At 66.4% G+C, this 110,444-nt stretch carries 103 protein-coding genes, 1 tRNA gene and 1 riboswitch (2 of these 105 running past the window's edge); of the genes, 55 read left to right on the top strand and 49 right to left on the bottom strand.

Annotated features, from left to right (window positions below; translation table 11 throughout):
• Together CHB73_RS04785 and CHB73_RS04780 are read left to right on the top strand one after the other, a co-directional pair.
• Positions 1-928, top strand: the 3' portion of a protein-coding gene (locus CHB73_RS04785; RefSeq protein ID WP_089272649.1) for a dihydrolipoyl dehydrogenase family protein. 458 nt of this gene lie to the left of the window's left edge; 928 of the gene's 1,386 nt are visible here — the last part of the coding sequence; its start codon lies beyond the left edge, outside the window; the stop codon is at positions 926-928.
• Positions 929-951: 23 nt separating this feature from the next.
• On the top strand, positions 952-1,488 hold the full coding sequence (locus CHB73_RS04780) for a hypothetical protein (protein WP_235641516.1): 537 nt from the start codon (positions 952-954) through the stop codon (positions 1,486-1,488).
• A 498-nt stretch (positions 1,489-1,986) separates the two neighbouring features.
• Here the strand turns inward: CHB73_RS04780 and CHB73_RS16720 are convergent, their stop codons facing one another.
• Positions 1,987-2,124: a hypothetical protein gene (locus CHB73_RS16720; RefSeq protein WP_179216901.1), complete on the bottom strand. Its 138-nt coding sequence runs from the start codon at positions 2,122-2,124 to the stop codon at positions 1,987-1,989.
• Between the two features lie 9 nt (positions 2,125-2,133).
• On the bottom strand, positions 2,134-2,601 hold the full coding sequence (locus CHB73_RS04775) for a hypothetical protein (RefSeq protein ID WP_089272647.1): 468 nt from the start codon (positions 2,599-2,601) through the stop codon (positions 2,134-2,136).
• A 167-nt stretch (positions 2,602-2,768) separates the two neighbouring features.
• Here CHB73_RS04775 and CHB73_RS04770 point away from each other — a divergent pair, with 167 nt between their 5' ends.
• The 4 genes from CHB73_RS04770 (at position 2,769) to CHB73_RS04755 (ending at position 8,185) form a co-directional block, all read left to right on the top strand.
• Positions 2,769-3,371 (top strand): DUF488 domain-containing protein, encoded by a 603-nt coding sequence (locus tag CHB73_RS04770; protein WP_089272645.1) that lies wholly within the window; start codon positions 2,769-2,771, stop codon positions 3,369-3,371.
• A gap of 182 nt (positions 3,372-3,553) precedes the next feature.
• The gene (fusA, locus tag CHB73_RS04765) at positions 3,554-5,626 is read left to right on the top strand and encodes an elongation factor G (RefSeq protein WP_089272643.1); all 2,073 of its coding nucleotides are present in this window, start codon (positions 3,554-3,556) and stop codon (positions 5,624-5,626) included.
• Between the two features lie 182 nt (positions 5,627-5,808).
• The gene (locus tag CHB73_RS04760) at positions 5,809-6,528 is read left to right on the top strand and encodes a lysophospholipid acyltransferase family protein (RefSeq protein ID WP_089272641.1); all 720 of its coding nucleotides are present in this window, start codon (positions 5,809-5,811) and stop codon (positions 6,526-6,528) included.
• A gap of 1 nt (position 6,529) precedes the next feature.
• Positions 6,530-8,185, top strand: coding sequence for a ribonuclease J (locus tag CHB73_RS04755; protein WP_089272639.1), 1,656 nt, complete (start codon positions 6,530-6,532; stop codon positions 8,183-8,185).
• Between the two features lie 73 nt (positions 8,186-8,258).
• On the opposite strand, the gene fliS is transcribed toward CHB73_RS04755, so the two are convergent.
• The 4 genes from fliS to CHB73_RS04735 all read right to left on the bottom strand — a co-directional run bounded on the left by fliS (position 8,259) and on the right by CHB73_RS04735 (position 12,871).
• Positions 8,259-8,888, bottom strand: coding sequence for a flagellar export chaperone FliS (gene fliS / locus CHB73_RS04750; protein ID WP_089272637.1), 630 nt, complete (start codon positions 8,886-8,888; stop codon positions 8,259-8,261).
• Between the two features lie 18 nt (positions 8,889-8,906).
• Positions 8,907-10,625, bottom strand: a complete 1,719-nt coding sequence (gene fliD / locus CHB73_RS04745) for a flagellar filament capping protein FliD (protein ID WP_089272635.1) — start codon at positions 10,623-10,625, stop codon at positions 8,907-8,909.
• A 156-nt stretch (positions 10,626-10,781) separates the two neighbouring features.
• A complete protein-coding gene (locus CHB73_RS04740; protein ID WP_089272633.1) occupies positions 10,782-11,684 on the bottom strand; it encodes a flagellin N-terminal helical domain-containing protein in 903 nt (300 codons plus the stop codon).
• A 215-nt stretch (positions 11,685-11,899) separates the two neighbouring features.
• Positions 11,900-12,871 (bottom strand): zinc dependent phospholipase C family protein, encoded by a 972-nt coding sequence (locus CHB73_RS04735; protein ID WP_179216900.1) that lies wholly within the window; start codon positions 12,869-12,871, stop codon positions 11,900-11,902.
• 154 nt (positions 12,872-13,025) lie between these two features.
• Between CHB73_RS04735 and CHB73_RS04730 the strand changes: the two genes are divergently transcribed.
• From CHB73_RS04730 to CHB73_RS04715, 4 genes are read left to right on the top strand one after another with little or no spacing between them, the layout of a single operon-like run.
• A complete protein-coding gene (locus CHB73_RS04730) occupies positions 13,026-13,547 on the top strand; it encodes a hypothetical protein (RefSeq protein WP_179216899.1) in 522 nt (173 codons plus the stop codon).
• Positions 13,548-13,589: 42 nt separating this feature from the next.
• Positions 13,590-14,342, top strand: a complete 753-nt coding sequence (thyX, locus tag CHB73_RS04725; protein ID WP_089272627.1) for an FAD-dependent thymidylate synthase — start codon at positions 13,590-13,592, stop codon at positions 14,340-14,342.
• Positions 14,343-14,402: 60 nt separating this feature from the next.
• The gene (locus tag CHB73_RS04720) at positions 14,403-15,260 is read left to right on the top strand and encodes a zinc metalloprotease HtpX (protein ID WP_089272625.1); all 858 of its coding nucleotides are present in this window, start codon (positions 14,403-14,405) and stop codon (positions 15,258-15,260) included.
• Positions 15,261-15,262: 2 nt separating this feature from the next.
• Positions 15,263-16,699, top strand: a complete 1,437-nt coding sequence (locus CHB73_RS04715) for a trypsin-like peptidase domain-containing protein (RefSeq protein WP_089272623.1) — start codon at positions 15,263-15,265, stop codon at positions 16,697-16,699.
• 73 nt (positions 16,700-16,772) lie between these two features.
• Here CHB73_RS04715 and CHB73_RS16985 read toward each other — a convergent pair whose 3' ends face one another.
• From CHB73_RS16985 to CHB73_RS04695, 4 genes are all read right to left on the bottom strand, one after another.
• On the bottom strand, positions 16,773-17,615 hold the full coding sequence (locus tag CHB73_RS16985; protein WP_268806903.1) for an EF-hand domain-containing protein: 843 nt from the start codon (positions 17,613-17,615) through the stop codon (positions 16,773-16,775).
• 65 nt (positions 17,616-17,680) lie between these two features.
• The gene (locus tag CHB73_RS04705) at positions 17,681-18,952 is read right to left on the bottom strand and encodes an EAL and HDOD domain-containing protein (protein WP_089272619.1); all 1,272 of its coding nucleotides are present in this window, start codon (positions 18,950-18,952) and stop codon (positions 17,681-17,683) included.
• A 55-nt stretch (positions 18,953-19,007) separates the two neighbouring features.
• Positions 19,008-19,571, bottom strand: coding sequence for a hypothetical protein (locus tag CHB73_RS04700; protein ID WP_089272617.1), 564 nt, complete (start codon positions 19,569-19,571; stop codon positions 19,008-19,010).
• Positions 19,564-19,782 (bottom strand): DNA-binding protein, encoded by a 219-nt coding sequence (locus tag CHB73_RS04695; protein WP_089272615.1) that lies wholly within the window; start codon positions 19,780-19,782, stop codon positions 19,564-19,566. Before CHB73_RS04695 ends, CHB73_RS04700 begins: the two co-directional genes overlap by 8 nt.
• 196 nt (positions 19,783-19,978) lie before the next feature.
• Between CHB73_RS04695 and CHB73_RS04690 the strand changes: the two genes are divergently transcribed.
• A complete protein-coding gene (locus tag CHB73_RS04690) occupies positions 19,979-21,550 on the top strand; it encodes a hypothetical protein (protein ID WP_089272613.1) in 1,572 nt (523 codons plus the stop codon).
• 66 nt (positions 21,551-21,616) lie between these two features.
• Here CHB73_RS04690 and bamE read toward each other — a convergent pair whose 3' ends face one another.
• The 3 genes from bamE to CHB73_RS04670 form a co-directional block, all read right to left on the bottom strand.
• Positions 21,617-22,156, bottom strand: a complete 540-nt coding sequence (gene bamE / locus CHB73_RS04685) for an outer membrane protein assembly factor BamE domain-containing protein (protein WP_143337312.1) — start codon at positions 22,154-22,156, stop codon at positions 21,617-21,619.
• A 250-nt stretch (positions 22,157-22,406) separates the two neighbouring features.
• Complete coding sequence (locus CHB73_RS04675) at positions 22,407-23,045, bottom strand: tlde1 domain-containing protein (protein WP_089272607.1); 639 nt, start codon at positions 23,043-23,045, stop codon at positions 22,407-22,409.
• Between the two features lie 280 nt (positions 23,046-23,325).
• On the bottom strand, positions 23,326-24,672 hold the full coding sequence (locus CHB73_RS04670; RefSeq protein ID WP_089272605.1) for a TrpB-like pyridoxal phosphate-dependent enzyme: 1,347 nt from the start codon (positions 24,670-24,672) through the stop codon (positions 23,326-23,328).
• Between the two features lie 349 nt (positions 24,673-25,021).
• Here CHB73_RS04670 and icd point away from each other — a divergent pair, with 349 nt between their 5' ends.
• Complete coding sequence (icd, locus tag CHB73_RS04665; protein WP_179216898.1) at positions 25,022-26,176, top strand: NADP-dependent isocitrate dehydrogenase; 1,155 nt, start codon at positions 25,022-25,024, stop codon at positions 26,174-26,176.
• A gap of 88 nt (positions 26,177-26,264) precedes the next feature.
• Here the strand turns inward: icd and CHB73_RS04660 are convergent, their stop codons facing one another.
• The gene (locus tag CHB73_RS04660) at positions 26,265-26,669 is read right to left on the bottom strand and encodes a hypothetical protein (RefSeq protein ID WP_089272604.1); all 405 of its coding nucleotides are present in this window, start codon (positions 26,667-26,669) and stop codon (positions 26,265-26,267) included.
• 236 nt (positions 26,670-26,905) lie between these two features.
• Between CHB73_RS04660 and CHB73_RS04655 the strand changes: the two genes are divergently transcribed.
• The 3 genes from CHB73_RS04655 to CHB73_RS04645 all read left to right on the top strand — a co-directional run bounded on the left by CHB73_RS04655 (position 26,906) and on the right by CHB73_RS04645 (position 29,848).
• Complete coding sequence (locus tag CHB73_RS04655) at positions 26,906-27,751, top strand: formate dehydrogenase accessory protein FdhE (protein ID WP_179216897.1); 846 nt, start codon at positions 26,906-26,908, stop codon at positions 27,749-27,751.
• Positions 27,752-27,803: 52 nt separating this feature from the next.
• The gene (gene dinB, locus CHB73_RS04650) at positions 27,804-28,988 is read left to right on the top strand and encodes a DNA polymerase IV (RefSeq protein ID WP_089273377.1); all 1,185 of its coding nucleotides are present in this window, start codon (positions 27,804-27,806) and stop codon (positions 28,986-28,988) included.
• 515 nt (positions 28,989-29,503) lie between these two features.
• On the top strand, positions 29,504-29,848 hold the full coding sequence (locus CHB73_RS04645; RefSeq protein ID WP_089272600.1) for a TraR/DksA family transcriptional regulator: 345 nt from the start codon (positions 29,504-29,506) through the stop codon (positions 29,846-29,848).
• A 79-nt stretch (positions 29,849-29,927) separates the two neighbouring features.
• On the opposite strand, the gene CHB73_RS04640 is transcribed toward CHB73_RS04645, so the two are convergent.
• From CHB73_RS04640 to lon, 4 genes are all read right to left on the bottom strand, one after another.
• On the bottom strand, positions 29,928-30,206 hold the full coding sequence (locus tag CHB73_RS04640) for a helix-hairpin-helix domain-containing protein (protein ID WP_089272598.1): 279 nt from the start codon (positions 30,204-30,206) through the stop codon (positions 29,928-29,930).
• Positions 30,193-31,122, bottom strand: a complete 930-nt coding sequence (gene hemC, locus CHB73_RS04635; RefSeq protein ID WP_179216935.1) for a hydroxymethylbilane synthase — start codon at positions 31,120-31,122, stop codon at positions 30,193-30,195. The genes CHB73_RS04640 and hemC overlap by 14 nt, the downstream gene beginning before the upstream one ends.
• Before the next feature lie 10 nt (positions 31,123-31,132).
• Positions 31,133-31,381: an FmdB family zinc ribbon protein gene (locus tag CHB73_RS04630; protein WP_089272594.1), complete on the bottom strand. Its 249-nt coding sequence runs from the start codon at positions 31,379-31,381 to the stop codon at positions 31,133-31,135.
• A 108-nt stretch (positions 31,382-31,489) separates the two neighbouring features.
• Entirely contained in the window at positions 31,490-34,087 is a 2,598-nt protein-coding gene (lon, locus tag CHB73_RS04625; protein WP_407656600.1) for an endopeptidase La, read from the bottom strand.
• A 338-nt stretch (positions 34,088-34,425) separates the two neighbouring features.
• Here lon and CHB73_RS04620 point away from each other — a divergent pair, with 338 nt between their 5' ends.
• Positions 34,426-35,112 (top strand): response regulator transcription factor, encoded by a 687-nt coding sequence (locus CHB73_RS04620; RefSeq protein ID WP_089272592.1) that lies wholly within the window; start codon positions 34,426-34,428, stop codon positions 35,110-35,112.
• A 22-nt stretch (positions 35,113-35,134) separates the two neighbouring features.
• Here the strand turns inward: CHB73_RS04620 and CHB73_RS04615 are convergent, their stop codons facing one another.
• Entirely contained in the window at positions 35,135-36,991 is a 1,857-nt protein-coding gene (locus CHB73_RS04615; RefSeq protein WP_179216896.1) for a lysophospholipid acyltransferase family protein, read from the bottom strand.
• A 224-nt stretch (positions 36,992-37,215) separates the two neighbouring features.
• On the opposite strand from CHB73_RS04615, the gene upp reads away from it, so the two are divergent.
• The gene (upp, locus tag CHB73_RS04610; RefSeq protein ID WP_089272588.1) at positions 37,216-37,842 is read left to right on the top strand and encodes a uracil phosphoribosyltransferase; all 627 of its coding nucleotides are present in this window, start codon (positions 37,216-37,218) and stop codon (positions 37,840-37,842) included.
• Positions 37,843-37,962: 120 nt separating this feature from the next.
• Positions 37,963-39,252, top strand: coding sequence for a uracil permease (gene uraA, locus CHB73_RS04605; RefSeq protein ID WP_089272586.1), 1,290 nt, complete (start codon positions 37,963-37,965; stop codon positions 39,250-39,252).
• Between the two features lie 91 nt (positions 39,253-39,343).
• Here uraA and purU read toward each other — a convergent pair whose 3' ends face one another.
• The 3 genes from purU to CHB73_RS04590 are packed head-to-tail and all read right to left on the bottom strand — an operon-like array spanning position 39,344 to position 41,709.
• Positions 39,344-40,276 (bottom strand): formyltetrahydrofolate deformylase, encoded by a 933-nt coding sequence (gene purU, locus CHB73_RS04600; protein ID WP_089272584.1) that lies wholly within the window; start codon positions 40,274-40,276, stop codon positions 39,344-39,346.
• Between the two features lie 9 nt (positions 40,277-40,285).
• Positions 40,286-40,513, bottom strand: coding sequence for a hypothetical protein (locus CHB73_RS04595; RefSeq protein ID WP_089272582.1), 228 nt, complete (start codon positions 40,511-40,513; stop codon positions 40,286-40,288).
• A 26-nt stretch (positions 40,514-40,539) separates the two neighbouring features.
• Positions 40,540-41,709 carry a hypothetical protein gene (locus CHB73_RS04590; protein WP_089272580.1) on the bottom strand — a complete coding sequence of 390 codons (1,170 nt, stop codon included), beginning with the start codon at positions 41,707-41,709 and terminating at the stop codon, positions 40,540-40,542.
• A 189-nt stretch (positions 41,710-41,898) separates the two neighbouring features.
• Here CHB73_RS04590 and purN point away from each other — a divergent pair, with 189 nt between their 5' ends.
• The 3 genes from purN to CHB73_RS17260 all read left to right on the top strand — a co-directional run bounded on the left by purN (position 41,899) and on the right by CHB73_RS17260 (position 45,303).
• Positions 41,899-42,600, top strand: a complete 702-nt coding sequence (gene purN, locus CHB73_RS04585) for a phosphoribosylglycinamide formyltransferase (RefSeq protein ID WP_089272578.1) — start codon at positions 41,899-41,901, stop codon at positions 42,598-42,600.
• A gap of 22 nt (positions 42,601-42,622) precedes the next feature.
• Positions 42,623-43,177 carry an AmmeMemoRadiSam system protein A gene (gene amrA, locus CHB73_RS04580; protein WP_089272576.1) on the top strand — a complete coding sequence of 185 codons (555 nt, stop codon included), beginning with the start codon at positions 42,623-42,625 and terminating at the stop codon, positions 43,175-43,177.
• A gap of 113 nt (positions 43,178-43,290) precedes the next feature.
• Positions 43,291-45,303, top strand: coding sequence for a methyl-accepting chemotaxis protein (locus tag CHB73_RS17260; RefSeq protein ID WP_089272574.1), 2,013 nt, complete (start codon positions 43,291-43,293; stop codon positions 45,301-45,303).
• Between the two features lie 83 nt (positions 45,304-45,386).
• On the opposite strand, the gene CHB73_RS04570 is transcribed toward CHB73_RS17260, so the two are convergent.
• Positions 45,387-47,477, bottom strand: a complete 2,091-nt coding sequence (locus tag CHB73_RS04570) for a molybdopterin-dependent oxidoreductase (RefSeq protein ID WP_089272572.1) — start codon at positions 47,475-47,477, stop codon at positions 45,387-45,389.
• A 321-nt stretch (positions 47,478-47,798) separates the two neighbouring features.
• Here CHB73_RS04570 and CHB73_RS04565 point away from each other — a divergent pair, with 321 nt between their 5' ends.
• From CHB73_RS04565 to CHB73_RS04555, 3 genes are all read left to right on the top strand, one after another.
• Positions 47,799-48,254, top strand: a complete 456-nt coding sequence (locus CHB73_RS04565; RefSeq protein WP_089272570.1) for a 4Fe-4S dicluster domain-containing protein — start codon at positions 47,799-47,801, stop codon at positions 48,252-48,254.
• A 74-nt stretch (positions 48,255-48,328) separates the two neighbouring features.
• Positions 48,329-49,591, top strand: a complete 1,263-nt coding sequence (locus CHB73_RS04560; RefSeq protein WP_089272568.1) for a sulfite exporter TauE/SafE family protein — start codon at positions 48,329-48,331, stop codon at positions 49,589-49,591.
• 80 nt (positions 49,592-49,671) lie between these two features.
• Positions 49,672-50,187 (top strand): hypothetical protein, encoded by a 516-nt coding sequence (locus CHB73_RS04555; protein ID WP_089272566.1) that lies wholly within the window; start codon positions 49,672-49,674, stop codon positions 50,185-50,187.
• 24 nt (positions 50,188-50,211) lie between these two features.
• Here the strand turns inward: CHB73_RS04555 and CHB73_RS04550 are convergent, their stop codons facing one another.
• The 3 genes from CHB73_RS04550 to CHB73_RS04540 are packed head-to-tail and all read right to left on the bottom strand — an operon-like array spanning position 50,212 to position 54,203.
• Positions 50,212-50,913, bottom strand: a complete 702-nt coding sequence (locus CHB73_RS04550) for a response regulator (protein ID WP_089272564.1) — start codon at positions 50,911-50,913, stop codon at positions 50,212-50,214.
• Between the two features lie 15 nt (positions 50,914-50,928).
• Entirely contained in the window at positions 50,929-52,938 is a 2,010-nt protein-coding gene (locus tag CHB73_RS04545; protein WP_235641514.1) for an ATP-binding protein, read from the bottom strand.
• A complete protein-coding gene (locus CHB73_RS04540) occupies positions 52,935-54,203 on the bottom strand; it encodes an ABC transporter substrate-binding protein (RefSeq protein WP_327438367.1) in 1,269 nt (422 codons plus the stop codon). Before CHB73_RS04540 ends, CHB73_RS04545 begins: the two co-directional genes overlap by 4 nt.
• Positions 54,204-54,461: 258 nt before the next feature.
• Between CHB73_RS04540 and CHB73_RS04535 the strand changes: the two genes are divergently transcribed.
• From CHB73_RS04535 to ribB, 7 genes are all read left to right on the top strand, one after another.
• Positions 54,462-55,331: a transposase gene (locus CHB73_RS04535; RefSeq protein WP_179216895.1), complete on the top strand. Its 870-nt coding sequence runs from the start codon at positions 54,462-54,464 to the stop codon at positions 55,329-55,331.
• 67 nt (positions 55,332-55,398) lie between these two features.
• Entirely contained in the window at positions 55,399-55,623 is a 225-nt protein-coding gene (locus CHB73_RS04530) for a hypothetical protein (RefSeq protein ID WP_089272558.1), read from the top strand.
• Between the two features lie 26 nt (positions 55,624-55,649).
• Positions 55,650-58,739, top strand: coding sequence for a formate dehydrogenase-N subunit alpha (fdnG, locus tag CHB73_RS04525; RefSeq protein WP_089272556.1), 3,090 nt, complete (start codon positions 55,650-55,652; stop codon positions 58,737-58,739).
• A 12-nt stretch (positions 58,740-58,751) separates the two neighbouring features.
• On the top strand, positions 58,752-59,480 hold the full coding sequence (locus CHB73_RS04520; protein WP_089272554.1) for a 4Fe-4S dicluster domain-containing protein: 729 nt from the start codon (positions 58,752-58,754) through the stop codon (positions 59,478-59,480).
• A 285-nt stretch (positions 59,481-59,765) separates the two neighbouring features.
• Positions 59,766-60,344, top strand: a complete 579-nt coding sequence (locus CHB73_RS04515; RefSeq protein WP_179216894.1) for a peroxiredoxin family protein — start codon at positions 59,766-59,768, stop codon at positions 60,342-60,344.
• 28 nt (positions 60,345-60,372) lie between these two features.
• On the top strand, positions 60,373-61,026 hold the full coding sequence (locus CHB73_RS04510; protein ID WP_089272550.1) for a redoxin domain-containing protein: 654 nt from the start codon (positions 60,373-60,375) through the stop codon (positions 61,024-61,026).
• Between the two features lie 9 nt (positions 61,027-61,035).
• Positions 61,036-61,188: riboswitch (FMN riboswitch) on the top strand.
• A 143-nt stretch (positions 61,189-61,331) separates the two neighbouring features.
• Positions 61,332-61,976, top strand: a complete 645-nt coding sequence (gene ribB, locus CHB73_RS04505; protein WP_089272548.1) for a 3,4-dihydroxy-2-butanone-4-phosphate synthase — start codon at positions 61,332-61,334, stop codon at positions 61,974-61,976.
• Positions 61,977-62,033: 57 nt separating this feature from the next.
• Here the strand turns inward: ribB and CHB73_RS04500 are convergent, their stop codons facing one another.
• From CHB73_RS04500 to CHB73_RS04490, 3 genes are read right to left on the bottom strand one after another with little or no spacing between them, the layout of a single operon-like run.
• Positions 62,034-63,392 carry an MltA domain-containing protein gene (locus tag CHB73_RS04500; RefSeq protein WP_089272546.1) on the bottom strand — a complete coding sequence of 453 codons (1,359 nt, stop codon included), beginning with the start codon at positions 63,390-63,392 and terminating at the stop codon, positions 62,034-62,036.
• Positions 63,389-64,534: an AI-2E family transporter gene (locus CHB73_RS04495; RefSeq protein WP_089272544.1), complete on the bottom strand. Its 1,146-nt coding sequence runs from the start codon at positions 64,532-64,534 to the stop codon at positions 63,389-63,391. Before CHB73_RS04495 ends, CHB73_RS04500 begins: the two co-directional genes overlap by 4 nt.
• Entirely contained in the window at positions 64,531-66,090 is a 1,560-nt protein-coding gene (locus CHB73_RS04490; protein WP_179216893.1) for an ATP-binding response regulator, read from the bottom strand. Before CHB73_RS04490 ends, CHB73_RS04495 begins: the two co-directional genes overlap by 4 nt.
• 364 nt (positions 66,091-66,454) lie before the next feature.
• Here CHB73_RS04490 and CHB73_RS04485 point away from each other — a divergent pair, with 364 nt between their 5' ends.
• The 4 genes from CHB73_RS04485 to CHB73_RS04470 all read left to right on the top strand — a co-directional run bounded on the left by CHB73_RS04485 (position 66,455) and on the right by CHB73_RS04470 (position 70,434).
• Positions 66,455-67,261, top strand: coding sequence for a basic amino acid ABC transporter substrate-binding protein (locus CHB73_RS04485; RefSeq protein ID WP_235641513.1), 807 nt, complete (start codon positions 66,455-66,457; stop codon positions 67,259-67,261).
• Positions 67,262-67,349: 88 nt separating this feature from the next.
• Positions 67,350-68,132: an amino acid ABC transporter permease gene (locus CHB73_RS04480; RefSeq protein ID WP_089272540.1), complete on the top strand. Its 783-nt coding sequence runs from the start codon at positions 67,350-67,352 to the stop codon at positions 68,130-68,132.
• Positions 68,119-68,862, top strand: a complete 744-nt coding sequence (locus CHB73_RS04475; RefSeq protein ID WP_089272538.1) for an amino acid ABC transporter ATP-binding protein — start codon at positions 68,119-68,121, stop codon at positions 68,860-68,862. The genes CHB73_RS04480 and CHB73_RS04475 overlap by 14 nt, the downstream gene beginning before the upstream one ends.
• Before the next feature lie 132 nt (positions 68,863-68,994).
• A complete protein-coding gene (locus tag CHB73_RS04470) occupies positions 68,995-70,434 on the top strand; it encodes a DUF3298 and DUF4163 domain-containing protein (RefSeq protein WP_089272536.1) in 1,440 nt (479 codons plus the stop codon).
• A 14-nt stretch (positions 70,435-70,448) separates the two neighbouring features.
• On the opposite strand, the gene CHB73_RS04465 is transcribed toward CHB73_RS04470, so the two are convergent.
• Together CHB73_RS04465 and CHB73_RS04460 are read right to left on the bottom strand one after the other, a co-directional pair.
• Positions 70,449-71,675, bottom strand: coding sequence for a GGDEF domain-containing protein (locus CHB73_RS04465; protein ID WP_089272534.1), 1,227 nt, complete (start codon positions 71,673-71,675; stop codon positions 70,449-70,451).
• 124 nt (positions 71,676-71,799) lie between these two features.
• Positions 71,800-72,069: a PUP1 family protein gene (locus tag CHB73_RS04460; protein ID WP_235641512.1), complete on the bottom strand. Its 270-nt coding sequence runs from the start codon at positions 72,067-72,069 to the stop codon at positions 71,800-71,802.
• 177 nt (positions 72,070-72,246) lie between these two features.
• Between CHB73_RS04460 and CHB73_RS16710 the strand changes: the two genes are divergently transcribed.
• The 4 genes from CHB73_RS16710 to CHB73_RS04440 all read left to right on the top strand — a co-directional run bounded on the left by CHB73_RS16710 (position 72,247) and on the right by CHB73_RS04440 (position 75,508).
• Positions 72,247-72,456: a FeoB-associated Cys-rich membrane protein gene (locus CHB73_RS16710; RefSeq protein WP_179216892.1), complete on the top strand. Its 210-nt coding sequence runs from the start codon at positions 72,247-72,249 to the stop codon at positions 72,454-72,456.
• A 53-nt stretch (positions 72,457-72,509) separates the two neighbouring features.
• Positions 72,510-72,749, top strand: a complete 240-nt coding sequence (locus tag CHB73_RS04450) for a FeoA family protein (RefSeq protein WP_089272532.1) — start codon at positions 72,510-72,512, stop codon at positions 72,747-72,749.
• A 3-nt stretch (positions 72,750-72,752) separates the two neighbouring features.
• Complete coding sequence (gene feoB, locus CHB73_RS04445) at positions 72,753-74,936, top strand: ferrous iron transport protein B (protein ID WP_089272530.1); 2,184 nt, start codon at positions 72,753-72,755, stop codon at positions 74,934-74,936.
• A 185-nt stretch (positions 74,937-75,121) separates the two neighbouring features.
• On the top strand, positions 75,122-75,508 hold the full coding sequence (locus CHB73_RS04440) for a Rid family detoxifying hydrolase (RefSeq protein WP_179216891.1): 387 nt from the start codon (positions 75,122-75,124) through the stop codon (positions 75,506-75,508).
• 81 nt (positions 75,509-75,589) lie between these two features.
• Here CHB73_RS04440 and CHB73_RS04435 read toward each other — a convergent pair whose 3' ends face one another.
• Positions 75,590-75,922: an IscA/HesB family protein gene (locus CHB73_RS04435; protein WP_089272528.1), complete on the bottom strand. Its 333-nt coding sequence runs from the start codon at positions 75,920-75,922 to the stop codon at positions 75,590-75,592.
• Positions 75,923-76,075: 153 nt separating this feature from the next.
• Positions 76,076-76,417 carry an IscA/HesB family protein gene (locus tag CHB73_RS17080; protein WP_235641511.1) on the bottom strand — a complete coding sequence of 114 codons (342 nt, stop codon included), beginning with the start codon at positions 76,415-76,417 and terminating at the stop codon, positions 76,076-76,078.
• 184 nt (positions 76,418-76,601) lie between these two features.
• Between CHB73_RS17080 and CHB73_RS04430 the strand changes: the two genes are divergently transcribed.
• The 4 genes from CHB73_RS04430 to CHB73_RS04415 are packed head-to-tail and all read left to right on the top strand — an operon-like array spanning position 76,602 to position 78,904.
• On the top strand, positions 76,602-77,174 hold the full coding sequence (locus tag CHB73_RS04430) for a TetR/AcrR family transcriptional regulator (RefSeq protein ID WP_089272526.1): 573 nt from the start codon (positions 76,602-76,604) through the stop codon (positions 77,172-77,174).
• Positions 77,171-77,716 (top strand): bifunctional pyr operon transcriptional regulator/uracil phosphoribosyltransferase PyrR, encoded by a 546-nt coding sequence (gene pyrR, locus CHB73_RS04425; protein ID WP_089272524.1) that lies wholly within the window; start codon positions 77,171-77,173, stop codon positions 77,714-77,716. Before CHB73_RS04430 ends, pyrR begins: the two co-directional genes overlap by 4 nt.
• Positions 77,717-77,738: 22 nt before the next feature.
• Positions 77,739-78,302 (top strand): homoserine kinase, encoded by a 564-nt coding sequence (gene thrB, locus CHB73_RS04420; RefSeq protein ID WP_089272522.1) that lies wholly within the window; start codon positions 77,739-77,741, stop codon positions 78,300-78,302.
• Positions 78,299-78,904 carry a YkgJ family cysteine cluster protein gene (locus tag CHB73_RS04415; RefSeq protein ID WP_089272520.1) on the top strand — a complete coding sequence of 202 codons (606 nt, stop codon included), beginning with the start codon at positions 78,299-78,301 and terminating at the stop codon, positions 78,902-78,904. The genes thrB and CHB73_RS04415 overlap by 4 nt, the downstream gene beginning before the upstream one ends.
• 75 nt (positions 78,905-78,979) lie before the next feature.
• Here the strand turns inward: CHB73_RS04415 and CHB73_RS04410 are convergent, their stop codons facing one another.
• The 6 genes from CHB73_RS04410 to CHB73_RS04385 form a co-directional block, all read right to left on the bottom strand.
• On the bottom strand, positions 78,980-79,633 hold the full coding sequence (locus CHB73_RS04410; RefSeq protein ID WP_089272518.1) for a carbonic anhydrase: 654 nt from the start codon (positions 79,631-79,633) through the stop codon (positions 78,980-78,982).
• Between the two features lie 146 nt (positions 79,634-79,779).
• Positions 79,780-81,891: a methyl-accepting chemotaxis protein gene (locus CHB73_RS04405; RefSeq protein WP_089272516.1), complete on the bottom strand. Its 2,112-nt coding sequence runs from the start codon at positions 81,889-81,891 to the stop codon at positions 79,780-79,782.
• Positions 81,892-82,397: 506 nt separating this feature from the next.
• Positions 82,398-82,901 carry an ATP-binding protein gene (locus CHB73_RS04400; protein WP_179216890.1) on the bottom strand — a complete coding sequence of 168 codons (504 nt, stop codon included), beginning with the start codon at positions 82,899-82,901 and terminating at the stop codon, positions 82,398-82,400.
• A gap of 10 nt (positions 82,902-82,911) precedes the next feature.
• Positions 82,912-83,244, bottom strand: a complete 333-nt coding sequence (locus CHB73_RS04395; protein WP_089272512.1) for an STAS domain-containing protein — start codon at positions 83,242-83,244, stop codon at positions 82,912-82,914.
• 26 nt (positions 83,245-83,270) lie between these two features.
• Complete coding sequence (locus CHB73_RS04390) at positions 83,271-85,286, bottom strand: SpoIIE family protein phosphatase (RefSeq protein ID WP_089272510.1); 2,016 nt, start codon at positions 85,284-85,286, stop codon at positions 83,271-83,273.
• A complete protein-coding gene (locus tag CHB73_RS04385) occupies positions 85,283-86,311 on the bottom strand; it encodes an ABC transporter substrate-binding protein (protein ID WP_179216889.1) in 1,029 nt (342 codons plus the stop codon). The genes CHB73_RS04390 and CHB73_RS04385 overlap by 4 nt, the downstream gene beginning before the upstream one ends.
• Positions 86,312-86,458: 147 nt before the next feature.
• On the opposite strand from CHB73_RS04385, the gene CHB73_RS04380 reads away from it, so the two are divergent.
• The 6 genes from CHB73_RS04380 to CHB73_RS04355 are packed head-to-tail and all read left to right on the top strand — an operon-like array spanning position 86,459 to position 92,981.
• The gene (locus tag CHB73_RS04380) at positions 86,459-87,964 is read left to right on the top strand and encodes a benzoate-CoA ligase family protein (RefSeq protein ID WP_089272506.1); all 1,506 of its coding nucleotides are present in this window, start codon (positions 86,459-86,461) and stop codon (positions 87,962-87,964) included.
• 19 nt (positions 87,965-87,983) lie between these two features.
• Positions 87,984-88,220, top strand: coding sequence for an acyl carrier protein (locus CHB73_RS04375; RefSeq protein WP_089272504.1), 237 nt, complete (start codon positions 87,984-87,986; stop codon positions 88,218-88,220).
• Positions 88,217-89,323, top strand: coding sequence for a hypothetical protein (locus CHB73_RS04370; RefSeq protein ID WP_089272502.1), 1,107 nt, complete (start codon positions 88,217-88,219; stop codon positions 89,321-89,323). Before CHB73_RS04375 ends, CHB73_RS04370 begins: the two co-directional genes overlap by 4 nt.
• A 6-nt stretch (positions 89,324-89,329) precedes the next feature.
• Positions 89,330-91,663, top strand: coding sequence for a xanthine dehydrogenase family protein molybdopterin-binding subunit (locus CHB73_RS04365; protein ID WP_089272500.1), 2,334 nt, complete (start codon positions 89,330-89,332; stop codon positions 91,661-91,663).
• A complete protein-coding gene (locus tag CHB73_RS04360; protein ID WP_235641510.1) occupies positions 91,660-92,142 on the top strand; it encodes a (2Fe-2S)-binding protein in 483 nt (160 codons plus the stop codon). The genes CHB73_RS04365 and CHB73_RS04360 overlap by 4 nt, the downstream gene beginning before the upstream one ends.
• Positions 92,139-92,981 carry an FAD binding domain-containing protein gene (locus tag CHB73_RS04355; protein WP_089272498.1) on the top strand — a complete coding sequence of 281 codons (843 nt, stop codon included), beginning with the start codon at positions 92,139-92,141 and terminating at the stop codon, positions 92,979-92,981. Before CHB73_RS04360 ends, CHB73_RS04355 begins: the two co-directional genes overlap by 4 nt.
• A gap of 15 nt (positions 92,982-92,996) precedes the next feature.
• Here CHB73_RS04355 and CHB73_RS04350 read toward each other — a convergent pair whose 3' ends face one another.
• Together CHB73_RS04350 and CHB73_RS04345 are read right to left on the bottom strand one after the other, a co-directional pair.
• Entirely contained in the window at positions 92,997-95,666 is a 2,670-nt protein-coding gene (locus tag CHB73_RS04350; protein ID WP_089272496.1) for a TIGR03960 family B12-binding radical SAM protein, read from the bottom strand.
• Between the two features lie 93 nt (positions 95,667-95,759).
• Positions 95,760-96,074, bottom strand: coding sequence for a hypothetical protein (locus CHB73_RS04345; protein ID WP_089272494.1), 315 nt, complete (start codon positions 96,072-96,074; stop codon positions 95,760-95,762).
• Positions 96,075-96,198: 124 nt separating this feature from the next.
• On the opposite strand from CHB73_RS04345, the gene CHB73_RS04340 reads away from it, so the two are divergent.
• Both CHB73_RS04340 and CHB73_RS04335 read left to right on the top strand, forming a co-directional pair.
• A complete protein-coding gene (locus CHB73_RS04340; protein WP_089272492.1) occupies positions 96,199-96,939 on the top strand; it encodes a hypothetical protein in 741 nt (246 codons plus the stop codon).
• A 45-nt stretch (positions 96,940-96,984) separates the two neighbouring features.
• A tRNA-Ala gene (locus tag CHB73_RS04335) sits at positions 96,985-97,060 on the top strand.
• Positions 97,061-97,323: 263 nt separating this feature from the next.
• Here the strand turns inward: CHB73_RS04335 and CHB73_RS04330 are convergent.
• The 4 genes from CHB73_RS04330 to CHB73_RS16705 all read right to left on the bottom strand — a co-directional run bounded on the left by CHB73_RS04330 (position 97,324) and on the right by CHB73_RS16705 (position 102,049).
• A complete protein-coding gene (locus tag CHB73_RS04330) occupies positions 97,324-99,144 on the bottom strand; it encodes an HD domain-containing phosphohydrolase (RefSeq protein ID WP_089272490.1) in 1,821 nt (606 codons plus the stop codon).
• A gap of 69 nt (positions 99,145-99,213) precedes the next feature.
• Complete coding sequence (locus CHB73_RS04325) at positions 99,214-101,151, bottom strand: ATP-binding cassette domain-containing protein (protein WP_089272488.1); 1,938 nt, start codon at positions 101,149-101,151, stop codon at positions 99,214-99,216.
• 32 nt (positions 101,152-101,183) lie between these two features.
• Positions 101,184-101,795, bottom strand: a complete 612-nt coding sequence (locus CHB73_RS04320) for a cysteine hydrolase family protein (protein ID WP_089272486.1) — start codon at positions 101,793-101,795, stop codon at positions 101,184-101,186.
• Positions 101,796-101,899: 104 nt separating this feature from the next.
• A complete protein-coding gene (locus CHB73_RS16705; RefSeq protein ID WP_179216888.1) occupies positions 101,900-102,049 on the bottom strand; it encodes a hypothetical protein in 150 nt (49 codons plus the stop codon).
• 53 nt (positions 102,050-102,102) lie between these two features.
• Here CHB73_RS16705 and cbiR point away from each other — a divergent pair, with 53 nt between their 5' ends.
• From cbiR to CHB73_RS04295, 4 genes are read left to right on the top strand one after another with little or no spacing between them, the layout of a single operon-like run.
• Positions 102,103-102,882 carry a cobamide remodeling phosphodiesterase CbiR gene (cbiR, locus tag CHB73_RS04310; protein WP_089272482.1) on the top strand — a complete coding sequence of 260 codons (780 nt, stop codon included), beginning with the start codon at positions 102,103-102,105 and terminating at the stop codon, positions 102,880-102,882.
• A complete protein-coding gene (locus tag CHB73_RS04305; protein ID WP_089272480.1) occupies positions 102,879-103,415 on the top strand; it encodes a bifunctional adenosylcobinamide kinase/adenosylcobinamide-phosphate guanylyltransferase in 537 nt (178 codons plus the stop codon). The genes cbiR and CHB73_RS04305 overlap by 4 nt, the downstream gene beginning before the upstream one ends.
• Positions 103,393-104,388, top strand: coding sequence for a DHH family phosphoesterase (locus tag CHB73_RS04300; protein ID WP_089272478.1), 996 nt, complete (start codon positions 103,393-103,395; stop codon positions 104,386-104,388). The genes CHB73_RS04305 and CHB73_RS04300 overlap by 23 nt, the downstream gene beginning before the upstream one ends.
• A gap of 2 nt (positions 104,389-104,390) precedes the next feature.
• Complete coding sequence (locus CHB73_RS04295; RefSeq protein WP_089272476.1) at positions 104,391-107,219, top strand: DNA polymerase; 2,829 nt, start codon at positions 104,391-104,393, stop codon at positions 107,217-107,219.
• 64 nt (positions 107,220-107,283) lie between these two features.
• On the opposite strand, the gene CHB73_RS04290 is transcribed toward CHB73_RS04295, so the two are convergent.
• The 4 genes from CHB73_RS04290 to CHB73_RS04275 all read right to left on the bottom strand — a co-directional run.
• A complete protein-coding gene (locus CHB73_RS04290) occupies positions 107,284-107,697 on the bottom strand; it encodes a nucleoside 2-deoxyribosyltransferase (protein ID WP_089272474.1) in 414 nt (137 codons plus the stop codon).
• A gap of 62 nt (positions 107,698-107,759) precedes the next feature.
• A complete protein-coding gene (locus CHB73_RS04285; protein WP_089272472.1) occupies positions 107,760-108,911 on the bottom strand; it encodes an ABC transporter permease in 1,152 nt (383 codons plus the stop codon).
• Positions 108,908-110,032, bottom strand: a complete 1,125-nt coding sequence (locus CHB73_RS04280) for an ABC transporter permease (RefSeq protein ID WP_235641509.1) — start codon at positions 110,030-110,032, stop codon at positions 108,908-108,910. The genes CHB73_RS04285 and CHB73_RS04280 overlap by 4 nt, the downstream gene beginning before the upstream one ends.
• A protein-coding gene (locus CHB73_RS04275) for an ATP-binding cassette domain-containing protein (RefSeq protein ID WP_089272470.1) crosses the window boundary here: on the bottom strand, positions 110,029-110,444 show its 3' portion. Its footprint extends 1,405 nt past the window's final position; the window shows 416 of its 1,821 coding nt (coding positions 1,406-1,821); its start codon lies off the right edge, out of view — the gene reads right to left on this strand; the stop codon is at positions 110,029-110,031. Before CHB73_RS04275 ends, CHB73_RS04280 begins: the two co-directional genes overlap by 4 nt.

Genomic DNA, 110,444 nt, shown 5'->3' with positions numbered 1-110,444 from the left:
GCCAGACGGCGTACGCGTGCTGGATTCCACAGGCTTTCTGGCCCTGCCCGCCATGCCGCAGAGCCTCATCGTGGTGGGCGGCGGCTTCATCGGGCTCGAAATGGCCCAGGCCGCGCACCGTCTGGGCGCGAAGATCACCATCGTCGATGCCTTGCCGCGCATCGCCGGGCCGGAAGACCGGGAGGTGAGCCGCGCGCTGGAGGCCGCATTCCGCCGCATGGGCTGGGAACTGCGCCTGGGGGTCCAGGTGACCTCCGTCACCACCCAGGGCGACAGCGCCGTGCTCACCATGCAGACCAGCGCAGAATCCGCTGGCGAGGAACTGGCGGCAGAGTGCGCCCTTGTGGCCGTGGGCCGCAGGCCCAACAGCGCCGATCTCGGCCTGGAGTCCCTGGGCGTGGAGCTTTCCGGCCCCGGCTCCGTGCGCACCAACGAATATCTGGAGGCCGCGCCCGGCGTGTACGCCGTGGGCGACGTGAACGGCAGGACGCTGCTGGCCCACGCGGCCAGCCACCAAGCCCACTACGTGGTGCAGCGCCTGCTTGGAAAAGGCGGCAAGGCCCCATACGACTCCGGCCCGGTGCCAAGCATCCTCTACGGCAATCCGGAAGTGCTCCGCGTGGGCCTCATGGCAGACGAAGCCAAGGCCGGAGGCGAAAGCGTGCTGGTATCGCGCGCGCAGCTCATTCAGAACCCCATCGCCCAGGCCCACGCCGCCACTCAGGGCTTCGTCAAATGCGTGTGGCGGCAGGGGCGTCTTGTGGGCGTCACGGCCGTTGGCGCGGACGTGTCGCGCATGGCGGTGTCGGCCGCGCTTCTGGTGCGGGCGGGCTGGACCAGGGAGGACGCCGCGGGCTTCATGTTCCCGCACCCCACCCTGGACGAATCCCTCAAGGCGGCCATGCTGGCCGATAAGGAAGCCGCGTAAGACGGCGCAAGGAAGAAAACAGCGTGACCACGAAAAAAGCGACCGCTCCCCTCACCGCCGCGCCCATCGCGGTGCAGCCGGAGTTCGACCTGTTCACTTACTGCGAACTGGCCGGAGAGACCCGCCTCGACAACGACATGCTGGAGGAGCTGGAGCCCCGCTTTGACAGCTGGCAGCAGCACCTCAAGGCCTATCGCCTCTCCGCCGGGGGGGAAAAGGATCCCGGCTACGTCATCCTCTGGCTCGAAAAGCCCGTGGAGGACGAGATCGAAGGCATCTGGCAGGACTCGCCCTCGGCTGGCATGGCCTTCCACAACCTGGCCATCCACATGGTGATGAGCGCCGTGCAGAACCTGCTGCCCGATCTGGCCGACAAGGGCTGCGCCCCCCTGCCCAAACCCGGCAAGGAGGTCGTCGCAGCCTTCAAGAAGCTGGGGCTTGAGTGGAATGCGGAAGGCACGGTGAACCGCCAGTTCGCGGTGTTCACCAACATGCCCGCCCTCGCCACCTGCGCGGGCTGTATGCTGTATGCCAAGTGCGAGAGCCCGAACAAGGACTAGCCCCCAGGCTTGTCCCGCCACCGAAAAGGGCGGCCGCCGGGTGATTCCGGGGCCGCCTTTCTTATTTGCCCCAACAAGGGGCGGGCTCAGGAATCAGAGCGATGCGCCCACTCCGGCAGCTCGGAAACGGCGTCTGCGGACGTGGCCGCGCCTGTATTCGCCCCCACGGCCAACCGGTCCGCAGGGAGCGCTTTGGAGCCGCGCCTGATATCGGGACGCCCTGGAACGCCTCATACCTTTTTCGCTCCAGAACACGTTGAGCCAGGCGAGGGGCTTGATGGACCCGACGAAGACCGCGGACAGCGCCACGCTCTTGGGCTTCACGGAGACGCCGTCCACCAGCGGGCGCAAAGCCCAGGGCGCGCAGCGAGTGCAGCGGCACGGGCAGGCGCGCCGGGTGGTTGTGCAAGGCGAAGGCCTGCTCCAGGGGCACGCCGTGCCGAATGAAGCGCCACTTGCCCGTGCAAAAGCCGGTGAGCAAAAAGCGCAGCCGCGACGTTATGCCGCCATGTTGGGCGTGCTGAGCGCGAAGGCCCCGCCAGATGCCAGCACGCGGGCGCCGGGGCGGACGTTCTCGCGCGCCAGACGCAGGGCGTCGGATTTGGTGTGGCCCAGGATCTTGGCGCTCGGCGTCATGGGCCGGGCTTACAGGTATGCCAAGGAACTGGGCGGGGTCATGGCTGTGAAGAAGGCCTCCACCGCGGGGCGCTGGTCCGCGCGGATGCGCAGCTCGGAAACCGGCAGGGGATCCTGGACCCCGGCGTAGAGCTTGAGCGCCCGGTCCACGAACCCGGCCGGAAGGAAGGCCGCCTGGACCTCGTAATCGTTGCCGCCCCAGCTTACCGTAAGGGGAATGACGTGGGTGCCGAGCGGCTTGCAGAACACCAGGTTGCCGGTATGCACCAACGTCTCCAGCACGCCCTGCGGAAAGGACACCGCCCAGCGGGCAAGTATCTCGGTGAACACGGGCTCAAGGGCCAGATAGTTGTCCGGGTCCACCTTACACATGAGCGACTGCCCCGGCTGGTTGATGACCTGCGGCGCGTCCCGGTAGCCTGCGGCCAGTGCTTTCTGCAGCCGGGTCAGCGCATCCTGATAGTCCTTCATGGGCATGGCCGGTTCTCCTTGGCTTGGTTGGCGCATCCTGGAGCGCGATGATGATACATGCGCCCGGTCCATGCCGCAAGTGGCCGAGGCCGGTGCCGGTTCCTGCTTCGGCCTGGTTCGCTTGACGCATACAGAACAGTTGCATACAGACTGGACCAGGAGGCCAAAACCCCATGCCCCCCGACGCCCTGGCCGGATCCCTCGCCGTGTTCACCATAGGCTATGCGGACATGCCCGTGCAGCGCTTTCTGAACAACCTGCGCGCATACGGCATCACTGTCCTGGCCGATGTGCGGCCGCCCGCGTTTTTGTCCCATGTCCCCCAATTCGCGCAGGAATCCATCGCCACACAGACCCGGTCCCACGGTTTGGACTATCTCTACCTGGGCCGGGAGCTCTGCGGCCTGCCCGGCGATCCCGACTGCTACGACCGGCACGGCCATGTGCTGTATGACCGCGTGGCCGCACAGCCGGAATTCGATCTGGGAATCGAGCGCGTGGTGCACGAGCTGCGCCAGGGCAGGCAACTGGCGCTGGCCTGCGTGGAGGAACATCCGCGAGAATGCCACCGCCGAAGGCTTGTGGGCCGGGTGCTGCGCGAAAAGGGCATAGGCCTGGCGCACATCCTCCCCGAAGGCGGCATCATCTCCGAAGCGGAGCTGCTGGACGAGGAGGCCGCCCAACCACGCCAGCTTACGCTCTTCGGCGACGAGCCCGCGCCGCGCTGGCGCTCCGCCAGGGCATTCCCCAAGCCCCCCTGCTCCGGTCGCACGTAACCACCTCGCCCCTGCGCAGAGGCAAAGCCGAGCCAGCACGCAACCGAAATCCATTTTCCGCGCGCCCTTGACATTCTCGCTTCCTCCTCCCTATACATCTAAGCATAGATAATTCCAGGTGGGTTCGTCTTTTCCCGCCGGACCAGGGTTTCGGCGGATAAACTCGATACACGGAGTATGGGATGTCGGAAGCGCTCAGGTCTCAACGGACGTATGCTTTGGTGGGTCATGGCGGCAGCGGCAAAACCTCTGTCGCCGAAATGCTTCTGTTCAACGCCGGCGCCGTCAACCGCCTGGGAAAAATCGAGGACGGCACCACCGCTCTTGATTTCGAACCCGAGGAAATCAAGCGCCGGGGCTCCATTCAGCCGAGTTTCGCCAATTTCAAGTGGAACAAGAACCAGCACTTCCTCATCGATACTCCGGGCGACAACAACTTCAACGGCGACCTGCCCTACACCCTGGCCGCTGCCGATGCCGTGATCTTCGTCATCGACGCGGTTGACGGCGTGAAGCCGCTCACCCGCAAGGCCTGGAGCGAAGTCAAAAAGGCCGGGCTCCCGGCCATCGTGTTCATCAACAAAATGGACCGCGACCGCGCCGATTTCCAGGCCGCGTTCACCTCGCTCAAGGACAGCCTTGGCATCAAGCCCGTGCTCCTGCACTACCCAATCGGCGAAAGGGAGCAATTCAAAGGCGTGGTGGACCTGCTGGAGGACACGGCCCTCGTCTTCGACGGCAAGGGCGGCGCCAAAACCGAAGCAACGCCCGCCGATGTCGCGGGCCTCTCCACCCCCCTGCGCGAGACCATGATCGAGAATATCGCCGAAAGCGACGAAGCGCTCATGGAAAAGTACCTGGACGCGGGCGAACTCTCCCCGGACGAGCTCAAGGGCGCGCTGGTGGCGGGCGTCAAAACGGGCGAGCTTGTGCCCGTGGTCATCGGCTCTGCACTGCTGAACATGGGCGGGCCGCAGCTCCTCGACGCCATCCAGGCCCTGCTGCCCTCGCCCCTGGACCACGCCCCCTTCGAGGGCGAGGACGGCTCCGTGCGCGAGAGCATCGAGGCCGCCCCGGTGGCGGGCTTCGTGTTCAAGACCCTGGCCGACCCCTTCGCCGGGCAGCTCACGGTGATGCGCGTTTTTTCCGGCACGCTCACCGGCGACCTTACCCTGGTCAACTCCCGCACGGGCCAGCAGGAACGCATGGGCCAGCTGCTCTTGACCACCGGCAAGGAGAACGCGCCTTGCAAAACGCCGCTAGGCCCCGGCGCCATCGTCACCCTGGCCAAGCTGAAGGACACCAAGACCGGCGACAGCCTCTCCTCGGACAAGGCCCCCTTTGTGCTCAAAAAGCCCGGCCTGGCGCCCACCCTCATCACCTACGCCCTGGCCCCCAAGGAAAAGGGCGACGAGGACAAGGTGTACCAGGCCATGGCCAAGCTCCTGGACGAGGACGTGACCCTGAAGCTTGGGCGCGACGAGGAGACCGCCGACACCCTGCTCTCCGGCATGGGCCAGAACCATATCGAGATCAGCGTGGAGAAGGCCAAGCGCCGCTACAAGGTGGACATCATCCTCAAAACCCCCAAGGTGCCCTACCGCGAAACCTTCAAGACCGCTGCCAAGGAGATCCAGGGCCGCCACAAGAAGCAGACCGGCGGACGCGGCCAGTTCGGCGACTGCTGGATTCACCTGGAGCCCCAGCCCAAGGGCGCCGGCTATGCATTCGTGGACGCCATCGTGGGCGGCTCCATTCCCCGGCAGTACATTCCGGCCGTGGACAAGGGCGTGCAGGAATCCGCCGCGCGCGGCGTGCTTGCAGGCTTCCCGGTCATCGACTTCAAGGTCACCCTGTACGACGGCAGCTTCCACAACGTGGACTCCTCGGAAATGGCCTTCAAGATCGCGGGTTCGCTCGCCTTCAAGAAAGCCTGCGAGAAGGCCAAGATGATCCTGCTCGAACCCATCATGACCGTCACGGTCGCCGTGCCCGACGCCTACATGGGCGATGTCATCGGCGACTTGTCCAGCCGCAGGGGCAAGGTGCTGGGCAGCGAATCCCAGGCGGGCGTCACCGAGATCAAGGCCCACGTGCCCATGAGCGAGGTGCTCAAATACGCCCCGGACCTGCGCTCCATGACCGCGGGCCAAGGCACCTTCACCATGGAGTTCTCCCACTACGAGGAATGCCCGCCGCCCATCGCGGCCAAGGTCATTGAAGAGAACAAGCGCGAGGCCGCGGAAGAGGAATAGGGGCCGCCGCCAGAACTGTTCAGCCGTTGACGGGCGGCGGGGCCATGCGCTCCGCCGCCCTTTTTTCGGCTCGCGCCTGCCCGGCGGGGGCTGCCCGGCGAGGCCTGCGCGCAGCACCGCGCTTGTGCCCAGGGGGCGTTTCACGTAGGGACAGGGGAACGTTTTTCTAACAGGGACGAACAATGTACCGAGTGCTGCGCTTCTTCATCAGCCTAGTTCCGGCAACCGTTTACTACAGCGTGCGCCAGCTCATGCTCGACCAGGAAAAGGCGACCCTGGACGAGAAGGACCACTTCGGCAAGGTGTACGGCCGGGCCATGCTGCGCATGGCGGGCATCAAGGTGGACGTGGACCTCTCCGCCCTGGACCCCAAGGGCCACTATGTCTTCTTCTGCAACCACCAAAGCCTTTTCGACATCCCCATCCTCTTCGACGCGCTGTGGAACTACCACATGCGCTTCGTGGCCAAGGAAAGCCTCTTCCGCATTCCCATCTACGGCAAGGCGCTGGGCAACGCCGGGCACATTTCGCTGAACCGCGAAAACCGCCGCGCGGCCATGAAGAGCCTGGACGATGCCGTGGCCAGCGCCAAGAGCGGCATCTCCCCGCTCATATTCCCGGAAGGCACGAGAAACCCCGACCTCTCCAAGCTCATGGACTTCAAGGTGGGCGGCATGGTGCTGGCCCTCAAGTGCGGCCTGCCCGTGGCCCCGCTGATCATGGAGGGCACGGGCAAGCTTTTGCCCAAGAAGTCCATGCTCTTCAACCCGGACCAGCGCATTCGCTTGCGCGCGCTGCCCCCGGTGGACACCTCCAAATACACCCTGAAGGAACGCGAACGCTTCAAGGACGACATGTACGCCCTGATGAACGCGGCCTATCAGGAACTCTTGAGGAGCTGACATGACCACCGCCCCTGGCGAACTGACCATCCATCCCCTGGGCGGGCTGGGCGAGATCGGGCTTAACTGCATGGCCCTGCGCACCCACGACGCCACGGTGCTCATCGACTGCGGGCTCATGTTCCCCGAGGACTACCTCTTCGGCGTGGACGTGGTGATCCCCCGTTTCGAGCACATTCTGGAACAGCGCGACAGAATCAAGGCCGTCGTGCTCACCCACGGGCACGAGGACCACATCGGCGCGCTGCCGTGGCTTTTGCCCCATGTGGACGTGCCCGTGTACGGCTCGGACTTCACCCTGGCCCTGGTTGCCGCCAAGCTCTACGAACGCGGCATCGAGGCCGACCTGCGGCCGGTGAAGGACGGCGACCGCGTGGAAATCGGCCCCTTCACCTTCAATTTCTTCCCCGTGTGCCACTCCATCATCAAGGGCCATGCGCTCGGCATCGAGACCCCCCTCGGCCGCGTCCTGCACACGGGCGACTTCAAGATCGACCGCAACCCCCTGGACGGGCACGCCACCGACCTGGAGGGCATCCGCCGCTTCTCCGAGCCGGGCGTCACCCTGCTCATGAGCGACTCCACCAATGTGGAGCGCGACGGCTTCGCCCTCACCGAGCGCGAAATCAAGGCCAGCTTGCGCGAGGTGTTCGACCGCGCGCGCGGCCGCATCATCGTCACGCTCTTTTCCAGCCACATCCAGCGCCTGCAGGAAATCTACGACCTCGCCGCCGCCTGCGGCCGCAGGGTCGCCATCAGCGGCCGCAGCCTCTCGCGCAACATCGAGCTTGCCCGCGACCTGGGCTACCTGCGCATCCCCGGCGGCACGCCCGTGGAGGTGGAGGAGATCGGCGGCCTGAAGGACGAGGAAGTGGTGCTTGTGGTCACCGGCAGCCAGGGCGAGCCCTTGGCTTCGCTCTCGCGCATGTCCCTGGACGAGCACAGGAGCGTGCGCATCAAGAAAGGCGACCTGGTGCTTTTGTCCTCGCGGTTCATCCCCGGCAACGTGCTGGCCATCACCAAGGTCATCAACCGGCTCTACAAGCTGGGGGCCGAGGTGCTGTACGAAAAGGTCCAGGCCATCCACGCCAGCGGCCACGCCCACCGCGAGGAGCTGCGCATCATGCTGGAGACCGTGCGGCCCAAGTTCTTTGTGCCCGTGCATGGCGAATACCGCCATCTGGTGAAGCACTCGCGCCTGGCCGTGGAGTGCGGCGTGGCCCCGGAACGCGCCTTCGTGCTGGAGGACGGCCAGCCCATCACCCTGCTGGGCCAGGGGGGCGTGCGCCTGGAGGAGGCCGTGCCCGCAGAACGCATCCTGGTGGACGGCAAGGGCGTGGGCGACGTGGGCCAAAGCGTGTTGAAGGAGCGCCAGCTCCTGGCGGGCGAGGGCATGGTGGTGCTGCTTCTGGTGGTGGACCAGGACACCGGCGAGATCACCCTCGGCCCGGACATCGTATCCAAGGGCTTCATCTTCGAGCAGCAGTACGCCCACCTGCTGGAAGACGCCAAGTGCGTGGTGCTGGAAGAGGTGGAGGAGATGGGCACCGCCAACCTCAAACGCCTGAAGGAGCGCGTTCGCGGGGCGCTCAGGCGCTTCTTCCGCCGCGTGCTGGAGCGCGACCCCGTGGTGGTCCCGCTGATCATCGCCCTGTAGGGCGCTGACGCGAAAAAGCCCCCCGGACCCAAGCAGGTCCGGGGGGCTTTTTCGCGTACTGGCCCCTGCCAGGTCAGCGTGTGGTGGCGTAGGCGTTGGCCGCGCGCAGGCGCAGCGTGCTCACGGGGCGCGCCGCCGCAGGGGAAGCGTTCTCCTGCGCAGGCGAAACCTGCTGTGAATCGTCTGACGCATCCGGTTCCGGCGTGACCGGTTCAGGCGCGGCAGCTTTCGAGACGACCGGCTCCGGCGATGCGGACGCCGCGGCAAGGGGCTTGGTCGGCTCCTCCGCGACAGGTTGGGTGTCCGTGGCCTGCGTTACCGCCGCCACGCCCGTGGCGGCCGTTGGGATGATCTGCGCAAAGGCCTGCCGCAAGCCGGTGAGGATGCCGATGACCTCCTCCACCATCTGCTGGTCCATCTTGAGGTTGGCCTTAAGCAGCCTGGCGTTGCAAAAGAAGTACAGCTGGAACAGATTTTTGGAGATGTCGCCCCCACGCTCCTTGTTCAGGCTTTCCTGCAGCTCGCTGATGATGTTGATGGCCTTGGAGATGAGCACGCCCTTGCCGGCGACATCGCCCGCGCGCATCTTCTCTATGGCCTGCCGCAACTGCTTCACGGCCGTGTCGTACAGCATGATGAGCAGGTCGCCCTGGGAAGAGGTCGACACCTGTGTGGCGAGATAGGCCTTGGCTGCCTTAAGCATTGTGTCTCCGCCGCCCTCCTAGCTGGAGAGCTGTTCAATAAGGCTGGTGAGCTGGCTCTGCGTGTTGGTCAGCGTGTTCAACAGCGCGTCAAGCCTGGCGTACTGGTCCTTGAGCCGGGACTTCATGGTCGCCAGGCGCTTTTCCTCTCTGGCGATCTTGTCGTCGATGCTGTCCATGATCTCGCCATAGTTCTCCTCCAGAATGGCCAGCGGGCCGCTGGTGGTGTTGGTGAGCTCGGCGAGCTTTTCCGACATTTCCCCGGCCTTGCCGAGCTTCAGCTCCACAGTGCCGGAAAAGGTCGAGCTGGCCGTGTGGTTGTCCAGCTGCACCACCAAGCCCGAGGCAGCGCCGCTAAGCGCCGTCACCCTGTACCCGTCCACGCCCGCGGGCTTGCCGTCGATGGTGGCGCTGGTGATTTTGCCGTCCGCGCCGGTGGTGATCTCCACCTTGTAGCTTCCGGCCTTGGTCTTGCCGTTGATGCGGCTCAAATACGAAAAATCTCCGGACTGGCTCTCGCCCTGGTAATCGGCCGCGAACAGCTCGGCCACGCCGTTGGGGTCTTCGGCAAGGGCCTCGTCCAGGGCGTCCTCGTCAAGAATGAGCATCCCGTAGGTGCTGGAGGATTCGTCCGCGTCGGTGGTGATGCCAATCTGCGAAAGGGCGGAGTACAAATCTCCCGTCTTTGCTTTGCCATCGTACAAGGTGAAGCCCAACCCCAGGTCAGTGATGACGTCCTTGAGCTGGGAACCGATGAGCTGCACGCCGTAGTTGCCGGTCAAGAGCGATCCCGTTGCGGTGCCTGAACTGTCGCTGACTTTGGTCAGCGTCTGGAGGATGCCGCGCACCTCGTTCACTGCGGCGATGAACGTCTCGACGTTCTCCTTGATGGCGTCGGTGTCGGTGGTGACGCCAATGGTGATGCTGGCGTTGGAGTTGGCCTGCTTGAGCGTGAGCGAAACACCGGGAATCACGTCCTCCACGGAATTCGAGTCCCGGGAAATCCAGTTCCCACTGCCCACGGGAAAGCCGTCCACCTTGATGAGGGAACTTTGCGCCTCCTGGGTGTTGACGAAGGAGGACGAACCGAACACCAGCGAACCGGCGTTGGAGACGACGATCTGGTTCCCCGCGCCCTGGTCCATGCCATAGAGTTGCAAGTGGTAGCTGGTGCCGTCGTAGATGGTGGTGGCCCGCACCTTGTCCTTGGTGGCAGCGTTGTTGTTGATGAAGTTCACCAAGGTGGTCAGTGTGCTGCCAGCCCCAATGTCGCTGATGGTATAGCTTTTCCCGGCGTAGCTGAAGGTAAGGCTGGTGTTGGAGGTGGTCACCACGCTGGTGAGCGAGCTGACGCCGGAGGAGGTGGTGAGGATGTCGTTCTGGGCCAGTTGGCCCACGATGACGCTGTGCGCGCCCACCACGGCGTCCGAGGTGGCTGTTGCGGAAACAGCCGTGTCCGAGGTGCTCGTCACGGACTTGGTGAAAAACTCGTCCAGGGTGTCCATGTTGCCGAGGGTGGTCTTGAGGGACAGCAGCTTGGTGTTCAGGTACTGAAAACCCTGGACCTTGTATTCCCAGGTGGTCTTCCAGCTCTCGAACTTCTTGAGGGTGGCGCTTTCCGCCTCGATGAGCCCATCGATGAGGGTGCTGAAGTCCGTCCCGTTACCCAGGCCGGTGACGTTGATGCTGCCTGAGGTGAAGGACGTGGTGGCGCTTGTTGTGCTGGTGGAAGTGGTCACGGACTTGCCCCCTTGGATCGGGAAAAACGTGCCGGATTTGTGTTCTCCACCGTCCTCGTGCAATCCTGGTGCCACAATGAGACGGGCCGCCTTGCGGCGGCCCGTCGAGTCATCCGTGCGCTGTGGCGGGGCTGCCCGCGCCTGCTGCGCTGTCTACTAGCCGCCGATGAGCTGCATGGCCAGCTTGCCGAGGCTGTTGGCCTGCGAGAGCATGGCCACCGCAGACTGCACCTTGATCTGCTGGCGGGTGAACTCGGTCATCTCCGTGGCCACGTCCACGTCGGAGATCTGGGCCTCGGAGGCCTGGGTGTTCTCCGCCTGGATGGACAGGTTGGTGATGGTGTTCTCCAGACGGTTCTGGAGCGCGCCCAGGTTGGCGCGGATCTTGTCCTTGGAGATGATGGCCTTGTCCAGGGCGGCCAGGGAAGCCTGGGCCAGGGCCTGGGTGGAGATGGTGCGGCCGCCGCTGCCCTCTGCCGCGCCAAGGCCAATGCCCATGGCGGAGGCGGTGGCGCTGTTGATGGACACGTAGTAGTAGTCCTCAGCGGAGTCGTTGCCGGAGCCGAAGTGGACCTTCACCGGGCCGGTGCTGGTGAGGCCGTTGCCGTTGTGGGCGGAGTTCTCGCCGGAGAGGTTGCCGTTCAACAGGTGGATGCCGTTGAAGTCGGTGGAGTTGGCGATACGGGTGATTTCCGACGCCATGGCCTGGTACTCGGAGTCGATGATGAGGCGTTGATCCGAGCTGTAGGTGCCGGTGGAGGCCTGCATGGCCAGTTCCTTCATGCGGATGAGCTTCTCGTCGATGACGCCCAGCGCGCCGTCGGCGGTCTGAATCATGGAGATGGCGTCGTTGGCGTTGCGCACGCCCTGGTTCAACGACGAGATCTCCGCGCGCATGATTTCGCGAATGGCCAGACCAGCGGCGTCGTCTGCGGCGCTGTTGATGCGCAGACCCGAAGACAGGCGCTCGGTGGACGTGGACAGCGAACCGTACGAGGACTGGAGATTGCGGGCGACAGTGGCGGCCATCAAATTGTGGTTGATGAAGAGACCCGACATGAGATTTCCTCCTTGAAAGTTTTTTGGCGTCCTTGCCATTCGGTGGCCCTGGCACTGGCGACATCGCCCGCCGGACCAATCCGATTGTTGTTACGACTCCTTCATCGGAGCGCCGGAGGATTTCTTTAGGAGCTTCCCCATTTTTTTTTGCCGAAACCCCATTTTTGTGGGGGAGGCGGCGGTAATGGGGAACGGGTGGGAAGGCAAGGAGAGAATCAATCGCGGGGCGAGGGAACAGAGGCGAAGAACCGGGCCTGGGAGACGGAAACGCCCGGCAGCCCCATGTCCAGCGAGGGTCCGGGCTCCTGGCCCGCAAGCTGGCCGTGAGCCATGAGGCTTTCCGCCTGGGCGGTGCAGAATTGCGCCGTGCGCCGCGCGGCGTGCTCCATGAGCCCGGCCAACGTCCCGGTGGCGACTTCGCCCGTGACCGGGTTGCGCCATTCCAGGCGGCCTTTCACCGCTGCGCGCTGCTCATGCAATTGCGGCGCATAAAACAGCGCGGCGATCTCGCGCAGGCTGTCCGGCAGAATCCCCGAAAGCTCGTGCGCAAGCCGGGCCAGGGTGGGCATTCTGCACAGCGCCTGCATCAGGCAGTAGGTGTCCAGCGCGTCCATGAGGCCCTGTTGCGCCTCGGCTGGCGCGCAACCGGCCAGGGCCGCCAGGGCTCCCGGCGGCACAGCCAGGGCCAGCGGCCCCTCCAGTCCGTTCGCCAGCGCCCGCAGCGACTGTCCCTCCACCGCCTCCGGCCCGCCCGCCGCGACCATGTCCAGCAGGCTCTCCAATGCGCGGTGCCTGCGCACGGCGGCCGTGCGCCTGCGCTCGTCCGGGTCGTAGTAATTGCCGGTGAGAAAATAGACCAGCGGATGCAGCGTGGCATCGGCGAAGATGTGCGAGGCCAAGCCCACGAACATGGCCGTGGGCAAGGGCTGGCTGCGCTTCTCGTGCAGATGTGCGGCCTGCAGGCGCAGAATCTCGAAGCTGTCCTCGCCATGGGAGCCGTGCAGGCGGTGCGGCAAGGCCTTCAGGCCAGCCGGGTGCTGGCCGCGCAGGTAGAAAAGAATATCGTGCCAGACCGCCCCGAACAGCAGCCCGTTCGGGCAGCGTGACAGCGCGGGCGCAAAGGGGCCGTCGGCCAGCAGTTCCCCGGCGCGCCGGGCCACCATCCAGTGCACGATCTCCTTGGGCATGTTCCTCCCCGCGCCGACCGGCGGACGGACCGCTTCCAGGCCGCCGCCAGGATAGCCCGGCTTGTCTGGCCGCGACACCTGGGCTATACCCTGCCCGTGCGGCCGCGGCAACCCGCCCCGGTCCGCCCCAACGCCCAAGCCCAGGGAGAAGGTCGTGACGCAATTCATCCGCAAGGAATTCCACGTCGAAGACGCGGACAAGACCACGGTCATCCGCCAGGACATCCAGGCCTCGCGCCCGGCCATGCCCGGCCAGGACATCCTCTATGTCATCGGACTCACGGGCAGCGGCAAAAGCGCGGTTGTCGCGCACCTGGCAAAGGAACTGGACCGCCCGGCGCACGCCCTGCCGCTTGACGGCGCGGAGGCGGCCCTGGACGCCATTCTCGCCCAAGGCCCCGCCGTGGTGGAGGTGCCGCACAAGCTCCTCGGCCTGGAGGAGCTGCGCACGCGCCTGAACCAGACCGGCCGCGTGCTGTATCTCATGGCCGGGGTGGAGGCCATCGCCGCGCGCCTGGCCGCCGCGCCCCAGGAGGAGCCCGCCCTGCGCGAGCGCCTGGGACGCCAGCGCAGCGCCTACGAACCGTGGTTCATGCAGACCCTGCACCTGCTCGTCATGGCCGACGGCCCGCTTGGGCAGGTCCAGGCCGAGGCCTTGGAGCGCGTGCGTCTGTAGCGCACCGCCCGCCCCACATTCTTGCACGCACCGGAGCCGCCCATGCCCGCCACACAGCTTTCCGTCGAACTGCTCGCCGTGACGCCGAACGCCCTGTCCCTGATCTACGCGGCCTTCCGCCAATGCTACCACGCAGGCTTCGTGGCCGACATGTGGCCCCGGCTCGTTAACGGAGAGGTGGAACGCGAGGTTCAGGCGGATTTTGTGCGCAAGGTGCTGGAGAGCGGACACGACAGCCCCGTGGAGCACGCCAGCTTCACCTTCGCCGTGGCGGGCATCTCGCGGGCCTGCTCGCACCAGATCGTGCGCCACCGCATCGCCTCGTATTCACAACAAAGCCAGCGCTACGTGGACGCCTCGAACATGGACTACGTGCTGCCCCCGGCCATCGCCAAAATTCCGGAGGCGCGGGAACGCTTCGAGGCCTTCATGGCCGAGGTGGGCCATGCCTACCGCGACCTGAAGGACATTCTGGAGGCCCACGGCCGCAAGGAGAAAGCCAAGGAAGACGCCCGCTTCGTGCTGCCCCAGGCGGCGGAAACGCGCATGGTCATCAGCATGAATTGCCGGGCGCTGCTGCATTTCTTCAATCTGCGCTGCTGTATGCGCGCCCAGTGGGAGGTGCGCGCCCTGGCGCAGGCCATGCTGGCCCTGTGCAAGGCCGAACTGCCCGCCATCTTCACCACTGCCGGGGCCAAGTGCGAATCCCTGGGCTACTGCCCGGAGGCACCCCGCTTCGCCTGCGGCCGCTACCCCACCCGCGAGGCCCTGCTGGCCGGGAGCGGCGGCAAATAAGCCCGTATTGACTTGGAGGCCCGAGGTTTTACTCTTTCACGGCAAACCCGGAGGACCCCCATGACAAGCCAGATCAAGACCATTCTGCTCCTGGGCCTGCTCACGGCCCTGATCCTCTTCCTCGGCCAGGCCATGGGCGGCCGCGCTGGACTGGTCATCGCCCTGGGGCTGGCCCTGGTCATGAACTTCGCCAGCTACTGGTGGTCGGACAAGATCGTCCTCTCCATGTACAAGGCGCAGGAACTCTCTCCTGCCGACGGCCCCTGGCTGCACGCCATGGTGGAGGAGCTCTCCCGCAACGCGGGCATCCCCAAGCCGCGCATCTGCCTCATCCCCCAGGACGCGCCCAACGCCTTCGCCACGGGCAGGAACCCGGAAAACGCCGTGGTGGCCGTGACCCAGGGCATCATGCAGATCCTCTCGCCCGAGGAACTGCGCGGCGTGCTGGCCCACGAGCTGGCGCACATCAAGAACCGCGACATCCTCATCCAAAGCGTGGCGGCGGTGCTGGGAGCAGCCATCATGAGCATCGCCCACATGCTCCAATGGGGGGCCATTTTCGGCTTGGGCAGACGCGATGACGACGAGGGCGGCGCAAGCGGCCTGTCCGCAATCGCCCTGGCCATCATCGCGCCCATCGCGGCCATGCTCATCCAGATGGCCATCTCCCGCTCGCGCGAGTATCTGGCCGACGAGACCGGAGCAGCCATTTCCGGCCGCCCGCTGGACCTGGCCAACGCCCTGGGCCGGCTGGACGCGGCCTCGCGCCAGATTCCGCTCAATGGCAGCCCCGTGGCCGAGAACCTGTTCATCGTCAACCCCTTCACCGGGGCGGACATGGCCAACCTCTTCAGCACCCATCCGCCCATCCCGGAGCGCATTGCGCGGCTGCGGGAAATGGCCCGGCGCAGGGGCTAGCCGTGGGCGCCTGGCGGAGCCTGTGCGCCGCGGGCCTTGCCCTGGCCTGCCTTGCGCCCTGCCCGGCCGCGGCCCAGCAGGCCCCGGCATTTTCTGCTGACCAGGCCCCGCAGCCCTCCCAGGACGACCCGCGCCTGACCCCGGTGGTGCGCGTGGTGCGCCAGGCCAGCCCGGCCGTGGTCAGCATCGTCAGCGCCAGGCAGACCAGACCGCCCTTCGAGGCGGAATCGCTGCTGCAACGCTTCTTCGGCGAGGCCGCGTCCCAGGCCCCCAAGGCAAAAACCGCACGCAACCTCGGCTCCGGGGTCGTCATCGATGGCGCCAAAGGCTTTGTGCTCACCAACGCCCACGTCATCGCCGGGGCCACCAGCATCACCGCGCGACTGCAGGACGGCCGCGAGTATTCCGCCGCGCTGCAGGGGGCGGATCAGGACATGGACCTGGCCGTGCTGCGCCTGGAGCTGGAGCCCGGCGCGCCGCCCCTGCCCCAGGCCCGCATGGGCGACTCCGCCAGCCTCATGCCCGGCGAAACCGTGGTGGCCATCGGCAACCCGTACGGGCTCTCGCACACGGTGACCACGGGCGTGGTCTCTGCTCTGGAGCGCAGCGTCAGCACCGGGCAGCAGACCATCGCCGGACTCATCCAGACCGACGCGGCCATAAACCCCGGGAACTCCGGCGGGCCGCTGCTGAACCTCCTGGGCGAGGTGGTGGGCATCAACGCCGCCGTGTTCGCCAAGGGCGGCGGCCTGGGCTTCGCCATCCCCATCAACAAGGCGCGCGACGTGCTGGACGAGCTCATCGCCACGGGCCGGGTGGCGCACATCTGGCTGGGCCTACTGGGGGAGGACATGGGCCCGGACCAAGCGGCGTATTATGCCCTGCCCCGGCCCGGCGGCATGATTGTCACGGACGTATTTCCCGGCACCCCGGCGGAGAAGGCGGGCATTCTGCCCGGCGATGCGCTGCTGGCCCTGGCCGGGCAAAAGGTGCGCAACAAGGCCCAGTTCCTGGCCCTGCTGTTGGGCCGCCCAAAAGGGGAACCCCTGGACGTGCTCCTGAGCCGCGCCGACCGGCAGTTCCAGGCGCGGATGCGGCCCCAGGTCCTGGATCGGCAGGCCGGGCTCGGACTCATGGCCTGGCGCTGGGGCCTCAGCCCGCGCACGGCGGAAAAGCCCGGCATCGCCAGCCCGGCCCCGGTGCTTGGTGGGGCGGCCGCCCTGGCCGAGCCAGGCGTGACCGTGGGAACCGTGCGACCGAACGGCCCGGCAGCGCGCTTGGGCCTCAAGCCGGGCGACGTCATTCTGCGGGTGGGCAGCCGCGGCACCACCACCGAAGCCGACCTGCTGGCGGCCTTCTACCGCTATCAGATGCACAACCAGTTGCTCTTGAGCGTACGACGCGGGGAACAGACGTACACCGTGCGCCTGCGCGTCTGAGGCGGCCGGAGCAGGAACGGGGCGCTGCCGCCTCCAAGCTTCCCTAGATTGCCATGAACGAAACGCTCCTCGCCTAGGTGGCGGGCTCCGCCGTGGCGGGCAGGCCGGGGGCGATGGGCGTGAGGGGCAGATCCATGGGGGCGATGCCGTCCTGCCGCTCGGGACGCTCCGGGGAATCAGCCTGACCGGGGCGCGGCGGCGGAGGCGGCGTGGCCGTGCCCACAAGCTCCGGGCCGGGCGAACTCAAGCCTGCGGCCTCGGCGCGCTTTCTGGCTTCCTCGGCCCTGCGCAGACGCCGGGCCTTGGCCTGGGCCTTCTTCTCCTCCCGACGCTCCTTGGCGCGCTGCACCGCCTGCCGGGCTTCCTCCCTGGAAATAACCCCATCGCGGTTCAGGTCCTTTTCGACGAACTGCTTCTCGCGCCGGGCCAGATACTCCTTCTGGCTCACCTTGCCGTCCTTGTTCTTGTCCAGGGCGGACAGGTACGGCCGGGCCGGGCGCTTGCCTTTGGCCTGCGGCTTCACGGCCTTGCCCTGCGCCTTGCGCCGGGCGTCCCGGGCGGCGCGCTTTTCTTCCAGCTTGGCTTTTGCGGCCCTCGCCTCCTGCGCAGAAATGACCCCGTCGCGGTTGGCGTCGGCCTTGGCGAAGCGCTTTTTGGAGCCCGCCAGGTACTCCTCTCGACTCACGCGGCCATCGTGATTCCGGTCCACGGAGCGCAAAGGGCGCTTGCCCTCGGGCCGTGCCGCCGACTTTCCTGCGGGCTGCTTCCGGGAACCGGCCGCCGTGGCGGCGGGCTTTGCCTGAACCGGCCTGACCACGGGCGCCTTTCGAACAGCGGGTCTGCCCTCGGCTGCTTTGACGGCGGGAGCAGCGCGACGCTGGCCCTCTCCCTCGTGGGGCGGGGCCTCCTGCGCCATGCCGGGCAGAGCCCCAAACAACAGAAACACGCAGGCCAACGCCACGCAACGCGCAAACGCAGACATCAGGAAGCCCCCTTCATGCGCAGCAAGGTCTGAGTCCAGCCGATGGCTTCGGCGTAACAGGAGGCCGAGGCGGCTTGATCCAGCCCGCGAGTGTCGAGAAAACGAAACACATCCTCCCAGTTGCCCAGCTCGATGTCCTCCACCAGGGAAAGCCAGGCCCAGTAGGGGGAGGGTCGGGACAAAAGCGCGTCCTCCACGTCTCGTTCAAGAGGGATGGTCTGCAGCAGCTTGTCCATGGGCTGGGCCAGCAGCACATCGAGCTTGGAGAACAGCCCCAGCAAAAACAGCGTGTCGGCCGGGAACTCGCGCGCGCGCAGCAGTTCGCCCAGGCGTTGCAGGTAGCGGGCGCGCTGCAGGGAGGTGTAGGCGGCCTCCTGCACTTTTGCGGAGGAGTCGAAGTCGGAGATGATGACGGCCAGGAACCACTGCTTGATCTGCTGCTTGCCCAGCAGCGTAAGGGCCTGGCCGATGGACTGGATCTTGGCCCGCAGGGAGAACGCGGCCGAATTGATGAAATTGAGCAGGCGGTAGCTGACGCTCGGGTCCGAGGAGATGATGCGAGTCAGCTCGCGCACGTCGAAGTCGTCGCCGGAGAGGGCGCGCAGCAGGCGCATCTTGGCGATGACCGGGGTGGGCACCTTGCTGCCGGTCATGGTCTCCGGTCGGCTGAAGAAAAAGCCCTGGAACAGCGTGAACCCAAGCTGCTTGGCCAGCTCGTAGGTGGCGCGGTCCTCCACCTTCTCGGCCAGCAGACGGCAGCCGTAGCGGCGCAGGTCCAGGCTCACCTGGCGTAGGCGCTCCGGCGTCATGCCCAGCACGTCCACCTTCACGATGTCCGCCAGGCGGATGATGTCCTCGTAACCGGGCTGGCCCACATAGTCATCCAGCGCGAGCACGTACCCGCTCTGCTTGATCCTGCTCAACGCAGCCATGATTTGCGGGCTGGGGACGATGGTCTCCAGCACCTCCACCACACAAATCTCGCGCGGCAGGGCAAAAACCGTGTCGTCCAGAAGCAGGCGCTGGGGAAAATTGATGAAGGCTTTGCGATTTTTATCCATGCCGCCGAAGGCCAGGGCGAACCCATCGGCGATGACCGAGGCCGTGGCGAGGTCGTCCTCGGCCACATCGGCGGTGCTGGCCTGACCGCTCTTGCGGAACAGCAGTTCGTAGGCCCAAACCTTTTCCTTGGCGTCGAAAATGGGCTGCCGCGCCACAAAGATGGCCTTGCTGGCGAATGTTTCGGGGCTGTCCGGCGCGGACTGGTTCATGTGTGCAGTATCCCCGATTTCCAATCCGTGCGCAAGGTGGGGCGGGGCATTGCGTTCATTGCGCCGGGGACGCCTGCCCCCCGGTCTCGACCGGGGGTTGGGCAGCCGTGGCGTTCTGCTGCTCGCGGCCGCTCATGGCCTTGTACTCCTCCTCAAGGATCTTGGGGACGGGCCGATTCCAGAAGGTCTCCTTGACCTGCTCCTTGGCGTCGAGCTGGGTCTTGGGCGGGCACACCTTGATGGGCCCCTTGGCCGGGCAGTCCGGCGAGGAGTAGTTGGCCACAAGGCAGCGGCCCTCGGCGTCCGGGGCGTAGGGAACCACGCGGCGCATGGGCCGCCAGGTGCGGTCCTGCACGATGACTTGGCCGTCGGGAGTCACGGCGCAAAGCAGTTCGGAATTTTTGGAGGCGTAAAAGACGCTCAGGATGTAGACGCCGGGCTCGATCTTTCCCACATATCCGAACTCGCTCGGTTTTTTGCACAACATGCGCGAAAGCACCTGCGTGCACAAGGCCAGATTCATGCCGTCGTCCGCAGCGGGGGCAGGCGCGGGCAGGGCCAGGACAAGGGCCAAAGCCGGGGCCAGAAGGCGCGCGGCCATGCGGCGCAGGTCATGCATCGGTGGCGTCCTGGGTCAAGAAGGTTTGAAATCCCTCTGGGCTGTCGGTTTCGCACTGGGCCTTGCACCCGGCGCACTGGAAACTGCCGGGCTTGAACCACCACTGGGCGCGGCCGGGATTTTCGCAACGAAAATACGCGTACACCGAGGACGAAACCGTTCCCGTGTACCGCTTGTACCCTTGCTGCCGGATGAAATCGACAAAACGCATCTGCGCCCCTTTGTTGTTCCGGCTCTCACTGTAGCCGCATTGAGCGAAAATGCAAAGCCATGGCAGGGGGCTTCCCGCTGCGGAAACACGCCCCTGCCCCTTGATTTTTCGCCCAAAGAGGCCGAATGGAGAGTGTATTCATAATCAATAGCGCCAACGGAGATGCCCCCCGCCTCCGAGCACGCCAGGAGCACACGTGGACGAATCGCACGAAGCGCCTCCCCCCGGCCAGGGGCTCCCCGCGCCGGGCGCGGGCCGACCGCAATGGTCGGCGAGACTGGACGCCTATATTGGCACCTTGAGGCGGCTCAAAGAAAAAAACGCCCTGCGCGAGGTGCTGGAGCGCGAGCTTCTGCTGACCTTCATCGAAGTCAACAGCGGGGGCATCAGCGAGTATCCCATGCTGCCCACCCAGCAGCAGGGCATCGTCAATCTGCTGTGCCGCCGCTCCGACCACCCGGCGGACACGGTGCTGCGCAAGCTTGCGGGCAACTTTCCGGTGCTGCTGAACCGCCTGGACAAGGAAACCGCCGCGGACGACCAGGCCGCCATGGAGCAAACCACCGCCCTGTTACGCAACACCGAGTCGCTGCTGGTCAAAAGCGTGCAGGGCATGGTCTTCGCCATGGGGCTTACCACCGACAACTTCGAGGAGCTCATCATGCGCCATTTCGGCGCGCCGGGCCTCTCGCAGTTCAACGAGATCCTCAAAGCCAACGAATTCGGGCAGGGATTCTGGAGCGAGTTCGTGGAGCGCTTCATCGCCCGGCACGTGTCCGAGGGCTACGAGCAGCTTACCGCGAACAGCCGCTTCCATCTGTCCAAGGACGGCCAGCAGGTGGTGCTGCGCTATCTTTTCGACGATGTGCTGGCCACCCTGCACGACACCCCCGGCGGCATAGAGCGGACGCGCATCCAGGCCGGTTTCGCCCAGGCCAGCGCCCACACCCCGGAGCGCATGGCCGTGCGCAAGGTGGTGCAGGCCTGCCTGCTCAAGGGCCTGGGCTTCCTGCCGGGCGACATGCTTCTGGAGCATTTGGAAAGCGCGGCGCTCATCGTGTGCATGGATTCCGTGGCCGAAAGCCTGTTCCGGGCCATGCAGGCGCGCGCCGCGGGCCAGCCCCCGCAGGAAAAGCATCCCCTGCCCTTTTTGCTGGAGCAGGCCGTGGCCGTGGCCCTGGGCGCGGTGCTGGTCCTCAGCCAATCGCGCGAGCAGTTCCTGGGCGCGCTGGGCGCGCTGCGCTCCGACGAGCTGGAGGCCGTGCGCGCCCTGGCCCAGGGCCTTTCCATTGATTCCCTGGAACGCGTGCTGTTCTTCCTGCTGGAAAGCGCCTTCGTGGGGCTTTTGCGCGACATGGCGCGCGACGAGGGCGCGAAGGTCACCATCAAGACCGCCGCAATGCGGCGCTCCCCGGTTCCGGCGGTGGAGGCTCTGGCGGCGCGCGGGCTTACGCGCATCCGCAAAAGCCAGATTTGGATGGCCGACCCCACCCGGTCCGACATGCTCCTCTTCAAGACGCGCACCGCGCAGCAACTGGCTTCGCTGATGCAGGTGCTGCAGATGGAGGAGCCGCTCCAGGCGGCCGTGCGCGTCCTGTGGGACAGCGCTCCCATACGGCGCGACTTCCTGGTGGTCATCGATCTTGCCCAGGTGGCCCGCACCACGCAGAATGTAAAGGCCAAGCTTGCTGAATTACTTACCAAATTCGGGGCCATCCAGACGCCGCCGCCGCCGGTGCCCGGGGCCGAACCCGCCGCTGCGGGCTAGGCCCCGACGCCCTTATGTAGGAAACTCAAAACGTCTAAAATCCAGCAAGTTCATGACGAGAAGCGCCTACTTGTTTGTCTTGTTGCTCACGCCCATGTACTCCGGCGACGGGCCTTCCTGGCTGAACTCCTCCACCTCAAAACCGATGACCGTGTTCTTTTCGTACCAGACCACAACCTGTTGCAGCCGTGTGCGGTGGGTCGCGCGGTTTTCTTCCCAGCCCAGCTTGCGATTGAGCACTGGGGTGAGCGGCTCCCACTTCACGCTCTCGATGCCGTCGCGCCAGGAATCCGCCGCCATGGGTTTGCCCAGGATGGCCCGCACCTGTGTGCGGCTCATGCCCAGCCTGATGCCGCTCAACGTGGCCAGCCCGGCATGTACGCGCGGAGTGCGGGCGCACAGGCTCGGCTGGCGAATGAACGCCACGTCCGAGACCACGGCGATGGCGTCCACGAATCCATACACGCCATAGAGCAGAAGCACTGCGGTGCGGTCGCTGGGTGTGGCGGCGGTGTAGCACCAGCCCTCGACCCCGTGCATGTCCTCCAGGCTGGGCTCCGACACCGGAATTTTGCCGAAGAGGCCAGGAATGCGATCTTCCCGCATGGTTTCCGGCTGGATGTAAAGCCCGCCAGCGCCGCGTCCGTCCGTGGAGCCGAAAGGCCCCACCGTCAGATGCCGGGAGTCGATGTCCTTGGGCAGCGGACCCTCCTTGCCCAGCGGCGGGATATTGCGGTCCGGGTTCTGGACCCTCAGGAAGGCCTCCGCTGTGACGGCGATGCCCTTGTTTTCCGCGAAAGCCTCCCCGGCCAGCAGGCCAAGGAGGAGGCTGGCGAAGAGCAGCGGCAGGACAAGCCTAAAGCGTGACGCGCAGGATGGAGCCCACGGGAATCCGCCTGCGCGTTGTTTCCTTCGTGAGGATACAGCCCTGCGAGGCCCTTGGCGACTCTCCATTATGAATCCAGAATCCGTCACGGTTCATCTCCTTGAGGCGTTGCCGGGTTTCCGCATCCGCTGGCTCCAGGCGCAGGATGTGCTGGCCCATGCGCTTCCTGCGTTCATCCTTGCTCGTATCCTCAATCACTTCCGTGACCTTGTAGTTCCCGCGCGGGATGACGCCCCGGTTCTTCTCGTCCTCGAACTCCGGCTTGTCTCTGTAGTCCTCATAGCCGGAATGCCCCTTGTCCATCAGATTCCCGTCAGGGCTGCGCAGCTCCCCGGACTTCTGGCTGTACACCAAATGCGGCTCCTTGGGTGCCGGGGACGGCGGCGGGTATTTGTCCTTCTGCGGCGGCGTCACCTTTCCGCGCACCTCGTTTCCGCCGGAGATGCTGCCGTCTGCGCCCACCGTAAACGCCATGTAGCGCCCGTTTTCCGTGTTGAAGGGCTGCTCATCGCCGCCAGCCCCGGGTTTGGTGCTGATGCTAGCGGCTGCGTGCCTGCCGTCCGCGCTTACACAGGTCGTGATATAGTTTCTCTGGCCTGCTGTTTCCATATCTGACCTCCTTTGGTCTTTCAATGGAGCATAGCATGTCCTTTATACTGCAAACAAAAACGCCCTCTTTGGGCCGGAAATGAACAAAAATTCCCTGTTGACAGGGTTTGGTGACCAGCCCCGGTCGCAAGGAATCGAACAGGGGATGTCTTGCTGGCAACAGGCTGTTCCGATTCGGTTTTGAGCTACCGACAGAAGGACCGGGCCACGATGCAACTAAAAAGGGGGGGGCAAAGCCCCCCCCTTTGAACGTGTGCGCAGCCGCCTCCCGTCCGGTCGGCTACCCCTCCACAGTGGGGCACATCATCAGCGCCTGATCGATGCATTCCTGCGGCAGTTCGTAGTTCTCCAGATTGCCGCGCAGATAGGCGTCGTAGCTGGCCAGATCGAGCATTCCGTGCCCGGAGTACAGGAACACCACGCAGGAGCCGGGCTTGGCGTTCCTGGCCACGTCGATGGCGCTGGCGATGGCGTGGCTGGTCTCCGGCGCGGGCAGGAAGCCCTCGGTTTTGAGGAAGAGCAGCGCGGCCTCGAAGCAATCGTTCTGATAGTAGGCGCGCGCATCGACGAGCCCCTCCTCCATGAGATTCGAGATGATGGGGGCCTCCCCATGGTAGCGCAGGCCCCCCGCGTGAATGGGCGCGGGCATGAAGGCGTGCCCCAGGGTGTGCATCTTCATCAGCGGGGTCAGGCGCGCCATGTCGCCGTAGTCGTAGCGGAAGCTGCCACGGGTCAGGCTCGGGCAGGCCCTGGGCTCGGCGGCGACAAAGGTAATGTCCTCGCCCTTCAGCTTGCGCGGCAGAAACGGCAGCACAAGGCCGCCGAAATTGGACCCTCCCCCCACGCAGCCCACCAGGTAGTCCGGCTTCTCGCCGATCATGGCCAGCTGCTTCTCGGTCTCAAGCCCCACAACGGTCTGGTGCAGCAGCACGTGGTTCAGCACGCTGCCCAGGGTGTACCTGGTGTCGTCGTGGGTGGCCGCGTCCTCCACGGCCTCGCTGATGGCCAGCCCCAAGCTGCCCTTGCAGTCGGGATCCTTGGCCAGCATGGCGCGGCCGGAATTCGTCCGATCCGAGGGCGAGGGGAAGATCTCCCCGCCGTAGCTGTTGATGAGGATCTTGCGGTAGGGCTTCTGCTCGTAGCTCACCTTGACCATGTACACCGTGCACTTCATGTCGAACATGCTGCACGCGAAGGAAAGCGCCGTGCCCCACTGGCCCGCGCCGGTCTCGGTGGAAAGCCGCCGCACGCCTTCCAGCTTGTTGTAGTACACCTGGGGCACGCTGGTGTTGGTCTTGTGCGAACCGGCAGGCGAAACGGACTCATTTTTGTAGTAGATGCGGCACTTGGCGCCGATGGCCTTTTCCAGCTTCAGCGCGCGCACCAGCGGCGTGGGCCGGAACAGGCGATAGATGTCCTGCACGGGCTCCGGAATTTCGATGAGCGGCTCGGAGCTCATTTCCTGCTTGATGAGCTCGCGGGCGAAAATGGGCTCCAGCTTGTCCGGAGTGAGGATTTCCTTGGTCTCCGGGTCGCGTGGGGGGGCCAGCGGGGTGGGCAGGTCGGGCAGGGCGTTGTACCAGGCCTTGGGCATCTCACTCTGGGGAAGGTTGATTCTGGTCTCCATGGTCGATCCTCCTGGGTGATGCGGCCGCGTCGGCGCCGGACCTTTTCCCCTTGCGCCTGTGGCACAAAAAAAGGCCGCGGTCCTGAAGTCCGCGGCCAAGTGTTGTGTCATGCATCCGTCAAGCCGGCGGCTTCATCCCATTTGCCACCAGCGCCACCAGCATAGGCTGTGCGTATTGCTTCCACATTCGTGCATGGTGGGTGCTTACTTCCAGTCCCGCCAATTGTCAACCAGGGGCCCCAAGCCGACACGGGCACTTGCCACAGGGCCGAAGCCCGGCTATCAGGTTCGGCACGCGGGCCGCGCCCATCTCGCCGCGCCGTCCAGCGAATTTTCTTCGGGAGGCATCATGGTGGAGAAGGTTGTCTATTTCATCGAAGGCGACGGCATCGGGCCGGAGGTCTGGGCGGCCGGGCGGCCGGTGCTCGACGCGGCAGTGGCCAAGGCCTACGGCGGCGAAAAGAAGCTGGTGTGGAAGGAACTCCTCGCGGGCGAAAAGGCCCTGCGCGAAACCGGCGAAAACCTGCCGCAGGCCACCCTGGACGCGCTCAAGGGCGCGGAACTGGCCATGAAGGGCCCCCTGGGCACCCCCGTGGGCAAGGGCTTCCGCAGCCTCAACGTGACCCTGCGCCAGATGTTCGACCTTTACGCCTGCATCCGGCCCATCAAGTACTTCCCCGGCATCGAGAGCCCCGTGAAGCACCCGGAGCGCGTGGACATGGTGGTCTTCCGCGAGAACACCGAGGACGTGTACGCGGGCATCGAGTGGGCTGCGGGCACGCCGGAAGCCAGGCGCATTGTGGCCTTCCTGCGCGACGAGATGGGCGCCAAGCTCGACGACCTGGCCGCCATCGGCATCAAGCCCATGACTGAGAAGGGCTGCAAGCGCCTGGCCCGCCGCGCGGTCAAATTCGCCATCGACCAGAAGCGGACCAGCGTGACCCTGGTGCACAAGGGCAACATCATGAAGTACACCGAGGGCGGCTTCCGCGCCTGGGGTTACGAGATGGCCGCGAGCGAGTTCGGCCAGTTCACCATGACCGAGGCCGAGGCCGCCGAGGGCGCGACCAAGCCTGTGGTCATCAAGGACCGCATCGCCGACGCCATGTTCCAGGAGGCCCTCATCCGCCCGGAGAAGTACTCCGTCATCGCCACCACCAACCTGAACGGCGACTACATCTCCGACGCGCTGGCCGCGCAGGTGGGCGGGCTGGGCCTGGCCCCGGGCGTGAACATGAGCGATACCCTGGCCTTTTTCGAGGCCACCCACGGCACCGCTCCCACCATCGCCGGCAAGGACATGGCCAACCCCGGCAGCCTCATCCTCTCCGGCGCCATGCTGCTGGAACACCTGGGCTGGTTTGAGGCCGCGCAGCTGGTGCATGGCGCGGTGGCCGCGGCCATCGGCGCGCGCACGGTCACGGTCGACCTGGCCAGCCAGATCGAGGGCGCAAAGGCCGTGGGCTGCAAGCAGTTCGGCGAAATCCTGCAGGCGAACCTGTAGTCCGCCCCACAAGCCCTGAAAACGACACGACGCCCGCCCTACCCCTCCATGCAAGCGGGGCCGGGCGGGCGTCATCGCGTGCGCAGGGCTAGAGGCTGCCGCGCACCCGCTTCCACATGTCGGCCGGGTTCTCCCCCGCCGCCGCCAGAAGCGCGCGAGCCTGCCCGATAACCAGGCCCGCCTCGGCGCGCAACAAGGCCGCACGGGCCAGGGCGGCTTCACGGTCATCGGCCTTCACCGCATCGCCCACGGCCTTGGCCAGTTCGCTCATGGCGTAGGCCCGCACTGCTCCAGAAATATTGATCAGCGAATGCAGCAAGGTGCGCGCGCCTGCCTGGTCCCCCCCGGCAAGACGCATGTCCAACAGCTCCACCCGCTCGGTGGCCTGCTCCACAAACAGCCCAAGCATCTGCGCAAGCACATCCTCACTTCCGGAAAAAGCCTCCTCAAGGCTCGCCAGATCAATTCCCGCCGCCTTGTCTTCCCCCGACATACTCACCGCCATGTGCACAAAAAGTTGTCCAACTGGATAATCAATACGTGCCCCCCGCCCTTCCCGCAAGGGGAATATGGATTCCCTTCGGTTCAGGATCTGAAATTCTCTTGTGGGGTTGCATCCGCGCGCGCCAGCACGTAGTGTGGGGAGCAAGCGGGCTGCTCCCGCAAATCAAGCCAAGGATCCACGCCATGCATACCGAGTCGCCGCGCCCCGCTCGCCTTTGGGGCGACATGTTCAATTCCATCCGAGTACAAGGCATCCTGCCCGAGGAACTCGTCGTCCTGGTGGAAAAGGTGGTTCCGCTGCTGGCCCAGGCCCGGAGCGAAGCCGTGATCGCCCTGCCCGAAGCCGATGCCTGCGCCAGCGTGGAGGCCATGTTCGCCGGAAGCCCCCTGCTGTTGCGGCAAGATTTCCCCTTTGACGAACCGCAGGCCCTGAAGCTGACCCAGCCCCTGCTCGATCTGCTGGAAAAAACCAGCGGCGAAGCGGCCAAGGCGACGCAAGCGCTGCGCCAGGCCCTGGAATCTGGCCGCCTGGACCTGCCGCAACTATTCCGCGCCTATGCTGCGGGCGACGACGCCCCCTTCACGCCCTGGCGCGACCGCCTGCCCGGCAGCCCGCGGGCGCTGGACTTCCTGGCGACATCGGCCCTGTGGCCGGGCCTGAACACAGCGGCCGAGCTGCTGGCCAAGCGCCTGCCAGAGGGCCTGCCCCACGACCATGGCCACTGTCCGCTGTGCGGCAGCCTGCCCTACATCTCGCTGCTGCGGGGCAAGGAGGGCAAGCGGTTCGGCGTGTGCTCCTTCTGCGGGCATGAATACCGCATCCGGCGCATCGCCTGCGCCTATTGCGACGAGGCCGACCAGAACCGGCTGAAGCTCTTCCAGGTGGCCGAATACCCCGGCCTGCGCGTGGATGTGTGCGAAAGCTGCAAGATGTACATCAAGACCGTGGATGCGCGCGAAGGCGTGGCCGGGGCCATGCCCGCCCTGGACGACATGGCCTCCGTCGCGCTGGACGCCGTGGCCCAGCGGCAGGGGTACAAGCGGCCCACGCTCTCCGCCTGGGGCTTTTAGAACACAAAGCGCCCCCCTTCCCATGCGCCCCGGTCTGTCGTACCAGCAGCCCATGGAACGCGCGGATGCCCAGAGCGCGGAGCGGCGCATCGCCCATGTGGACATGGATGCATTTTTTGCGTCCATAGAACAGCTGGACCACCCCCAATGGCGCGGCAAGCCGCTTGCCGTGGGCGATGGTCCGCGCAGCGTGGTTTCCGCCGCCAGTTACGAAATCCGCGCCTTCGGCGTGCATTCGGCCATGCCCGTGGCCCAGGCGAAAAAGTTGTGCCCGCATGGAGTGTTCGTGCCCGTGCGCATGTGGCGCTACAAGGAAGTCTCGCGCCGCGTGATGGCCGTGCTCCAGGATTTTTCCCCGCTTGTGGAGCAGGCCAGCGTGGACGAGGCGTATCTGGACGCCACGGGCCTGGAACGGCTGTTCGGACCGCCGGAGGAATTCGCGGCCGCCGTGCGCGCAGCAGTGCGTGAAGAAACCGGCCTCACCTGCTCCGTGGGCGTCGCCCCGGTGCGCTTTCTGGCCAAAATCGCCTCCGACTACAACAAGCCCGACGGCCAGACCGTCATCGTCCCAAGGGACGTGCGCGCCTTTCTCGACGCCCTGCCCGTGCGCAAGATCCCCGGCGTGGGCGGCCGCACCCTGGAAATCCTTTCCGGCCTGGGCATCGTGAACGCGGGCGACGTGCTCAAGCATCCGGCGGCGTTCTGGCAAAAGCGCCTGGGCGAGCGGGGCCTGTGGCTTCACACCCTGGCCCAGGGCCGCGACGAGCGCGGCGTCACCCCCTTCACCCCGCCCAAGAGCTCCAGCGCGGAGAACACCTTCGACGCCGACACCCGCGACCTGGCCGTGCTGCGGCGCTGGCTGCTGCTCCAGGCCGACCGCGTGGGCGCGGACCTGCGCGCCCAGGGCGTGCGCGGCCGCACCGTGACCCTCAAGGCCAAGTTCGCGGACTTCACGCAGGTCACGCGTTCGCGCACGCTGGCCGAGGCCATGTGCGACACGCAAACCATCTTCGAGACCGCCGTGGCCCTGCTCGCCGAGCTGAACCCCAGGAAGGACCTGCGGCTCATCGGCGTGGGCGTAAGCCAGTTCGGCGAGCGCCCCAGGCAGCTCTCGCTGCTTGAACCCGCGCCCGAGGCCCGGCCGCGCGGCGGCCTGGACAGCGCAGTGGACGCCGTGCGCGGCCGCTTCGGCAAGGGAGCCATCATGCGGGGCGACCTGTTGCACTTCAAGGATTGAAGCACATTTGCCGAACACACAGCGTTCGCGGGAAGTCGAACGAGAAAGCAGCCTTCGTCCAGGTTCCCGGCGGCCGCTGCGCCCGGTGTCGCCGGGAACAGGCCGGACGGGTTTGCTTTTTTTTCAGAAGCAGGTATGCTGCATCTGCAAAAGACATTTTTGTAGGCACAGGATAGCGATGCGAAACGATCCACACAGCAAAAACGCCCACCCGGCCAGGGGAGCCGTCATGTAGGCGCGTCCATCGACGCAGGCCTCCATGCACGGCCCCGGCTTCCCGCACACGGAACGCCGGGGCTTTTTCATACACCCACAAAACAGGAAACACGGCCATCCCCATGAACGTAGCCACCAGCAGCACCAAACGCCAGGGTTCCGAAGGGACCCTGTTCGCCCTGCCCATGGCCACGGGGGCCGCCATGTAGCGCAAATCGTCACGCGCACGCATCGCGGCCCCGCCCCCCGACACACAGGGAGGCGGGGCTTTTCATTCATACACCCAAAAGGAGGACCACATGACTGCGGAACAACTGTCCAGATTGCGAAGAATCGTCGAGGCCGAGATACGGGACATCCACACCGCCCTAGAGCAATGGCGCGCCTGCAACGGCCTGGACGAAAACGGCCGCGAGCGCGTGGAGGACACGGCCGAACGCGCGCTGCGCCAGGACTGGAAGCACGCCACGGACCGGCGCATGATGGAGCTGCTGCGGCTTCTTGGCCGCATGGAGGAGGAGGACTTCGGCGTATGTCAGGAATGCGGGGAGGACATCCCCTTGCGCAGGCTGGAAATGGTGCCCACCACGACGCTGTGCGCCCGGTGCATGGAACGCCAGGAGCAGGGCTTGGCCGTGGCCTAGCCCCCTGCCCTGAAAAATAAAGCGGGGGCGGCATCATCCGCCCCCGCTCCACACCGGAACATGTTCCGCGCCGCAGGCCTCAATCCTTCCAGTTCCACCACTTGAGCCGTTGCGGCTCCGGGTCCGGGGTTTCGGCGAAGTACACCGCGCAGCGCAAAACGTACACCATGCAGCGGTCCACATGGCATCCGGCCAGTTTCTCCAGCCGGGCGTAAAGCTCCTCCGGGTCGCGGCCGCGCAGGTCGTCCACTCGGCGCAGGCCAAGGCTCCACAGGTCCAGGGCCACGGAAGGCCCCACCCCGGGGATGCGGCGAAAATCCTTGAGCGCCGCCGGATCGGGCGCGTCAGCCCTGGGCATACACCTCGTCGAGGATGGCCTTGCCGCCTGCGGCCAGCACGGCATCGGCCAGCCTGGTCCCGATGCCCCAGGCCTCGTCCACCGGACCGCTGGCCGTAAGGCGAATGGGATTCTCCCCGTTCACGCCCGCAACAAAGCCGGTGAGGGTCACCTGACCGGCCGCATCGAGCGTGCTCCAGGCCGCGATGGGCACCTGGCAGCCGCCGTCCAGCCCGGTGAGGAACCCGCGTTCGGCCGCCACCTGGGCCGCGGTCTCTGGGTGGTTCAAGAAGGCCAGCAACTCGGCAATTTCCGGACGGTCGCGGCGGTACTCTATGCCCAGCGCGCCCTGGGCCACTGCGGGCAGAAAACGCGGCGGGCCGAGGATTTCGACCTTTGGCGCGGTGAGGCCAAGCCGGTTCAGCCCGGCCGTGGCCACCACGATGGCGTCGTATTGGCCCTCCAGCAGCTTGCGCACGCGGGTGTCCAGATTGCCGCGCAAGGATTCGATGTCCAGGTCGGGCCTGAGGGTCTTGAGCTGGGCCTGGCGCCTGAGGCTGCTGGTGCCGACCTTCGCGCCTTGGGGCAGGGCGTCCAGGCCGTCGTAGCGCACGGAAAGCAGCGAATCCGTGGGGGCCTCGCGCACGGGGTTCACGCCCACCACAAGCTCGGGGGGCAGCTCAGTGGGCACGTCCTTCATGCTGTGCACGGCCAAATCGGCGCGGCCGTCCAAAAGCGCCTCCTCGATTTCCTTGACGAAGAGCCCCTTGCCGCCCACTTTGGCCAGCGGCACGTCGAGAATCTTGTCGCCCGTGGTCTTGATCTTGAGCAGCTCCACCGCAAGGCCGGGGTGCCGGGCCTGGAGCAGGGACTTGATGTGCTCGGCCTGCCAGAGGGCGAGCATACTGCCGCGGGTGGCGATGGTGACCGTCTTCATCATGCGCGGCCTAATGGCAGGAGGAGCAGTTGCCGCCGGAACAGCCCGCGCAGCCCCCGCTGGAGGACGAGGTCGAGGCCTTGGCCACGGGGGCGTCGGAATCGGCCGCGCCGCCGCCCATCTTGCCCCGGCAGCAGCTCATGAGCTTCGCCGTGTCGGTGGAGCCGCAGGAGGGGCACACGGCCTGCTCGTCCTGGCTGAAGACCAGTTCCTCGAACTGCTTCTTGCACCTGTTGCACACGTATTCGAATATGGGCATGAGCGGTCTCCTCGCTGCATGGATGACGTTGCGGACCGGGGGCCGGAAGGGCGTCTACCTAGCGCACTTCGCGCCAGCTGGCAACGCCGCCCCGGCCCGCAGCCGGGACTATTTGCCTTTCTTCGCGGGCTTCCTGGCGGCGGGCTTCTTGGCGGCGGGCTTGGCCGCCTTCCCTGTCGCCGGTTTGGCCGCCTTCACGGCCCCTGCCTTGGCCGGGGCTTCCAGCTGCTCCCGCTGCTGCGGGGCCGATGCGCTTCCAGCCGCCTTCGCCGTCGGCTTGGCCGCTGGTTTGGCTGAGGCCTTGGCCAGGGGCCACACCTCGTCCACCCGCTCCACGAACTTGATGGCGATCTTGGCCCGCAGGTCCTCGGGGATGTCCTGCAGATCCTTCTTGTTCTGGCTGGGCATGATGACGCGCGTCATGCCCTGGGCCACGGCGGCGAGGATCTTCTCCTTGATGCCGCCCACGGGCAGCACGCGGCCGCGCAAGGATATCTCGCCGGTCATGCAGGTGTCGGCGCTGACAGCCTTGCCGGTAAGGGCGGAGATGAGCGCGGTGACCAGGGTCACGCCCGCGCTCGGGCCGTCCTTGGGCGTGGCCCCGGCGGGCACGTGGATGTGGATGTCGCGCTTCTCGTGGAAGTCCGCCGGAATGCCGTACAAATCGGCCTTGGCCCGGGCGATGGACACCGCCGCCTGGGCGCTCTCCTTCATCACGTCGCCCAGCTTGCCCGTAAGGATGAGCTTGCCCGTTCCGGGCATGGTGGTCACCTCAACGTGCAGAATCTCCCCGCCGTAGGGCGTCCACGCCAGGCCGGTGACCACGCCGGGAGGCAGGATCGTCTCTTTTTCGTCCTCCAGGAAGTGCGGCACGCCGAGCAGCTTGTGCAGGTTCTTCTCGCCCACGGTGAAGGGGCCCTTTTCGCCTTCGGCCTTCTTGCGCGCCAGCTTGCGGCACACGCTCCCGATCTCGCGCTCCAGGTTGCGCAGGCCGGCCTCGCGCGTGTACTCGCGCACGATCTTGGCCAGGATCTCGTCGCCCATCCGGACCTCGGATTCCTTGAGGCCGTTGTCCTTGGCTTGCCTGGGCAGCACGAAGCGCCTGGCGATCTTGACCTTCTCCTGCTCGGTGTAGCCGGGAATGCGGATGACCTCCATGCGGTCGAGCAGCGGGCCGGGAATGGTGTCCAGCGTGTTGGCCGTGCAGATGAACATGACGCTCGACAGGTCGAAGGGCACGTTCAGGTAATGGTCGGTGAAGCTGAAGTTCTGCTCCGGGTCCAGCACCTCTAGGAGGGCCGAGGACGGGTCGCCCCGGAAGTCCGTGCCGAGCTTGTCCACCTCGTCGAGCATGATGACGGGGTTTCTGGTGCCGCAGCCCTTGATGCCCTGGATGATGCGGCCGGGCATGGCCCCGATGTAGGTGCGACGGTGGCCGCGAATCTCGGCCTCGTCGCGCATTCCGCCCAGGGACAGGCGGTGGAACTTGCGTCCCAGGCTGCGGGCGATGGAGCGCCCCAGGCTGGTCTTGCCCACGCCCGGAGGCCCCACGAAGCAGAGGATCGGCCCCTTCATCTTGGGATTCAGCTGGCGCACGGAGAGATATTCGAGGATGCGCTCCTTGACCTTTTCCAGGTCGAAGTGGTCCTCGTCCAGAATCTCCTTGGCGGCCTTGACATCGAGCCGGTCCTTGGACTGCTTCTTCCAGGGCAGCTCGGTCATCCAGTCCAGATAGGTGCGGATGACCGTGGCCTCGGAGGAGTCCGGATGCATGGACTCGAGGCGGCCCATCTGCTTGAGCGCCTCCTTCTTGACATCCTTGGGCATTCCGGCCTTGTCGATGGCTTTCCTGAGGTTCTCGATCTCCTCGTCCTCGCCGCCCTCGTCGCCCAGCTCGCGCTTGATGGCCTTCATCTGCTCGCGCAGGAAGAAATCGCGCTGGGCCTTGTCCATGCCCTCGCGCGCCATGGACTGGATCTTGTTCTGCATGGAGGCCACCTCGGCCTCCTTGACCAGTTGCCCGTTGACCAGGCGCAGCCGCTCCACGGGGTCCTCGCACTCCAATATGGCCTGGGCGTCGGCCACCTTCATGCGCAGGTTCGAGGCGATGAGGTCGGCCAGCCTGCCCGGCTCGGACACGGAATTCAGCACGCCCATGATGTCCGCCGGGGAAATGCCGCGCAGGGTGAGAATCTTCTCGGAAAGCTCGCGGGAGGAGCGCAACAGCGCCTCCTGCTCCGGGGTCAGCTCCCTGGGTTCGCTCTCGGAGAGGGCCTCCACCTCGGCCAGGTGGAAAGGCTCGTCGGACACGAAACGCTTGACGCGCGCGCGGGACAGCCCCTGCACCAGCACCTTCAGCCGCCCGTCAGGCATTTTGAGCATCCGCATGATCATGCCCACGGTGCCCACCTGGTACATGTCGTCCGGGCCGGGGTTGTCCACGGTCTCGTCCTTCTGGGAAAGGATGAGGATGTAGCGGTCGCCGGACAGGGCCGCATCCACGGCCTTCACGCTCTTTTCCCTGCCCACGAACAGCGGCAGAATCATGTAGTTGAACACCACGATGTCGCGCACCGGGAGCACGGGCATCACGCCCGGAATCTCCGGACGCGGGGCCTCGCCTTCACTGCCGGAGGGGCCGCCCACGGGAATTCCCCCGTCGGTCTGGTCTGTGGCGAACTGTTTGCGCTGCGTATTTTCGTTCATATGGATTCCAGTGGCCTCCTGGGCCATGCGCCGCGCCGCGCTGGGCACGTCGGCGCGGCGGCGCAGGCGAACCGGTTTGGTGGGGGCCTTCTTTTTCTTCAAGCACGCTCTCCTTGCCGGTATGGCGCACCGCAGGACCACAGTCCTTTGGTGTCAATCCCATCTATTCTAATGCAGCTTCCGCGCGTGGCAAGAGCGGCGCAAGGGGAAAAATGCCTCCTTCGGCTGCTTTACGCCTGTCGCGCAACCTTTGCCCGCCCGTCACCCAAGGGTAACAAACCAGCCGCGCCAAGGGGCTAGGGTCGCCGAAACCACAGCACGAGCAAGGAGTACAGGCCATGGAGCAGCGGCGCATCATGGTGGTTGAGGACCACGCCCAGACACGGGAGCTTCTGCAATACAACCTGCAGGCCGCAGGCTACGAGGTGCGCACCGCCGCAGGAGGCGAGCAGGGGCTGGAGGCCATGAGCCGCTGGCGGCCGGACCTCGTGCTGCTGGACATCATGATGCCCGACCTGGACGGCCTTGAGGTGTGCCGCAGGCTCAAGCGCATCTCCGCGCTGCGCACGGTGCCGGTGATCATGCTCACCGCGCGCGGAGACGAGGTGGACCGGGTGGTGGGCCTGGAGCTGGGGGCCGAGGATTACGTGGTCAAGCCCTTCAGCCCGCGCGAGCTGCTCCTGCGCATCAAGAACGCCCTGCGCCGGAGCGGGGCCGACGCTGTGGCCGCCGACGAGGTTTGGCGGTACGAGGGGCTGGTGGTGAACTTCGCCGCGCACGAGATGGACGTGGACGGCGAGAAGCGCCAGCTCACCGCCACCGAACACCGGCTGCTCAAGGAGCTGGTGCAGGCGCGCGGCCGCGTGCTCTCCCGCGACCGCCTGCTGGACACCGTGTGGAACACCGATTTCGAAGGGGCGTCGCGCACGGTGGACACCCACATGCGCCGCCTGCGCGCCAAGCTCGACGCCTACGCCGACTGCATCGAGACGGTGCGCGGCGTGGGCTACCGCCTGCGCGGCTGAACGCCGTCCCTCTCCCCTCCCCTTACGCCGCGTGGGGCGAAGCCAGGCGGGCCGCCGTGTGCCGCGTGAGAAAGCTCCGTGCGTTCTCCGCGCCCATGAAGCGCGCCAGGGTGCGCTCCTCGGTCATGGCCAAGTCCACGCAGATGAGGGCGTCCAGGCAGCCGCCGAAGCTGTGGTCCACGTTGAAGGCTGCGATGCGCCCGCCGAGTTTGAGATACTGCCGCAGCAGCACGGGCACGCCGCGCCCGCCCTCAAGCTCGGCCACCAGGTCGTGCAGGTCGCCGGGATCGCGGAAGGCGCTGTCCGGCAGGCACACGTCGAGCCGCGCCAGCCGCCCCTCGCGGGGGGAGCGGGTGGGCTTCACCAGCCGCGCAAGACCGGCGTCGAAACTGTGGCGGCGCAGAAAGCGCATCATCAGTTCGCGGGCCAGCTGGCTGTACTCGCCGGAAATGCTGACGCAGCCGAAGAGCCTGCGGTAGCGGGGATTGCGCGACACGTATTCGGCCAGGCCCTTCCACAGGAGCAGAAGCGGCTGGTAGGACTTCTGGTAGCGCACGCGGACGAAGGAGCGGCCAAGCTCCAGCGCCGGGTCCACGCGCCGCCAGAAGTCCGGGCGGATGCGGAATTGGCTGGCGGTGTACAGGCCCGATGGGCCGTGCTCCGCAAGAATCTCGTCGGTCCCGGCGAAGCGGTAGGCACCGGCAACCTCTCCGTCGGCCTCGTTCCAAAGGATGAGGTGGCGGTAGTGGGCGTCGTATCCATCGGCGTCCAGCGGCCGCCCCGTGCCCTCGCCCACGCTGCGGAAGGTGCCCTCGCGCAGGCGCGCCACCTCGTGCATCATGGCCGGAATCTCATGGGCCATGGCCTCGAAGACCAGAAACGGCGCGCCACGGACCAGAATGCGTTCCGGCGGCAGGGCGGCCAGTTCGGCCAAACGCCGCTCCCTGGGACGCTGCGCGGCAAGGGCGCTCTGTTCCATTTTCGGGGCTGCGCCAGGCTCGGCTTGCGGGCCTCCCCTGCCGCGCAGCAGGTGGCAGCGGAAACGCAGGTAGGAACTGGCCTCCTCGTCCGTGGCGAAGGCCGCCAGCTTGTCCGGCCCGATGGCCGCGCCCATCAAAAGGCGCAGGCAGTGGCCCGAGCGGCCCAGGTTCTCACGCGGGATGAGCAGGGTGCGCAGACGCGGATGCACCAGCCCGGCGGCCTGGAACAACGCGCCGTTGCGACCGTGGAAGAACACAGGCAGCACCGGGGCCGCGGCCTTGCGCGCCAGCCGCGCCATGCCTGGACGCCAGGGAGGATCGGCCACCATGCGGCGTCCAAGCTTGAGACTGGCCACCTCCCCGGCGGGGAAGGCCACCACGGCCCCGCCCTTTTTGAGCCAGGCCAGGGCGGCGCGCAGGCCCGCCATGTTGCGGCCTCTGGCCCCGCGGCCGCCGAAGGCGTCCAACTCGATGAGCAGGGGGCGCATTTCCGGAATGGCGGAAAGCAGGTGATTGGCCAAGATCTTCACATCCGGACGGATGGCGAGCAGATGGCGGGCCAGGACAAGCCCCTCCACCACGCCGAAGGGATGGTTGGCCATGACCATGAGGGCGCCTGTGCGCGGCACGCGCGCCAGGTCCGCCGCAGCGACCTCCGAGCCCACGCGCAGTTCGGCCAGCGCTCGCGACACAAACTCCCCGGCCCGGACCAGGGGATCGGCATTGACCGAAGCGGCCGCCGGGGCGTGGGCGCGGGCGTACATGGAACCCAGCGTCTCCAGCCCCAGCACCTTGGACAGCGGCGCGCGCAGAGCGGAGAGCAGAACGTTCTTAAGGGCGGAGTCGGTGGCGGGGATGAACTGGAAGGGATTGTGTTCGCGGGGCCTCGACTGGATCATTATGGGCTCCCTTGCTGGCGGTTGGCGGAAGCCGAAGCGGCCGTCCGCCTTGGAGGACACTAGCCGCACGCCGCTACGCGGCGATGTCCGCACGGTGACGGGAGCGTGAAGAATGCGCCCGGCTTCCCGGCCGCAATGCAGTGATATTCCCTTGACCTCGCCGCCGCGCCTTTTTAGAAGAACGGGATTTTGTCCGCTCACCGCCCAACCACAAGGAGACATCCATGGCCGTTCACGTGGCCCAGCATCCGCTCGTCAAGCACAAGCTCGGCCTGCTCCGCAAGCACGACATCACCACCAGCCTGTTCCGCGATGTGACCAAGGAACTGGCGCGCCTGCTCACCTACGAGGCCACCAAGGATCTGCAGGTGGAGAAAAAGACCATCAAGGGCTGGGCCGGAGAGGTGGAAATCGAGCGCATCAAGGGCAAAAAGATCACCGTGGTGCCCATTCTGCGCGCGGGGCTCGGCATGATGGACGGGGTTTTGGACATGGTGCCCGGCGCAAAGGTGAGCGTGGTGGGCTTCTACCGCAATGAGGAAACCCTCAAGCCGGTGAAATATTACGTAAAGCTCGCCAGCGACATCAAGGCGCGCATGGCCCTCATCCTGGATCCCATGCTGGCCACCGGCGGCACGCTTGAGGCCACCATCGATCTGCTGAAGCAGGCGGGGTGCACGCAGATACGCGGCATCTTCCTGGTGGCCGCGCCCGAAGGCATCAAGCGCATCCAGGACAAGCACCCGGACGTTGACATCTACTGCGCCAGCGTGGACGAACGCCTGAACGACAAGGGGTACATCCTGCCCGGACTCGGTGACGCGGGCGACAAGATATTCGGCACGAAATAGCACAGCACGGGGGGCGCGGGACGCCCCCTTTTTTCGGCCAGCGCCCGGCGTGCCCAGCTGCGGCCGCCAACGGTCAACGGAACCTGACACGAGGTTCGGGAACCAAAGGAGCAACGAGAGATGAGCAGAAGAATCATCCAGGTCGAGGAAAAAGTGCCCTTCCTGCAGGGCGTTCCCTTGAGCTTCCAGCATCTATTCGCCATGTTCGGGGCCAGCGTGCTGGTGCCCACCCTGTTCAAGATCGACCCCGCCATCGTGCTCTTGATGAACGGCGTGGGCACGCTCATCTATCTCTTTCTGTGCAAGGGCAAGGCCCCGGCCTTCCTGGGCTCCAGCTTCGCCTTCCTCTCGCCTGTGTTCGTGGTGCTCGGCGCGGACAAGGCCTTCTGGGGAGCCAACTACCCGCTCGCCCTGGGCGGCTTCATCGCGGCGGGACTGGTGTTCATCTGCGTGGCGCTCATCATCTGGCGCTTCGGGCCGGGCTGGATCTCCATCGTGCTGCCCCCGGCCACCATGGGTCCCATCGTGGCGCTCATCGGCCTTGAACTGGCGAGCGTGGCCACGGGCATGGCCGGCATAATGCCCGACCCCAAGACCGGCGCGGTGGACGCGAACGCGGTCATCGTGTCCATGGTGACGCTTTTGACCGTGGCCTTCGGCTCGGTGCTCTTCCGGGGCTTCATGGCCGTCATCCCGGTGCTCATCGGCATTCTGGCGGGCTATCTTACGGCAATGGGCCTGGGCATGGTGTCCTTCGCCGCAGTTGCGGCCGCCCCGCTGCTGGCCACTCCCACGTTCTACGCCCCGGTCTTCGACCTGAACGCCGTGCTCGTCATCCTGCCCGCCGCCCTGGTGGTCATCAGCGAGCACATCGGACACCTGGTGGTCACCGGCAACATCGTGGAGCGCGACCTGACCCGCGACCCCGGCCTGCACCGCTCGCTCATGGGCGACGGCGTGTCCACGGTGCTTTCCGGCTTCATGGGCAGCGTGCCCACCACAACCTACGGCGAGAACATCGGGGTCATGGCCATCACCCGCGTCTACTCGGTATGGGTCATCGGCGGCGCGGCCGTGCTGTCCATCGCGCTGGCCTTCGTGGGTACGCTCTCGGCCTTCATCCAGTCCATTCCCGCCCCGGTCATGGGCGGGGTGTGCATCCTGCTCTTCGGCGTCATCGCCGCCTCGGGCATCCGCATGTTGGTGGAGGCCAAGGTGGACTACTCCAAGCCCGTGAACCTCACCCTCACGGCCATCACCTTCATCGTGGGCATCAGCGGCGCGGCCATCCAGATCGGCAACGTGCAGCTCAAGGGCATGGCCCTGGCAACAGTGGTGGGCATGGGCCTGTCCATCGTCTTCCGCCTGCTGGAAAAAAGCGGGCTGACCAGCGAGAAGACGGATCTGTAGCCGCCCGCCCAGACAACCCGGCAGAAACAAAACGGCCGGAGCCAGGCACATCGCCCGGCCCCGGCCGTATTCATTTCAAATAAAGAAGAAATCAGGCGAAGACGATGGTCTTGTTGCCGTCCACCAGCACGCGATCCTCCAGATGCCAGCGCACCGCGCGGGACAGCACCTGCCGCTCGATGTCACGGCCCAGGATCTTCAGTTCGTCGACACGGTGCCGGTGCGACACGCGGATCACGTCCTGCTCGATGATGGGGCCCTTGTCCAGCCTGCCGGTGACATAGTGCGCCGTGGCGCCGATGAGCTTGACCCCCCGCTCGGCCGCGCGGCGGTACGGGTCCGCCCCCTCGAAGGCGGGCAGAAAGGAATGGTGGATGTTGATGATGCGCCGGGGAAAGCGCTTGACCAGCGCGGGCGACAGGATGCGCATGTAGCGCGCCAGCACCAGCAGATCCACGGGGCCTCCGGGGGCTTCGTCCAGCAGTTGGACCATGCGCTCCTCGTGCAGGGCCAGGCCGCGCCCGCGCGAGATGTCCTTGGCCTCCGGCACGTGCACATGGTGGAAGGCCACGCCGAAGGACTCCACCGCGCGGCGCAGATCCGGGTGGTTGCTGATGACCAGCGGAATCTCCGCGGGCAGTTCGCCCCGGTCCACGCGCCACAGCAAGTCCATGAGCGCGTGGTCCAGCCTGGAAACGAGGATGGCCATGCGCTTCTTGCGAACGCAGGGCACCACGCGCCAATCCATCTTGAATTCCGAGGCCACCTCGCGGCCGAAGTCGCGCATGAGTCCATCCAGGCAGTGCTCCAAGCCCGCGTGGTAGAACTCCTGACGCATGAAGAAGCGTCCGCCTTCGGGATCGGTGGAATGCTGGTCGGAGTGGATGATGTTCACCCCGCGGGCGTGCAGAAAACCGCTCACGGCGGCGACAACGCCCGGCCGGTCCGCGCAGGTGACGAGCAGGCGCGCGGTTCCGGCCTGGCCCACGGGGCCGGGCTTGCAGGAAGGCTTGGCGACGGTCATGGCTTGGCGCTAATCCTCGATTGGGGGCTTGGGGGAGTCGTCCGCCGCGGTGAAGGCGGCCGCAAGCACGGCGGGACCGGCCGCGCCGCAGAAACCTTCCGCGTCCGCGCCGGTAACGGCGGGATTGGCCCAGCGCCAGAACATGCACATGGAGCCCTGGCAGAACTTGAGCTTGTCCTCGCGCGTTTTGAGCAACGGGCAGTACTTGAACTTGGCGTCGGATTCGCACAATTGCATGGGCTGGCTCCTTGGTCTTGACCGGGCTATCCCTTGCGGCTCGCGGCCACGGGCGCGGCCGGGAAATCCACCAGCGGGCGCTTGCCCAGGCGGCTCTTCAGATACTCCACCAGGATGGCGCCCACGCGCTCCTCGCGGTTCAGAATGCTGGCGTAGCGGCCGTTCTCCACCACCTTCTGGAACTCGCTCTTTTTCATGGCCGGCGTGGTCCTGGAGATGTTCTCGATGGCCACGGCGTAGGCGCTGATCTTGTGGTCGAGCTCGGCGTCGCTCATGGTGGACAAGGCGCGGACATTTGCGGCCAGTTCCTCGGGCGCGGGCAGGCGGTCGCTCTCCACAATGCGCTTGAAGGCGTTGGCGTAGCGGGTGGCGCCATCGTTGATGTGGCTCTTCTGGACCACGTTGAGGCCGGACCAGCCCGCGCGCAGCCACTTGAACAGGGTGAAGGTGGTCTGGCCGGGAGAATCCTCCACAAAGACCTGCACCGAGGCCGAATCGTACATGTAGGTGTCGGCCCAGCCGATGAGGCCCTTGTTGAGCCCGTTGATGCCCGAGTAGAAATAGCTCCACTCGCCCTCGTCCAGGATGACGGCCTTCTTGCCCACGCTGGACTTGTTCTTCTGCTTGCTGATGGAGATGAGCACGTTCTTGCCGTTATGCTTGGTCAAAATGAGCAGGCGGTTCAGATCGTAACGATAATAGCCGCCGCCGAAAGAATCCGGGGCGTTGACCTCGTACTCTTGCCCCCACAAGGCCAGGGGAGCCTCGTTCTTGCCCACATGGGTCCAGGGCCTGGGCTCCTTGGTCAGAATGTCGCTGCCCGCGTACCAGCCGCCCAGGCGCAACACGCTGGGGAACAGCAGGTAGTTGGGAATGGCCGGATTGTAGCAGTAGTGCATAAGCCGGGAAAGCCCGGTCTTCATGGTCACGCGCAGCACGGTACCGTTGCCGTCGCAGCGGCGGCCTGGAACAATGTCCCTGGCGTCGCCGGTAAGCTGCATCACGTAATCAAGCAGCGCGTTGTAATCGTTGGGATTGATCGCGCCGCCCTTTTTCTGGGACAGGTCCAGCAACGCGCCCATGTTCTGCTCCACAGGTTGCGGCAGGGCGGCAAGCGCCAGGGAGGGCAGCAGCAGGGCAAAAAGCAGGGAAACAACAGGCAGGCCGCAGCCACGAAAAAAGGAACGACAAGACATCAACAAACCTCATGCTGGTTGGGCAGGGAGGCACTGCGCCCCCGTACCGGAATTAGACATGATATGCGCGAACGCTTCCATTGACAAGATGCGCGGCCCGGTTCCCATCCGGCTGGAAACAGGGTAGGAAGGCCCCAGCCGAACCTGCTCCCAGGACATCGGCCAATTCGGAACAACGGAGTGCTTCCCATGCCCATGCCCCTTGCCGTGCTGGTTTCCGGCGGCGGTTCGAACCTGCAATCCATTCTGGACAAAATCGACGCCGGTTCACTAGACGCCGAGGTGCGCCTCGTGGTTTCCAACAAGCCGGACGCCTATGGACTGGAGCGCGCGCGCGCGCGCGGCATCGCCACCTGGAGCCGCCCCCACACGGATTTCGGCAGCCGGGAGGCCTTTGACGCCGAGATGGTCCGGGTCATCGGCGAGCACGGCGTGCGTGCTGGCGCGGGCGCCGTGGTCCTGGCAGGATTCATGCGGATGCTGACGCCGGGGTTCCTGCACGCCTTTCCGGGAGCGGTGGTCAACATCCACCCGGCGCTTTTGCCCAGCTTCCCCGGCACCCACGGCGCGGCCGACGCCGAACACTACGGGGTGCGCCTGGCCGGGTGCAGCGTGCACTTCGTGGACGAGATCATGGACCACGGCCCGGTCATCATTCAGGCGGCCGTGCCCGTTCTGCCCGGCGAAGGCGCGGATGCCCTTGCCGCACGCATCCTCACGCTTGAGCACTGCATCTACCCCCAGGCGCTGGCCTGGCTCGCGGCCGGTCGCCTCCACATCGACGGACGGCGCGTGCTGGTTGCGGACGCGGCCCCAGCCGCCTGCGGCGACGCCACCCTGCCCTACCTCGCCAGCCCGGCCCTGGAGCCGGGGTTCCTGCCCGTTCATTGACGCCACGCCAAGGAGGAACCACATGGAACGCTTCTCGCTCTCACCAACGGATGCGGAAAAGAAGTTCCTGAAGGATCTCGTCCTGCTGTCCGTCTCATCCCGGCTTTCCGGCCGGGAAGGCGAGCCCCCCGCTCCGCCGGAATCCGAACTGCTCCGGCGCGAGCTGGGCGCCTTTGTGACGCTGAAACGCCAAAGCCAGCTGCGCGGCTGCATCGGCAACATCGTGGGCCAGGGCCCGCTGTACCGCACGGTATGGACCATGGCCCGCGCCGCCGCCTTCGAGGATCCTCGCTTCGCCCCCTTGGGCGCGGACGAACTGGCCGACCTGGAGATCGAGGTCTCTGTCCTCGGCCCGGTGCTGCCCTGCCCAAACCCGGAGCAAGTCGAGGTGGGCCGCCACGGGCTCATTGTGCGTCAAGGCCAGCGCCAGGGCCTGCTCTTGCCGCAGGTGCCCGTGGAATGGGGCTGGGATCGCGAGCAGTTCCTGGCCCAGACCTGCCGCAAGGCCGGGCTGCCCGCCACGGCCTGGCGCAACGCCTCCACGCAGCTCTTCTGGTTCGAGGCCGTGGTGTTTTGATCGCGGCGGTCGCGCCTCGCGGTTGCCTTTCCGTGTTTTGAACGCTACATGCGGGTTATCCCTTATCGTGGGGCGCTCTGCGCCCTGCTCCACGTCTTTTCGGGAGAATCCACATGAAGCGACTGACCATCAAGACCCTGCTGCTGCTCCTTGGAGCGGTGACCCTCGCCGGTTTCGCCTCCAGCCTGCTGCTCTTCTCGCTCCAGTCCAAGCGCACCGCCGCCACTTTCGAGCATATCATCAACGTCGAAGAGGCCCTGCTGCTCAACCTGCAGGAGATGTACGCCCAGGGGCTGCAGACCGAGCAGGCCACCCGCAACGTGGTGCTGAACCCCGGCGACACGAAAGCCGAAGAGAACCACAATGCGGCCGACGTCAAGTTCCGCAAGGCCCTGGAGGCCGCGCAAAAGCGTTCCACCGGCGACATGGCGACCAAGCTTTCCGCCCTGCCCGCCCTGTGGGACCAGTCCCACGCCCTCAAGACCGAGGTGATGGCCCTGGCCAAGGCGGGCAAGGCCCAAGAGGCCACGGAACTGCTGAACACGCGCGAAACCAAGCTGTGGCGCGCAGTGAAGGAAGTGGTCCAGACCGCCATAGCCGACCAGGCCAAAAAGTCCAAGACCGCCTACGAAGACTACAAAACCATGGATGCGGGCATATTCCGCAATGTGCTGCTGCTGGGCCTGGTCCTTATGGCGTCCATGGCCTGTCTGCTCTACCTGGGCGGCCGGATGGTCCTCACGCCCCTGGGGAACATCCGGGATTTCGCCACGCGCCAATCCCAAGGACGCTTCGACGAACGCCTCGCGGGCGAATTCGGCGGCGAACTCCGGGAAGTGGCCGAAGCCTTGAAAGCCATGGCCGCAACGGCCCAGCAGTCCCTCGGCTTCACGCGCGGGGTGCTCAAGGGCATCGCCACGCCCTATGTCGTGGTGAACGAGAAGAGCGAAATGGTCCAGACCAATCAAACCCTGTTGACCATTCTGGAGCACGATGGCGCGCCGGAGGATTTCGTGGGCCAGAACGTGGCGCACTTCTTCTACGGAGACGCCAGCAGGCAGACCGTGCTGGGCCAGGCCATGGCCGAAAACAGCACCATCACCCGCGAGGTGGACCTTACCGGCCGCAAGGGAGGCACACGGCGCATCCTCATCGCCGCCTCGCCGCTCTTCAACGACATCACCGGCGCGCCCATGGGCGCCATGTGCCTGTACACCGACCTCACCGAACTGCGCGCCCAGGAAGCCCGCATCATGGCCCAGAACGAGATCGTCACCACCGCCGCCCGGAAGGCGGAAGACGTGGTGCGCTCGCTGGTGGACTGCGCGCGCCGCCTGAGCGACCAGATCCGCCAGGCCGAGGACGGCGCGGCCCAGCAACGCGACCGCGCCGGGGCCACAACCCAGGCCATGGCCGACATGAACGAGTCCATTCACGGCGCGGCCGAGAGCGCGGGCATAGCCGCCCAGGGCGCGGAGGGCGCGGGCGGCAAGGCCACGGAGGGTGCGGACGTGGTGCGCAAGGTCGTGGCCTCGGTTGAGGAGGTCCGCACACAGTCCCTGACCCTCAAGGAAAACATGGGGGCCTTGGGCAGGCAGGCCGAGGCCATCGGTCAAGTGATGAACGTCATCCGCGACATCGCCGACCAGACGAACCTGCTGGCGCTGAACGCCGCCATCGAGGCCGCGCGCGCGGGCGACGCGGGACGCGGCTTCGCCGTGGTGGCCGACGAGGTGCGCAAACTGGCGGAAAAGACCATGGACGCCACCAAGGAGGTGGGCGACGCCATCGGCAGCATCCAGCAGGGCACACGCGCCAACGTGGCCCAGGTGGAGGACTCGGCGCGGTCCATCGAGCTGACGACGGAATTGGCGGCGCTCTCCGGAGACGCCCTGCGCGAGATCGTGGGCATGGTCAACGACACCACCCTTCGCGTGCGCGGCATCGCCACGGCCGTGGAGCTGCAGGCCAACGCCAGCGCGCAGGTGGACAACGCCGTGGCCGAGATCAACGACATCGCCCTGTCCACCTCCGCCGGCATGGACGAGGCCGCCCGCGACGTGGAGGAGCTCAAGCGCCTGGCCGACCAGCTGCGCGAGATCATGGCCGACATGGGCAAGGCCTAGCGCCCGCCTGTTCCCACAAAAAAACCGCCGCCCCGGATGGTTCCGGAGCGGCGGTTTGTTTTCCGCTTTCGCCAGCTGCGCGCCTAGACCTTGCGCACGGTGACGTAGTTCTCCTGCATGGAAACCGCTCCGCCGGCCCGGTCCCAACGCGCAAACCCGCCGGGCATCAGCTCGTTGTCAGAAACGCCGCGGCCCTTGGCCCGGCTTTCCACCGGCAGGGTGTGGCCAAAACCGTGGATGGTGAACACGCATTCCGGATGCACGAACTCCGTGACGTAGGCGCGCAGGGTTCCCGGCGTGCCGCCCGGAGCCACGGAGGCCACCTCCACCATGTCCATGTGTTCTATGCCCATGGCCTTGGCCTTGGTCTTGTTGATCCACAGCACGTTCTCCGGCATCAGCTCGAAGAGGAGCGGATTGTTCACCGTGTGCCCCTGGGTGTGCAGGCCGCAACGGCCAAAGGAGATGCGGAAGGCGTCCTTGGGGGGCTTCGCCGGGGAGACGTAGGGCGGCAGGGACTTGAGGCCGTCCTTCTCCAGCTTGGCGTTCACCACCTCGACCTTGCCCGAAGGGGTCTTGAAGGCCACAGGCTTGATGGTTGGCTTGTCGGCCAGCTCCACAAAGCCCTTGGCGTCGAAGTCGGCGATGCTCACGCCCGTGCCTTCAAGCTGGCGCTCCCAAAGCTGCTCAATGCGGTCCACGGCCAGGGGCTCCATGCCCAGGCGCTTGGCGAGCCCGGCATAGATCTCCCAGTCGGCCTTGGTGTCGAAACGGGGCGCCACAGCGCGCTTGCGCATGAAGAACTGCGGCTTCAGGCCGCCCTTGCTGGCGATGATGCTCTCCCGCTCCAGGAAGGTGCTCATGGGCAGCACAACGTCTGCGTTCCAGGCCGTGTCGGACCAGGAGAAGGTGACGGACACCAGCAGATCGAGCTTCTCCCACAGCTTCTTCACGGCCTTTTGGTCGGGGAAGGCCATGAGCGGGTCGTGCCGATGCGCGATGTACGCGCGGATGGGATACGGCTTGCCGGACTCGATGGCTTCATAGGCCAGATGCACAAGCCCCGGACCGGCGTCGAAGTGGGTGCGGCCCTCGGCCCAGCCCACGCCATCGGCGCGCGGCTTCTCCGGCTTGGGGAAGAGCTCGGTCAGCGGCTTGAGGCCCTTGCGGCCCACGTCGCCGACCTTGCATGACAGGGGCAGACCGCCCTTGGAGCCGATGGCCCCCATGAGGGCGTTGATGAGATAGGCCGTGCGGCTCATGTAGAAGGAATCGTTGTAGCGGGCGGTCATCCAGCCCGGATGCCAGATGACGTGGGGCGCGGCCTTGGCGAAATCATGCACGAAGTTCTCAAGGGCGATGGCGCTGACGCCGGTCTCGCGCTCGACATATTCGGGCGTGAAGGGCTGCACGAACTCCTTCAGGATGTCGAAGCCGTCCACCCACTCCTTCACGAACTTCCGATTGTAGAGCTTCTGGTTGATGATGAGGTGCAGCACGCCAAGGTTGAAGCAGTAGTCCGTGCCGGGCCGGACCATGAAGAAGTGGTCGGCCTTGGACGCGGGGATGTTGGCGCGCACGTCGATGACCGTGAGCTTGCAGCCCGCGTCGCGCGCGTCCATGAGGTCGTTGACCTCCTTCACGTTGATGGCTTCGAGCAGGTTTCTGCTCTGCAGCACCACGTGGCGCGCGTTTTTGAGGTCGTAGACGAGATCCTTGCGGCCGAACCCGAAGACGGACAGCGCGGCGTGCTGCACGTTGCGGGCGCAGGCGGAATCGTGGTTGCAGTAGTTCGGCGAGCCGAATCCGCGCATGAACGCCTTGTGCAGGTCCGGGAACGGACCGCCGCGGTCGGAGAAGAGCAGTGCTTCGGGTCCGTGCTCGGCGCGAATGGCGGAAAGTTTTTCCGCTACGTAATCGAACGCCTCGTCCCAGGTCGCCGTGCGCCACTTGCCCTCGCCACGCTCGCCAACGCGGATGAGCGGGGTCTGCGGGCGCTCGTCGTCGTTCAGCAGCGCAGGCCCAGCAGCGCCGCGGGCGCACAACGCGCCCTTGAGCCCGGCCGCGTGGGGATTGCCGAAAACCGAGAGCACCTTGCCGTCTTCGACATTAACGGCGATGGGACAACGGACGCTGCACATTCCACAAACGCTGTACACAATTTCACGAGCCATGACGCCCTCCCGAGCAAATCAAAACGTGACGCATACCCCCCTCTACCTCAAAACGGGGAGATGCGCCAGAGCCATTATCGCGGTATTCGAGGCATGGCAAGGTTTTTCAGACAAGCATATACCCTGCGAACAGATATGATTTCGATTTTTTGCATGAGAAAAAAAGAACGAGCATTCCCCGTCTTGACAACGCGGCTGTCACCGTGGTTGAAATACCGGGTTGTGATACCTCACCGGGGTGTACGTAGGGGATGGGGGCCGTAACAGCCAGGCGCTCCGGAATTCTTTTCACAGACACCTTTCAAAAAAAAGGGCAACAATATGAGCCTGTACAGAATCGCGCTGAATCCGAACCGGTGCATCGGCTGCAAGTCCTGCCTTGTGCACTGCAACATAAAAAACCAGCTGCCCCCTGGGGTTTCGCTGAACACCATCAAGACCCTCGGTCCCTTCATCGGGTCTGAGGGACGTCCCAGGATCGAATTTGTCTACCAGAACTGCATGCAGTGCGACGACCCGTTCTGCGTCAAGGCCTGCCCCGCCGGAGCGTTGACCAAGCGCCCCGAGGACGGCCTTGTCTGGCTGGACGAGGACGCGTGCATCGGCTGCAAGCGCTGCATCGACGCCTGCCCCTGGAGCGTGCCCGTGTATGTTGAAGGCCTTGATAAGGTCAAAAAGTGCGACTACTGCAAGGACCGCGTGGATCAGGGACTTGATCCGGCCTGCGTCACCGGATGCACGGCCAAGGCCCTTACCTTCATCCGTCCGCAGCGATAGGGATTCTGGCCGTGCGTGTGCGGCGCAACGGTCTTGGAATACGAGTAACATACCTAAAGAGGAGCAGAGTTCACATGAAAAAGCGCCCCGTAATCGCCCTGGCACTCGCCACCCTGGCCCTGAGCCTGTGGCTTGGCGTCGCAGTTGCACAGCAGGCCGCTCCCGCGGCAGCACCCGCCCCGGCTGCGGCCGAGGCCGTCAAGCCCGCTGACGCGGCAGCCCCGGCCGCCGCTGAGGCCGCCAAGCCCGCCGCTGGCGCCGTCAAGAAGAAGGTCACCCTTGAGGAAGCCTTGGACATAGCCAAGAAAAGTGGCGTGGTCGACGAGAGCAAGCCCGCGGGCTTCCTGGGCATTCCTGGCGCGCCCAGCGTCAATCCCATCCTGGCCTTCGCCTGGGCCGTGTGGGTCGGCTGGATCTTCTCCACCGTGGGCGCCTTTGGCGGCGTCATGGCCGGCGTGGGCCACATGAGCGTGTTCGGCTTCGGCGCGTATGCCGGCGCCTTCAAGAAGACCGCCCCGGACCTCGGCAAGATCATCACCGACTCCATCAAGGCCTCCAACCAGTTCCTGGTGGGCACCTCGGCGGCCATCAGCTCCTTCAACTACATGCGCATGGGCCGCCTGGTGCTGCCGCTCGCCATCAGCCTGGGCCTGGGCTCCCTCATCGGCGCGTACCTCGCCGCCGCCCTGTCCGCCGGCAAGCTCGACTTCAAGTCCTACCAGGGCTACTTTGGTCTGTTCGTGCTCTTCCTGGGCTGCTGGCTGTTCTACCAGACCACCGAGGGCGCCAAGAGCAAGCAGAAGACCGCCAAGCTCGCGGCCAAGGCCTTCGAGGACGCGGTCAAGAAGCAGAAGTGCGGCGAGAGCCTGGAAGGCTGCGACATCGGCCTGAAGATCAAGAAGTTCACCGCCAGCACCTGCGAGTTCACCTTCTACGGCGTGCCCCTGCAGTTCAACCCGCTGATCCCCTTCATCGGCGGCGCGGTCATCTCCGCCATTGCGGCCTTCCTGGGCGTTGGCGGCGGCTTCCTGCTGGTGCCCTTCCTCACCAGCGTCACCCAGCTGCCCATGTACCTGGCCGCCGGCACCAGCGCCCTGGCCGTGCTGGTCAGCATGATCACCAGCATCATCACCCTCATCAGCAAGGGCACTCCCATCGAGTGGGGCTTCATCGGCACCGAGCTCATCGGCATCGCCGTGGGCTCCTTCATCGGCCCCATGACCTCCAAGTACCTGTCCGACAAGTGGATGAAGCGCATCTTCATCGTGTTGTCCGTGTACATCGGCGCGGGCTACACCCTGGCCGGCTTCACCGGATTCAAGATTCCGGGCGTCTAGGCAGCACCCGACTCCATCGGGCCGGACTCCGCAAGGGGTCCGGCCCTTTTCCTTTTCCGGCCCCTGTGCTAGGAATCCTCATGACCCCGTTCGAAGCCGTCGATGCTCTGCTCATCGCCCCCTATCGTCTGCTGCCCCATGCCAAGGCGGCCTTCTATTTCGGCACCATCTTCCTCGCCCTTGCCAGCGCCGCCCTGGGCCTTGGCTGCAAGGCGCTGGTGGCCCGCTCCCAGCGCTCCAAGCGCGAACGGGTCGATGGCGAGACCGCGCGCCGGGCCGAGCTTTCCGCCCAGGCCGCCAAGGCTGGCGACAAAGCGGCCTACATGGCCCAGAACCATTTGGCCCAGGAGGCCTACAACGACTCCATGGCCCTGGCGGCGGGGCGCGGCGCAGCGCTGCTGTGGCCGGGAATGCTGACCCTGGCTTGGCTGTACTGGCGCTTCGAAGGCGTGGCCATGCCCTATTTGTGGGCAAGCGCAGGCCCGGCCACGGTGTTCCTGCCCCCGCACATCGCCGCCCTCATCCTGCTTTCACGCCTGCTGAAAAAGCAGAAGGCCGCGGCTCCCCATGAGGGAGAGCACGCGGCCAACGGATAGCGGCGTATACGGGGTCTGAACGGCCTACTGCTGCTTGCCCACGCAATGCTCCACAAGCCGTGAGATGCCCACCATCTCGAAGACCTTGCGGAAGTTCTCGGAAAGCCCCTCGATGCACACGCTCTCGCCGCGCTCTCGGCACTCCATGAGGATGCGCGTCAACAGCGACAGCCCCGCGCCGTTGGTGGAGGCGTTCTCCGAAAAGCGCAGCACGATGCGCGGTTTGCCGCACTCTCTCGCGCGGGCCATGGCGCGGTCGAGCAGGGGCTCGCTGCGCGCGGTGACGCTGCCCTGGATGCGCAGCACCGCCGCGTCGTCCTCCTCCTCCACCGCCAGCTCCACAGCCTGGCTTTTGGCCAGGGCGATGCGCTCCTCGGCCCGGGAGAGGGCCTCGCTCAAGGCCTGCCGCTGCACCGGCTTGTTGATGAAATCCGTGGCGTCGAGATTGAGCGCGCGAATGGCCAGGTCCATATCGCCGTGCCCGGTGATGACGATGACCTCGGCGAAGGGGTCGATGTCCTTGATGCGCCGCAACACCTCGATGCCGTCCATGACGGGCATTTTGATGTCCGTGAGCACGATGCCCGGTTTTTCCCGTCCGAAGGTCTCCACGCCCTCGGCCCCGTTGGCGGCGGTAAGGGTCTCGTACCCGTAGGCGGCCAGAAGCAGCCGAAACATGTTGAGCGTGGGCTGCTCGTCGTCGATGACCAGGATCTTTTTCTCCATGCCGTACTCCCGATGCTATTCGGCCTGCGGAAAATGCAGGTTTATGGCCGCGCCCTTGCCCGGCGCGCTGTCGATTCTGATCTGCCCGCCGTAGTCGCGCACGATGCCGTAGGTGATGGCCAACCCCAGGCCCATGCCCTGCCCGGTCTCCTTGGTGGTGAAGAAGGGCTCGAAAATCTTGTCGCGCATGTCCTCCGCCATGCCGATGCCGGTGTCGCGCACTTCCACCACCACACTCTGGCCCTCGGTCCGGGTGGCGATGGTGATGGAGCGCCGCGCCCCCTCGTCCGAGGGGCTGCTGGCCTCGTTGATGGCGTCGCGGGCATTGGTGAGCAGATTGAAAAACACCTGCTGCAAGCGGTTGTCGTGGGCCAGCACCTTGGGCAGTCCCTCGGCCAGCTCCAGATGAAAGCGGATGTTGTCCAGCTCGAACTGGCGGCGCACAATGGTGAGCACGCTTTTGATCGGCGCGTTCACGTCCACGGGCTCTTTCAACATCTCGGCCTTGCGGCCGAAGGAACGCAGGGTGTTGATGATCTCCGCGGCGCGGTCCACCTGGCCGCTGATTTCGCGCACCACCTGGCGAAAGGCCTCGGGCGGGGCGGTCTGGCCGCTTTCGTCCAGAATGGCCAAGAATTCGCTGCCCATCTTGATGGCGTTGAGCGGCTGGTTCAGCTCGTGGGCGATGCCCGCGCTCATTTCGCCCAGGGACTTCATTTTTCCCGCCTGGATGAGCTGGGCGTCCTTCTCGATCATCTCCGTGATGTCCGCGACGGAGATGATGATGGCGTGGCGGCCGCGATAGGAGATGGGACACGCGTGCACATTGACGTAGAAGGGGCGCATCCCCTTCTTGTAGTGCAGCACCTTGGGGTGGTACAGGCAGCCGCTTCCGCCGGCGGGGTCGTCCGTCTCGCCGCCCTCGTAGGAAAGCAGGCAATCCTTGCGGTTCTCCGGCCCAAGGGCCAGGTAGCTCATGCCGATGAGCTCCTCCTTGTCGTAACCATAGAGCTCCAGCGCGCGCGGGTTGGCGTCGGCGATGCGGAAGTCCTCGCAATCCACCACGAACACCGGGTCCGGGCCGGAGTCGAAGAGCGAACGGTACTTCTCCTCGCTCTCGCGCAGGCGGCGGCGGTACAGCTTGATGCTCCACACCATGTTGCGGAAGCTGTCGCCCATCTGCGCCACCTCGTCGCCATCGCGCTTGCGGTAGAACACGCAGTTCTTACAGGTGCGGTGCGCCGCGGCCGACCGGGCGGACTGGTCGAAATGCCAGCAGGGCATCTCGGTGTTCTCATAGGCCGGGCAGTCCATGGGCTTCCAGTGCTCGTCCTCCTCCTGCAGGTCCATGGTGATGTCGAAATTACCGCGGGAAAGCTCGTCGGCGATGCGGGTGAGCTTGGACAGCGGGTGGGTGATGTACTGGGTGATGCGGTTCGAGAGGAAGAAAATGATGAGGATGATGGCCGAGATGAAGCCCAGGAAGGTCAGGCGCAGAGTGGCGATGAGGCTGTCGATGTGGCTTTTGGACAGGCCCACGTGCACGGTGCCGATGCGGTACAGGCCTTCCCTGATGGGCACGGCGATGTCGTGAATGTCCTCCTGGTCCACGGAAACAAGGCGCACGCTGCGGCTTTCGGTAGGCGGCAGGGCGTTGGCCTGGCGCAGTTCCTGGGGAAAGGCCCGGGTCATGGTATGGGCCAGCACCTCGTCGTTCTGGTCGGTGACGAAGATGTAGGAGATGAGCTTCTTGCGCTCGTGCAGCCGGGCCTCGTCGAAGATCAGGGAGAGCAGGAGCGGGGTGTTCTTGTCCAGCACGTAGCCGCTGCCGCGCTCGGCTATGGAATGGGCGATGGCGCTGCCGCGCATCTCAAGCTCGGTGGTGAGCGACGACACCAGGATGTAGCGCGCCAAGAAGGCGATGGCCACGCTGATGAGGAGCACCACGCCCAGAATGGAGACGAAGATCTTGTTCTTGAGGCTCAAGCGCCCGTAACGAAACATGGCGGTCTGCCACAGCCTCATGGCGCGCCCTCCCGCCTGGGGCGGCGGAACTCGTTCAGCACATCGCGCCAGGACTCCACAAGCGTGAAGCCGCCGTCCTTGAGCTGCGTGAAGTACACGCGCTCCATGCCCTGGTGGTTCTCCGGGCTGAAGCTCACGGCCTGGCCCGGACCGAGATCGTAGTCGTGAATGGACTCGATGGACTTGATGAAGCCCTCGCGAGTGAGATCGCGCCCGGCGCGGCGCAGGCCCTCCACCAGAATGCGGGCGTTGTAGTACCCTTCCAGCCCCACGGAGTTGGGCTTGTCGTCGGGATAGTAGCGGGCCAACAGCTCCACATACTCCTGCGCGCCGCCGGAGAACTTGCGCGCCCCCGCGCCCTCCGTGGGGGGAACCACCTGGGACATGACCACCAGCGGTCGGGGCGCCTCCGGCCCGAAGCTCTCGTCCAGACGCCGGGCCAGTTCCTCCGCGCCCACGAAGGACACGGTATAGAAAATAGGGGTGAACCCGCCTTCGTGGGCGAACTGGATGAAACGGGCGCAGGGGTCGTAGGTGCCGATCATAACCACGGCCTCGGCCTGCGAGTCCTGGATCTTGGTGAGGCCCTCCTCCACGTCCAGGGTGCCGCGCACATAGGAGCCGCGGGCGACGGGCTCCAGCCCGTACTCCTTCAGGGCCAGCTCGGTTCCCGTGAGCCCGTCGAAGCCGTAGGCGTCGTACTGGTAGAACACGGCGATGCGCTTGAGGCCGAGATCCTTGACCAGGTGGCGCACGGCGGCGGCGGTCTCCTGGTAATAGCTGGCCCGAATGTTGATGAGATAGCGGTTGAAGGGCTCGCGCAGGGCGTTGGCCCCGGTGAACATGCCCAGGAGCGGAATGCGCGCGTCCTCCAAGAGCGGCAAAATTTTGACCGTTGTGGGCGTGCCCACGTAGCAGAACAGGGCGAATACCTTGTCCTCCACGATGAGCCGCTGGGTATTGGCCAGGCAGCGCGGGGGGTCATAGGAGTCGTCGTAGGAGAGAAGCGTGATTCTGCGGCCATGCACGCCGCCGCCCTCGTTCACATGGTTCAGGTAGCACAAGGCCCCGCGCAGGGTTTGGGTGCCCAAATAGCTGGCATGGCCGGAGAGCGCGAGCGACGAGCCCAGGGTGACGGAGTCGCTGGTGACGCCGAAGGTGGATTCCTCCACCTCGGCCTGCTCCCTGGGGCTGCCGCAGCCGACAATCGCCAGCACGGCCAGCAGACACAGGGCAGCCAGCAGCAGGCCCCTTGCGTGCGGCAACCGCCACATCGAAGCATTCCGTATGCGCTTCTCCACCCCGGCACTCTCCTCGCGTCGTTCCGCTGCGCCACTCCGGCGCGCGGACCCTCTCCGCCCATTTACGCCACTTGCAGGGGGGCATCAACAACAAATGCCCAAAGACAATGCTGTTTATTCACTTTGGCAGGGGCGCGCCTCCGCGTTGTGTCCTTTTACCGCCTCAAGACTTGGCACCAGAAGCGGACCATGGTACAGACAGGACAGAGGTTCCCCCCAATCATGCAGCAGACTTCATCCCAAAGCGCACCGGTCGCGCCTATCGAAACGGAAGAGCATGCCCGCGCAGCCTTTGTGGCCCTGTGCTGGCCCGACGGCGAAAAAATCTGTCCGCGCTGCCACGCGCACGCGCCCTACCAGCTTTCCGGCGGGCGGCTCCGGTGCGGCTCCTGCCGCTACACCTTCCACGACTTCACCGGCCGCTGGCTGAACGAAACCGGGCTGTCTCCCCTGAAGTGGATGCGCGTGGCCCAGGCTTTCGCCAATGAGCTTTCCCCGCGCGAGGCCGCGACGGAGGTCGGCATCTCCTACAACACGGCCTTCAAGGCGCTTACGGTGTTGCGTTTGGCCGTGCTGGCCCAGGGGGCCGATGCGCAGCAATTTCTGCGGCCCGGCGGGGTGCTGGCCCCGCTTTTGGCCGCCTCCGCCCAGGAGCAGAACGCCCCGCCCTGCTCTTCGCTGCCGGTGTACGGCCTGCTCAGCCGTTCGCAGCACGTGTTCGTGGACCTGCTGCCGGAGCTTTCCGCCGAAAGCGTGCTGCACTTCAACCACAACTTTCATCTGCGCGTGGCCCGCCACGGCAGCATCCTCATCACCGACCGCTACAAGACCTACGATGCGCTGATTCTCTGCGGCGACGAGCACCTGCCCTACCACTACCTGCTGCGTCATCCGGGGCAGATCTTCGCCGAAACCGGCGGCTGCCCCTTCTGGGACTACGCAAAGCCCCGGCTCCGGCAGTTCAAGGGGCTCTCCTGGCGACGCTTCCCGCTCTACCTCAAGGAACTGGCCCTGCGGCACAACATGCGGGATCAGGACCTCGCGCCCGTGCTCCACGCCGCGCTCTGCGGCCTTGTGCCAAAACTTGCGTAACCCTGCGCTGTTTTGACTCCAACGCGCCTTTTGCGGATAGCGTGGACTCCATAACCTGGAGGTCCACATGTTCACACATCCTCCAACAACCACCATCCGTCCGGCCGGTCCGCTGCCATTCTGCGGGCTCGGCCTGGACGCGGCAGAGGTCCGGCGCAAGGTGTCGGATCTTGTACTTTCGCCCATTCCCCACGGGGAAGGGCAGGTGCAGGAGCCGCACTTCGACGCGCCCCCCGCGCTTTCCGGCTACGGCCTGCTGTTGAGGCTGTGCCGCGAAACGCTCGGCAGCTGACGCCACCCCCAACCCAAGGAGGCACCATGTCGCTTACCCGCAGAGGATTCCTGCACCTCTCCGCCGCGGCCGCCCTCACCGGCGCCTTTGCAGGCATAGGCCACGCGGCCAAGCCCAAGGCCGCCGGAGCCCAAAAGGCCGCAATCGACCGCATCGCACAGCTCAAGCCCGAATGGAGCAAGCAGACCACCACGGTGTGCTGCTATTGCGCCGTTGGCTGCGGCCTCATCGTCAACACGGCCCTGTCGGGCTCAAAACGCGCCATCAACATCGAGGGCGACCCCGACCATCCCATCAACGAAGGCGCGCTGTGCGCCAAGGGCGCAAGCATCTACCAGCTCACCGAGGGCAACCCCGGCGAAAAGAATCCGCGCCTGACCAAGGTCATGTACCGCAAGCCCTACGGCACCAAGTGGGAAGAGAAATCCTGGGACTGGGCCCTTGAGCGCATCGCCCGAAAGATCAAGGCAACCCGCGACGCGGGTTTTGTCCAGAAAAACGCCAAGGGCCAAGTGGTGAACCGCTGCGAAAACATCGCCAGCGTGGGCAGCGCCGCAATGGACAACGAGGAGTGCTGGGCCTACCAAGCCTTCCTGCGCTCGCTGGGACTGACATACATAGAACATCAGGCCCGTATCTGACACAGCGCCACTGTTGCGGCTCTGGCAGAGTCGTTCGGACGCGGCGCGATGACCAATCACTGGATCGACCTCAAGAACAGTGACTGCATTCTCATAATGGGCAGCAACGCTGCCGAAAACCATCCCATTTCCTTCAAGTGGGTCATCCGCGCCCAGGAAAAGGGCGCAAAGCTCATCCACGTGGACCCGCGCTTCACGCGCACCAGCACCAAGGCCGACATCTACGCCCCCCTGCGCTCCGGCTCGGACATCGCGTTCCTGGGCGGCCTCATCAATTACATCCTCGGGAAAGACCTCGCCTTCAAGGAATACGTCGTCAACTACACCAACGCCTCTTTTATCGTAGGCACCGGCTTCGACTTCAAGGACGGCCTGTTCAGCGGCTACAACGCCGAGACCCGCAAGTACGACAAGGGCCAGTGGAAGTTCGAGATGGATGAGAAGGGAGCGCCCAAGCGCGACAACACCCTTCAGAATCCGCGCTGCGTGTACCAGCTCTTGAAGAAGCACTACGCCCGCTACACGGTGGACCGCGTGGTGGAGATGTGCGGCACGCCGAAGGACAAGGTGCTTGAGGTCTTCGACGCCTTCGCCTCCACCGGCAGGCCGGACAAGTCCGGCACGGTCATGTACGCCATGGGCTGGACCCAGCACACCGTGGGCGTGCAGAACATCCGCGCCATGAGCATCGTGCAGATGCTGCTCGGCAACATGGGCGTGGCCGGCGGCGGCGTGAACGCGCTGCGCGGCGAGTCCAACGTGCAGGGCTCCACCGACCAGGCCCTGCTCTTCCACATCATTCCCGGCTACATGCCCACGCCCAGCACCGCCCAGCCCAGCCTGGACGACTACCTCAAGCTCATCAAGCCGGTCTCCAACGACCCCATGAGCGTGAACTGGAAGAAGAACTACGGCAAGTACGCCGTCAGCCTGCTCAAGAGCTTCTACAAGGACATTGAGCCTGCCCAGGCCTATGGCTGGCTGCCCAAGCTCGAGGTCGGACAGAACGCCTCCTGGCTGGTCATGTTCGACGAGATGCTCCAGGGCAAATTCAAGGGCTTCCTCGCCTGGGGCATGAACCCCGCCGTGTCCGGAGCCAACTCCAACAAGACGCGCGAGGCCATGACCAAGCTCGACTGGATGGTCAACGTCAACATCTACGACAACGAGACCGGGAGCTTCTGGATGGGGCCGGGCATGGACCCCAAGAAGATCAAGACCGAGGTGTTCATGCTGCCCTGCTCGGTCTCCGTGGAAAAGGAAGGCTCCATCTCCAACTCCGGCCGCTGGATGCAGTGGCGCTACCAGGGCCCCAAACCCCTGGGCGACTCCCGCCCGGACGGCGAGATCATCTACGAGTTGGCCCACAAGCTGCGTGAGCTGTACAAGAAGGATGGCGGCGCCTTCCCCGAGCCGATTCTGGGCCTGAACTGGGAGGACATGGGCGACGGACATGAGTTCAACGCCCACAAGACGGCCCGGCTCATCAACGGCTACTACCTCAAGGACGTTGAGGAGAAGCTGCCCGACGGCTCCGTGAAGGTGTACAAGAAGGGCAGCCAGGTGCAGAGCTTCCTCGCCCTCAAGGACGACGGCAGCACCTGCTCCGGCAACTGGATCTACTGCGGATCGTACGTGGACGCCGACCCGGCCAAGGGCAACCGCGCGGCCAGGCGTTCCAAGGAACAGACCCCGGCCCAGGCCAATGTGGGCCTCTATCCCAACTGGTCGTGGGCCTGGCCGGTGAACCGCCGCGTCATCTACAACCGGGCCAGCGTGGACAAGAGCGGCAAGCCCTACGCCCCGCACAAGGCCGTGCTGGCCTGGAACGCCGAGGCCAAGAAATGGGACATCGACGTGGTGGACGGCGGAGGCAACCCAGGCGCCGTGCATCCGTTCATCATGCAGCAGCACGGCATGGCCGCGCTCTACGGTCCGGGCCTGAACGACGGCCCCTTCCCCGAATACTACGAACCGCTCGAATGCCCGGTGTCCGCGCACCCCTTCTCCAAGGAGCTGCACAACCCCACGGCATTGAAGTTCGCAGGGGAAAAGCACAACGTCTGCGATCCCCGCTACCCCTTCGTGTGCACCACCTACCGCGTCACCGAGCACTGGCAGACGGGCTTGCAGACCCGCCCGCAGGCCTGGCTGCTTGAGGCCGAACCCCAGATGTTCTGCGAGATGAGCGAAGAGCTCGCGGAACTCCGCGGCATCAAGAACGGCGAAAAGGTCATCCTGGAAAACGGCCGCGGCAAGCTCTGGGCCATCGCCATCGTCACCAAGCGCTTCAAGCCCTTCACCGTGCAGGGCCAGACCGTCCATGAGGTGGGCATTCCCTGGCACTACGGCTGGCGCTGGCCAAAGGACGGCAGCGGCGGCGACGCGGCCAACCTGCTGGTCCCCTCCGTGGGCGACCCCAACACCGGCATCCCCGAGTCGAAGGCCTTCATGGTCAACGTCCGGAAGGCGTAAAGGAGGCATGACATGAGCAATGGAAAAAGCTTCCTGGTGGACCTGACCAAGTGCACGGCCTGCCGCGGCTGCCAGATCGCCTGCAAGCAGTGGAAAAAACTGCCTGGCGAAAAGACCAGGAACAGCGGCAGCCACCAGAACCCGCCGGACTTCGCCTTCAACACCCTGCGCGTGGTGCGCTTCAGCGAAAAGGAAGTGGACGGCCAGATGAAGTGGTTCTTCACGCCGGACCAGTGCCGCCACTGCCTCGACGCGCCCTGCCAGACCGCAGTCAACGACCCCGAGGCCATCGTCGTGGACGAGGCCACGGGCGCGGTGATCTACACGGCCAAGACAGCCAAGGAAGACTTCGAGACCGTGCGGGGCATTTGCCCGTACAACGTGCCCAGGCAAGACAAGAAGTCCAAGGTCATCGCCAAGTGCGACATGTGCAACGACCGGGTGAAAGCGGGCAAGCTCCCGGCCTGCGTCACGGCCTGCCCCACTGGCACCATGAACTTCGGCGACCGCGACGACATGCTCAAGTTGGCCGAAAAACGTCTCGCCGAGGCCAAGAAAAAGCATCCCAAGGCCCAGTTGGTGGACGCCGACAGCGTTCGCGTCATCTTCCTCACGGCGGACGACCCGACCCTGTACTCCCCCACCCTCATGGCCGATGCGGGCGCGGCCGCCCCGCGCGGCTACACCCGCCAGGAGCTTTTCGCCGGACTGCTGAAGCCGGTGAAACGCGTTCTGGGGTAATCCGACAGGCGTTTACGCACCTCTAGATAGGGGGCGGCACGGACGGGCGGTCCGGCCGGGCCGCCCCCCCTGGATACCAAGACCGCCTGCGGCCAGCAGGACGCGAGACAAAAAAACGAAACACACACCACCTAGCACCGAGGCTTGGGCAGTCCTCCCCCATCGGACGGGAACGCCGCCCCATCACGCCTGGCGCGTCCCCTTGAATCGGTGGGCCAGCGTCCCCCGACGGAAGCGACAGATCGCCCAAAGGCCACGACACGCAGAGCCCCAAGGAGCATGACCATGGACACACCGACCGCCTCTCGCATCTCCGCCCTGCTGCTGGCTTTGCTGCTGGCCCTGTCGGCCCTGCCCGCCCTGGCGGCAAAGCCGCGCACCGGCGACATCCTGCCCGATGAGGAGAGCACGGCCAGGCTTGCCCCGCCCGACGCCGCCGCCCTGGGTCTTTCCCCGGACAAGCCGCTGCGCCTCTCGCAGATCAAGGCCCGCACCCTGCTGGTGGAGGTGTACAGCATGTACTGCCCCATCTGCCAAACCGTTGCCCCGGCCGTGAACCGCGTTCACGAGCGTCTGGCCGCCTCGCCCCTGGGCCGGGAAATCGGCTTCGTGGCGCTGGGCGCGGGCAACTCGCCCTTCGAGATCGAGGTGTTCCGCAAGAAGTACCGCACGCCCTTCCCTCTGGTGCCCGACCCGGACTACGTGCTGCACAAGGCCTTCATGTCCGTGGGAACCCCCGCGTTCTTTGTGCTGCGCCCCCTCCCAGGCGGCAAGGGCCTCAAAGTGCTGCTGTACCATGAAGGCCCGCTGAAGGATGAAGACGCGTTTGTTGAACAGGTGCTGCGCGCGGCCGCCCAGAAGTAGCCAGCCCAAGCGCCCAGGAGCCCCAGCCATGCGATCGCCAGCCGTCGTCCTCTCCGCCCTGTTTCTCGCAGTGTTCGCCTCCGTTGCGGCCCTGGCCCAGGGGCCGGAGCAGAAGCACACGATTTTCGATCCCGGCCCGCTCAAGCCGGTGGACAGCGTTCTGGCCGTGCGTCCCGGCGACATGGCCCCGGACTTCGCCCTGCCGGGCGTGCTGAGCGGGCAAGGGAACAGGCGCCTGGTGCGCCTTTCAGACTACCGGGGCAGCAAAAACGTCATGCTCTCCTTCGTGCCAGCGGCCTTCACCCCGGTATGCTCGGACCAGTGGCCCGGCTACAACCTGGCCCAAAGCCTTTTCGAAGAATATGAATGCCAGGTGCTGGGCATCAGCACCGACAACCTGCCCTCGCTCTTCGCCTGGGCAACGGAAATGCGCGGCCTGTGGTTCCCGGTGCTTTCGGATTTCTGGCCCCACGGCAGGGTGGCCAAGCTTTACGGGGCGCTGCGCGGCGATGGAACCGCCGAGCGGGCCATCGTCATCATCGACAAGACGGGCCGTGTGCGCTTCGCCAGGAGCTTCGACATCAACACCCGGCCGGACCTTGCAATCATCATGACCGCACTGCACGCAATCCGCGAGGGCAGCCCACAGACCGGCGTTGACGCGTCCGCCCGCCCGGAGTAGATTCCAGGCGCTTGTTCTCAGGGCGGGGTGCAATTCCCCACCGGCGGTATCCTGAAGCGATTCAGGCAGCCCGCGAGCGCCCGCTCCATCGGGGAGCGGGGTCAGCAGATTCCGGTGAGAGGCCGGAGCCGACGGTGACAGTCCGGATGGAAGAGAATGAGGCAGTCTGCCCGCCGGGAGCGCGTGCTCCCCGGCGAGCCTTTCGCGTGGCGCGCCCCGGCCCTGGCCGGCGCCGTGACTGCGCGGGGGGTGTCTGTCCCTACGCCCTGATTCTGGTCCCCCTGCCCTTCCCAAGGAGGCACACCATGAATCAGTCCCTGCTTGACCGTTTTGGAACCCCGGAAACCCGCATCGACCGCGCGCTGGAGCACCTGCGCGCCGGGGGCGGCATGCTGGTGGTGGATGACGAAGACCGCGAGAACGAAGGCGATCTCATCTTCCCCGCGCAGACCGTGACCCGCGAGCAGATGGCCCTGCTCATCCGCGAATGCAGCGGCATCGTCTGCCTGTGCCTCACCGACGAAAAGGCGGACGCCCTTGAGCTGCCGCCCATGGTGGCGCACAACACCAGCCGCAACAAAACCGCCTTCACCGTCACCATAGAGGCGGCCCAGGGGGTGACCACAGGCGTCTCGGCCGCGGACCGCGTGACCACAGTGCGCGCGGCCGTGGCCCCCGAAGCGCGGCCCCACGACCTGCACCGGCCCGGCCATGTGTTCCCCCTGCGCGCCAAACCCGGCGGCGTGCTGGAGCGCCAAGGCCACACCGAGGCCACGGTGGACCTCATGCGTCTTGCCGGACTGGACCCCGCGGGCGTGCTTTGCGAACTCACCAACCGCGATGGAGGCATGGCGCGGCTGCCCGAGATCACCCTCTTCGCCGAGGAGCACGGCCTGCCCGTGCTGGCCGTGGCCGACCTGGTGCGCTACCGCCAGGCTGTCGGCGTCTAAAACAAACGGGCCGCCGGAGCACATCCTCCGGCGGCCCGCTTCAGGCATCTCTGCGGGCTATTGCCCGCCAGGCCCCAACGCGCCGCCCTGGCAGGACTCCTGCCCACGCAACGCCGGCGGCGACGGCTCGTCCCGGACAGCGCCGCCGGACAAGACCTCCAGCGCCCTGCGGCTCAACAGGAGGTGCAGCTGTCCGGGGTTCTTCATCCGGCCGGAGACGAACTCCGCATAGGGTCCGGAGCCGCAAAACAAATCCACATGATTGCCCTTGATGGCCCCGCCGGTGTCCTGGGCCAGGGCCAGGCCGGACAGACGCTGCGGGCCGCCGCTCTTGGGCGCGGGCAGGGACACGCTCATGGCCAGGGCCGCGCCCAGGGGCACCAGCTTGCGGTCCACGGCGATGGAGCCCATGGGTGTGAGCAGCTTGCCCATGCTGCCGTAAGGCCCGCTCTCCGCCAGGCGGAAGAACACGTAGCTCTTGTCCGCGCTGAGCAGTTCCTGCTCCAGTTGCGGATGCTTCTCCATGAACTCCCGGATGCGCGGTGCGCTGGCCTCGTTGCGGGTCAGGTGGCCACGGTTGATGATGGTGCGCCCGAGCATGGCCAGTTCCCGGCCGTTCTTCTCGGCATACAGCACATGCTTCACGCTGCCGTCGGGCAAAATGAGCCGTCCGGAGCCCTGTATTTGCAGAAAATACAGGTCCACGCGGTTCTTGACCCAGGCGATCTCCGCGCCTTTGCCCGCGAGGGCGCCGCCAAAGTCGATGTCGCCCCGGTCATGGTAGGGCTTGATGCCGTTCTTGCCCAGCCGGTAATGCAGCTTCTGCCCGCGCCAGCGGGGGTGGAAGTCGCCCAGGTCCGCAGTGAGCAGGTCCCGAGGATGACCATATATCGGGTACGGATAGGCGGGGTCGGGCTCCAGGCTGGCCTCCAGGTAGGGCTCGTAATACCCGGTGACCAGCGTGTCCGGCTCCAGCGGGTACCAGGCGAACACCTGGGCCAGCAAAGCCGGGTCGTCGTCCAGGTAGGGCAAAGCCGCCAGCAGATCCTCCAGGGTCAGGCGCAGGGCCTCCCAGGTGACGGCAAGGCCAGGCCGCTCCACGGCCACCTCCGCGCCGGGCTTTTTGGAGACATAGGACAGGCTGGCCCGCAGGCCGGGCGTCAGGTCACGCCAAGTGCGCAGGCCCTGGCTTGATGGGTCCATTTGCCGGGCCTGCTCCAAAGCCTGCCGGACGGTGAGGGGGCCGTACACGGGTTCCACAACCTTGGGCGGCGGCGGCGGAGCAGGAGGAGGAGGAGGCGCGGGCTTGGCGCAGCCTATGCTCACCAGCACGGCGGCCAGCAGCGCCAAACGCACAAAACGTCCCGCCAGGGTGGAAAGCCGCCCGGCGGAACTCCCAGGGGAAACACCTGTCATGGTTCGTTCCTGTGCTGCGCGTAGCCGGTTCTGGAGGTGAGCACCTCCTTGTACTCCTCCCCGTAGATGGTGAGCATGGCCATGAGGAAGGTGAGAATGAGCGGCCCGTAGATGATGCCCAGGGCTCCAAAGGCGTGGATGCCGCCCAATATGGCCAGAAAGATGAGGAAGGGCGACACCTGGGCCGCACGGCGCATGAGCAGCGGCCGCAGAATCGTGTCGATGTTGGTGACGATGAGCACGTTGTAGAACAGGAAGAACGCCGCCATGTGCCACTCGCCAAAGAAATACAGGTAGGCCGCCACCGGGGCCCAGATAAGCCCGGTGCCGACGACGGGAATGAGCGCGGCCAAGCCCATCATGACGCCCCAGAACAGCGGCGGAATGCCCACGATCCACAGGCCCAGCGCCCCGGTCAGCCCCTGCAGCACGGCGATGAGCAGACTGCCCAGCAGCACCGCGCGGGACACGCGCTGCAGGCTGTCGATCATGAAATCCTCCTGATGGGTGCGCAGCGGGGCCAGGTACTTCAGCTTGTGCACAATGCCCCGCCCCTCGCGCAGGAAGTAGAAGATCATGAAAATCATCAAGAAAAATCGGAGAATAAGCTTTGCCATATTCCCCACGAGGGTCGCACTCGCATCCAGGACGTACTGGGTGAAATTCTGCGTAAAGCTCAAAAGGCGCGCCTGTATGGTCGCCTGGTCGATATGCACAAAGGGCAGAGTCTCCCTGGCCCAGGCGAACAACTCGGCGATGCGGCCGCTCTGCATCAGTTCGTTGAAGTCGTTGCGGCCGGCCCAGGAGCGGATGGCGTTCATGGAATGCATCCCCTCGGTGACAAGCCCCCACACCAGAAACGCAGTGGGCAACAAGATGAGCACCACCACCAGGATGGAGGTGAGCCCGGCCGCAAGGTTCGCCCGACCGCCAAGGCGCAGGTACAGCCGGGAATTCACCGGGGAGAAGATGATGGAAAGCACGGCGGAAAGGATGATGGTGTGCATGAACGGCTCCACCAAAACAAAGCCGAACATGAAGGCGACAACCAGAAAGAAGAGCAAGAAATAGGCGAAAATCTTGTTGGAATGGTGCCCGATGGGCGGGGTGTCCGGGGTATCCGGAGTGCTGTTCATGGTCATGTGTCCGCCCCCTGGCGGTGGTGGGTTTCCGCCGGGCGGCGGCCACGGCGCACAAGCCGCGCCAGGCGGCCGATCAATCCCGGCATGTCGTTCGGGTCTGTCTGCGCGGCGTCCATGCCGGTCAGCAGGCAACGCTCCATTTCCCTGGCGTTCTGCGGGGCCAACACGGCCACAAGCGGCGTGTCGGCGCGCGCCCGGGTCACCCCCATGCGCACCATGCGCGCAAGCGCGAGGGCATCGGCCACGGACAGCGTCGGCGAGAAAACCACCGCCCCAAGCGGTCGCATCAAGAGCGCTTCCGCAGCCTGGCCCCCGCCGCAAACGCCCAGCACTTCCGCTCCGGCCGCGTCCAGGGCCGGAACCAGCGGCGCACCGTCGGCCGCGCCGCCATGGGCCAGAAGCACGGGGATGCCCGCAAGAACGCCGCCGTCTTGTGGCGGCAGGCGCAGCGGAATCAAAAGATGGAACACGCTGCCGCCCCCTGGAGCCCCCTCGACCTGCACCGTTCCGCCCAAGGATTCCACAAGGTTGCGGCAGGCCGCCAGTCCGAGCCCCAGCCCGCCGACTCCACGGGTCAAGAAATTGCTGCCCTGGGTGAAACTTGCGAAAAGACGCGCCGCGTTCTCCGGAGCAATGCCCGGCCCGGTGTCCGCCACGCTGAACCGCAGGGCCGGTGCTCCGCAAGGCAGGCGAACGGAGGGGTCCTGGGCGGCGGAGAGGGTCACGGAGCCACTCATGGTGAACGTTGCCGCATTCTTGAGCAACTGGTCCAGGGCCTGCCGCAGACGTTCGGGCTCGGTCAGCGCGCGCTCCGGCAGGGGGCCGGGAGCCAAACGAAAGACAAGTCCCTTCGCCTCGGCAACGGGCCGGTGCTCCCGCGCCGCGGCTTCAAGAAAGGCGAGCGGCGCGAACTCGCGCAGCGACACCTCCCAGCCGGGCAACTCCAACATCGTATAATCCAGCAGTTGGTTCAAGACGCCGGTCATGGCCCTGGCGCAGTCCTTCAGCTGAACCATGTTCTCGCGCTGTTCCGGCGTCAGCTCCGAGAGCAGCATCAATTCGGCCATGCCAAGAATGCCGTTCATGGGCGTGCGCAGCTCGTGGCTCAAGGTGCCGAGAAAGGCAGTCTTGGCCTGGTCCGCTTCCTCCGCGGCGCGGCGCGCTCGTCTCAGGTCGCGTTCCACCGTGTGTTTGGCCAGGGCGAGTTCGATGACCCCCCGGAGTTCGCGGTCCTCAAAGGGCTTGATCAGATAACCGAAGGGCGCGGCCGAAAGGGCCCGGCGCATGGTCCGCTCATCGGAATAGGCGGTCAGAAAAACCACGGGAACGTCGACGGCCTGGGCGATGCCCAAAGCGGCTTCGGTTCCGTCCATGCCGCCGTCCAGACGCACGTCCATGAGCACCAGGTCCGGCGCGGCGGAAAGGGCCAAACGCAGGGCGTCCTCGCCGCTGAAGGCCGCTCCGGCGACCTCGTAGCCCAGGCGGACCAGCGCCCCCTGGATATCCAGATTGACGATGCGCTCGTCGTCGACCACGAGAATTCTGGACTTGGTCATACGGCGTGCCCCGTTGCGCAAAGGTTGGGATGAACGGAGAGGGGACATGCTCCGCCAAGGGCCGCGGAGGTCACGAAGGCGTCCCCCTGGGCCTTGTAAGCTCCGCCGCGCCAAGGGTCAAGGTCGGCGCAACGCGCAAGGCACGCCCGGGCGCCACGAAAAACGCCAATCTCCACATGAGCCTTTTGCAGTTCTTGTAATTTGCCTGCGATGTGTCTAAAGGGAAAACCTGTGCCGCGCGGCGCGGCCCTGCGCCTGCCTGCCGCGCGCCTATTTCCCCGGCGGGGCGGCGCACCTGCGCACGGTCCGGGATGTGTGGTCTTTCGTGCCTTTTCTTAGAAACATTTCAACTGGAGGAATTCGCATGAAGCGCCTGTTCAAGTCCCTGCTGGTCGCCGCCGCAGTCAGCGTCATGGCCCTTGGCGTGGTTGGTTGCGGAGAGAAAAAGGAAGAAGCCGCCCCCAACGCGGCCAACGCCACCGCCGCGGCTCCCGCTCCCAAGACCATCGTCTTCGCCTCCGACGCCACCTATCCCCCCATGCAGTACACGAACGACCAGAAGGAGATCGTGGGCTTCGAGGTCGACGTGATCAAGGCCGTGGCCGAAAAGGCCGGCTTCAAGGCCGAGTTCAAGAACGTGGCCTGGGACGGCATCTTCGCGGGCTTGGCCGCAGGCAAGTACGACGCCATCTCCTCCAGCGTGTCCATCACCGACGAGCGCAAGGCCACCATGGATTTCTCCGACCCCATCATCCCCATTGAGCAGATGCTCGTCGTCGCCAAGGACAACGCCGCCACCGACCTGGCCGCCCTCAAGGGCAAGAGCATCGGCGCCCAGATCGGCACCACCAGCTACCTGGTCATCAAGGACGAGAAGGGCTTCAAGGCCATCAAGACCTACGACGAGGTCGGCCTGGCCATGGAAGACCTCGTGAAGGGCAGCATCCAGGCGGTTGTGGCCGACAGCCCGGTGGCCGTCGACTACACCACCAAGAAGTACGCGGACAAGATCAAGATCGCCGCCACCCTCAAGAGCGACAAGGTCGAGAACATCGGCATCGCCGTCAAGAAGGGCAACCAGGAAGTCATCGACCTGGTGAACAAGGGCCTGGCCGCCATCAAGGCCGACGGCACCTTCGACAAGATCAAGGAACAGCACCAGATGAAGTAAACGGCCCGCATGGACCGACACCTGCATTCCCCCGGGGGGCCGCCAAAGGCGGCCCCCCGGCATTCCAACACCGAAGGGCCAAGCACACATGACCGAAACACCCAAAATCGACGTGGGCGAGGGAGCAGCCATCCCCAGCAGAAACGACTGGGGACTGTTCAACGCCTGGGTCATCAGCATCGTCGGCGCCATTTCCGCCATCCTCTACCTGCTCATCGCCCACCCGGACCCGTACAGGCGCCTGCTCGTCTACCTGAGCGACGGCATCGTCATCACCTTCCAGGTCACCATCACGTCCATTCTCTGCGCTTGCGTCATCGGCCTCATCACCGGCCTGGGTCGCGTTTCCAAGAACAAGGCCATCAACCTCGTGGCCTCCACCTACGTTGAAATCATCCGGGGCATCCCGCTCCTGGTCCAACTTTTCTACATATACTACGCCTTGGGGCGCTTCCTGAACGTCCACGACCTCAGCGCCGCCATCATCGCCATGAGCGTGTGCTACGGCGCCTACATGGGCGAAGTCTTCCGCGCGGGCATCACCGCCATCGACAAGGGGCAGACCGAGGCCGCGCGCTCGCTGGGCTTCAACGGCAAGCAGACCATGTTCCTGATCATTCTGCCCCAGGCTTGGCGCACCATCCTGCCGCCGGTGGGCAACGAATTCATCGCCCTCTTGAAGGACACCTCCCTGGTGTCCATCCTGGCCGTGTCCGACCTCCTGCGCCGGGGCCGCGAGTTCTCGAGCGAGACCTTCCTCTACTTCGAGACCTACACCCTTGTGGCCCTGGTCTATCTCGTCATCACGCTGCTCCTCTCCAAGGGGGTCAGCATCATGGAAGCGAGGCTCAGCCATTATGTGCGCCGCTAGCCAGTCCATCGTCGACATCCGCCACGTCAACAAGAGCTTCGGCGCGCTCAAGGCGCTGAACAACGTCTCCCTGTCCATGAACCTGGGCGAGAAGGTCGTCATCATCGGCCCTTCGGGTTCGGGCAAGAGCACCCTGCTGCGCTCCATCAACAAACTGGAGACCGTCGATTCCGGGTCCATCATCGTGGACGGGCAGGACATCAACGACCCCAAGACCGACATCAACAAGCTGCGCATGGAGCTTGGCATGGTGTTCCAGAGCTTCAACCTCTTTCCGCACAAGACCGTGCTCGAAAACCTCACCATCGCGCCGGTCAAGCTCAAGGGCCTCTCCAAGGCCGAGGCCGAGGCCATCGGCCTCAAGCTGCTGGACAAGGTCGGCATCAAGGACAAGGCCCACGTGTATCCTTCGCGCCTGTCGGGCGGGCAGCAGCAGCGCGTGGCCATTGCCCGGGCGCTGGCCATGAGCCCCAAGATCATGCTCTTCGACGAACCCACCAGCGCGCTCGACCCGGAGATGATCGGCGAAGTGCTCGACGTCATGGTGACCCTGGCGAGAGAGGGCATGACCATGGCAGTGGTGACCCACGAAATGGGCTTTGCCCGCGAAGTGGCCGACCGCGTGGTCTTCATGGACCACGGCGCGGTCATCGAGCAGGGCACCCCGGAGCACTTCTTCACCAGCCCGGAGAACGAGCGCACCAAGCTCTTCCTGAGCCAGATCCTCTAGCCGCAAGCGCAACTCCACCCATTCCGGGGCCGTCTCCTTGCCGGGGCGGCCCCTTCTTTTTCGCGGCGCCGCCAACACTTGCGTTCAAGGCCCGCCACAGCGTACACCACCCGAAACCACCCGGAGGCCATCATGCGCACCCTCGTCCGTCTCGCCGCGCCCGTATTCTGCCTCGCCGCCCTGCTGGCCGCCTGCGGCCTGGAGCGCCCGGCCCCCGCTCCGGCGGTCCTTCCCGCCGCTCCCCCAGTGGAGCGCCCGGTTCCGGCCTTCAGCACCGAGGCCGTGGCGAATGAGCTGAACATCCTGGTGAACGACACCGTTCCCGGCGACCCCGAGTACGACCCCCGGCGCACGGCGCTGGCCCCTGCGGCCAACGCCGCGAACTTGCCGGACGATCTGCGCCGCTGCCTGGCCGCCGTGCTGGCCTTCGACCCGCCGCGCCTGCAGGAGCGCTGGGAGCGGCACCAGCAGGCCCAGCAGAACGCCGCAACCCTGTATGCCGCAAATCCGCCCGTGGACACCGCTGCGCTGAACGGGGGCCGCGTGCTGCGCCGCCTGGGGCCAGCCCTGTTCCTGGTGCGCCTGCCCGGCGGCGATACCGCCCTGCTGCAGTCTGGAAGAAAATTCAAAAAAAATGCGCGCATCAAACAGCTCTATGTGCTGGAACGCGAGCACGCGAAACCCGATGCGGCCAAGGGAGACCTGGTGGACGAGTTGGAGGAGCAGCCGCGCACCTTTGTGGAAATTTCGCGACAGGAGGCCAGGGAGCTTGAGCAGCGCCGCGCGCCCGCCCTGGCCGAGCTGCGCAGACTGGAGTCCGAAGGGGCGGAGCTGGAACGCGGCGTGACGGCGGACCTTGCCCGGCTGGACATTCTCGCCCGGGACGTGAACGCCGTCATCGGCCCCATGCTGCTGGCGCAAGGGCCGCACCCCGCGCCCACCGGCCTGATCCGCTCTGTGACGCGCATGGCCAAAAACTTCAGCCGCGACCAATACTACCGGTACGCCCTGCCCGTCACCGGGCTGCCGAAGGTGGATGCGGAGCTCAAGGGCTTTCTGGACGAACGCAAGGCCGAAGTGCTCAGCCTGCTCAAAAGCACCGGAGTAGGCCGGGGCCGCGTGCGGGCCAACGCCGACCGCATCGCCTTCACCGCGCACACGGCCTCGCCAGTCCTCTTGTCCTTCCGGTTCGAGGAGATGCGCGACACGGGCGGAGCGCACCCCAACACCATCTTCGCCAGCTTCGTCTTCGACCTGCGCGACCAGTCGCGTCTGCGCCTGGCCGATCTGTTCACCGACGAGGCCGCGGCCCTGTCCGTGCTTTCCGACCTTGCGCAGCGGCGGCTCACCCTGGCCCTGGACGGCCTGCTCTTCGCGGAGGGCTTTGCGCCCAAGGCCGAAAACTTCACCGTCTTCGTGCTGGACGGCGCGGACATCGTGTTCACCTTCCCGCCCTACCAGGTGGCCAGCTACGCCCAGGGGCCGCAAAACCTGCGCGTGCCGCTGTTCCACCCGCGCCTGTCCCCGCTGCTCAGCCCCAGGCTCAAGGCGGCGCTCGCGGCGGGGCGGTAACGCGGAGGGGTCCCCTAGGCGGCGGCCTCGCGGCGCAGCCCTGGCCCAGTGGACAGCTCCACCCTGTTGCGGCCGGACTCCTTTGCGGCATAAAGCGCCGCATCCGCGCGCTGCAAAAGCGCCTCCAGACCGCCCTGGTCCGCGCTCGCCACGCCGAAGCTGGCGGTGACGCGCTCCCCGGCCATAACCGGAAAAAGCGCCGATTCCACGGCCACGCGCAGCCGTTCCGCCAAAAGCACGGCCTCGCGCTCCCCGGTGCGTGGGGCCACCAGCACAAACTCCTCGCCGCCGTAGCGGGCGAACACGTCGCCCTCGCGCAGCGAGCCTTGGCACATGGCGGCCACGCCGCGCAGCAGTTCGTCGCCCGCCGCGTGGCCCAAGGTGTCGTTCACGCGCTTGAACCGGTCCAGGTCGAACATGACGACCGCGGCGGAATCTCCCGCGAGAAAGGATGTGCGCAGGGCCTCTGCGCCAAGCAGTTCCAGCCCGCGCCGGTTCAAGACGCCGGTCAAGGCATCGGTCTGGGCCATATGTTCGATGCGCGCGGTGGCCGCGTGCAAATCGTCTTCCAGCATGGCAGAATTCATGGCGAAAACGACATACAGCTCCAGCGAGCCCTGCATGATGCGATACAGAATGGCATACACCCCGATGACGCCGCCTGTCTGCATGGTCAACGCACTGAACTCCGGGATGGTCAGCACGTTGTAGGCGCGCAGCACCTGCAATGCCGCAGTGACGAGATAGCTGAAGCACATGATGCGCCAGCCCGGCAAAATCCTGACGCCGCGCATTGGGAGCTCCACTGCTATGCGAATGCTCATAAACATCGCCGCGGCGCACAGCACAAGCACCCTGCGCTCCATGTTCGGGTCAATGAGCACGTCTGCAAGCTGCAACGATGACACAAGCACGATGAAGATGCAGTTTTGCCTGGTACGCTCCCGCAAGCGCGGTACTCGGCCATACTGCCCAAGGCCGTGGTACACCAGCGCACCCTGCACCAGCATCGCCATATTGCTCAAAAACACCAGCATGGGAAGCTCGCCGGCCCAGGCCCGCAGCAAAAGCAGCCCAACGCCGGAAAACACCATCAAGGCCGAGTACATCAGGGTCCGGAAGCCGGGGTACACCCGCCGCAGCGAGGCGTAGTGCAGCATGGCCAGCACCCGCACCAGGGTAATGGCCAACAACACCGGGAAAAGCGTCCCAAGATTGAGCGAAAACGATAGCGAACTCACGGAACCTCATGGAGCTTCGCAGCGGCGAAGCTGCGCCAGCCGTGTTCTGGACGGCCGCGCCATGCGGGCGCAGGACGAAGCCCGGCTCCCGTTTCCCTGCCTGGACGCGCCGGGGGCTTCCGCGCTACCTGCCCCTCTTCCTGTCATTGATGTTCTTCATGGTGATGCCGGCCAGGCAGCCGCACAAAAGCCCCAGGCCGAGCATCCTGCCCATGTTGGCCTCCGGCAGCAGCCAGCCGATCATGACCGCCAGCGAGCCGCCGATGACGATGCCCCGGGCGAGATAGTTGAGCGTGCTGGCGAAGCGCCTGTCCTCCGGGGTCAGGTGGGCGTCCTCGTCATGCGGTTTCTGGACCGCCTCCTCGCGCCGAACGCGTTTGGCCTGTTTGCCCATTGTTCCTCCCTGCCTTTTGCTGGTGGATACAAACACAAATCTCGCGTGCGCTCAAGCCCCGCGCGGCCTTGCCCAGACGCTGCGGCACGCATCGACGACCTTGACCTCGACATTCAATATCATTATCTTCCAGGCATCGGGCGGCCGGAGGGTGGCCAACCAAAAGGGAGCCGCAACATGTGGCAAGACATACTGGTCTACGTCATCGTCGGCGTGGCAGCAGCAATGGTCCTCTGGCGCTTTTCCAGAAAGTTCACCGGCAAGTCCCAGGGATGCGATGGCGGCTGCTCCGGCTGTGCGAGCTGCCCAAGCGCGGGAGCGCAGGGCCAAAAGGACAAGAACGGGCTGAAAATGTCCAATCGCCCCGGTGGGGGCTGCTGCGGGTGAGTCTCGGCGCCTTGTGAAGGCGCCAGGCCCAAACCGCTCAAGGAGACGCTCACATGGATTCGTGCACAACCCTGCGCCGCGCGCGGGTGAATCAGAGACTCCGCATCTGCTCCGTGGGAGCTGAGGGGGAACTTGGCCGCAGGATTCGCGACATGGGCATCATCCCCGGCGCGGAAGTGACCGTGGTGGGCAAGGCTCCGCTGAAGGACCCCGTGGCCCTGCGCCTTCGCGACTTCACCCTGACCCTGCGCAACAGCGAGGCCGACCACATCCTGGTGGAAGCGGCGGAGTAGCCTGTGCCGCGCATCACCATCGGCCTGGCGGGCAACCCCAACTGCGGCAAGACCACGCTCTTCAACGCCCTCACGGGTTCGCACCAGCACGTGGGCAACTGGCCCGGCGTAACGGTCGAAAAGAAGATGGGGCACGCCCTGCTTGGCGACGCGAAGCTCGACATCGTCGACCTGCCGGGAACCTATTCCATCACGGCGTTTTCCGAGGAGGAGCGCGCCGCGCGCAGCTTCCTCATCGAGGACCGCCCCGCCGCCGTCATTGATGTGCTGAACGCGGACGCCCTTGAGCGCAACCTGTACCTCGCCGTGCAGATCATGGAGCTGGGCGTGCCGCTGGTGCTGGCCCTGAACATGATGGACGAGGTGCGCCAAAGCGGCAAGGACATCGACACCGCGCTGCTCACAAAGCTTACCGGCTGCCCGGCGGTGGAGACCGTGGCCCGGCAGGGCAAGGGACGGCAGGAGCTGTTGGAAGCGGCCTACCGCCTTGCCGAAACCCGGGCCGGACGGCTGGAGCCGCTGCGCATTTCCTACGGCCCGGACCTGGATCCGGTCCTGGAAGAAATGGAGCGGCTAGTGGAGGCGGCGGGCATCATGGCGGGCAAGGCCCCGCCACGCTGGGTGGGCATCAAGTACCTGGAAGGCGACCCCGGCGTGCGCCGCCGCGGCCGCGAAGCCGACCCGCAAGCGGCCGACAAGCTGGAAGCCCTCACCTCCAAGGTTGCGGCGCACCTGAAAAAAACACTGGTCACCACGCCGGACGCCATCATCGCCGACTACCGGTACGGCTACATCACAGGCATAACCCGCAGGGTGGTGCGCTACCCGTCGCTGGACCAGGAGCGCATCCGCGTCTCCGACCGCATGGACCAGGTGCTCACCCATCGCCTGGCCGGACCGCTGGTCATGGCTCTTGTCATCTACCTGCTCTACACCCTCACCTTCGCCGTGGGCGAGCTGCCCATGACCTGGGTGCAGGACGCCTTCGCCTGGCTGGGAGATATGGTCAAGGACTCCATGGGCGAAGGACTGCTGCGCTCGCTCATCGTGGACGGCGCCATTGCGGGCGTCGGCGGGGTGCTGGGCTTCGTCCCGCTGATCATGATCATGTTCTTCCTGCTCTCCGCGCTGGAGGACACGGGCTACGTGGCGCGCATGGCCTACATGCTGGACCGCGTGTTCCGCGTGTTCGGGCTGCACGGCGCAAGCGTGCTGCCCTTCATCGTCTCCGGAGGCATAGCGGGCGGCTGCGCCGTGCCCGGCGTCATGGCCACCCGCGCGCTGCGCAGCCCCAAGGAAAAGCTGGCCACCCTGCTCACCGCGCCCTTCATGACCTGCGGCGCAAAGGTCCCGGTTTTTCTCATGCTGGCGGCGGCCTTTTTCCCCGGCAGCGAGGCGCTCGTCATGAGCGCCGTGACCCTGGCCGCCTGGGCATCCGCCCTGCTGGTGGCCAAGCTGCTCCGCTCCACGGTCATCAAGGGGGAAAGCACCCCCTTCGTCATGGAGCTGCCACCCTACAGAACGCCCACCCTGCGCGGCCTGTGCATCCACACCTGGGAACGCAGCTGGGAATACATGCGCAAGGCGGGGACCATCATCCTGGCCATTTCCGTGCTCATATGGGCGGCCATGACCTTCCCCTCCCTGCCCGAAGAGCAGGCCCGAAGCTTTGACGAACGGGCCCAGGCCATCGACACGCAGCTGTCCGCCCAGGAGGAGACCGGCGAAGATCCGCCCCCGGCCTTCGAAGAGGCCCTGCGCCAGCTGGAGGCGGAACGCTCCGAGGCGACGCTCCGGGCGTCTTTTGCCGGACGGGCGGGCGTGGCCCTGGAGAACGTCACCTCCGCGGCAGGCTTCAACTGGCGGGTGAACATCGCGCTTCTGGGCGGGTTCGCCGCCAAGGAAGTCATCGTGTCCACCCTGGGCACGGCCTACGCCCTGGGCGAAGTGGACGCCGAGGAATCCGCCCCGCTCTCGGAAATGCTCGCGCGGGACAAAAGCTTTCCGCGAGCGGCGGGCGTGGCGCTCATCGCCTTCGTCATCCTCTACGCGCCCTGCTCGGTGACCATCGTGGCCATGGCCAAGGAGGCCGGAGCCCGCTGGGCCCTGTTCGCTCTGGTATTCAACACCCTGCTGGCCTACGCCGCGGCAGTGCTCATTTTCCAGGCCTGGAGCCTGCTGGCCTAGGCCTGCCGATCCCCCGGCGCACACGCCCCCCGCTGGCGAGGCCGGGCCTGAGGAATCGGGTCCGGCCTTTCCTTTTGAATCCAAAGCGTATACCTATGGCGAACACGCGCATCCAGCGCCCCCGTCGTCCGGAACCGGCAGCCAGCATCGCCTTGCGACGGGTCCACCCGAACCCAGGAGCCCACATGCCCCTTGACCTGAACGCCGTGCATACCGAAAACGCCCCTGCCGCCATCGGCCCGTACAGCCAAGCCATCACCTGCGGCGGCCTCGCCTACTTGAGCGGCCAGCTCGGCATCGCCCCCGCCACGGGCGTCATCCCCGACGATTTTTCCGAGCAGGCGCGCCAGGCGTTGACCAATCTGCAGACCATCGTCGAAGCCGCAGGCGCTCGCATGGACGCCGTCGTCAGCGTGGACGTGTTCCTCACCGATATGGCCAAGTTTGCGGAATTCAACCAGATCTACGCAGAGTTCTTCCCGCGGCACAAGCCTGCCCGCGCCGCCATAGGCGTGGCCGCCCTGCCCCGGGAGGCGCAGGTGGAGGTTCGCTGCATCGCGGCCCTGGCCTAGCCCGCGCACGGCGCGACACGAAACAAGGCGGCCTCTCCCCAAACAGGGAGAAGCCGCCTTGTTCTTTGCCTGGACCAGGGGCTAGCAGCCGCAGCCGCCGGAGCCACACCCGCTGGAGCCGCAGCTCCCTGAACCACAGCTTCCCCCTTCGAGGGGAATCTCGGACTCGACGCTGAACCCGTACTCGGTCATGTCGATGGAGATGGCGCCGGAGACGGCCAGCAGGGACTTTTCCGCAAGCAGGGTGAAGCCTCCCGTCTCCACCACCTCATCGCCTTCGCGGGCCTCGTCCAAGGCCAGGGAAAGCTTCGGACCACAGCAGCTGCCGCCCACAAAGATGCGGACGGCGGACTTCTCCTTGTCCGCGAAGTAGTTGTCCAACTGCGCTTTGGCGGCGTCGCTCAACGTAATCATGGGGGATCTCCTTTTGCGTCCTGGTGGGGGACGCGGTGGTGAGTCTTGGCTTCAATGCCTGAACCACCCGTGCCTGTTGCGATCCGCCGCCCCAAAAAAACGGGCGGCGTCCCTCGCGGAACGCCGCCCTATGCTGATACGTGACTTTGCGGGCTAGCAGGAACAGCTTCCGGAATCCCCGGAACCGCAACCGCCGGAACCGCAGCTTGATCCGCATCCTCCTCCCCCCATGGGGTTCTCGGAGTCGACAGTGAACCCGTACTGGGTCATGTCGATGCGGATGGCTCCGGTCTGTTCGCCCAGGGCACGCTCCACAATGAAGCTGTACCCCTGCACGTCATAGGTGTCGTCGTTCTCACGCGGCTCATCCAGAGCCAGCGACAGCCTCGGGCCGCTTCAACCCCCGCTTGCCAGGAACACCCTGATCGGGGATTTCTCCTTGTCCGCAAAGTACCCATCCAGCTGGGCCTTCGCGGAATCGGTCAGTTCAACCATCTCTGCCTCCTTGGAGCGTTGGTGGGGAAGTGGATAGATAATGACGGCCCCCGCATTTGTCAATTGAGCGAGGGCCCGCTTCCGGCGTTGACCCAGGGGGGAGTCTGGGCTAAATGGCGGGATGCGGCCGGATGCGTTGTCCGCCCTGTTCCTCCCACGTTCCCGAGCCTTACCGAGGCAGATGATGAGCACCAAGGACCTGATCCTCGCCACCGCCAAAGACATGATCTCCGAGGTCGGCTTCCACAAGATGACCACGGCCAATCTTGCGCGCCGCGCCGACATCTCCGAAGGCACCATATACCGCCATTTCGAGAGCAAGGAGGACATCCTCCAGCACATTCTGGACACCTTTGACCAGAAGTACCAGACCCTGGCCGAGCAATGCCGTGGCCGCATGGAAAAGGACACGCTGACCCTGGATGACTTGCTGGGCAGCCACTTCGCTTTTCTGGAGGCCAACGCGGCGGACATCAAGATCGTGCTCGGCACCTACAGCATCCTGGAGCTCACCAAGCGCTCCATGGGCCGCTTCATCGAGCGGATGCGCAGCCTCTTCGAGGACTTTCTGGCCCGCGGCATCAAGAACGGAACCATTCGCGACGTTCCCTTGGACCACACGGGCATGATCATCGCCAACATGTTCTTCGGGCTCATGCGCATCAAGCTATACTGGCCTGATATAGCTGACTTTTCCAGCGAGGCCGTGGAATTCTGCCGCAGAAGCCTGGTCATCGCCCCGGAGACCAAGCCATGAGCGAAGCCCGCACCATCCTGACCGCCAAGGAAATGGCCCGCACCCTGGAACGCTTGGCGTCCGAGGTCATCGAACGCCGCGGGGAGGGAGGTCCGCTCGTGCTGGTGGGCATCCAACGCCGCGGGGTGGATCTGGCCCGCAGGCTCAAGCAGCTGCTCGACGCCCGCCTGCCCGCTCCCGTGGTGCTGGGCCAGCTCGACATCAACCTCTACCGCGACGACTGGAGCAGCCTGGGCATAGCCCCGGCCATCAGCCACACGGAGATACCGGCCGCCATCGAGGGCGCAAGCGTCATCCTGGTGGACGACGTGCTCTATTCCGGCCGCACCACCCGCGCCGCGCTGGAGGCCATCCTCGATTTCGGCCGCCCCCGCCGGGTGGAGCTGCTGGTGCTCATCGACCGCGGGCACCGCGAACTGCCCATCCAGGCCGACTACGTGGGCAAACGCGTGAACACCTCGGCCGCCGAGCGCGTGGATGTGCTGGTGGCCGAACGCGACGAGCAGGACAAGGTGCTCCTGCGGCCCAAGGCCGCCGCCTGAGCCCGCCGGAGCCGCCCCCCGCATGAACGCAGAAGCCTCGTCCGCGCCCTTGCCCCGCCTGTGGCCCCAGGGAGCCATCAGCCTCATCGGCATGGCCGGGGCGGGCAAAAGCACCCTTGGCCGCCTGCTGGCCGACCGCCTGGGCTGGGCGCACGTGGACACTGACCGGCTCATCGAATCCTTCTACGGCCTGCCCCTGCAAGACCTGCTGGACGGCCTGGGCCTGGAGGCCTTTCTCAAGGCCGAGAACACGCTGGTTTCCATGCTCAACGTGCGCAGGGCCGTCATCTCCACCGGGGGCAGCGTGGTCTACGGGCGCCAGGCCATGGAACGCCTCAGCCTGCTCGGTCCGGTCGTGCACCTGGACATCAGCCTGGAAAGCTTCTTGAAGCGCGTGGGCGATGGCGGCAACCGGGGCCTGGCCATCGCCCCCGGCCGCACCCGCGAAGACCTCTACCACGAACGCCAGCCACTCTATGTCGCAGCGGCAGACTTCACCGTCAGCACCGATGCGGGCGACCAGCACCACAGCCTGGAGCGGCTGTACGAGTGGCTCGCCGCCGACAAAACGGAACCCAAGGGATGAAGAAAAACGCCAAGCATCCGGTGTTGAAGCGCCTGCGCGACCTGTACGCGCGCATGGACCAGGCCTACGACGCATCGGCCAAGGCCATTGGTCTTTCCTGCGACGGCTGCACGGACAGCTGCTGCGAAACGCTCTTCCGCCACCACACCTATGCGGAATGGATGGTCCTTTGGGAGGGCTTCGCCGCCCTGCCGGAGGACCGGCGCCAGGACATGCTGGCCCAGGCGGAAACCTACGTGCGCATCCACCAGAACGCCCTGCCCGGCACACGGCCCCGCGTGCCCTGCCCGGCCAGCGAGCAGCGGGACGGCGGGCTCGTTTGCGGCATCTATGCCCATAGGCCCATGGTCTGCCGCCTGCACGGCGTGCCCAACGTGCTGCACAAGCCCGGCGGCGAGACCGCAGCCTTCCCCGGTTGCGACCGCGCCCAGCAGCGTGCCAAGACCTGCCCGCCAGCCCTGCTGGACCGCACGCCGCTGCTCTCGGAACTGGCCCGGCTGGAAATGGACCTGCTCGGGCAGGGGGGCATGTCGCGGCACCCGCGCGTCAACCTGACCATCGCCGAAATGCTGCTCATGGGGCCGCCAAAAATCAAGCGCTGAGCCAAAGCAAAGAACCAAAAACGGCCGGGGGCACGTCGCACCCGGCCGTTTTCCGTTGGCTCGCCAGCCCGTCGGCTATTTGGGAGCGGCCACGCACCGGGCGACCAGCGGCTCGAAGGAGCCGGTCTCCGGCAGGTAGCTCAACAGCTCGCCCTTCTGCATGTCGAAATACCAGCCGTGCAGGTACACGCGCTCCTGCATCACCCGCTCCCACAGCCAGGGGAAGGTGAGCAGGTTCTCCAAAGACACCAGCACCGCCGCCTGTTCGCAGGCGCGTTGGCGCAAAGGCTCGTCCTTCTCCGAAAGCTTCTCGCCCACCTCAAGCAGAGCCGGTTCGGCGATCTTGACCCACGGCGCGATGAATTCGCCGAGCTCCTCCTTCCGGGGGGACATGAGGGCGTGGATGCCGCCGCAGCACGAATGTCCAAGCACGATGACGTGCTCCACCTCCAGCACCTTCACCGCGTACTCCAGGGCGGCGCTCACGCCGTGTCGGCCGGGCGACGTCTCGTACGGGGGCACCAGGTTGGCCACGTTGCGCACGACGAACATGTCGCCGGGCTCGCAGCCGGTCAGCAAAGCCGGATCGACCCTGGAGTCCGAGCAGGCGATGACCAGCACCTTGGGATTCTGGGCATGGCTCAAGTCCTTGAACAGCTCGCTGTCGCCGCAGAAATAGGTGCGCTGAAACTTCTTGAACCCCGAGAGGAACTTGGCGATGTCTTTCATGGATGAAGAGCTCCGGCGGTGGGCGGTGGAAGGAACATGAACGGTATGATTTTAGCCCAAAGGTCCGCGGCGCGCAAGCCGTCCGCCGGGCGCAAAAAGGGCGGCCCCCCCGGAGGAGAGGCCGCCCTGGACATGCGCAGTCGCGGTTAGGCGACCTGTCCGGCCTCCTCGCGCAGCTGGACAATGAGCGAATTGAGGATCTGGGCCTGGCGCGCCAGCTCCTCCACGGCCTTGGCCGCCTCGCCCATGGCCTGTGAGGTCTCGTTGGCGATGGAGCTCACCTGCTCGATGGAGTGGCTGATCTCCTCGCTGGCGGCGGACTGTTCCTCGCTGGCGGTGGCGATGGAGCGCACCTGGTCCGAGGCGGCGTCGACCAGGTGGACGATCTCCTGCAGGGCCTTTCCGGACTGGTCGGCCAGGGTGGTGGCTTCGGTAATGAGGTGCACGCTCTTGTCCACGCCCTCCACGTTGGAACGCGTGCCGTGCTGAATGGCGCTGATGGCCTCGCCCACTTCCTTGGTGGCGGTCATGGTCTTCTCCGCCAGCTTGCGCACCTCGTCGGCCACCACGGCGAAGCCGCGCCCGGCGTCGCCCGCGCGCGCGGCCTCAATGGCGGCATTGAGCGCCAGCAGGTTGGTCTGGTCGGCAATGTCGGTGATGACGGTCATGATGCGCCCAATGTCCTCGGCCTGTTTGCCAAGGGTGCCCATGTCGACCTTGAGCTTGGCGGTTTGCTGCTGCACGTCGCTCATGCCGCTCATGACCTTGTGCACGACCTCCGCGCCACTTTGCGCCTTCTTGCGCGCGCCGTCGGAGGTCTCGGCCGCCTGCCCGGCGTTCTTGGCCACCTCAAGGACGGTGGCGTTCATCTCCTCCATGGCGGTGGCGGTTTCGGTGATGCGCATGGCCTGGCGCTCCGCCCCGCGGCTGGATTCGCCGATCTGTGCGGAAAGCTGCGAGGACGCCGAGGACACGATGCCCACGATGGCCTCCAGCTTGCCCGCCGCGGCAAGCATTCCCTCGCTCTTGGCGTGCTCGGCGTTGCGCCTGGCTTCATCGGCGTCGGCCTTGGCCAGTTCGGCGGCGCGGGCCTTTTCCTCCGCCTCCAGGGTCTTGGCCTGAATGTCCTTGATGTTCTGTTCAAGCACGCCCGCGGTGGTGTTGAGGGCATCGTAAATGGCGCCGATCTCGTCCTGGCGCTGGTGGCCGATGCGGTGGTCGTACACGCCCTTGGCGATGCCCGCCACAAAGCTGGACACGGCGGAAAGCGGCTTGAGGATGAAGTTGTTGCTCACCAGCCAAATGGCCAGGGCCATGACGGCAAGGCTGACGATGCCCACAAAGCCGAGAAGATAAAGGGTGCTCTTGACCGGGGCGTTGATTTCGGAAAGCTCCATGAAGCCCATGAGCTTCCACTTGGTCTTGGGCGAAGTGTACACGATGCCCAGATACTTCTTCCCGTCGATCTCGAACTCCTGGCTCCCGGCCTCCATCTTGAACAGCGCGTCCAGGTGCTTGGACTCGATCTCCCCAACCTTCTTGAAGTTGAAGGCATCGTGCCGCGGATCGGCCAGGACCACGCCGTCGTCCTGCACCAGCGCCACATAGCCGGACTCGCCCAGTTTCACTGATTTGACCAGTTCGGTAAGATTCTTGAGGGAAATGTCGATGCCCACCACGCCGACAACGGTCCCGTTGCGGAGCACGGTGCGCGCTGCGCTGGTCACGGCCTCGCCTGTGGTGGACATGTAGGCCTTGGAAAGGGTGGCCTTGTCCACAACGGGCTTCGCCTCGGAGTACCAGGGCCGCTTGCGTGGGTCGTACCCGGCAGGCATTGCGGACGATTCCAGCGAACTGACGAAGCTGCCGCGCTCGTTGCCCAGAAACACCTCCACGTAGGCCGGGTGCGACGCCTGCACGGCGGCGAAGAAGTCCACGATCCTGCGTCCGGCCGCGTCTCCCTCGGCCACCTTGGCGCTGCTCTTCTCCGTGGTGGACAGGTGGTTGGTGGTCACCTCGCCCAATTGCTGCATGGCAGGCGCTTTGGCCAGCATGTCGGCGTTCTTCATGCTTTCGTCCAAAAACAGCGTGATGGCGTAGTCCAGCTGGGACATCTCGCCCTTGGCCGCCCGCAGGAAGGCTTCCCGTGACTGGCTGCTGAAGCTGAACGCCACGATGACCATAATCCCCGCGAGAATGATCGCGATAACAGAGACGAGTCCCAGGACGAGCCGGGTCTTGATGGAGCGTGGCATCATGAATCCTCCTGACGGATTGCCGGGGCCGCACTATTGCGTAGACCGGGAAAATATCCAGTTTCATCGGCGTAATACTTACTGCGCATTAGGCCTTGGACCCAAGTACGTAGGTCATAGCACACATTTCTTTTTCCGGGCAAGCGGCGTTGCGAAGAAACGCGCGCGTCACGGTTGTGGAACACTGGCGCCATTCTTGGGCCTCCCGCACAGGGAGGCCCCAAAGGGCATGACAGCGGGACGCCCTGGGCCGTGCAGGGCGCCGGACGGCCATGCAGCCAGGCAGGGGGGCCGGAATCAGGCCTTGGAACCGCCCGATTCCGAGGTGAAGCTCAGGGTGAGCACGTTGGCATCGCCCTGGCGCGCATAGGCGGGATGACTCACGGTTGTGGAACACTGGCGCCATTCTTGGGCCTCCCGCACAGGGAGGCCCCAAAGGGCATGACAGCGGGACGCCCTGGGCCGTGCAGGGCGCCGGACGGCCATGCAGCCAGGCAGGGGGGCCGGAATCAGGCCTTGGAACCGCCCGATTCCGGGGGGAAGCTCAGGGTGAGCACGTTGGCATCGCCCTGGCGCGCATAGGCGGGATGACTCATGGTGAGGATGAGGAACAGGCCCATGCCGCCGGGCAGGCGGTGTTCCAGGTCGGCCCCCAGGTTGGACTCCAGCTGCGCGTGCAGATCGTGCTCCCCAGGCTGCCCGGCTTCCGCGCCGGGAAAAGAAGCGCCAGGACCTGCGCCCGCCGACGCCACGGGATCGAAGGGCGCGCCCCAATCCGTGAGCCGCAACCGGAACACGCCGCCTTCGTCCACGCCACAGGCCAGTTCGGCCAGGGGCTCCGGCGCATCCGGCGTGTAGGCATGGCGGATGACGTTCACCAGCGCCTCCTCCAGCACCAGCTCCACCCGCTGCATGGCGGCCGGGTCAAGCCCCGCGCGCGTGGCTTCGTCCAGCGCCAGCTGGCGAAAGATGGGGAGGCTCTCCTCCTGGGCGGGCAGGCGCAAACGCCGCACGTTCCTGCTCCTATGCTCTGGCCAGGGCCTGGGCCCTGTCGGCGAAGACCGGCAGAAGCTTGTTGAATCCGGACACGGCGAACACCTCGGCCACGATGCCGGAAAGGGAGCAAAAGGCCAGATCGCCCCCGGCGGCCTTGAGCTTCTTGGCCGCGGCCAGGATGCTGCGCAGACCCGCGCTGCTGATGTATTCCAGCCCGCCCAAATCCACCACCAAGCGCGTGCTTCCCGCCTCAAGGCAGGTTTGGCAGCGGGCCTCGAACTGCGGAGCGGTGAGGGTGTCCATGCGGCCGGACACGGCCAGAACCAGAAAAGCCCCTTCCTTGACTTCGGTGAACTCCATGCATTCCTCCTGCGTTGCGGGCCATGCTAGCCCAGGCTGTCCTCCGGCCCCTGATAGGTCAGGGCCAGCAGGGTGATGTCGTCGGACTGTTCCGCCCCTGCGGCAAAGGCGCGCACCTCCGCCGAAAGATGCTCGCAGCGGGCGCGCGCGTCCAGGCCGTACAGGCTCCGCGCCTGGGCCATCAACCGGGCCTCGCCATACAATTCCTGGGCCGCGTTCATGGCCTCGGTGACGCCGTCGGTGAACAGGACAAGCCCGTCTCCGGGCGCAAGGGTCAGGGTGTCGGTCGTATAGGCCACGCCCTCCATGGCCCCGGCCACCGGCTCCTGGCGGGTGGCCAGATACTCGGCGCGGCCGTCGGCCCGCAGGAGCAGCGGCGGGTTGTGCCCGGCCGATGCATAGCGCAGTTCGCCGGTCTTCATGTCCAGCACGGCGCAAAAGATGGTCACGAACATGCACGAATCGTTGTCCTGGGCTAGGTCGTTGCTGGCGCGGGAGAGGATGCCGCCCGGATCGGCGCAGCGCCGCGCGGGCCGAGTCAACCCGCCGGGCAGATAGTCGGAGACGCGGTGCCCCGCATAGGCCGGGCTTTCAGCGACGGCCTTGATCAAGGTCTTGGCCACGGCCATGTAAAAGGCTGCGGGCACCCCCTTGCCGGATACATCGCCCACCAGGAAGCAGAACTGGTCGTCCCCGCAGGGGAAGAAGTCGTAGAAGTCGCCGCCCACCTCGCGTGCAGGGGTCAGGCTGGCGTAGAGGTCGATGTCGCTCCTGTCCGGGAAGGGCGGGAATATCTTGGGCAGAATGCCCATCTGGATGTCATGGGCGATGCGCAGTTCGCTCTCCATGCGCTCGCGGCTGGCCGTGGCCTGGGTCAGGTCGCGGATGTAGTCCTTGAGGGAGCGCTGCATGTGGCCGAAGCTCTCGGCCAGTTCGCGCACCTCGTCTTTTGCCGCTGGCGCGGGAAGTGGCGCGTCGAGATTGCCGCCGGCCACCTCGCGGGCGGCTGCGCTCAGGCGCGACAGCGGCCGGGTGATGCCCCGGGCGATGAAGGCGATGAGCGCGGCCAAGGCCAGGAAGCCGCCGCCGCCCAGTCCGGCCGAGATCAAAGCCAGGCGGTTCACATCCGCCAGGAGCTCGTCGCGCGGGTAGAACACGCCCAGCGACCAGCCCGTGGTGGGCAGGGGCGCGTAGACCAGAAAGCCTTGCCTGCCCGTGTGGTGGCTCTTCACCTCCACAAAACGCGATCCGCCCCGGACCATGTCCTTGCCGATGGTCCGCAGCGCGGCATCGCCGTATTCCTCGGCCCGGCTGAAGACGGTCTCGTTGAAGGCCACGCCCGGCGAGGGGTGGGTCACGTAGGTGCCGTTTTTGGTGATGAGGAAGGCATACCCCGTGTCCAGCACGGAGGTTCCGGCCACCAAACGCTTGAGCCACTCCAGGGTGACATCGGCCGTGACCACCCCGGCGACCACCTCGCGGCCGCCCTCCAGCCTGTGGAACGGGGCCGAGCACGTGGCCATGAGGGAATTGCCGCCGCCTTCGTCGAAATATGGTTCGCTCCACTCCATGCGGTCCAGTTCGCGGGGAATCTGGTACCAGTCCATGGCGTGGTAACGGTAGTTCTCACCGCCCAGAAAGGTCGCCTTGGGGCCAAGGGGCGAGCGGAAGGTGTAGGGCGCGAAATGCACGCGGCCCGGCGTCCAGCCGCCCGGCTCGAAAGCCACGGCCGTGCCGTAGAGGGCGTCGTTGTCCTGAAGCACGCGGCGCTGGCGCTGGAACATGTCCGCCTCGCCCATGCGCCCGTCCTCCATGTCGTAGATGATGCCCTCCACCACGCGGGGAATGGGCGCGAGCACGGACTCTATGCGGAAGACGATGGACGCGGCCTTGTTGCGCGCCCCGGTCTCCACGTGGCGCATAAGGGCCTCCCTGGCCATGAAATACGTGGCCAGCACAATGGCCGCGAACACCGCGCCGGCGGCGGTGAGCACCAGCAGCGAAAGCCGCCGGGCAAGCCCGGAGGGGAACAGCGCCGTCATTGCGCAGTCCCGGCCACAAGGGCCCCGCCGCGGGAAAAGGCCGCAAAGGAAGGAGCGCCCTTGAGCGTGCCGAAGGCGGCAAGGTCACGGGCCACCCGGTCGAAATCCTCCGGTTTGAGCTCGCCAAAAGGAGCATCGCACTGAGCCGAGGGCAGCATAACGTCCCGCATCCGCGCCAGCATAAAGCGCTGGTGCACGCGGCTCACCGGGACATGGGCCTCGCGCATCCGCGCCAGCACGATGTCCAGCGCCTCCTCCGGGTGGTCGAAGGCGTAGCGCCAGCCGCGCAGGCTGGCGTCCACCACGGCGCGGCACAGTGCGGGGTCCGCCTTGAGGGTCTTCTCCAGGGTGTAGATGCCGTCCTCCGGATAGTTCAGGTCCAGGTCGCGGAAAAAGAACAAACGCAGGTCCTCCGGCTCGAAGCCCGCAGCCAGCAGGGTGTGATACTCGTTGTACCACATGGCCGAAACCGCATCCACGCCGCCGCGCAGGAACAATCCCATGGTGCTGGATTGCGGCAGCAGCACGGGGGTGATGCCCAGCCGACGGAACAGGGCCAAGGGCTGGAGCTTGAACTCGTTGTCCCACAGGCTCACGCGGCGGCCGTGCAGGTCGCGCGGCTCACGGATGCCGGAATCGGCGCGGGTGACGAGCATGAGCGCCGATCGCTGCACCAGCTGGGACAGATGCACCACGGCCTGGGGCGTGCCCGCCGTGCTGGCGTGGCGCTCCAGGCCGGTGGCCAAAAACATGGTGGCGAACTGGGCCTGCCCCTGGGCCAACAGACGCGAGGCCACCACATCCTGCCCGCCGGGGATCAGTGTCAGGTCCACCCCGGCCTCGCGGTAGAAGCCTTTTTCGTGGGCCACGTAGAACCCGGCGAACTGCGCCTGTGGCTGCCATTGCAGCACCAGCGAGGCCCGTTTCGGCCCGGCCGCCGTGGCCTGCGAGACAGACAGCAGCACCGCCGCCAGCGCCAAGGCCAGCCGTGCGCACCAAACCGAAGGCAAGACGCTTTTGCGCATTGTTTTCAATAGCCCGAAGCCCCTTGCCTGTAAAGCACGGCCAGGGCTTGCGCCGCAATATCCAACGTGTTGACCACGGCGTTCGCCCTCTGCTATCCACATCATCGGGCGCTTGGCGCCCAAACCCACCACCGGCAGGAGAACGCCATGGCCACACGCCCCAACATCGCGGCGCAATTGCTGGACCGCAACCGGACCCAGCACCCGGACAAGGCCGCCTATCTCTGCGGCGACGATGTCCTGACCCATCAGGCCCTGGCGGCCGACGCCGCCCGTTTCGCCAACCTGCTGCGCGCCCGCGGGGTGCGCCCCGGAGACAGGGTGGTGCTCTGCCTTCCGGACAGCTTCGGCGCGGTCAAGGCCTTCCTGGGGGCCATGCTGCTTTCCGCCTGCCCCACGCCGGTACATGCGCAGCTTTCGCCGGACGACCTGAAGTTCGTTCTGCAGGACTGCGAGGCAGCGGCGCTCATCGCCCCGGAGGACAGCCCGGCCATGGAGGTCGCACGGACGGTCCCCGGCCTGAGGCTGGCCCTTCCGTGCAGCATGGACGGCCCTTGGGGACTTTCCGGCTTTTCCTCCGAATGCGACGCCGAGGCCCCGCAGCCGGAAGCGCCAGGCTTCATGCTGTACAGCTCCGGCTCCACGGGCCGCCCCAAAGGCGTGCCCCACGCCCAGGAAGACCTGCTTGAGCCCACTCGGGGCTGGGCCACCGAGATCCTGGGGGTCGGCCCGCGCGATGTGCTCTTCTCCGCCAGCAAGCTGTCCTTCGCCTATGGGCTTATCTGCAGCGTAAGCCTGCCGCTGGCCGCAGGGGCAACGGCCGTGCTGCTGTCCGAAAAGCCCGGCCCGGTGGAGCTGTTCACCGCCATCGTCCGGCACCGGCCCACGCTGTTCTTCTGCGTGCCCACCCTGTACGCCATGCTGCTGCGCGCCTACGATCCCGGCCAGGGCGACGACCTCTCCTCCCTGCGGCTGTGCTACTCCGCCGGCGAGGCCCTGCCCGAAGGCCTGTGCCGAGAATGGACCCGCGCGACGGGGCTGGAGCTTCTGGACGGCATAGGCTCCACCGAGGCGTTCAACCTGTTCCTTTCCAACCGCCCCGGCGCGGTGCGCTGCGGCGCAAGCGGAACGCCCGTGCCCGGCTTCACGGTCCGCATCGTGGACGACGCCGGGGCCGATGCGCCCGATGGCGTGCCGGGCGAGCTGCTCATCCAGGGGCCGGGAATCTGCCGGGCCTACTGGAAACGGCCGGACAAAACCGCCGAGACCATGCTGCCCGACGGCTGGCTCAGAACCGGGGATGTTTACGTGCGCGAGGATGGCGTGTATTCTCACAGAGGCCGCAAGGACGACATGCTGAAGGTCGGGGCGCACTTCGTCTCCCCCGTACAGGTGGAGGAAGCCCTGCGCACGCACCCGGCCGTGCTGGACTGCGCCGTTGCGGCCCTGGCCGTGGACGGGCTGGTGCGCCCCTGCGCGCATGTTGTGCCGCGCCCCGGCTTCGCCGCGGATCCCCAGCTCGCCCAGGACATCCTGCGCCACGCCCGTGGCCTGCTGCCCCCGCAGCAGTGCCCGGTCCGCGTGCGCTTCCTGGACGAGCTTCCCAAGACCCCCACGGGCAAGGTGCAGCGTTTCCGCCTGCGCCAGCCGTAACCCGCAAGGAGCGACCGACATGCGGATATCCTTGGACGAATTGCGTTCGCTCTTGGCCGAAGCCGGGGTGAAGCCCGAACTGGCCAAGAACCTGGACGCCTCCTCTCCCCTGCTGCGCCAGGGCGTCGATTCCGTTGACTTCCCGGCCTTTTGCGCCCTTGTGGAGGAGCGCTACGGCCTGGCCATGGACGACGAGCACGCGTTCACCCTCAAGACCCTTGAGGACTTCGCCCGCCACATCGAGGGAGCTCAATGACCCGCGCCGAGGCTCTCGCAACCATCAAGGCCTCGTATGCGGACCTTGTCCCCGGACAAAAGCTCGAATACCGGCTGTTCCGGCCCGAGGACGCGCCCGGCGTGGGCCGCCTGTTCTACCAGACCTACGGGGACACCTACCCCGTGGACGAGCCCTACGTGCCCGAACTGCTCATCGAAGCCAACCGGTCCGGAAGCACGCACACCATCGTGGCGTGCGCCGCGGACGGCGCCATCGCCGGACACATGGCCATCTACCGGAGCTCGCCGCCCAACCCGCGCTTTTACGAATACGGGCAGGGCATGGTGGACAAGGCCTATCGCCAAAGCTTCGCGGCCTTCCGCATCCACCGCTTCGCAGTGGAGAACCTCTTCGGCCAGTTGGACGGCGTGGATGGCATATACGGCGAGGCAGTGTGCCACCACATGGCGACGCAGAAGATGATCCACGGCTCGGGGTTCGTCGCCTGCGGGCTGGAGCCGGGCCTGATGCCGGAGAGCGCCTACGCGGGCGAGGGCGTCACCGGCCGCGCCAGCTGCCTGTACGCCCAGCGCGTGGACACGATCACGCCCGGCCCCCTGTTCCTGCCCGGCCTCTGGGGGCAGAACGTGCAGGCGCTTCTGGGCTGCTGGCCGCTGCACCGCGAGGTCGCGCCAGGCGACGCCCCGGTTCCGGCCCAGGCCCGCACGGTGCTTGAGTCGCGGCATTTCGCCTTCGCCGGGGTGCGCCGCGTCACGGTGACCCGCATCGGCGCGGACTTTGCCGCGCGCCTGGCCGAGGAGCTGGAGGCCGGAAAAGCGGACCGGGCCGTGGTGGTGCAACTGTTCTTGTGCCTGGGCGAGGCCTGGACCGGCCACGCAGCCGAGCTGCTGCGCCGGGCCGGATTTTTTTACTGCGCCTTCATGCCGCTGTGGTTCGGGGAGACAGGCCCAGGGCCGGACGGCATCATGGCCCAACGCTTCCTTGAACCGGCCACCCTGGCCGGGCTGCGCCTGGCCACTCCGGAGATGAATGCCCTGGCCGTCCAGGTGGTGGCGGACATGCACCGGGCCAGCCGCGAACACGGCGCGCCTGAAGTGACCATTCTGCCCGTGCCGGAGTAGCCGCCCATGGCCGACATTCTCTCCCCCCCCGCCCGCGTTCCCAGGGCCGATGCCCTTTCCAAGGCCGCAGGCGCGGAACGGTACGCCTTTGACGACATGCCGGAAGGCTGTCTGCACGCCGGAGCCTACCGACCGGGCGCGTCCATGGGCATGGCCCACGCGCGGATCGTGGCCGTGGACCGCCAAGCCGCCCTGGCCGTGCCAGGCGTGCTGCGCGTGCTCACCGCGGCCGATGTGCCCGGCCAGGGTCGCCACGGCATCGTGCACAAGGACCAGCCCGTGCTCTGCCGGGAGCGCATCCGTCATGCGGGCGATCCCGTGGCCCTGGTGCTGGCCGAAAGCCCGGCCGCTCTGCGCGCCGCCCTGGCGGCCATGCGCGCCGAGCTTGCGCCCCTGCCCGGCGTCTTCGACCCGGAGGCCGCCCTCAAGCGCGGCGCGCCGCTGGTGCACCCCGACCGCAAGGACGGCAACCTGCTCATGCACGCGGTGATCAAAAAGGGCGACGCCAGGAAGGAGCTCAAGGCCGCGCCGGTCAGCGTGCGCGGAGAGTTCTTCTCGCCCGTGCAGGAACACGCCTTTCTGGAGACGCAGTGCGGCGTGGCGAGACAATTGCCCGATGGCGGCCTGGAGATGGTCCTGAGCACCCAGTCGCCCTTCCGCGACCGCTTCGAGATCGGCGCGGCCCTGGGGCTGGACCCCCTGTCCATCCGCATCCGCGCGCCGCACATGGGCGGCGGCTTCGGCGGCAAGGACGGAGCCACGGTGCAGTGCCTGTTGGCCCTGGCCGCGCTCTACGCCGGGGGCAGACCCGTGCGCATGGCCTGGGACCGCGAGGAGTCCATGCTGGCCGGGTTCAAGCGCCACGCCGCCCGCCTTTCCTGCGCCCTGGGCGCGCAGGAGGACGGCACGCTCACGGCCTTCACCTGCGAGATGCTGTACGACACCGGGGCTTACGCCCACCTGGGCGGCGAGGTCATGGAACTGTCCATGGAGCACGCCTGCGGGCCGTACCGGGTGCCCAGCCTGCGCGTGGAGGGCCGTTGCGTCTACACCAACAACCCCATCGCCGGGGCCTTCCGGGGCTTCGGCGTGGTGCAGGCCAGCCCGGCCTTCGAGGGCCTCATGGACGAGCTGGCCGCCAAGCTCGGCATGGACCCCCTTGAACTGCGGCGCAAGAACGCCCTGCGCAGCGGCGACGAAAACGGCTGCGGGGTGCGCATGGGCTCCGCCGAACTGCCAGCCTGCCTGGACGCCCTGGCCGCCCACCCCCTGTGGACCGGGCGCGAACAGTGGCGCAAGGAGGCCCCGGCCTTCACCCGGCGGGGTGTTGGCCTGGCCGCGGTGTTCAACGGCATGGGCTACGGCCGGGGCCTGCCGGACATGGCCATCGCCAAGGTGGAGCTGACCGAGGAAGGCGGCTTTCTGGTCTATGCCTCCGTGGCCGACATGGGCCAGGGCAACACCTCGGCCTTCGCCCGGCTGGCCGCCCAGGAGCTGAACCAGGAGGCGCAGGCCATCGGCCTGGTCATGCCCGACACCGAACGCTGCCACCCGTCCGGTTCCTCCGCCGCCGGGCGCACCACCTACACCTTCGGCAACGCGCTCTTGCGCGCGTGCGCAGGCCTCAAGGCCAAGCTGCTGGCCCGCGCGACCATGGCGCTCATGCGCGACACCCTGGACGGGCTGGCGCTCGAAGCCGGGAAAGTGGTCCACAAGCCCACGGGCGCATCCATCGCCCTCGACGCGCTGGCGCGCTTCCTCCCGCGCGACGACCGCATCGCCGTGGGAGAATTCCTCATGCCCGTGGCGCGCGAGGCCTCGGCCACGGCACGGGGATTTCTCATCGGCTTTCCGCACCTCATCTTCGCCTACGCCGCGCACCTTGTGCGCATCGAGGCCGACGAACTCACCGGGCAGGTGCGCGTGTGCGACTACGTCACCGTCACCGACGGCGGCCGCGTGCTCTCGCGCCAGGGCTTCGACCAGCAGGCCCACGGCGGCGCGGCACAGGGCCTGGGTCTGGCCTTGTTCGAGGACTTCCTCCTGGACGACGGGCGCATCCTGACCGGCGACCTGTCCACCTACCTCATCCCCACGGCCCTGGATCTGCCGGACATGGAGTCCCACGCTGTCGAAGGCTGCGAAGAATCCGGCCCAGGCGGCCTCAAGGGGGTTGGCGAGGTTGGCATGAGCGGCCCTGTTCCGGCCGTCGCCGCCGCCCTGCGCCATGCCCTGGGCGGAAAGCCCTCGACCACCGCGCTGCGGCTCTTGCGCAGGCCGCCGTTCACCCCGGAGCGCGTGCTCCGGCTTCTCGCCACCAAGCCCCGGAGGACCGAGTGACCATATCGTTTCTGCTCAACGGACGCCCCATGACCGTGGACGCGGCCCCGGACGCGCGCGCCGTGGACCTGCTGCGCGGGCTGGGCGCCCTGGACGTGAAGGAAGGCTGCGGCACGGGCGAGTGCGGGGCCTGCTCCGTGCTGGTGGATGGCGTGCACAAGCTCTCCTGCCTGATGCTGGCCGTCCAGTTGGAGGGCCGCGCCATCATGACCGCAAGCGGCCTGGGCACGCCCGAGGCCCCGCATCCCCTCCAGCGCGCCTTCGCCGACCACGGGGCCGTGCAGTGCGGCTTCTGCACGCCGGGCATGACCATCGCCGCGGCCGCGCTGTTGGCGGAAAATCCCCAGCCCACGCGGGAAGAGACGCGCCGGGCCATCTCCGGCAATCTGTGCCGCTGCACCGGCTACGTCATGATCGTGGACGCGGTGCAGGCCGCCGCGCAGGAACAACGCGAGGCCAAGAAGCGGGGCGCGCAATGAGGGTGCTTGCTCCTCGCGACCTGCCGGAGCTTTTCGAGGCCCTGGCCCAGCCCGGCGCAAAGATCATGGCCGGAGGAACCGATTTGCTGGTGCGGCTGCGCCAGGCGGACCAGCGCGGAGAGCCGCGGCCCGAAACCCTGGTGCGCCTTGGGGGAATCTCCGCCCTGCACGGTGTGGAGCGCCGCCCCTGCGGGGCGCTGGGCCTGGGTGCGGCCTGCACCCATGCGGAACTGCTGGCCCACCCGCTGGTGCGCTCGGAGTTGCCGGAACTCTGCGCCGCGCTCTGCGAACTGGGCTCTCCGCCCATCCGCAACATGGGCACCCTGGGCGGGAACATCTGCACGGCCTCGCCCGCGGGCGACGCCCTGCCGCCGTTGCTGGCCCTGGGCGCGGAGGTCGAGCTGGCCTCGGCCTCGGGCCTACGGCGCGTGCCCCTTTCGGAGTTCATCACCGGGCCTGGGCGCACGCGCCTTGCTCCGGGCGAGGTGCTCACCGCGGTTCGCGCGCGGCCGACGCAAGGCTTTCAGATACGACGGTTCGAGAAGGTGGGGCGCAGGGGCGCGCTGGCCGTGGCCGTGGTGAGCCTGGCCGCACTGGTTCGGCTGGAGCGCGGCCGCGTGGCCGAGGCGCGCCTGGCCTGGGGCTCCGTGGGGCCGACAGTGTGGCGCTGCCCGGAGGCCGAGACGGCCCTGGTCGGCGAGCGCCTGGGACTCTCGGCCCTGACGCGCGCGGCCAAGATCGTCAGCCATGAAGTGAAGCCCATCGACGATAGTCGCGCCAGCGCGGACTACCGCCGTCAGGTGGCGGGCAACCTGCTGCTGCGCCTGGCTGTGCTGTAGCCCGGCGCACGCGCCCTAGCCGAACTGCTGGCCCACCTTGAGCAGCCGCACGGCGAGCGGCGAAATGGGCGCGTTCACCGCCAGCACCAGGGCCTGCGGGCTCATGTAGTCCGTGCTCCAATCCAGGGCCAGGGCCACGGAGCCGTCGGGCCTGGGCTCGGCGGCGGCCACCAGCGCGCGCAGATTGGTGGCCTTGGGGCCGTTCTTGCTCTTGCGGTCGAACATCACCACGTCCCTGGCCAGGAACTCCGCCCAACGCGCCCGCCACGCCGCCACCTCGGCCTCGGACCCGGAATAGCGCACAAGGAAGCTCTCGCCCACGGCCTGCACCGTCTTCTGGTGCGGGGGCAGGTTCTCGATGCGGAACGGGGCCAGGCCATGGGGCATCTGCGCGGCCAGGGCGGAGAGCACGCGCTCCGCAGGCAGGGCCTCGCGCAGGCAGAGGGTGAACCACTCGCTCACGCTCTCCACGCCCACGGGCAAGGCCCGGCCAAAGGAGATGCGCGGCATGGGGTGAAAGCCCGCGCTGAAGGACAAGGGGAAGCGCGTGCGCCGCAGCGCCCGCTCCAGAATGCTCTGCAATTCCAGCTGGCTCAGGTAGGCGGCCTCGGCGCGCTTCTCGTACCAGATGCGGTACTGGGCCTTGCGCTCCGAAAGGCCGAGATCCGGCGGCTGGGGCCTGGCGTGGCCGCCTCCTTGCCCGGGCTGATGGCCGCGCGCGGCCTGGGCCGCCTGGACAAGGGCCGCCTCGGGCGAAATCTGCCCAGGGTTTTGGGGCTCCTGGCGGTCGCGCGGCTCCAGTTCAGGCGTTTCCTGGTCGCGACGGGCGAACACCACGCGCGGGCGGATGTCCGCATCACGCGCCTGCACGGAAAGCTCGCTCACGCGGCCGTCCAGGGTGCACACCCCGCAGTTCCTGCACGCGCCGTAGCGGCAGTCCGGGGTGATCTTGCCCTCCAGGGCGCGGCGGCGCTCCAGCAGCAGAAAATCGCGGGACACGCCGCAGCTCAGATGGTCCCAGGGCAGCGGCGCGCCAACGTCTCGCGGGCCCTGGAACTCCTCGGGCGTCAACCCGTGCTCGGCAAGGGCTTCCAGGTAGTGCTCCAGCCTCAGGTGGTCCTTCCAGCTGGAGAACAGCGCGCCCTTGCGATAGGCCGTCTCGATGACCGGGCCGAGGCGCCTGTCCCCGCGCGAAAGCACGCCCTCAAGAAAGCTCATCTCCGGCTGGTGGTACTTGAGGGTGATGCGCTTGTGCGGCTTCAAGGCGTCCTTCAAATAATAGATGCGGCGGCGGATCTCCTCCATGCCGATCTGCCCCTCCCACTGGAACGGGGTGTGGGTCTTGGGCACGAAGGGGGACACCGCGGCCGTGACCTGCAAGCGCTTCACGTGCCGCCCGGCCACGTCGCGCACCTTGACGCACAGATCCGCGATGGCGTCCAGGTCCTCGTCTGTCTCCGTGGGCAGGCCGATCATGAAATAGAGCTTCACCTGCTGCCAACCGTGGTCGAAGAGCGTGCGCACGTGCCGCAGCAGGCCTTCCTCGCTCACGCCCTTGTTGATGACATCGCGCAGGCGCTGGCTGCCCGCCTCCGGCGCGATGGTGGCCCCGGTGCGGCGTATGCTGGCGATGCGCTCCATGATGTGCTCGGACAGGGAGCCCACGCGCAGGGACGGCAGACAGATGGACACCTGCTCCGCGGCGCAGCGGTCGAACACGGTGTCGAACAGCCCCTCCAGGGCCGAATAGTCGCCGGTGGAAAGGGACAGGAGCGAGACTTCCTCGAACCCCGTGGCCGCGATGGCCTTGGAGATCATGTCGCCCAGTTCCTCGGGCGTGCGCTCGCGCACGGGGCGGTAGGTCATGCCCGCGTGGCAGAAGCGGCAGCCGCGCGTGCAGCCGCGCGCAAGCTCGATGGTGTAGCGGTCGTGCACGGCCTGGCCAAAGGGCACCGCCGGGGAGAGGGGGAACGGCGCGCCGGAGAGATCGGCCACGATGGCCTTCTCCACGCGCTCATGCCCAGGCAACAGCGGCCGCACAGGCTGGCCAGGGGCGTCCCAGGCGAAAAACGCGGGCACATACACGCCCGGAAGGTCGGCAAGCTCGCGCAAAAGCTCCAGGCGCGGGGTTCCGGCCCGGCGCGCGGCGGCGATGCGCGCAAGCAGCTCCGGCATCACCTCCTCGCCATCGCCCAGGACCATGAGATCCAGGAATTCGGCTATGGGTTCGGCGTTGAAGGCCGCGCCGCCCCCGGCCATGACCAGCGGCCACGGGCCATGCGGACCGGGGTCCAGGCGCTGGGCCGCGCGCAGGGGAATCTGGGCGAGGTCCAGCATGAACAACACATTGGTGTAGCACAGCTCGTGAGTGAGGCTGAAGCCCACGGCGTCCAGTTCGCGCAGGGGGGTGTCGGTCTCAAGGGTGGCCAGGGGCACGCCTTGGGCGCGCAGAATCTCCCCGGCCTCGGCGCAGGGGCAAAACACGCGCTCGGCAAAAAGCTCCGGCCGCTGGTTTATGGCCTGGGCCAAAATCTTCTGCCCCAGGTAGCTCATGCCCACCTCGTAAAGGTCCGGAAAGGCCAGCGCAATGCGCCCGGCAAGAGCGGCGGGGTCCTTGCGGACCGCGCCCCACTCGTTGCCGAGGTAGCGGCTGGGACGGGGCAGCAGGGGCAAGAGTTCCTTCACACGGGGCTCCTTATCTGTATCAGGCGCAAAAAAGGGGCGGCGGGACCGGTCGTCCCGCCGCCCCCCGATGCGTCATCGCGGGCGGATGTCGGTCTATTTGGTGATGAGCTGGGAGATGTTGCCCGCGCCGGGGGCGGAGAGGGTCAGGTTGCTGGCGGCCTCAAGGTACTTGGTCTTCAGCTCCTCCGGGGCCTTGGTGTACTCGTAGAGCACATGGCTGGTGGAGATGGACCCGCAAATCTCCTGCTCGAAGGGGTAGCCGAAGGGCAACAGCATCATCTGCACGCCCTGCTGCATGGGAACGGTCTGCAGCACGGCGGGATCGTTGATGGTCTTTCCGTCCTCGCTCCATTTGCCGATGACGGTCTCGCCGTTGATGAGCTTGACCAGACGGATGTCGTACGCCATGTTGATGACTCCTTGGTGGTTGTGTGAGGCGGAAGGTAGGGGCTCGCCGTCCCCCTGTCAAGTGACGCCCTTGCCAGCCGCCAGCGCCCAGGGCAGCCTTGCCCGCAATTCCGAGGAGCGCTCCATGACCGCCCTGCCATCCCCGTTTCAAGCGCCCCGCCCCGCCCTGCCGTTTGCGGCGCTGCTGGCCGTCCTGTGCGTCCTGTTGCTGGCCGGGTGCTGGGTGCCGGAGCGCTACATGGCCCGGGTCCGCATCGAGCCTGACGGCTCCTACACGGCCTACGCCGAGGGCACGGCGGTCCATCCGGACACTTGGCGCGCCATGCGCCGCGTGCAGGCGGAGGCCAGAAGCGGCGCGCTCAAGGACGACGCCCTCAAAAAGGCCAAGGAGGAGGCCCTTGCCCCCCTTTTGAAAGATCTGGAACCCCTGCGCAAGGACAAGCGCTTTGACGCCCTGCAGTCCATCGGCGATGGCCGTGTGCGGTTCAGCGTCAGCGGCACGTGGAAAATGGACAGAGACCTGCTGGTCTTCAGCGAGCTGACCACGCCGCTGGCCTACGCCGTGGGCGAGGACGGAACCCTGCGCGTGCGGGTGAAGGACGCCGTGCATGGCCGCGGCGCCCGGGCGTTGGGCCTGGCCACCGAGGGCAACCTGGCCGTGACCCTGGCCGAAGGCGTGGAGGTGCTGGAGCACAACGCCCAGCGTGTTCCCGGCTCGCCGCTGGGCTCTTACCGCTGGAGCATCGGCCCAGGCAGCGTCGAGCCGCCCTACCTGAAGCTGCGGCTGCCCGCCCCCCCGGCGCACGAACAGTCCGCCGCGCCAACTCCAGCCCCAGGACAACAAAAAAAGCTTGCCCACCACTGAGAAAACGGCTACACATCCCTTCCGTCCGGAACGCCGGACGCCCATGGGGATGTAGCTCAGCTGGGAGAGCGATGCGTTCGCAACGCATAGGCCAGGAGTTCAATCCTCCTCATCTCCACCAAAGAAAACAGGCACTTGGAATACAAAATTCCAGGTGCCTTTTTCGTTGGGACATTTTTGTGGGACATATCGGAACGGCGTTATGATGCCGTGAAACAGTCGCTTTCACCCCTCGAAAACATACGCGGACACGTCCGCCATGCCTACCCCCTCTCCGCTCGCAGAGACTCGATGCGCGGTTACACGTGAGCAGTCCGCAAGGGGATTTTTGCTGCCCGCGCTGTTGCACCGGAACGGGGCGGAGGTCGTCCGAGACCTGCGGCGTTATTTCCGCTCCCCGCAGCGCAGCGGGCACGGAACCGGGCCGGAAGGGCAGGAAATGTCCCCGGCGCAGCCTTCGTCGGCGAGGCGTTCCTTGATGGCCTCGATCTCCGGCAAATTTTCGAAAAAGAGGTCCACCAGGCGCGGGTCGAACATGGCGCCGCTCTGCTCGCGCAGGTGCCGGAGCACCTCGTCCCTGGGCCAGGCCTTCTTGTACACCCGGTCAGAGGACAGGGCGTCGTACACGTCGGCCAGGGCGGTAATGCGCGCCAGCAGGCTGATCTCCTCGCCTTTGAGCCCGCACGGGTAGCCCTGGCCGTCCCAACGCTCGTGGTGCTGCAGGGCGATGTCGCGCGCGCCGCAGAGCAGCTTGTGGTCGCTGGCGTGCAAGATCTTGTGCCCGATGACCGTGTGGTGCTTCACCACATCGTGCTCCTCCGGGCTCAGGGTGCTGGGCTTGTTCAGAATGCGCTCCGGAATGCCGATCTTGCCCACGTCGTGCATGGGCGACACGGTCTCAAGGAGCATGACCTCCTCCGGCGGCAGGCCGTACTTGCGGCCCAAAAGGCCGGAATACGCGGCCACACGGCGCACATGGTTGGCCGTCTCGCGAGAGCGCGTCTCGATGACCTGCCCCAGGGTGGAGAGCAGCTCCACCTGCATCTCGATCATCTCCCGGTTCAGGGCCATGATCTCGGCGTTGTTCCTGTTGATGCGGCGCTGTTTGCGCACGTTCAAGCCCAGCAGGGCGATGATGGCCGAAAGCACGGCGATGACGCCCAGGGCGGCGAGGATCACCGGCCGGTGCCGCTCAAAAAAGGTTGTCGGCTTGTTGAGCAGCACCGCCCCCTCTGGCGTAAGCGCAAGATCGATGCCGAAGCGCTTGAGCGCGGTGTAGTCAAAGACCGCCCCGGCCATGCCAAGGGGCTCGTCGATGACCGCTGGGGGCCGTCTGCCCGCCATCCGGTCCAAAAGCACCTCGGCGGCCCGGCGGCCGTGGGCCTCGCCGTTCAGGATGCAACCGCCCACGACGCCAGTGCCCATCTGAAAGTCCCAGGCCACGTACACGGGCACGGGGGAACTGGCGGCGATGGCCCTGGGCGCCTCGTTCGGCGCGTAGGCCCGGCCGGATTCATCCTGAAAATAGACCAGCAGGTAGATGATTTCGCCTTTTTGGCGTTTGAGCGCGAACTGGATGAGTTCGGGCAGGGGCACGACAGGCAGGATGTTGACCGCGACCCCGGACGGAAGCTCCAGCGCCTGCCGCTGGAAGTCGCGCCGGATGAAACGCCCGGTGAGGGTATTGTCCACCATGACGTGGATGGTGTGCGTGCCGGGGTTCTGGCGCAGGGCCGCACGCAAGGTGCGCAGATGCGGCACCCGCTCGATGACGATGTTCATGCCCTCGGCGCCGGGCGGAATGGAGGCCGGATCGTTGATGCCGCAGGCGGCGATGAAGGCGCCGGGAAAGAGTTCCGTGCGGTGCCGCGTGGCGAAGTCCAGGGCGTTGTTATCCGTCACGACCACGCCGTCGAAGCGCTGGCCGGAAAACTTGGCGCGGTACAGTTCGAGCAACTGGGTCAGGTAGCCCGGAGAGCTTTGGAACTTGGTGTCCATATACTCCACGCGGTAGCGCGCCTGCACCTGCGGGGAGTCCAGCACGGAGAGAATGCCCCGGTGCTCGTCCTGGGTCCAGGAGAAGTCCGGCCCGTAGGAATGGAGCACCAGCACACTGCGGCGCAGCACCTGTTCATCCGCCGCGGCGGGCAGGACGAAGGCGCAAAACAGCAACGCAAGCATGGCAACCACGCGTGAGGGGCTCATGCCAAACGGTAGCACGCCCGCGCCGCTGCACGCAAGGCGAGAATCGCCGGAGCGGGTCCTTGCCCGAAATTATGCCTGGGTCTGCCCCTGCGCAATGCCGGAGAGTTCGCGCTCCCTGGCCTCGGCGGCTTCCCAGCGGGCAAAGGCGGACGCAAGCTCCGCCTCCAGCGCGGCCAGGTCGGCCTTGGCGCTGGCGATGGCTTCGCTCGGCCCCTTGTACAGCTCCGGATCGGCCAGACGCTCAGACGCCTGCCCCACCTGGGCCTCAAGCACCTCCAGCCGCGCGGGCAGGGCCTCCAGCTCGGCCTTGAGTTCCTCCAGCTCGCGCTGTTCCTTGAAGCTGAGCTTGCGCAGCCGGGCGGTGGCTCCGGGCTGCCTGTCGGCCCGAAGCGGCTTGTCGCGCGGGACGGCCTCGGCCTGGGCAAGCTCCGGTCGCTGGCGCAGCCAGTCGTCGTAGCCGCCCACATACTCGCGCACAGTCCCGCCGCCCTCGAAGGCCAGGGTGCTGGTGACCACGTTGTTCAAAAAGGCGCGGTCGTGGCTGACGATGACAAGGGTTCCGGAGAACTCCACCAATCGGTCCTCCAACAGCTCCAGGGTCTCGGCGTCCAGGTCGTTGGTGGGCTCGTCCATCACCAGCAGGTTGCAGGGCCGGGTGAACAGCCGGGCCAGCAGCAGGCGGTTCCTTTCCCCGCCGGAGAGCACGCGCACCGGACTGTTGGCCCGGTCGGAGGAAAAAAGGAAGTCCTTGAGGTAGCCCATGACGTGGCGCGTGCGGCCGCCCACGGTCACCTGGTCGGCCCCGTCGGCCACGCTCTCGCGCACGCTCTTGTCCGGGTCGAGTTCCTCGCGGTGCTGGTCGAAGTAGGCGACTTCGAGGCCGGTGCCCAGGCGCAGGCGGCCCTCGCTTGGGGCCACGCGGCCCAGCAGGGTCTGGATGAGACTGCTCTTGCCCGCGCCATTGGGGCCGATGACGCCGATCTTGTCCCCGCGCATGACCGTGAGGTCCAGGTTCCGGAACACGGGCTCCGCGCTGCCCGGCCAGGCGAGGCCCAGGCCGCGGGCTTCGAGCACCAGCCGACCGGAGCGTTCCGCCTCCTGCACGGCGATGCTGGCCTGGCCCGTGCGCTCGCGCCTGCGGGCGCGCTCCTCGCGCAGCTTCTTGAGTTCGCGCACGCGGCCCTCGTTGCGGGTGCGCCGGGCCTTGATGCCCTGCCGCACCCAAACCTCCTCGCGCGCGAGCTTCTTGTCGAACTCGGCCCAGTTCTTCTCCTCGGACTCCAGCAAGGCCTCCTTGCGGGCCAGAAAGGTGTCGTAGTCGCAGGACCAGTCGGCCAGGCGGCCCCGGTCCAACTCGATGATGCGCGTGGCCACGCGGCGCAGGAACATGCGGTCGTGGGTGATGAACACCAGCGTCCTCACGTGGCGCAGCAGGAACTCCTCCAGCCAGGCGATGGAGTCCAGGTCCAGGTGATTGGTGGGTTCGTCCAGAAGCAGCAGGTCCGGGCGCGACACGATGGCCCGCGCCAAAAGCGCCCGGCGCTTGAGCCCGCCGGACAGCTCCTCGAAACGCCGGTCCGGGTCCAGGCACAGGCGCGACACGGCCGCGTCCACATCGGCCATGGCCGCCCAGCCGCCGAGATCGGAGATGGCGGTCTGGGCCTGGGCCAGCAGGGCCTCGTCCCCGGCGGCCTGGGCGCGGTGGTGCTGCGCCATGAGCAGCCCCAGCTCGCCCAATCCCTGGGTCACCACCTCGTAGACCGAGCCCACCAGGCGCTCCGGCACCTTCTGCGACAGGCGCGCCGTCTTGAGCCCCTGGGCGCGGGAAATCTCGCCGCCGTCCGGGGTCAAATCGCCGGAGATGAGGCGCAACAGCGTGCTCTTGCCCTCGCCGTTTCTGCCCACGATGGCGATGCGCTGTCCCGCCTCTATCTGGAAGGAAATGCCGTCCAGCAGCCTGGGGCCGCCGAAGCTCATGTTCACATTATTGACGCTGATGAGTGCCATGGCGGGCTTCGTAAGCCGCCACGCGCAGGCGGTCAAGCCGAAGACGGCGCAAAGGGCGGACGCTTTGGGCCGAGCAGGCCGTCCAGTCTGTCCAGGGCAACGCAGTCCACGCCCATGTGCGAGAGATCAAAGATGTTGGCCGCGGCCACTTCCGGGGTCTGGGCCGAGCAGGCGTCCGTGACGACCACCACGCGATAGTCCCTGGCCATGGCGTCCACGGCGGTGGCGCGCACGCAGTTGGGGTACTGGGTGCCGCCCATGACCAGGGTGTCCACGCCCATGCGGCGCAACAGCGCGTCGAACTCCGTGAACAAGAAGGCGCTGAAGCGGGTCTTGCGCAGCACGGTCTCCCCCGGCAGGGGGGCCAGTTCGGGCACGATGCCCGCGCCGGGCGTTCCCGCCACGCAGATGCCCCGGCCCTGCAAAAAGGCCTCGCGCCGGAAGCGTTCGGCGTCCGCGCCGTCGGCCCTGTGGGAGCGCGTCACATGGATGACGCGCCAGCCCCGCGCGCGGGCGCGCTCAAGCAGGCGGCGCAGCACCGGCACCGTGGCCGCGGCTCCGGCCACGCAGGCCGCGCCTCCGGGGGCGACGAAATCGTGCTGCATGTCGATGATGGCGAGGGCGATGGCGCCGGACGCGGGCATGGGAGTCCTCCTTGCACGGACGTGTGCCGAATGCGTACCGCAAGGCGGGCTCCGCGCGCAAGGACTACGCATTGCGCGGCATGTGCGGACGTTGTAAGGGGGGGCTAGGTCAACAGACGGCGGTACAGGGCGCGCTCGTAGGCGCGGCTCATGCGCCGGGCCAGGCTCCGGGCCACCCCGGCTTCCACAAGGCGGCAGTACAGGTGCAGAGGATTGAGCAGATGTTGCAGACGCAGGCGCATGGTTCTTGTCATGGCGTTCCCCTCCTTGGCGGGGACGTTTGCCTGCGCAAGCAGAAGCAAAGGCCATGCCTGTCGTGAATTCCCCAACGCTTTCAAACAAAAGTTGTGGCCTGCCCTGGCGCACTGCCGCCCCTTCCTGCGTGTATCCCGCGGGAGTGGCGGAAAATTGTGACCTGCTCGCCCCGTTTTTCGACGAAATCGCACTGGCATTTTTCGAGACCGACGCCTGCCTAGCCTATACCCGGCAGGATGTGCCGGACAGCCTGACGAAGCTGCCCGTGGGCTGGCACATGCACCTGCCCCTGGATCTGCCCTGGGCGGCGGGAACCGCGCGCGTGGCCGAGGTGGCGCTCGCCCTGGCCCGAAGCGTGCGCTTCCTCTCGCCAAGGGCCTTTGTGCTGCACCCGCCCGCCGTGCCGGAGCAACTGGCCGAACTGGCCGCGCTGCTGCGCCAAGGCGGCATGGCCCCGCAATCGCTGCTGGTGGAGAACATCCAGGGCCGCGATTTGGAGCAGCTGTGGCCCGTCATAGCGGACGCCGACCTTGGCGTATGCCTGGACCTGGGCCACATGCTGGTGCACGGGCAGGAGGACTTCCTTACTCTGCCAGGGCTTGAGGCGCGGCTCTCCATGGTCCATCTGAACGCGCCGGACCCGGAGAAACCCGCCCGGCACGCATCGCTGGCCCTGCTGGACGCCCACGGCCTGGCCGTGATGGACCGGCTGCTCTCCCTGCTGGCCCCCGGCCGGGTTGCGGTGCTGGAACTCTTCGGCGAGGCGGCCCTGTTCGAATCGTTGGAGCTGCTGCGCGCGGCGAGCGCGCGGATGGGAGGCCGACGCCCGTGATCACCTTTGTCATCGGCGGCAACAAGTCCGGCAAGTCGGACCACGCCATGGGGCTGCTTGAGCGCTGCCCCGGCCCAAGGCTGTTTCTGGCCACGGGCAAGGCCAGGGACATGGCCTTCCGCAGCCAGATAGCCGCCCACCGCCAGCGCCGCGACCCCGCCTTGCCGGTGGTGGAGGTGGGCCGGGACTTGCCACAGGCCCTGCTGGAGGCTAAAGGGCAATACAAGGCCGTTCTGGTGGACAGCCTGGACTTCTGGCTTTTCGTCTGCTCCCAGGACGGGCGCGAGGACGAGCCTGTCCGGGCGCTGCTGGACCTGCTTTCCAACTGGGAGGACACGACCCGCCTTGTGCTCGTGTCCTGCGAGATCGGCTTCTCCCCGCTGCCCGCCTCCCGCGAGGCCAGGAGGTTCATGAAATCCCTCGGGCGGCTCAACCAGGCCGTGGCGGCCCTTTCGGACGAGGCGTTCCTCGTGGCGGCAGGGCTTCCACTGGCGCTCAAAAAGGCGGATCATGGGCGTATCCAGGCAGACTGACGAGAAGGTGCAGGCGCTGCTGGACCTGCTTTCCAAGGACCAGCGCTGGCTCATCGTCATCAACGCGGACCCGGACGCCATGGGCGCCGCCCTCGGGCTCAAGGCCATTCTTTCGCGCCGCGTGCACGACATCGGCATCGGCCATGTGAACGAGATCAAGCGGCCGGACAACCTGGCCATGATCCGCTACCTGCGCGTGCCCACCCGCAGGCTGATCCCGAACCTGGTGGCCCAGTACGACCATTTCGCCCTGGTGGACTCCCAGCCCCACCACCACCCGGAGCTGGCCAAGCTCGACTATTCGGTGGTCATCGACCACCATCCCATCCTGCCCGACAAACCGGTCAGCGCCCCGCTGGTGGACATCCGCCCCAAGTTCGGCGCCACCTGCACCATGCTCACGGAGTACGTCCAGCGCCTCAAGATACGCCCGCCCAAGCTCATGGCCTCGGCCCTGCTCTACGGCATCAAGGCCGACACCATGAACTTCCAGCGCAAGTTCATCGATGCCGACATCGACGCCTTCAAGTACCTTTCCAAGTACGCCGACCACACGCTCATCACGCGCATCGTGCGCAGCGAATACCACCTGGAGTGGATGCGCTACTTCTCGCGCGCCTTCTACAACTTGCGGCGCATCGGCACCGGCCTGGCCGCCCACCTGGGCAAGGTGGCCAGCCCGGACATCCTTGTGGTCGTTGCCGACTTCTTCATGCGCGTGCACTCCATCTCCTGGGACGCGGTGTCCGGCATCGCGGACGACAAGCTGGTCGTCATCTTCCGGGGCGACGGCATCCGCAAGGACATGGGCAAGTACGCCGCCTCGCTCTTCGCGGAGATCGGCTCCGCCGGGGGGCACAAGGGCGCGGCCCGGGCGGAGATTCCTCTGGACGCCCTGGACGGCAAGGACCCAGAAATGTTCGTCCTGAAGAAGCTCGCGCGGGGCAAGACCGCGGGCTTCCAGCGGTTCTAGCCATGGCCCTCAAAGCCCGCCTGAACCTCGGCGACGCCGAGCCCGTGTACCTCGTCGACGGCACCAGCTTCCTTTACCGGGGCTTCTACGCCTACCCGGACCTCAAGCGCTCCGACGGGCAGCCCACCAACGCCATCTTCATCGTGCTGCGCATCCTCCTGCGCATCCTGAAGGAGGAACGGCCCAAGTACCTGGGCTTCTTCATGGACGGCAAGGGGCCGAACTTCCGCCATGCCCTGTTCGAGCCCTACAAGGCCCAGCGCCCCAAGATGCCCGAGGACCTGGCCGCGCAGATCGAGCCCCTGCGCGAGGCCGTGCAGCTCCTCGGCCTGCCGCTCATCGTCAGCGAGGGCGTGGAGGCCGACGACTGCATCGCCAGCCTGGCCGCCGCCAACCAGGCCCAGCGCCCGGTGGTCCTGGTGGCCTCGGACAAGGATCTCAAGCAGTGCCTCACGCCCAGCGTGTACCTCTGGGATCCGGCGGGCAAGAACGAGAAGGTCACCGGCGAGGCCGAGTTCCTTGCGGAAATGGGCATCCGCCCCGCGCAGTGGCCGGATTTGCAGGCTCTTATGGGCGATACGTCGGACAACATCCCCGGACTGCCCGGCGTCGGCCCCAAGACCGCCCTCAAGGTCATGCACGACTTTCCCACCCTGGAGGCCCTGCGCGAAGCCGAAGCCTCCAGCGACCCGCGCCTGCCCGAAAGCTTTCGCAAGAAGCTCGCCGGCCGCATGGACGACGTGTTCCTGTACCGCGAGCTGACCCGGCTCAAAACAGACGCCTGCCCGGAGCTGACCCTTGAGTCCCTGGCCGTGCGCCCCCCGGACGTGGAGAAGCTGGCCGAATTCCTGCGCACCTACGAATTCAAGAGTCTGCTGCGCGAAATTCCCTTGCCCAGGCAGGAGGCCGCGCCAGACGCGCACTCCGCCGGGTGGGACGGCCCGCCCCCTTGGGAGGGCGAGGCCTCTGCGCCCGCCGCGGCCGCCACGCCGAAGCCTGCCAAGCGGGGACCGGCCAAGGCCGACCAGCTTTCGCTCTTCGGGGGCGGAGCGCCCGCCGCGGCCCCAACCCTGCTGGATCTGCCGCGTCCGGATGCCGCCACTCCGCCGCTGGCCCTGCGCCATGTGGCCGATGCCGCCGCCCTGCCGGACTTCTCCGGCCACGCCGTGGGGCTTGTTCCCGTGCCGGGCCAGACCGGCCAGAACGGCGGTGGACTGCGCCTGGCCCGCCAAGGCGACGAGGGCGAGATTCTCTTCTCCGGCCCGGCCGAGGCCCTGGCCCCGCTTTTGGCCAGCGCAGCCAGCGTGGCCGCGCCCAGCTGGCAGGACCTGCTGCGCTCCGGCCAGGCCTGGGAGACGGTGCCCATGGACCGCTGGTTCGACCTGGGCCTGGCCGCCTACCTGCTCAATCCGGAAGACCGAAACTATTCTTTCGAGCGCCTGCGCCAGGCCTTGTTCGTTGCCCCGCGCGAATTTATCGAAGGCCTTGAAGTGGAGACGGACGAGCCCCTGCCGGATGCTTCCGGCGACCCCGCCCCGCATCCGGAGGCCCAGGCCCTGGCCGCCCTGGCCTGCCAGAACGTACTTGCGCGCCGGTTGCGGGACGCCGGGCTTGCGGAGCTCATGCGCGAACTGGAGATTCCCCTCATCCCGGTGCTGGCGGCCATGGAGCGCCGGGGCGTGCGCATCGACTTCGCGGCCTTCAAGAGTTTTCTGGACGAGGTGAGCGCCGAGGTGGAGGCCCACGGCAGGCGCATCCAGGAGCTGGCGGGCGAACCGCTGAACGTGCGTTCCAGCCAGCAGTTGGCCGGGCTGCTCTTCAAGAAGCTGGGGCTCAAGCCCGCGGGCAAGACCCCCGGCGGCGCGCTCTCCACAGGCAGCGAGGCCCTGGAGAAGCTCGCCGGGCAGCACCCGGTCATTGAGGAGATTCTGGCCTTCCGCGTGGCCGAGAAACTGCGCTCCACCTACCTGGAGCCCATGCCGCGCCTGGCGGATGCGCACGGTCGCCTGCACACGCGCTTCAACCAGTTGGCCACAGCGACCGGGCGGCTGTCCAGCTCCGGCCCGAACCTGCAGAACATTCCCATACGCGGCCCCCAGGGCGCGCGGATGCGGGCCTGCTTCGTGGCCTCGCCGGGAAAGCTGCTGGTGGGCGCGGACTACTCCCAGGTGGAGCTGCGCGTCCTGGCGCACTTTTCACAAGATCCCGCGTTGTTGGACGCCTTTCACCATGACCAGGACATCCACACGCGCACGGCCGCCCTGCTTTTCGACACAACACAGGACCGCGTGACCCCGGACCAACGGCGCGGGGCCAAGACCATCAACTTCGGGCTCATCTACGGCATGGGCCCGCAGAAGCTGGCCCGGGAGCTGTCCATCACCACCAATCAGGCCAAGGAATTCATCGCCCGCTATTTCGAGAAGCTGGGCGCTTTGAAGGACTTCTACGAAGGATTGGTGCAGGACGCGCTGGCGCGCGGGTACGTCTCCACCCTGGCGGGTCGCCGCAGGCTTCTGCCGGAACTGTTCTCGCGCAATCAGCAGGTGCAGGCCCAGGCCCGCAGGCAGGCGATCAATACCGTCATCCAGGGCAGCGCGGCGGACATCATCAAGCTGGCCATGCTGCGCGTCCACGGCAGCGAGGAGCTGAAGCGTCTCGACGCCAGGCTGATCCTGCAGGTGCACGACGAACTGCTGCTGGAGACGCCGGAGGCCGACGCCCCGGCCGCGGCTGCGGAACTCGCCCGCATCATGCAGGGCGTGGCGGAGCTTGCCGTGCCCCTCAAGGTGGACGTGGGCCAGGGCCGCAACTGGGCCGAGGCCCACTAAGGACATACGCAACGCGCACCTTCGGGCCGACAGGGCGACCTGTCGGCCTTTTTTGCGCCCGGCCTCAGCGCTTGAGCGCCAGCACCAGTTCGGACACGGAGCGTGAAATGCTCTGGCAGGTGGCCTCCACCATGGCGTTGACCACGGAATGGCTGGTGTCGCCGGCTTGCCGGGAGTCGGTGCGCAGGCCGAGGACGGGCTTGCCGCGGGCGTGGGCGTAGCCGATCTCCCAGGCGGTGCCGTCGTCCACCTGGACGCCGTCCAGCCAGGCCACCACTGTGCGCGAGGCTTCCAGGGCCTCGCGGCAACGCTCCATGATGCGCCGGGGCGCGATGGGCCCCCAGTCGGCGATCTGGCCTTCCGTGAACATTTCAAAGGGCCAGCAGACCTCATGCCCGTGCCGCATGAGCTCCGCCTTGACGCTGCGCAGCCAGGCCTGTTCGGCCTGGGTGAAGAGAGGTCCAGCAAGGTATATCATGTCGCCATGATAGCAAATCCCGCGAAGGGGCGAAAGGGGGGCGCGCCGATACAGGCGTCCCGCTAGCCGATGCCCCTGCGGAACAGCCAGCCCGCCAGCGCCAGGGTGACGGCCCCGATGACCACCAGCGGCCAGAGGGTGTCGAGCACCATGAAGGCGGGCATCCCCTTGAGCATGATGGCGCGCACCGCCACCAGAAAATGCCGCAGCGGGTTGGCCAGGGAAACCACCTGCAGGAACATCGGCATGGTTTCGATGGGCGTGGCGAAGCCGGAAAGCAGCGTGGCGGGCATCATGAAGGTGAAGGTGCCCAGGATGGCCTGCTGCTGCGTGTTGCACAACGACGAGATGAACAGCCCGAAGCCCACCACGGAAAACAAAAACAGCAGCATGGCCAGCGCCAGGACAAACAGCGAGCCCACGCAGGGGATGCGGAAGGCCACAATGGCCGCCACCACGATGAGCACGCTCTCCACCGCGCCCAGGATCATGGCCGGAATGGTCTTGCCCGCCAGAATTTCGCGCGGGGAGAGTGGCGACACCAACAACTGGTCGAAGGTTCCGAGTTCCCGCTCCCTGGCCACCGAAAGCGCCGTGACGATGAGCCCCACCACCATGGTCAACATGCCGATCAGATTCGGCACCGTGAACCACAGGTAGTCCAGGTTGGGGTTGAACCAGTTGCGGGCCACCAGCGTGGCGGGCGGGCCCGGTTGCCCATAGCGCTCAGCCAAGTCGCGGTTGTACTGCTCAACGATCGACTGGGCATAGCCCTGCACGATCTGGGCGGAGTTGCTGCGTCGGCCGTCCAGCAGCAGCTGGGCCTCGGCCGGACGCCCGGCTGCCACGTCGCGGGAGAAGTCCTGGCCGAGGACCAGCACGGCCATGGCCTTCTCGTCCTCCAGGGCCGTGGCCACCTCGCCCTGGGAAGCCAGAGGATACACGCGGGAAAACGAAGGCGAACCCGAAAAGCGCTGCACAAGCTCCACCGCGGCCTTGCCGCCGTCCTTGTCCAGCACGGCCAGGGCGATGTTTTTGACCTCCAGCGTGGCGGCGAAGGCGAAGATGGTGAGCTGCAAAAGCGGGGGCAGGATGAGCACCATGCGGCTCTTGCGGTCACGCAGCACGGCGAGCAGCTCCTTGACCACCAAGGCGCGCACCCGGTGCAGGCTGCGATGCAGCCGCTCGGCGCCGGAGGATTTGGCGGCGCTCATGCCACGGTCCTCGCAGTGTTCTTGAGGGTGAGGCCCAGGAAGGCCAGGGCGATGAGCGCCATGCCGCCCATGTTGGGCAGAAGCTGCGCCCAGGCGTCGCCGACCAGGAAGAGCGTCTTGAGGCAGGACACGTAATAGCGCGCCGCAATGGCCCGGGAGAGCAGCTCGATGGGCCAGGGCATCCCGGTGGGTTCGAACACGTAGCCGGACAAGAAATACGCGGGCATGAACGCGGAGAGGATGGCCGCCTGCGAGGCCACGAACTGGTTGCGCGCCACCGAGGAGATGAACAGCCCCATGCCCAAGGCGGAGAGCAGGAACACGGAGGTGACGGCGAAAAGCCCGGCAATCGAGCCCCGGAACGGCACGCCGAACACCACCAGGGTAATGCCCAGGCAGATGAACATGGCCCCCATGCCCAACAGGAAGTAGGGCACAAGCTTGCCGAGCAGCATCTCCAGCGGTCCCACGGGAGTGGCCAGCATGGCCTCCATGGTGCCGCGCTCCCATTCGCGGGCCACCACCAGCGCGGTCAGAAGCGCGCCGATAAGCGTCAGGTTGATGGCCATGCCGCCGGGCAGCAGGCTGTTCAGGCTCAGCAGTTCCTGATTGTACCAGGTGCGCGGGGTGAGCCGCACCGGCTGGGCGAACTGCTCGCCGTTGCCCTCGGCGCGCACCTGCATCCAGGACATCCAGACCCCTTGCGCATAATTCTGCAAAAACTGCGCGGTGTTGGGTTCGGAACCATCGGCTATGATCTGGAACGGCACGCTTTCATCCGCACGGGCCAGATCCCGGCTGAAGGTCTGCGGAATCACAATGAGCCCCCGCACCCGGCCAGACACCATGTCCTCCGCGAACTCGCGCCGGTCATGCCCGATGCGCGCGTCGAAGAACCGCGTGGAGGAAAAGGACGCGGCCAGGTCGCGAGCCTCGGGCGAATGGTCCTCCAGCACCACGCCCACCCGCAGGTGGTCCAGGTCCAGATTGGTGGAATAGCCGGAAAGCAACGTCAAGAAGATGGGCAGAATGATCCCGATGAGGATGGAAGAGGGATCGCGAACGATCTGCAGCCCCTCCTTCATCATGATGGCGGCCAACCGCCGCAGGGCCGGGCTCACGCCGCCCTCCCCGACCCGCCAACCCCGGCCGCCGCGCGCTCCCGGAGCTCCCGCTCCCGGTCGTCGCGCCCAACAAGCGTCACGAAGGCGTCCTCCAGGCTGGGCTCGGCCAGCTCCGGGCCGCGCACCCCGTCCTTCAACTCATCGGGCGAGCCCAGGGCGATGACGCGCCCCCGGTACACAAGGGCGATGCGGTCGCAGTACTCGGCCTCGTCCATGAAGTGCGTGGTGACCATCACCGTGACCCCGCGCTCCACCATGCCGTTGATGTGCGTCCAGAACTCGCGCCGGGTGATGGGGTCCACGCCGCTGGTGGGCTCGTCCAAAAAGAGCACGGCGGGCTCGTGCATCACCGCGCAGGCCAGCGCCAGGCGCTGCTTGAAGCCCAGCGGCAGTTCGTCGGCCGAATCGG

This window comes from Humidesulfovibrio mexicanus (assembly GCF_900188225.1).
In the GTDB taxonomy this organism is placed as follows: Bacteria; Desulfobacterota; Desulfovibrionia; order Desulfovibrionales; family Desulfovibrionaceae; genus Humidesulfovibrio; species Humidesulfovibrio mexicanus.
This window is presented reverse-complemented; position numbering and strand designations above follow the sequence as displayed.

What these genes read in the sequence shown, in the direction of transcription:
- CHB73_RS04775 (WP_089272647.1), bottom strand. Translation starts at nt 2,601, where the DNA reads ATGCCCATGAAGGACTATCAGGATGCGCTGACCCGGCTGCAGAAAGCA.
- CHB73_RS04530 (WP_089272558.1), top strand. Translation starts at nt 55,399, where the DNA reads ATGTTCACACATCCTCCAACAACCACCATCCGTCCGGCCGGTCCGCTG.
- lon (WP_407656600.1), bottom strand. Translation starts at nt 34,087, where the DNA reads ATGAACGAAAATACGCAGCGCAAACAGTTCGCCACAGACCAGACCGAC.
- CHB73_RS04660 (WP_089272604.1), bottom strand. Translation starts at nt 26,669, where the DNA reads ATGTCGGGGGAAGACAAGGCGGCGGGAATTGATCTGGCGAGCCTTGAG.
- CHB73_RS04415 (WP_089272520.1), top strand. Translation starts at nt 78,299, where the DNA reads ATGAAGAAAAACGCCAAGCATCCGGTGTTGAAGCGCCTGCGCGACCTG.
- CHB73_RS16985 (WP_268806903.1), bottom strand. Translation starts at nt 17,615, where the DNA reads ATGGCGCAGGAGGCCCCGCCCCACGAGGGAGAGGGCCAGCGTCGCGCT.
- CHB73_RS04640 (WP_089272598.1), bottom strand. Translation starts at nt 30,206, where the DNA reads ATGCCCAGGGCTGACGCGCCCGATCCGGCGGCGCTCAAGGATTTTCGC.
- purU (WP_089272584.1), bottom strand. Translation starts at nt 40,276, where the DNA reads ATGACCGTCGCCAAGCCTTCCTGCAAGCCCGGCCCCGTGGGCCAGGCC.
- CHB73_RS04390 (WP_089272510.1), bottom strand. Translation starts at nt 85,286, where the DNA reads ATGACGGCGCTGTTCCCCTCCGGGCTTGCCCGGCGGCTTTCGCTGCTG.
- CHB73_RS04355 (WP_089272498.1), top strand. Translation starts at nt 92,139, where the DNA reads ATGAGGGTGCTTGCTCCTCGCGACCTGCCGGAGCTTTTCGAGGCCCTG.
- CHB73_RS04295 (WP_089272476.1), top strand. Translation starts at nt 104,391, where the DNA reads ATGGCCCTCAAAGCCCGCCTGAACCTCGGCGACGCCGAGCCCGTGTAC.
- CHB73_RS04340 (WP_089272492.1), top strand. Translation starts at nt 96,199, where the DNA reads ATGACCGCCCTGCCATCCCCGTTTCAAGCGCCCCGCCCCGCCCTGCCG.
- purN (WP_089272578.1), top strand. Translation starts at nt 41,899, where the DNA reads ATGCCCATGCCCCTTGCCGTGCTGGTTTCCGGCGGCGGTTCGAACCTG.
- CHB73_RS16705 (WP_179216888.1), bottom strand. Translation starts at nt 102,049, where the DNA reads ATGACAAGAACCATGCGCCTGCGTCTGCAACATCTGCTCAATCCTCTG.
- CHB73_RS04450 (WP_089272532.1), top strand. Translation starts at nt 72,510, where the DNA reads ATGGATTCGTGCACAACCCTGCGCCGCGCGCGGGTGAATCAGAGACTC.
- CHB73_RS04470 (WP_089272536.1), top strand. Translation starts at nt 68,995, where the DNA reads ATGCGCACCCTCGTCCGTCTCGCCGCGCCCGTATTCTGCCTCGCCGCC.
- CHB73_RS04550 (WP_089272564.1), bottom strand. Translation starts at nt 50,913, where the DNA reads ATGGAGAAAAAGATCCTGGTCATCGACGACGAGCAGCCCACGCTCAAC.
- CHB73_RS04365 (WP_089272500.1), top strand. Translation starts at nt 89,330, where the DNA reads ATGGCCGACATTCTCTCCCCCCCCGCCCGCGTTCCCAGGGCCGATGCC.
- CHB73_RS04770 (WP_089272645.1), top strand. Translation starts at nt 2,769, where the DNA reads ATGCCCCCCGACGCCCTGGCCGGATCCCTCGCCGTGTTCACCATAGGC.
- fusA (WP_089272643.1), top strand. Translation starts at nt 3,554, where the DNA reads ATGTCGGAAGCGCTCAGGTCTCAACGGACGTATGCTTTGGTGGGTCAT.
- CHB73_RS04370 (WP_089272502.1), top strand. Translation starts at nt 88,217, where the DNA reads ATGACCCGCGCCGAGGCTCTCGCAACCATCAAGGCCTCGTATGCGGAC.
- pyrR (WP_089272524.1), top strand. Translation starts at nt 77,171, where the DNA reads ATGAGCGAAGCCCGCACCATCCTGACCGCCAAGGAAATGGCCCGCACC.
- CHB73_RS04555 (WP_089272566.1), top strand. Translation starts at nt 49,672, where the DNA reads ATGACCCCGTTCGAAGCCGTCGATGCTCTGCTCATCGCCCCCTATCGT.
- CHB73_RS04300 (WP_089272478.1), top strand. Translation starts at nt 103,393, where the DNA reads ATGGGCGTATCCAGGCAGACTGACGAGAAGGTGCAGGCGCTGCTGGAC.
- CHB73_RS04700 (WP_089272617.1), bottom strand. Translation starts at nt 19,571, where the DNA reads ATGCATGACCTGCGCCGCATGGCCGCGCGCCTTCTGGCCCCGGCTTTG.
- CHB73_RS04405 (WP_089272516.1), bottom strand. Translation starts at nt 81,891, where the DNA reads ATGATGCCACGCTCCATCAAGACCCGGCTCGTCCTGGGACTCGTCTCT.
- CHB73_RS04670 (WP_089272605.1), bottom strand. Translation starts at nt 24,672, where the DNA reads ATGGAGACCAGAATCAACCTTCCCCAGAGTGAGATGCCCAAGGCCTGG.
- CHB73_RS17260 (WP_089272574.1), top strand. Translation starts at nt 43,291, where the DNA reads ATGAAGCGACTGACCATCAAGACCCTGCTGCTGCTCCTTGGAGCGGTG.
- cbiR (WP_089272482.1), top strand. Translation starts at nt 102,103, where the DNA reads ATGCCTGTCGTGAATTCCCCAACGCTTTCAAACAAAAGTTGTGGCCTG.
- CHB73_RS04740 (WP_089272633.1), bottom strand. Translation starts at nt 11,684, where the DNA reads ATGTCGGGTCTCTTCATCAACCACAATTTGATGGCCGCCACTGTCGCC.
- thrB (WP_089272522.1), top strand. Translation starts at nt 77,739, where the DNA reads ATGAACGCAGAAGCCTCGTCCGCGCCCTTGCCCCGCCTGTGGCCCCAG.
- CHB73_RS04510 (WP_089272550.1), top strand. Translation starts at nt 60,373, where the DNA reads ATGCGATCGCCAGCCGTCGTCCTCTCCGCCCTGTTTCTCGCAGTGTTC.
- CHB73_RS04380 (WP_089272506.1), top strand. Translation starts at nt 86,459, where the DNA reads ATGGCCACACGCCCCAACATCGCGGCGCAATTGCTGGACCGCAACCGG.
- CHB73_RS04565 (WP_089272570.1), top strand. Translation starts at nt 47,799, where the DNA reads ATGAGCCTGTACAGAATCGCGCTGAATCCGAACCGGTGCATCGGCTGC.
- CHB73_RS04285 (WP_089272472.1), bottom strand. Translation starts at nt 108,911, where the DNA reads ATGAGCGCCGCCAAATCCTCCGGCGCCGAGCGGCTGCATCGCAGCCTG.
- CHB73_RS04515 (WP_179216894.1), top strand. Translation starts at nt 59,766, where the DNA reads ATGGACACACCGACCGCCTCTCGCATCTCCGCCCTGCTGCTGGCTTTG.
- thyX (WP_089272627.1), top strand. Translation starts at nt 13,590, where the DNA reads ATGCCCGCCACACAGCTTTCCGTCGAACTGCTCGCCGTGACGCCGAAC.
- CHB73_RS04325 (WP_089272488.1), bottom strand. Translation starts at nt 101,151, where the DNA reads ATGGCACTCATCAGCGTCAATAATGTGAACATGAGCTTCGGCGGCCCC.
- CHB73_RS04475 (WP_089272538.1), top strand. Translation starts at nt 68,119, where the DNA reads ATGTGCGCCGCTAGCCAGTCCATCGTCGACATCCGCCACGTCAACAAG.
- CHB73_RS04755 (WP_089272639.1), top strand. Translation starts at nt 6,530, where the DNA reads ATGACCACCGCCCCTGGCGAACTGACCATCCATCCCCTGGGCGGGCTG.
- CHB73_RS04560 (WP_089272568.1), top strand. Translation starts at nt 48,329, where the DNA reads ATGAAAAAGCGCCCCGTAATCGCCCTGGCACTCGCCACCCTGGCCCTG.
- CHB73_RS04495 (WP_089272544.1), bottom strand. Translation starts at nt 64,534, where the DNA reads ATGACCATGAACAGCACTCCGGATACCCCGGACACCCCGCCCATCGGG.
- CHB73_RS04410 (WP_089272518.1), bottom strand. Translation starts at nt 79,633, where the DNA reads ATGAAAGACATCGCCAAGTTCCTCTCGGGGTTCAAGAAGTTTCAGCGC.
- CHB73_RS04735 (WP_179216900.1), bottom strand. Translation starts at nt 12,871, where the DNA reads ATGCCCAAGGAGATCGTGCACTGGATGGTGGCCCGGCGCGCCGGGGAA.
- CHB73_RS04620 (WP_089272592.1), top strand. Translation starts at nt 34,426, where the DNA reads ATGGAGCAGCGGCGCATCATGGTGGTTGAGGACCACGCCCAGACACGG.
- CHB73_RS04435 (WP_089272528.1), bottom strand. Translation starts at nt 75,922, where the DNA reads ATGATTACGTTGAGCGACGCCGCCAAAGCGCAGTTGGACAACTACTTC.
- CHB73_RS04520 (WP_089272554.1), top strand. Translation starts at nt 58,752, where the DNA reads ATGAGCAATGGAAAAAGCTTCCTGGTGGACCTGACCAAGTGCACGGCC.
- CHB73_RS04490 (WP_179216893.1), bottom strand. Translation starts at nt 66,090, where the DNA reads ATGACCAAGTCCAGAATTCTCGTGGTCGACGACGAGCGCATCGTCAAT.
- icd (WP_179216898.1), top strand. Translation starts at nt 25,022, where the DNA reads ATGGTGGAGAAGGTTGTCTATTTCATCGAAGGCGACGGCATCGGGCCG.
- CHB73_RS04655 (WP_179216897.1), top strand. Translation starts at nt 26,906, where the DNA reads ATGTTCAATTCCATCCGAGTACAAGGCATCCTGCCCGAGGAACTCGTC.
- CHB73_RS04480 (WP_089272540.1), top strand. Translation starts at nt 67,350, where the DNA reads ATGACCGAAACACCCAAAATCGACGTGGGCGAGGGAGCAGCCATCCCC.
- CHB73_RS04695 (WP_089272615.1), bottom strand. Translation starts at nt 19,782, where the DNA reads ATGCGTTTTGTCGATTTCATCCGGCAGCAAGGGTACAAGCGGTACACG.
- CHB73_RS04330 (WP_089272490.1), bottom strand. Translation starts at nt 99,144, where the DNA reads ATGAGCCCCTCACGCGTGGTTGCCATGCTTGCGTTGCTGTTTTGCGCC.
- CHB73_RS04385 (WP_179216889.1), bottom strand. Translation starts at nt 86,311, where the DNA reads ATGCGCAAAAGCGTCTTGCCTTCGGTTTGGTGCGCACGGCTGGCCTTG.
- dinB (WP_089273377.1), top strand. Translation starts at nt 27,804, where the DNA reads ATGGAACGCGCGGATGCCCAGAGCGCGGAGCGGCGCATCGCCCATGTG.
- uraA (WP_089272586.1), top strand. Translation starts at nt 37,963, where the DNA reads ATGAGCAGAAGAATCATCCAGGTCGAGGAAAAAGTGCCCTTCCTGCAG.
- CHB73_RS04595 (WP_089272582.1), bottom strand. Translation starts at nt 40,513, where the DNA reads ATGCAATTGTGCGAATCCGACGCCAAGTTCAAGTACTGCCCGTTGCTC.
- CHB73_RS04290 (WP_089272474.1), bottom strand. Translation starts at nt 107,697, where the DNA reads ATGATATACCTTGCTGGACCTCTCTTCACCCAGGCCGAACAGGCCTGG.
- CHB73_RS04440 (WP_179216891.1), top strand. Translation starts at nt 75,122, where the DNA reads ATGCCCCTTGACCTGAACGCCGTGCATACCGAAAACGCCCCTGCCGCC.
- CHB73_RS04675 (WP_089272607.1), bottom strand. Translation starts at nt 23,045, where the DNA reads ATGGAAACAGCAGGCCAGAGAAACTATATCACGACCTGTGTAAGCGCG.
- ribB (WP_089272548.1), top strand. Translation starts at nt 61,332, where the DNA reads ATGAATCAGTCCCTGCTTGACCGTTTTGGAACCCCGGAAACCCGCATC.
- bamE (WP_143337312.1), bottom strand. Translation starts at nt 22,156, where the DNA reads ATGCGGGAAGATCGCATTCCTGGCCTCTTCGGCAAAATTCCGGTGTCG.
- CHB73_RS04485 (WP_235641513.1), top strand. Translation starts at nt 66,455, where the DNA reads ATGAAGCGCCTGTTCAAGTCCCTGCTGGTCGCCGCCGCAGTCAGCGTC.
- hemC (WP_179216935.1), bottom strand. Translation starts at nt 31,122, where the DNA reads ATGAAGACGGTCACCATCGCCACCCGCGGCAGTATGCTCGCCCTCTGG.
- CHB73_RS04720 (WP_089272625.1), top strand. Translation starts at nt 14,403, where the DNA reads ATGACAAGCCAGATCAAGACCATTCTGCTCCTGGGCCTGCTCACGGCC.
- fliS (WP_089272637.1), bottom strand. Translation starts at nt 8,888, where the DNA reads ATGCTTAAGGCAGCCAAGGCCTATCTCGCCACACAGGTGTCGACCTCT.
- upp (WP_089272588.1), top strand. Translation starts at nt 37,216, where the DNA reads ATGGCCGTTCACGTGGCCCAGCATCCGCTCGTCAAGCACAAGCTCGGC.
- CHB73_RS04645 (WP_089272600.1), top strand. Translation starts at nt 29,504, where the DNA reads ATGACTGCGGAACAACTGTCCAGATTGCGAAGAATCGTCGAGGCCGAG.
- CHB73_RS04570 (WP_089272572.1), bottom strand. Translation starts at nt 47,477, where the DNA reads ATGGCTCGTGAAATTGTGTACAGCGTTTGTGGAATGTGCAGCGTCCGT.
- CHB73_RS04345 (WP_089272494.1), bottom strand. Translation starts at nt 96,074, where the DNA reads ATGGCGTACGACATCCGTCTGGTCAAGCTCATCAACGGCGAGACCGTC.
- CHB73_RS04460 (WP_235641512.1), bottom strand. Translation starts at nt 72,069, where the DNA reads ATGGGCAAACAGGCCAAACGCGTTCGGCGCGAGGAGGCGGTCCAGAAA.
- amrA (WP_089272576.1), top strand. Translation starts at nt 42,623, where the DNA reads ATGGAACGCTTCTCGCTCTCACCAACGGATGCGGAAAAGAAGTTCCTG.
- CHB73_RS04320 (WP_089272486.1), bottom strand. Translation starts at nt 101,795, where the DNA reads ATGCCCGCGTCCGGCGCCATCGCCCTCGCCATCATCGACATGCAGCAC.
- CHB73_RS04535 (WP_179216895.1), top strand. Translation starts at nt 54,462, where the DNA reads ATGCAGCAGACTTCATCCCAAAGCGCACCGGTCGCGCCTATCGAAACG.
- CHB73_RS04430 (WP_089272526.1), top strand. Translation starts at nt 76,602, where the DNA reads ATGAGCACCAAGGACCTGATCCTCGCCACCGCCAAAGACATGATCTCC.
- CHB73_RS04615 (WP_179216896.1), bottom strand. Translation starts at nt 36,991, where the DNA reads ATGATCCAGTCGAGGCCCCGCGAACACAATCCCTTCCAGTTCATCCCC.
- CHB73_RS16720 (WP_179216901.1), bottom strand. Translation starts at nt 2,124, where the DNA reads ATGACGCCGAGCGCCAAGATCCTGGGCCACACCAAATCCGACGCCCTG.
- CHB73_RS04705 (WP_089272619.1), bottom strand. Translation starts at nt 18,952, where the DNA reads ATGAACCAGTCCGCGCCGGACAGCCCCGAAACATTCGCCAGCAAGGCC.
- CHB73_RS04395 (WP_089272512.1), bottom strand. Translation starts at nt 83,244, where the DNA reads ATGGAGTTCACCGAAGTCAAGGAAGGGGCTTTTCTGGTTCTGGCCGTG.
- CHB73_RS04545 (WP_235641514.1), bottom strand. Translation starts at nt 52,938, where the DNA reads ATGAGGCTGTGGCAGACCGCCATGTTTCGTTACGGGCGCTTGAGCCTC.
- CHB73_RS04760 (WP_089272641.1), top strand. Translation starts at nt 5,809, where the DNA reads ATGTACCGAGTGCTGCGCTTCTTCATCAGCCTAGTTCCGGCAACCGTT.
- CHB73_RS04375 (WP_089272504.1), top strand. Translation starts at nt 87,984, where the DNA reads ATGCGGATATCCTTGGACGAATTGCGTTCGCTCTTGGCCGAAGCCGGG.
- CHB73_RS04500 (WP_089272546.1), bottom strand. Translation starts at nt 63,392, where the DNA reads ATGACAGGTGTTTCCCCTGGGAGTTCCGCCGGGCGGCTTTCCACCCTG.
- CHB73_RS04630 (WP_089272594.1), bottom strand. Translation starts at nt 31,381, where the DNA reads ATGCCCATATTCGAATACGTGTGCAACAGGTGCAAGAAGCAGTTCGAG.
- CHB73_RS04590 (WP_089272580.1), bottom strand. Translation starts at nt 41,709, where the DNA reads ATGTCTTGTCGTTCCTTTTTTCGTGGCTGCGGCCTGCCTGTTGTTTCC.
- CHB73_RS16710 (WP_179216892.1), top strand. Translation starts at nt 72,247, where the DNA reads ATGTGGCAAGACATACTGGTCTACGTCATCGTCGGCGTGGCAGCAGCA.